This window comes from Variovorax sp. IB41, assembly GCF_016405905.1.
Classification (GTDB): Bacteria; Pseudomonadota; Gammaproteobacteria; order Burkholderiales; family Burkholderiaceae_C; genus Variovorax.
The window spans coordinates 220,919-330,820 of the sequence record NZ_JAEFCB010000002.1; the positions used below are offsets into that span (position 1 = coordinate 220,919).

The 109,902-nt window shown below is 68.2% G+C and carries 114 protein-coding genes and 1 tRNA gene (2 of these 115 only partly in view); 61 read left to right on the plus strand and 54 right to left on the minus strand.

Annotation, left to right across the window (positions count from 1 at the left end; genetic code table 11):
• Positions 1-57, minus strand: partial view of a sn-glycerol-3-phosphate ABC transporter substrate-binding protein UgpB gene (ugpB, locus tag JC881_RS07730; RefSeq protein ID WP_198785144.1) — the start only. The gene continues 1,254 nt to the left of window position 1, outside the view; only the first 57 of its 1,311 coding nucleotides appear in the window; its start codon is at positions 55-57; its stop codon lies beyond the left edge, outside the window.
• A 226-nt stretch (positions 58-283) separates the two neighbouring features.
• Between ugpB and serA the strand changes: the two genes are divergently transcribed.
• The 20 genes from serA to JC881_RS07830 all read left to right on the plus strand — a co-directional run bounded on the left by serA (position 284) and on the right by JC881_RS07830 (position 20,100).
• Complete coding sequence (gene serA, locus JC881_RS07735; protein ID WP_198785145.1) at positions 284-1,516, plus strand: phosphoglycerate dehydrogenase; 1,233 nt, start codon at positions 284-286, stop codon at positions 1,514-1,516.
• A gap of 141 nt (positions 1,517-1,657) precedes the next feature.
• Positions 1,658-5,536 (plus strand): DUF3683 domain-containing protein, encoded by a 3,879-nt coding sequence (locus JC881_RS07740; protein ID WP_198785146.1) that lies wholly within the window; start codon positions 1,658-1,660, stop codon positions 5,534-5,536.
• Complete coding sequence (locus JC881_RS07745) at positions 5,533-5,973, plus strand: HIT family protein (protein WP_198785147.1); 441 nt, start codon at positions 5,533-5,535, stop codon at positions 5,971-5,973. The genes JC881_RS07740 and JC881_RS07745 overlap by 4 nt, the downstream gene beginning before the upstream one ends.
• 73 nt (positions 5,974-6,046) lie before the next feature.
• Entirely contained in the window at positions 6,047-6,460 is a 414-nt protein-coding gene (locus JC881_RS07750; protein ID WP_198785148.1) for a gamma-butyrobetaine hydroxylase-like domain-containing protein, read from the plus strand.
• Positions 6,461-6,617: 157 nt separating this feature from the next.
• Positions 6,618-7,349: a bifunctional demethylmenaquinone methyltransferase/2-methoxy-6-polyprenyl-1,4-benzoquinol methylase UbiE gene (gene ubiE, locus JC881_RS07755; RefSeq protein ID WP_198785149.1), complete on the plus strand. Its 732-nt coding sequence runs from the start codon at positions 6,618-6,620 to the stop codon at positions 7,347-7,349.
• Between the two features lie 32 nt (positions 7,350-7,381).
• Complete coding sequence (locus JC881_RS07760; protein ID WP_198785150.1) at positions 7,382-8,407, plus strand: Tim44 domain-containing protein; 1,026 nt, start codon at positions 7,382-7,384, stop codon at positions 8,405-8,407.
• Positions 8,408-8,458: 51 nt separating this feature from the next.
• Entirely contained in the window at positions 8,459-9,016 is a 558-nt protein-coding gene (locus JC881_RS07765; RefSeq protein ID WP_198785151.1) for a ubiquinone biosynthesis accessory factor UbiJ, read from the plus strand.
• Complete coding sequence (gene ubiB, locus JC881_RS07770; protein WP_198785152.1) at positions 9,013-10,578, plus strand: ubiquinone biosynthesis regulatory protein kinase UbiB; 1,566 nt, start codon at positions 9,013-9,015, stop codon at positions 10,576-10,578. Before JC881_RS07765 ends, ubiB begins: the two co-directional genes overlap by 4 nt.
• 12 nt (positions 10,579-10,590) lie before the next feature.
• Complete coding sequence (locus JC881_RS07775) at positions 10,591-12,039, plus strand: sodium:solute symporter family protein (protein ID WP_198785153.1); 1,449 nt, start codon at positions 10,591-10,593, stop codon at positions 12,037-12,039.
• Positions 12,040-12,122: 83 nt separating this feature from the next.
• Positions 12,123-12,464 (plus strand): FmdB family zinc ribbon protein, encoded by a 342-nt coding sequence (locus JC881_RS07780; protein WP_198785154.1) that lies wholly within the window; start codon positions 12,123-12,125, stop codon positions 12,462-12,464.
• Positions 12,465-12,474: 10 nt separating this feature from the next.
• Positions 12,475-13,107: a DUF502 domain-containing protein gene (locus JC881_RS07785; protein WP_042579585.1), complete on the plus strand. Its 633-nt coding sequence runs from the start codon at positions 12,475-12,477 to the stop codon at positions 13,105-13,107.
• 37 nt (positions 13,108-13,144) lie between these two features.
• Positions 13,145-14,950: an aspartate--tRNA ligase gene (aspS, locus tag JC881_RS07790; protein WP_198785155.1), complete on the plus strand. Its 1,806-nt coding sequence runs from the start codon at positions 13,145-13,147 to the stop codon at positions 14,948-14,950.
• A gap of 7 nt (positions 14,951-14,957) precedes the next feature.
• Positions 14,958-15,431, plus strand: a complete 474-nt coding sequence (gene nudB, locus JC881_RS07795; protein WP_198785156.1) for a dihydroneopterin triphosphate diphosphatase — start codon at positions 14,958-14,960, stop codon at positions 15,429-15,431.
• A complete protein-coding gene (locus tag JC881_RS07800; protein WP_198785157.1) occupies positions 15,428-16,198 on the plus strand; it encodes an endonuclease/exonuclease/phosphatase family protein in 771 nt (256 codons plus the stop codon). The genes nudB and JC881_RS07800 overlap by 4 nt, the downstream gene beginning before the upstream one ends.
• Positions 16,199-16,271: 73 nt before the next feature.
• Positions 16,272-17,003, plus strand: a complete 732-nt coding sequence (folE, locus tag JC881_RS07805; protein WP_042579581.1) for a GTP cyclohydrolase I — start codon at positions 16,272-16,274, stop codon at positions 17,001-17,003.
• Positions 17,004-17,005: 2 nt separating this feature from the next.
• Complete coding sequence (locus JC881_RS07810; protein WP_042579580.1) at positions 17,006-17,428, plus strand: BLUF domain-containing protein; 423 nt, start codon at positions 17,006-17,008, stop codon at positions 17,426-17,428.
• A gap of 12 nt (positions 17,429-17,440) precedes the next feature.
• Positions 17,441-18,322, plus strand: coding sequence for an EamA family transporter (locus JC881_RS07815; RefSeq protein ID WP_198785158.1), 882 nt, complete (start codon positions 17,441-17,443; stop codon positions 18,320-18,322).
• Positions 18,323-18,326: 4 nt separating this feature from the next.
• On the plus strand, positions 18,327-19,175 hold the full coding sequence (locus JC881_RS07820; RefSeq protein ID WP_198785159.1) for a DUF429 domain-containing protein: 849 nt from the start codon (positions 18,327-18,329) through the stop codon (positions 19,173-19,175).
• Between the two features lie 121 nt (positions 19,176-19,296).
• Positions 19,297-19,494, plus strand: a complete 198-nt coding sequence (locus tag JC881_RS07825) for a CsbD family protein (protein ID WP_198785160.1) — start codon at positions 19,297-19,299, stop codon at positions 19,492-19,494.
• An 87-nt stretch (positions 19,495-19,581) separates the two neighbouring features.
• Positions 19,582-20,100: a BON domain-containing protein gene (locus tag JC881_RS07830; protein ID WP_198785161.1), complete on the plus strand. Its 519-nt coding sequence runs from the start codon at positions 19,582-19,584 to the stop codon at positions 20,098-20,100.
• 84 nt (positions 20,101-20,184) lie between these two features.
• On the opposite strand, the gene JC881_RS07835 is transcribed toward JC881_RS07830, so the two are convergent.
• The 6 genes from JC881_RS07835 to JC881_RS07860 all read right to left on the minus strand — a co-directional run bounded on the left by JC881_RS07835 (position 20,185) and on the right by JC881_RS07860 (position 23,775).
• On the minus strand, positions 20,185-20,745 hold the full coding sequence (locus JC881_RS07835) for a ferritin-like domain-containing protein (protein ID WP_198785162.1): 561 nt from the start codon (positions 20,743-20,745) through the stop codon (positions 20,185-20,187).
• Positions 20,742-21,242: a hypothetical protein gene (locus JC881_RS07840; RefSeq protein WP_198785163.1), complete on the minus strand. Its 501-nt coding sequence runs from the start codon at positions 21,240-21,242 to the stop codon at positions 20,742-20,744. Before JC881_RS07840 ends, JC881_RS07835 begins: the two co-directional genes overlap by 4 nt.
• Positions 21,229-21,612 (minus strand): phage holin family protein, encoded by a 384-nt coding sequence (locus JC881_RS07845; protein WP_198785164.1) that lies wholly within the window; start codon positions 21,610-21,612, stop codon positions 21,229-21,231. Before JC881_RS07845 ends, JC881_RS07840 begins: the two co-directional genes overlap by 14 nt.
• A 38-nt stretch (positions 21,613-21,650) precedes the next feature.
• Complete coding sequence (locus tag JC881_RS07850) at positions 21,651-22,028, minus strand: hypothetical protein (protein WP_093438163.1); 378 nt, start codon at positions 22,026-22,028, stop codon at positions 21,651-21,653.
• Between the two features lie 54 nt (positions 22,029-22,082).
• Positions 22,083-22,247 (minus strand): DUF1328 domain-containing protein, encoded by a 165-nt coding sequence (locus tag JC881_RS07855; RefSeq protein WP_013543146.1) that lies wholly within the window; start codon positions 22,245-22,247, stop codon positions 22,083-22,085.
• Positions 22,248-22,455: 208 nt separating this feature from the next.
• Positions 22,456-23,775 (minus strand): CHASE3 domain-containing protein, encoded by a 1,320-nt coding sequence (locus JC881_RS07860; protein WP_198785165.1) that lies wholly within the window; start codon positions 23,773-23,775, stop codon positions 22,456-22,458.
• Positions 23,776-23,906: 131 nt separating this feature from the next.
• Between JC881_RS07860 and JC881_RS07865 the strand changes: the two genes are divergently transcribed.
• Positions 23,907-24,539, plus strand: coding sequence for a response regulator (locus JC881_RS07865; RefSeq protein WP_007837167.1), 633 nt, complete (start codon positions 23,907-23,909; stop codon positions 24,537-24,539).
• Between the two features lie 4 nt (positions 24,540-24,543).
• Here JC881_RS07865 and JC881_RS07870 read toward each other — a convergent pair whose 3' ends face one another.
• Positions 24,544-24,948, minus strand: a complete 405-nt coding sequence (locus tag JC881_RS07870) for a response regulator (RefSeq protein WP_198785166.1) — start codon at positions 24,946-24,948, stop codon at positions 24,544-24,546.
• Positions 24,949-25,186: 238 nt separating this feature from the next.
• Between JC881_RS07870 and JC881_RS07875 the strand changes: the two genes are divergently transcribed.
• Complete coding sequence (locus tag JC881_RS07875; protein ID WP_198785167.1) at positions 25,187-27,214, plus strand: AsmA family protein; 2,028 nt, start codon at positions 25,187-25,189, stop codon at positions 27,212-27,214.
• 6 nt (positions 27,215-27,220) lie between these two features.
• Here the strand turns inward: JC881_RS07875 and JC881_RS07880 are convergent, their stop codons facing one another.
• The 3 genes from JC881_RS07880 to gpmA all read right to left on the minus strand — a co-directional run bounded on the left by JC881_RS07880 (position 27,221) and on the right by gpmA (position 30,358).
• The gene (locus JC881_RS07880) at positions 27,221-27,988 is read right to left on the minus strand and encodes a HesA/MoeB/ThiF family protein (protein ID WP_198785168.1); all 768 of its coding nucleotides are present in this window, start codon (positions 27,986-27,988) and stop codon (positions 27,221-27,223) included.
• A 77-nt stretch (positions 27,989-28,065) separates the two neighbouring features.
• Positions 28,066-29,508, minus strand: coding sequence for a S41 family peptidase (locus JC881_RS07885; protein ID WP_093438276.1), 1,443 nt, complete (start codon positions 29,506-29,508; stop codon positions 28,066-28,068).
• 106 nt (positions 29,509-29,614) lie between these two features.
• Entirely contained in the window at positions 29,615-30,358 is a 744-nt protein-coding gene (gene gpmA, locus JC881_RS07890) for a 2,3-diphosphoglycerate-dependent phosphoglycerate mutase (protein ID WP_013543140.1), read from the minus strand.
• Positions 30,359-30,463: 105 nt separating this feature from the next.
• Here gpmA and JC881_RS07895 point away from each other — a divergent pair, with 105 nt between their 5' ends.
• The 6 genes from JC881_RS07895 to nadA all read left to right on the plus strand — a co-directional run bounded on the left by JC881_RS07895 (position 30,464) and on the right by nadA (position 34,798).
• On the plus strand, positions 30,464-30,847 hold the full coding sequence (locus JC881_RS07895) for a rhodanese-like domain-containing protein (protein ID WP_233101659.1): 384 nt from the start codon (positions 30,464-30,466) through the stop codon (positions 30,845-30,847).
• Between the two features lie 21 nt (positions 30,848-30,868).
• Positions 30,869-31,129 (plus strand): glutaredoxin 3, encoded by a 261-nt coding sequence (gene grxC, locus JC881_RS07900; protein WP_042579566.1) that lies wholly within the window; start codon positions 30,869-30,871, stop codon positions 31,127-31,129.
• A gap of 118 nt (positions 31,130-31,247) precedes the next feature.
• Positions 31,248-31,712 carry a protein-export chaperone SecB gene (gene secB, locus JC881_RS07905; RefSeq protein WP_093438142.1) on the plus strand — a complete coding sequence of 155 codons (465 nt, stop codon included), beginning with the start codon at positions 31,248-31,250 and terminating at the stop codon, positions 31,710-31,712.
• A 25-nt stretch (positions 31,713-31,737) separates the two neighbouring features.
• On the plus strand, positions 31,738-32,772 hold the full coding sequence (locus JC881_RS07910; RefSeq protein ID WP_198785169.1) for an NAD(P)H-dependent glycerol-3-phosphate dehydrogenase: 1,035 nt from the start codon (positions 31,738-31,740) through the stop codon (positions 32,770-32,772).
• 21 nt (positions 32,773-32,793) lie between these two features.
• The gene (gene nadC / locus JC881_RS07915) at positions 32,794-33,672 is read left to right on the plus strand and encodes a carboxylating nicotinate-nucleotide diphosphorylase (protein WP_198785170.1); all 879 of its coding nucleotides are present in this window, start codon (positions 32,794-32,796) and stop codon (positions 33,670-33,672) included.
• A 7-nt stretch (positions 33,673-33,679) separates the two neighbouring features.
• The gene (nadA, locus tag JC881_RS07920; protein WP_198785171.1) at positions 33,680-34,798 is read left to right on the plus strand and encodes a quinolinate synthase NadA; all 1,119 of its coding nucleotides are present in this window, start codon (positions 33,680-33,682) and stop codon (positions 34,796-34,798) included.
• A gap of 117 nt (positions 34,799-34,915) precedes the next feature.
• Here nadA and JC881_RS07925 read toward each other — a convergent pair whose 3' ends face one another.
• The 7 genes from JC881_RS07925 to JC881_RS07955 all read right to left on the minus strand — a co-directional run bounded on the left by JC881_RS07925 (position 34,916) and on the right by JC881_RS07955 (position 40,607).
• Positions 34,916-35,278: a 6-carboxytetrahydropterin synthase gene (locus JC881_RS07925; RefSeq protein ID WP_176659427.1), complete on the minus strand. Its 363-nt coding sequence runs from the start codon at positions 35,276-35,278 to the stop codon at positions 34,916-34,918.
• A 12-nt stretch (positions 35,279-35,290) separates the two neighbouring features.
• Entirely contained in the window at positions 35,291-35,929 is a 639-nt protein-coding gene (gene queE, locus JC881_RS07930) for a 7-carboxy-7-deazaguanine synthase (protein WP_198785172.1), read from the minus strand.
• Entirely contained in the window at positions 35,926-36,765 is an 840-nt protein-coding gene (gene panC / locus JC881_RS07935; protein WP_198785173.1) for a pantoate--beta-alanine ligase, read from the minus strand. The genes queE and panC overlap by 4 nt, the downstream gene beginning before the upstream one ends.
• 18 nt (positions 36,766-36,783) lie before the next feature.
• Complete coding sequence (gene panB, locus JC881_RS07940) at positions 36,784-37,689, minus strand: 3-methyl-2-oxobutanoate hydroxymethyltransferase (protein WP_198785174.1); 906 nt, start codon at positions 37,687-37,689, stop codon at positions 36,784-36,786.
• Positions 37,690-37,762: 73 nt separating this feature from the next.
• Complete coding sequence (gene nadB, locus JC881_RS07945; protein ID WP_198785175.1) at positions 37,763-39,358, minus strand: L-aspartate oxidase; 1,596 nt, start codon at positions 39,356-39,358, stop codon at positions 37,763-37,765.
• 134 nt (positions 39,359-39,492) lie between these two features.
• Positions 39,493-40,329, minus strand: coding sequence for a segregation and condensation protein A (locus tag JC881_RS07950; protein ID WP_198785176.1), 837 nt, complete (start codon positions 40,327-40,329; stop codon positions 39,493-39,495).
• A gap of 71 nt (positions 40,330-40,400) precedes the next feature.
• Complete coding sequence (locus JC881_RS07955) at positions 40,401-40,607, minus strand: DUF3460 family protein (protein ID WP_198785177.1); 207 nt, start codon at positions 40,605-40,607, stop codon at positions 40,401-40,403.
• 69 nt (positions 40,608-40,676) lie between these two features.
• On the opposite strand from JC881_RS07955, the gene JC881_RS07960 reads away from it, so the two are divergent.
• Positions 40,677-41,153, plus strand: a complete 477-nt coding sequence (locus JC881_RS07960) for an outer membrane protein assembly factor BamE (RefSeq protein WP_198785178.1) — start codon at positions 40,677-40,679, stop codon at positions 41,151-41,153.
• Here JC881_RS07960 and JC881_RS07965 read toward each other — a convergent pair.
• Positions 41,150-42,793, minus strand: a complete 1,644-nt coding sequence (locus JC881_RS07965) for a SulP family inorganic anion transporter (RefSeq protein ID WP_198785179.1) — start codon at positions 42,791-42,793, stop codon at positions 41,150-41,152. The two genes, JC881_RS07960 and JC881_RS07965, sit on opposite strands and share 4 nt — an antisense overlap.
• A gap of 149 nt (positions 42,794-42,942) precedes the next feature.
• On the opposite strand from JC881_RS07965, the gene JC881_RS07970 reads away from it, so the two are divergent.
• Complete coding sequence (locus JC881_RS07970) at positions 42,943-44,655, plus strand: enoyl-CoA hydratase-related protein (RefSeq protein WP_198785180.1); 1,713 nt, start codon at positions 42,943-42,945, stop codon at positions 44,653-44,655.
• A gap of 11 nt (positions 44,656-44,666) precedes the next feature.
• Here JC881_RS07970 and JC881_RS07975 read toward each other — a convergent pair whose 3' ends face one another.
• Genes JC881_RS07975 through JC881_RS07990 form a run of 4 tightly spaced genes read right to left on the minus strand, consistent with a single transcriptional unit; the run spans position 44,667 to position 47,862 of the window.
• On the minus strand, positions 44,667-44,882 hold the full coding sequence (locus JC881_RS07975; RefSeq protein WP_198785181.1) for a hypothetical protein: 216 nt from the start codon (positions 44,880-44,882) through the stop codon (positions 44,667-44,669).
• Positions 44,883-44,915: 33 nt separating this feature from the next.
• Positions 44,916-46,100 carry a CaiB/BaiF CoA transferase family protein gene (locus JC881_RS07980; RefSeq protein ID WP_198785182.1) on the minus strand — a complete coding sequence of 395 codons (1,185 nt, stop codon included), beginning with the start codon at positions 46,098-46,100 and terminating at the stop codon, positions 44,916-44,918.
• Entirely contained in the window at positions 46,097-47,068 is a 972-nt protein-coding gene (locus JC881_RS07985) for a Bug family tripartite tricarboxylate transporter substrate binding protein (protein ID WP_198785183.1), read from the minus strand. The genes JC881_RS07980 and JC881_RS07985 overlap by 4 nt, the downstream gene beginning before the upstream one ends.
• Positions 47,069-47,106: 38 nt before the next feature.
• Positions 47,107-47,862: an enoyl-CoA hydratase/isomerase family protein gene (locus JC881_RS07990; protein ID WP_198785184.1), complete on the minus strand. Its 756-nt coding sequence runs from the start codon at positions 47,860-47,862 to the stop codon at positions 47,107-47,109.
• Between the two features lie 58 nt (positions 47,863-47,920).
• Here JC881_RS07990 and JC881_RS07995 point away from each other — a divergent pair, with 58 nt between their 5' ends.
• Positions 47,921-48,592: a GntR family transcriptional regulator gene (locus JC881_RS07995; protein WP_198785185.1), complete on the plus strand. Its 672-nt coding sequence runs from the start codon at positions 47,921-47,923 to the stop codon at positions 48,590-48,592.
• Positions 48,593-48,596: 4 nt separating this feature from the next.
• Here JC881_RS07995 and metG read toward each other — a convergent pair whose 3' ends face one another.
• Complete coding sequence (metG, locus tag JC881_RS08000; RefSeq protein ID WP_198785186.1) at positions 48,597-50,693, minus strand: methionine--tRNA ligase; 2,097 nt, start codon at positions 50,691-50,693, stop codon at positions 48,597-48,599.
• Positions 50,694-50,901: 208 nt separating this feature from the next.
• Between metG and JC881_RS08005 the strand changes: the two genes are divergently transcribed.
• The 5 genes from JC881_RS08005 to JC881_RS08025 are packed head-to-tail and all read left to right on the plus strand — an operon-like array spanning position 50,902 to position 54,056.
• Complete coding sequence (locus tag JC881_RS08005) at positions 50,902-51,933, plus strand: isocitrate/isopropylmalate dehydrogenase family protein (RefSeq protein WP_198785187.1); 1,032 nt, start codon at positions 50,902-50,904, stop codon at positions 51,931-51,933.
• Positions 51,934-51,955: 22 nt separating this feature from the next.
• On the plus strand, positions 51,956-52,663 hold the full coding sequence (locus JC881_RS08010) for a phosphodiester glycosidase family protein (protein WP_198785188.1): 708 nt from the start codon (positions 51,956-51,958) through the stop codon (positions 52,661-52,663).
• A 50-nt stretch (positions 52,664-52,713) separates the two neighbouring features.
• Positions 52,714-53,400, plus strand: a complete 687-nt coding sequence (locus JC881_RS08015; protein WP_198785189.1) for a YceH family protein — start codon at positions 52,714-52,716, stop codon at positions 53,398-53,400.
• A gap of 48 nt (positions 53,401-53,448) precedes the next feature.
• A complete protein-coding gene (locus tag JC881_RS08020; protein WP_198785190.1) occupies positions 53,449-53,691 on the plus strand; it encodes a hypothetical protein in 243 nt (80 codons plus the stop codon).
• Entirely contained in the window at positions 53,688-54,056 is a 369-nt protein-coding gene (locus JC881_RS08025) for a hypothetical protein (protein ID WP_198785191.1), read from the plus strand. The genes JC881_RS08020 and JC881_RS08025 overlap by 4 nt, the downstream gene beginning before the upstream one ends.
• A 21-nt stretch (positions 54,057-54,077) precedes the next feature.
• On the opposite strand, the gene JC881_RS08030 is transcribed toward JC881_RS08025, so the two are convergent.
• The gene (locus JC881_RS08030) at positions 54,078-54,557 is read right to left on the minus strand and encodes an Lrp/AsnC family transcriptional regulator (RefSeq protein ID WP_198785192.1); all 480 of its coding nucleotides are present in this window, start codon (positions 54,555-54,557) and stop codon (positions 54,078-54,080) included.
• An 82-nt stretch (positions 54,558-54,639) separates the two neighbouring features.
• On the opposite strand from JC881_RS08030, the gene JC881_RS08035 reads away from it, so the two are divergent.
• Together JC881_RS08035 and JC881_RS08040 are read left to right on the plus strand one after the other, a co-directional pair.
• Positions 54,640-55,809: a M20 aminoacylase family protein gene (locus tag JC881_RS08035; RefSeq protein ID WP_198785193.1), complete on the plus strand. Its 1,170-nt coding sequence runs from the start codon at positions 54,640-54,642 to the stop codon at positions 55,807-55,809.
• 31 nt (positions 55,810-55,840) lie between these two features.
• On the plus strand, positions 55,841-57,046 hold the full coding sequence (locus tag JC881_RS08040) for a diaminopropionate ammonia-lyase (protein WP_198785194.1): 1,206 nt from the start codon (positions 55,841-55,843) through the stop codon (positions 57,044-57,046).
• Between the two features lie 4 nt (positions 57,047-57,050).
• On the opposite strand, the gene JC881_RS08045 is transcribed toward JC881_RS08040, so the two are convergent.
• A complete protein-coding gene (locus JC881_RS08045; protein WP_198785195.1) occupies positions 57,051-58,244 on the minus strand; it encodes a patatin-like phospholipase family protein in 1,194 nt (397 codons plus the stop codon).
• Between the two features lie 74 nt (positions 58,245-58,318).
• On the opposite strand from JC881_RS08045, the gene apbC reads away from it, so the two are divergent.
• The 5 genes from apbC (at position 58,319) to tsaA (ending at position 63,264) form a co-directional block, all read left to right on the plus strand.
• Entirely contained in the window at positions 58,319-59,410 is a 1,092-nt protein-coding gene (apbC, locus tag JC881_RS08050) for an iron-sulfur cluster carrier protein ApbC (protein WP_198785196.1), read from the plus strand.
• An 81-nt stretch (positions 59,411-59,491) separates the two neighbouring features.
• Positions 59,492-60,439, plus strand: coding sequence for a LysR substrate-binding domain-containing protein (locus JC881_RS08055; RefSeq protein WP_198785197.1), 948 nt, complete (start codon positions 59,492-59,494; stop codon positions 60,437-60,439).
• A gap of 186 nt (positions 60,440-60,625) precedes the next feature.
• A complete protein-coding gene (locus JC881_RS08060; RefSeq protein ID WP_198785198.1) occupies positions 60,626-62,281 on the plus strand; it encodes an OFA family MFS transporter in 1,656 nt (551 codons plus the stop codon).
• A gap of 144 nt (positions 62,282-62,425) precedes the next feature.
• On the plus strand, positions 62,426-62,773 hold the full coding sequence (locus JC881_RS08065) for a winged helix-turn-helix domain-containing protein (protein WP_042580543.1): 348 nt from the start codon (positions 62,426-62,428) through the stop codon (positions 62,771-62,773).
• A complete protein-coding gene (tsaA, locus tag JC881_RS08070; protein ID WP_198785199.1) occupies positions 62,770-63,264 on the plus strand; it encodes a tRNA (N6-threonylcarbamoyladenosine(37)-N6)-methyltransferase TrmO in 495 nt (164 codons plus the stop codon). Before JC881_RS08065 ends, tsaA begins: the two co-directional genes overlap by 4 nt.
• Here tsaA and JC881_RS08075 read toward each other — a convergent pair.
• Both JC881_RS08075 and JC881_RS08080 read right to left on the minus strand, forming a co-directional pair.
• Entirely contained in the window at positions 63,225-63,905 is a 681-nt protein-coding gene (locus tag JC881_RS08075) for a nitroreductase family protein (protein WP_198785200.1), read from the minus strand. The genes tsaA and JC881_RS08075 overlap by 40 nt on opposite strands.
• Positions 63,902-64,141 (minus strand): hypothetical protein, encoded by a 240-nt coding sequence (locus tag JC881_RS08080; RefSeq protein ID WP_198785201.1) that lies wholly within the window; start codon positions 64,139-64,141, stop codon positions 63,902-63,904. Before JC881_RS08080 ends, JC881_RS08075 begins: the two co-directional genes overlap by 4 nt.
• Before the next feature lie 117 nt (positions 64,142-64,258).
• Here JC881_RS08080 and modB point away from each other — a divergent pair, with 117 nt between their 5' ends.
• The 12 genes from modB (at position 64,259) to fdhD (ending at position 76,836) form a co-directional block, all read left to right on the plus strand.
• On the plus strand, positions 64,259-64,942 hold the full coding sequence (modB, locus tag JC881_RS08085) for a molybdate ABC transporter permease subunit (protein ID WP_042580546.1): 684 nt from the start codon (positions 64,259-64,261) through the stop codon (positions 64,940-64,942).
• Positions 64,943-64,973: 31 nt separating this feature from the next.
• Positions 64,974-65,735, plus strand: a complete 762-nt coding sequence (gene modA / locus JC881_RS08090; protein WP_198785202.1) for a molybdate ABC transporter substrate-binding protein — start codon at positions 64,974-64,976, stop codon at positions 65,733-65,735.
• The gene (locus JC881_RS08095) at positions 65,732-66,520 is read left to right on the plus strand and encodes an ABC transporter ATP-binding protein (protein WP_198785203.1); all 789 of its coding nucleotides are present in this window, start codon (positions 65,732-65,734) and stop codon (positions 66,518-66,520) included. Before modA ends, JC881_RS08095 begins: the two co-directional genes overlap by 4 nt.
• A gap of 108 nt (positions 66,521-66,628) precedes the next feature.
• Entirely contained in the window at positions 66,629-67,288 is a 660-nt protein-coding gene (locus tag JC881_RS08100) for a response regulator (RefSeq protein ID WP_198785204.1), read from the plus strand.
• Entirely contained in the window at positions 67,285-68,709 is a 1,425-nt protein-coding gene (locus JC881_RS08105) for a sensor histidine kinase (protein WP_198785205.1), read from the plus strand. Before JC881_RS08100 ends, JC881_RS08105 begins: the two co-directional genes overlap by 4 nt.
• Positions 68,710-68,851: 142 nt before the next feature.
• Positions 68,852-69,217: a DUF4148 domain-containing protein gene (locus tag JC881_RS08110; RefSeq protein ID WP_198785206.1), complete on the plus strand. Its 366-nt coding sequence runs from the start codon at positions 68,852-68,854 to the stop codon at positions 69,215-69,217.
• A gap of 13 nt (positions 69,218-69,230) precedes the next feature.
• Complete coding sequence (gene paoA, locus JC881_RS08115; protein ID WP_233101641.1) at positions 69,231-69,890, plus strand: aldehyde dehydrogenase iron-sulfur subunit PaoA; 660 nt, start codon at positions 69,231-69,233, stop codon at positions 69,888-69,890.
• Entirely contained in the window at positions 69,887-70,873 is a 987-nt protein-coding gene (locus JC881_RS08120) for an FAD binding domain-containing protein (RefSeq protein WP_198785207.1), read from the plus strand. Before paoA ends, JC881_RS08120 begins: the two co-directional genes overlap by 4 nt.
• 18 nt (positions 70,874-70,891) lie before the next feature.
• Positions 70,892-73,123 carry a xanthine dehydrogenase family protein molybdopterin-binding subunit gene (locus JC881_RS08125; RefSeq protein WP_198785208.1) on the plus strand — a complete coding sequence of 744 codons (2,232 nt, stop codon included), beginning with the start codon at positions 70,892-70,894 and terminating at the stop codon, positions 73,121-73,123.
• Positions 73,124-73,183: 60 nt separating this feature from the next.
• Positions 73,184-75,538, plus strand: a complete 2,355-nt coding sequence (locus JC881_RS08130) for an FdhF/YdeP family oxidoreductase (protein ID WP_198785209.1) — start codon at positions 73,184-73,186, stop codon at positions 75,536-75,538.
• Positions 75,539-75,593: 55 nt separating this feature from the next.
• A complete protein-coding gene (locus JC881_RS08135; protein WP_198785210.1) occupies positions 75,594-75,881 on the plus strand; it encodes a hypothetical protein in 288 nt (95 codons plus the stop codon).
• Positions 75,882-75,918: 37 nt separating this feature from the next.
• Entirely contained in the window at positions 75,919-76,836 is a 918-nt protein-coding gene (fdhD, locus tag JC881_RS08140; protein ID WP_198785211.1) for a formate dehydrogenase accessory sulfurtransferase FdhD, read from the plus strand.
• On the opposite strand, the gene mnmH is transcribed toward fdhD, so the two are convergent.
• The 5 genes from mnmH to JC881_RS08165 all read right to left on the minus strand — a co-directional run bounded on the left by mnmH (position 76,770) and on the right by JC881_RS08165 (position 81,351).
• A complete protein-coding gene (mnmH, locus tag JC881_RS08145; RefSeq protein ID WP_198785212.1) occupies positions 76,770-77,840 on the minus strand; it encodes a tRNA 2-selenouridine(34) synthase MnmH in 1,071 nt (356 codons plus the stop codon). The genes fdhD and mnmH overlap by 67 nt on opposite strands.
• Positions 77,841-78,039: 199 nt before the next feature.
• Positions 78,040-78,834 carry a phosphonate ABC transporter, permease protein PhnE gene (gene phnE, locus JC881_RS08150; RefSeq protein ID WP_198785213.1) on the minus strand — a complete coding sequence of 265 codons (795 nt, stop codon included), beginning with the start codon at positions 78,832-78,834 and terminating at the stop codon, positions 78,040-78,042.
• Positions 78,831-79,622 carry a PhnE/PtxC family ABC transporter permease gene (locus tag JC881_RS08155; protein ID WP_198785309.1) on the minus strand — a complete coding sequence of 264 codons (792 nt, stop codon included), beginning with the start codon at positions 79,620-79,622 and terminating at the stop codon, positions 78,831-78,833. The genes phnE and JC881_RS08155 overlap by 4 nt, the downstream gene beginning before the upstream one ends.
• Positions 79,623-79,669: 47 nt before the next feature.
• Positions 79,670-80,482: a phosphonate ABC transporter ATP-binding protein gene (locus JC881_RS08160; protein WP_198785214.1), complete on the minus strand. Its 813-nt coding sequence runs from the start codon at positions 80,480-80,482 to the stop codon at positions 79,670-79,672.
• 14 nt (positions 80,483-80,496) lie between these two features.
• Positions 80,497-81,351: a putative selenate ABC transporter substrate-binding protein gene (locus JC881_RS08165; protein ID WP_198785215.1), complete on the minus strand. Its 855-nt coding sequence runs from the start codon at positions 81,349-81,351 to the stop codon at positions 80,497-80,499.
• 110 nt (positions 81,352-81,461) lie between these two features.
• Here JC881_RS08165 and selD point away from each other — a divergent pair, with 110 nt between their 5' ends.
• Positions 81,462-82,541 (plus strand): selenide, water dikinase SelD, encoded by a 1,080-nt coding sequence (gene selD / locus JC881_RS08170; RefSeq protein ID WP_198785216.1) that lies wholly within the window; start codon positions 81,462-81,464, stop codon positions 82,539-82,541.
• Positions 82,542-82,691: 150 nt separating this feature from the next.
• On the opposite strand, the gene JC881_RS08175 is transcribed toward selD, so the two are convergent.
• The 11 genes from JC881_RS08175 to JC881_RS08225 form a co-directional block, all read right to left on the minus strand.
• Positions 82,692-82,784: transfer RNA gene (locus tag JC881_RS08175), tRNA-Sec, on the minus strand.
• A gap of 11 nt (positions 82,785-82,795) precedes the next feature.
• Positions 82,796-84,691, minus strand: a complete 1,896-nt coding sequence (selB, locus tag JC881_RS08180) for a selenocysteine-specific translation elongation factor (RefSeq protein ID WP_198785217.1) — start codon at positions 84,689-84,691, stop codon at positions 82,796-82,798.
• A 13-nt stretch (positions 84,692-84,704) separates the two neighbouring features.
• Positions 84,705-85,919 carry a ferritin-like domain-containing protein gene (locus tag JC881_RS08185; protein WP_198785218.1) on the minus strand — a complete coding sequence of 405 codons (1,215 nt, stop codon included), beginning with the start codon at positions 85,917-85,919 and terminating at the stop codon, positions 84,705-84,707.
• The gene (locus tag JC881_RS08190; RefSeq protein ID WP_198785219.1) at positions 85,885-86,745 is read right to left on the minus strand and encodes a phosphate/phosphite/phosphonate ABC transporter substrate-binding protein; all 861 of its coding nucleotides are present in this window, start codon (positions 86,743-86,745) and stop codon (positions 85,885-85,887) included. Before JC881_RS08190 ends, JC881_RS08185 begins: the two co-directional genes overlap by 35 nt.
• An 11-nt stretch (positions 86,746-86,756) precedes the next feature.
• Complete coding sequence (locus JC881_RS08195; protein WP_198785220.1) at positions 86,757-87,872, minus strand: acyl-CoA dehydrogenase family protein; 1,116 nt, start codon at positions 87,870-87,872, stop codon at positions 86,757-86,759.
• Between the two features lie 49 nt (positions 87,873-87,921).
• Positions 87,922-89,370 (minus strand): L-seryl-tRNA(Sec) selenium transferase, encoded by a 1,449-nt coding sequence (gene selA / locus JC881_RS08200; RefSeq protein ID WP_198785221.1) that lies wholly within the window; start codon positions 89,368-89,370, stop codon positions 87,922-87,924.
• Complete coding sequence (fdhE, locus tag JC881_RS08205) at positions 89,370-90,401, minus strand: formate dehydrogenase accessory protein FdhE (protein ID WP_198785222.1); 1,032 nt, start codon at positions 90,399-90,401, stop codon at positions 89,370-89,372. Before fdhE ends, selA begins: the two co-directional genes overlap by 1 nt.
• 10 nt (positions 90,402-90,411) lie before the next feature.
• Entirely contained in the window at positions 90,412-91,035 is a 624-nt protein-coding gene (locus JC881_RS08210; RefSeq protein ID WP_198785223.1) for a formate dehydrogenase subunit gamma, read from the minus strand.
• Between the two features lie 10 nt (positions 91,036-91,045).
• Positions 91,046-92,023 (minus strand): formate dehydrogenase subunit beta, encoded by a 978-nt coding sequence (gene fdxH, locus JC881_RS08215; protein ID WP_198785224.1) that lies wholly within the window; start codon positions 92,021-92,023, stop codon positions 91,046-91,048.
• A gap of 3 nt (positions 92,024-92,026) precedes the next feature.
• Complete coding sequence (gene fdnG / locus JC881_RS08220) at positions 92,027-95,104, minus strand: formate dehydrogenase-N subunit alpha (protein WP_198785225.1); 3,078 nt, start codon at positions 95,102-95,104, stop codon at positions 92,027-92,029.
• 110 nt (positions 95,105-95,214) lie between these two features.
• Positions 95,215-95,493: a hypothetical protein gene (locus JC881_RS08225; protein ID WP_233101642.1), complete on the minus strand. Its 279-nt coding sequence runs from the start codon at positions 95,491-95,493 to the stop codon at positions 95,215-95,217.
• Positions 95,494-95,691: 198 nt separating this feature from the next.
• Here JC881_RS08225 and JC881_RS08230 point away from each other — a divergent pair, with 198 nt between their 5' ends.
• Both JC881_RS08230 and JC881_RS08235 read left to right on the plus strand, forming a co-directional pair.
• The gene (locus JC881_RS08230; RefSeq protein ID WP_198785227.1) at positions 95,692-98,208 is read left to right on the plus strand and encodes an ABC transporter permease; all 2,517 of its coding nucleotides are present in this window, start codon (positions 95,692-95,694) and stop codon (positions 98,206-98,208) included.
• 107 nt (positions 98,209-98,315) lie between these two features.
• A complete protein-coding gene (locus JC881_RS08235; RefSeq protein ID WP_198785228.1) occupies positions 98,316-99,776 on the plus strand; it encodes an AAA family ATPase in 1,461 nt (486 codons plus the stop codon).
• A gap of 39 nt (positions 99,777-99,815) precedes the next feature.
• On the opposite strand, the gene JC881_RS08240 is transcribed toward JC881_RS08235, so the two are convergent.
• The 3 genes from JC881_RS08240 to JC881_RS08250 form a co-directional block, all read right to left on the minus strand.
• Complete coding sequence (locus JC881_RS08240) at positions 99,816-100,130, minus strand: type II toxin-antitoxin system RelE/ParE family toxin (RefSeq protein WP_198785229.1); 315 nt, start codon at positions 100,128-100,130, stop codon at positions 99,816-99,818.
• On the minus strand, positions 100,127-100,399 hold the full coding sequence (locus JC881_RS08245; RefSeq protein WP_198785230.1) for a type II toxin-antitoxin system Phd/YefM family antitoxin: 273 nt from the start codon (positions 100,397-100,399) through the stop codon (positions 100,127-100,129). The genes JC881_RS08240 and JC881_RS08245 overlap by 4 nt, the downstream gene beginning before the upstream one ends.
• Positions 100,400-100,477: 78 nt before the next feature.
• On the minus strand, positions 100,478-101,377 hold the full coding sequence (locus JC881_RS08250) for a LysR family transcriptional regulator (RefSeq protein WP_198785231.1): 900 nt from the start codon (positions 101,375-101,377) through the stop codon (positions 100,478-100,480).
• 126 nt (positions 101,378-101,503) lie between these two features.
• Here JC881_RS08250 and JC881_RS08255 point away from each other — a divergent pair, with 126 nt between their 5' ends.
• Genes JC881_RS08255 through JC881_RS08265 form a run of 3 tightly spaced genes read left to right on the plus strand, consistent with a single transcriptional unit; the run spans position 101,504 to position 103,487 of the window.
• Positions 101,504-102,259, plus strand: a complete 756-nt coding sequence (locus JC881_RS08255; RefSeq protein ID WP_198785232.1) for an SDR family oxidoreductase — start codon at positions 101,504-101,506, stop codon at positions 102,257-102,259.
• 53 nt (positions 102,260-102,312) lie between these two features.
• On the plus strand, positions 102,313-103,209 hold the full coding sequence (locus JC881_RS08260) for an SDR family NAD(P)-dependent oxidoreductase (protein WP_198785233.1): 897 nt from the start codon (positions 102,313-102,315) through the stop codon (positions 103,207-103,209).
• A gap of 53 nt (positions 103,210-103,262) precedes the next feature.
• Positions 103,263-103,487, plus strand: a complete 225-nt coding sequence (locus tag JC881_RS08265) for a SlyX family protein (RefSeq protein WP_042580573.1) — start codon at positions 103,263-103,265, stop codon at positions 103,485-103,487.
• A 10-nt stretch (positions 103,488-103,497) separates the two neighbouring features.
• Here JC881_RS08265 and trhA read toward each other — a convergent pair whose 3' ends face one another.
• The 7 genes from trhA to cyoB all read right to left on the minus strand — a co-directional run.
• Entirely contained in the window at positions 103,498-104,199 is a 702-nt protein-coding gene (trhA, locus tag JC881_RS08270) for a PAQR family membrane homeostasis protein TrhA (RefSeq protein ID WP_198785234.1), read from the minus strand.
• A 62-nt stretch (positions 104,200-104,261) separates the two neighbouring features.
• Entirely contained in the window at positions 104,262-104,822 is a 561-nt protein-coding gene (locus tag JC881_RS08275; protein WP_198785235.1) for a response regulator transcription factor, read from the minus strand.
• Positions 104,819-106,219 (minus strand): ATP-binding protein, encoded by a 1,401-nt coding sequence (locus JC881_RS08280; RefSeq protein WP_198785310.1) that lies wholly within the window; start codon positions 106,217-106,219, stop codon positions 104,819-104,821. Before JC881_RS08280 ends, JC881_RS08275 begins: the two co-directional genes overlap by 4 nt.
• Entirely contained in the window at positions 106,203-106,994 is a 792-nt protein-coding gene (locus JC881_RS08285) for an SURF1 family protein (RefSeq protein ID WP_198785236.1), read from the minus strand. The genes JC881_RS08280 and JC881_RS08285 overlap by 17 nt, the downstream gene beginning before the upstream one ends.
• Positions 106,995-107,102: 108 nt before the next feature.
• A complete protein-coding gene (gene cyoD / locus JC881_RS08290) occupies positions 107,103-107,522 on the minus strand; it encodes a cytochrome o ubiquinol oxidase subunit IV (protein ID WP_198785237.1) in 420 nt (139 codons plus the stop codon).
• Entirely contained in the window at positions 107,519-108,184 is a 666-nt protein-coding gene (cyoC, locus tag JC881_RS08295; RefSeq protein ID WP_198785238.1) for a cytochrome o ubiquinol oxidase subunit III, read from the minus strand. Before cyoC ends, cyoD begins: the two co-directional genes overlap by 4 nt.
• On the minus strand, positions 108,177-109,902 hold the 3' portion of the coding sequence (gene cyoB, locus JC881_RS08300; protein ID WP_198785239.1) for a cytochrome o ubiquinol oxidase subunit I. 299 nt of this gene lie beyond the right edge of the window; only the last 1,726 of its 2,025 coding nucleotides appear in the window; its start codon lies beyond the right edge, outside the window — the gene reads right to left on this strand; it ends in the stop codon at positions 108,177-108,179. Before cyoB ends, cyoC begins: the two co-directional genes overlap by 8 nt.

Sequence of the window (109,902 nt, forward strand, 5' to 3'; positions counted from 1 at the left end):
CACGTTGAACAGCGTGGCGGCCAGCGCCGAGGCCAGCGCGAGCGTCTTGAATCGCATGAAGACTCCTGAAGGGAAAATGAAAGCGCGGATGCTAGGGCATGTGGATGACACAGCCGGGTCACATTGGCGCACGGACCGCTGTCATCTTCCAATCGGGGAAACCCCTTTGGGACCAAGCCCGGCGCGGGCTGGGGGCCTGCATGCTGCGCCGCACCATGCTAGCATCGCCCTCCCTTTTTCGGCCCAGCTTTTCGCCACGGCCAGGGCCCTTTGCGAGACCGCCATGAGCAGCAAAACCTCCCTCGACAAAAGCAGGATCAAGTTCCTCTTGCTCGAGGGCATCCACCCTTCGGCCGTGGAGGTGCTGCGCGCCGCCGGCTACACCAACATCGAGTCGCTGCCGGGTGCCTTGCCCGACGCCGAATTGAAGGCGAAGATCGCCGACGTTCATTTCCTGGGCATCCGTTCGCGCACGCAACTGACGGCCGAAGTGTTTGCCGCAGCCCACAAGCTGGTGGCCGCCGGGTGCTTTTGCATCGGCACCAACCAGGTCGACTTGGAAGCCGCCCGCGAACACGGCGTGGCGGTGTTCAACGCCCCCTATTCGAATACGCGCTCGGTGGCCGAGCTGGTGCTGGCCGAAGCGATCCTGCTCTTGCGCGGCGTGCCCGAGAAGAGCGCGGTGGCGCACCGCGGCGGCTGGCTCAAGTCGGCCGACAACGCGTTCGAGATCCGCGGCAAGACGCTGGGCATCGTGGGCTACGGCTCGATCGGCGCGCAGCTGTCGGTGCTGGCCGAGGCGCTGGGCATGCACGTGGCGTTCTTCGACGTGGTGACCAAGCTGCCGCTGGGCAACGCGCGCCAGGTGCGCGACCTGCACCAACTGCTCGCGCAGAGCGACATCGTCACGCTGCACGTGCCCGAGACGCAGGCCACGCAATGGATGATCGGCGCGGCCGAGATCGCGGCGATGAAGCCGGGCTCGATCCTCATCAACGCCTCGCGCGGCACTGTGGTCGAGATCGACGCGCTGGCCGCCGCGCTGAAGGAAAAGAAGCTCCTGGGCGCCGCGATCGACGTGTTCCCGGTGGAGCCGCGCAGCAACAAGGACGAGTTCCAGTCGCCGCTGCGGGGCCTGGACAACGTGATCCTCACGCCGCACATCGGCGGCTCGACGATGGAGGCGCAGGCCAACATCGGCCTGGAAGTGGCCGAGAAGCTGGTGAAGTACAGCGACAACGGCACCTCGACCTCGTCGGTCAACTTCCCCGAGGTGGCGCTGCCCGCGCACCCGGGCAAGCACCGGCTGCTGCACATCCACCGCAACGTGCCGGGCGTGCTGTCGGAGATCAACAAGATCTTCTCGGACAACAACATCAACATCTCTTCCCAGTTCCTGCAGACCAACGAGAAGGTCGGCTACGTGGTGACGGACATCGACGCCGCCTCGTCGGACCTGGCGCTGGAGAAGCTGGCGAAGGTGAACGGCACCATCCGCAGCCGCGTGCTGTTCTGACGGGCCTGCGGGGCGCGGCGGTGGGGCCGCGCACCTAGCACAAGGGCAAGACCCGGGTCACGAGGCAAGACCCCGAGGCCTGCCCTAAAATCGACCCCCCGGCTACATGGGCGCGCAGCGCCTGGCCAAGGGCCCCACCCGATGAATGCTCCGACCGCGTTGAACACGCTGTTGGCACAGGCCGCAGAGCCTGTCCGACTGCGCGAGATCCCGTACAACTACACCAGCTTCTCCGATCGCGAGATCGTGATTCGCCTCTTGGGCGAACGTGGCTGGGAACTGCTGCAGACCCTGCGCGCCGAGCGCCGCACCGGCCGATCGGCGCGCATGCTCTACGAAGTGCTGGGCGACATCTGGGTGGTGCAGCGCAACCCCTACCTCGTGGACGACCTGCTGGACAACCCGCGCCGCCGCGGCCAGCTGGTCGAGGCCCTGCGCCACCGCCTGACCGAAGTCCAGAAGCGCCGCACCCCCGACAGCGACATGCCGCGCGACCAGCTGGTGGGCGAGCTCACCGCGCTGGTCGGCGATGCGGTCGCCGCCTTCGACACCAAGTTCCGCGACGTCGCGGCGCTGCGCCGCAAGGCCACGCGCGTGCTGGGCCGGCTCACCGCCAAGGACAACATCAAGTTCGACGGGCTCTCGCGCGTATCGCACGTGACCGATGCGACCGACTGGCGCGTGGAGTACCCGTTCGTCGTGCTGTGCCCCGACACCGAGGCCGAGATGGCGCTCCTGGTGAAGGGCTGCATCGAGCTGGGGCTGACCATCATTCCGCGCGGGGGCGGCACCGGCTACACGGGCGGCGCGATTCCGCTGACCTGGAACAGCGTCGTCATCAACACCGAGAAGCTCGAGGCGATGACCGAGGTCGAGCACATGCCGCTACCCGGGCTTGCCGACCCGGTGCCGACCATCTGGACCGAGGCGGGCGTCGTCACGCAGCGCGTGGCCGATGCGGCCGAGCGCGCGGGCTTCGTTTTCGCGGTCGACCCGACCTCCGCCGAAGCCTCGTGCGTGGGCGGCAACGTCGCGATGAACGCCGGCGGCAAGAAGGCCGTGCTCTGGGGCACGGCTCTCGACAACCTCGCCTCGTGGCGCATGGTGACGCCGCAGGCCGAATGGCTCGAAGTCACGCGCATCGGCCACAACCTGGGCAAGATCCACGACGCCGAGAGCGCCCTGTTCGAGCTGCAGTACTACGCGGCCGACGGCAAGACCAAGCTGCGCACCGAGCGCCTCGACATTCCGGGCCGCACCTTCCGCAAGGAAGGTCTCGGCAAGGACGTGACCGACAAGTTCCTCTCGGGCCTGCCGGGCATCCAGAAGGAAGGCTGCGACGGCCTCATCACCAGCTGCCGCTGGGTGGTGCACAAGATGCCTTCGCACACGCGCACCGTGTGCCTCGAATTCTTCGGCAACGCGAAGGACGCGGTGCCCAGCATCGTGGAGATCAAGGACTTCATGTTCGCCGAGCAGAAGCGCTCGGGCGTGCTGCTGGCGGGCCTGGAGCACCTGGACGACCGCTACCTGAAGGCCGTCGGCTACGCCACCAAGTCGAAGAAGCACGGCGGCTTGCCGAAGATGGTGCTCTTCGGCGACATCGCGGGCGACGACGCCGATGCGGTGGCGCGCGTCACCTCGGAAGTGGTGCGCATCGCCAACTCGCGCAGCGGCGAAGGCTTCATCGCCATCAGCCCCGAGGCGCGCAAGAAATTCTGGCTCGACCGCAAGCGCACGGCCGCCATCAGCAAGCACACCAACGCCTTCAAGATCAACGAAGACGTGGTGATTCCGCTGCCGCGCATGGCCGAGTACAGCGACGGCATCGAGCGCATCAACATCGAGCTGTCGCTGCAGAACAAGCTCGCGCTGACCGACGAGCTCGAAGTGTTCCTCACGCGCGGCAACCTGCCGCTGGGCAAGACCGACGACGCGCACGAGATCCCCGCGGCCGAGCTGCTCGAAGACCGCGTGGCGCAGGCCGTGGCGCTGGTGCATGAGGTGCGCGCGCTCTGGGCCGGCTGGCTGCAGAACGTGGACGCGCTCTTCCCGCAACTGCAGGACCACAGCCTGCGCGCGAGCTGGAAGACGCAGCTGCGCCAGCCGCTGCAGGAAATTTTCTCGGGTGCCGAGTTCGCGCCGATCCTGGCCGAGTGCACGGCCATCCACAAGCGCGTGCTCAAGGGCCGCGTGTGGGTCGCGCTGCACATGCACGCGGGCGACGGCAACGTGCACACCAACATCCCCGTGAACAGCGACAACTACGACATGCTGCAGACCGCGCATGCCGCGGTGGTGCGCATCATGGCGCTGGCGCGCAGCCTCGATGGTGTGATCTCGGGCGAGCACGGCATCGGCATCACCAAGCTGGAATTCCTGAGCGACGAAGAGCTGCGCCCCTTCACCGAATACAAGGCCCGGGTCGACCCCGAAGGCCGCTTCAACAAGGGCAAGCTCTTGCGCGCGCCTGCGGGCGAAGCCATCACGCTGCACGCCGATCTGACCAATGCCTACACGCCGAGCTTCGGCCTCATGGGGCACGAGTCGCTGATCATGCAGCAGAGCGACATCGGCGCCATCGCCGACAGCGTGAAGGACTGCCTGCGCTGCGGCAAGTGCAAGCCGGTGTGCGCGACGCACGTGCCGCGCGCCAACCTGCTCTACAGCCCGCGCAACAAGATCCTGGCGACCTCGCTGCTGGTCGAAGCCTTCCTCTACGAGGAGCAGACCCGGCGCGGCATCAGCATCAAGCACTGGGAAGAGTTCGAGGACGTGGCCGACCACTGCACCGTGTGCCACAAGTGCTTGACGCCCTGCCCGGTGAAGATCGACTTCGGCGACGTGTCGATGAACATGCGCAACCTGCTGCGCAAGATGGGGCAGAAGAGCTTCCGCCCGGGCAACGCGGCCGCGATGTTCTTCCTGAACGCGACGAATCCGCAGACCATCAAGGCGGTGCGCGCGGGCATGGTGGGCATCGGCTTCAAGGCGCAGCGCCTGGCCAACGACCTGCTGCGCGGCCTGGCGAAGAAGCAGACCGCGGCGCCGCCGGCCACGCTGGGTCCGGCGCCGCTCAAGGAGCAGGTGATCCACTTCATCAACAAGAAGATGCCGGGCAACCTGCCCAAGAAGACGGCGCGCGCGCTGCTGGACATCGAGGATGCGGACTACGTGCCGATCATCCGCAACCCGAAGGCGACCACCTCGGAGACCGAGGCGGTCTTTTACTTCCCGGGGTGCGGCTCGGAGCGCCTGTTCTCGCAGGTGGGCCTGGCCACGCAGGCGATGCTCTGGCACGCGGGCGTGCAGACGGTGCTGCCGCCGGGGTACCTGTGCTGCGGCTATCCGCAGCGCGGCAGCGGCCAGTTCGACAAGGCCGAGAAGATGATCACGGACAACCGCGTGCTCTTCCACCGCGTCGCGAACACGCTCAACTATCTGGACATCAAGACGGTGGTGGTGAGCTGCGGCACCTGCTACGACCAGCTGCAGGGCTACCAGTTCGACAAGATCTTCCCGGGCTGCCGGATCATCGACATCCACGAGTACCTGCTCGAGAAGGGCATCACGCTCGCCGGTGCGGGCGGTGGCGGCTACCTGTACCACGACCCCTGCCATTCGCCGATGAAGCTGCAGGACCCGATGAAGACGGTAAAGGCGCTGGTCGGCGACAACGTGCTCAAGAACGACCGCTGCTGCGGCGAGTCGGGCACGCTGGGCGTGTCGCGGCCCGACATCTCCACGCAGATCCGCTTTCGCAAGGAAGAGGAACTCAAGAAGGGCGAAGCCGAATTGCGCGAGAGCGGCGCCGTCGGCGCCAAGGACAACGTGAAGATCCTTACCAGCTGCCCGAGCTGCCTGCAGGGCCTCTCGCGCTACGGCAACGACCTGAACAACGGCCTCCTTGAAGCCGACTACATCGTGGTCGAGATGGCCAACAAGATCCTGGGCGACAACTGGATGCCCGAGTACGTGGCCGCGGCCAACCAGGGCGGTATCGAGCGGGTGCTGGTGTGACGGCGCAACAGGGCTGCCCGTTCTGCGAGGGCCCCGGTGGCCGCGTCGTGTTCGAGGGCGCGAAGCTGCGCGTGATCCATGCGGAAGAGGCGGGCTTTCCGGCCTTCTACCGCGTGATCTGGCGCGACCATGCGCCGGAGTTTTCCGATCTCGATGCCGCGGACCGCGTGCTGTGCATGGAAGCGGTAACGGCGGTCGAGCAGTGCCTGCGCGAGCAGTTGAAGCCCACGAAGATCAACCTTGCCGCGCTCGGCAACATGGTGCCGCACCTGCACTGGCACGTGATCGCGCGCTTCGACTGGGACAGCCACTTTCCCGCGCCGTTCTGGGCGGCCGCGCAGCGCGCGGCGCCGATCGATCGCGTGGCCGATCTGCAGGCGCTGCTGCCGAAGGTGGAGGCCGAGATGGTCCGCCGGCTGGCAGTGCTGCAGGGCTGACGCGAGGCCGCGCCGCTGCGCGGCATACTGCGCCACTCCGAAAATCTTTTCGAACGGAACACCGAATACCGCTATGGCAGGCTTGAAACCGGGCGCACCGACGCCGCAATCGATCACCGTGCACGGCCAGTCGCGCGTGCTCGAGGTGGGCTTCTCGGACGGCGCGACCTTCCGCATTCCGTTCGAGCTCATGCGCATCTACTCGCCCTCGGCCGAAGTGCAGGGCCATGGCCCGGGCCAGGAAGTGCTGCAGACGGGCAAGCGCGATGTCGAACTTGCCGACCTCGAACCGGTCGGCAACTACGCCGTGCAGCCCACCTTCAGCGATGGCCACAACACCGGCATCTACTCGTGGGACCTGCTCTACGAACTGGGCGCGAACCAGGCCGACCTGTGGGCGCAGTACGAGCGCCGGCTGGCCGAAGCGGGCATCGATCGCGATGCGCCGATGATCGACAAGGGCGGGTCTGCGTGCAGCAGCCACTGACGCTTTCAAAATCTCCGGTGCTATTGAAACGATAGCCCTCGAGGCAGCAGCGGCGCGCGCTGCAGCGTCTCTTCATTTGAAGAAAAAGCAACAAATGCCCGCCGTAGGCGCGGGGTCGTCGCCTTGATGTGTGGGCTTCCGGCCTAACATCGGTTGCATGAGTACAACCCACTTCGGCTTCGAGAAAGTCGACGAAAGCGAGAAGGCGCAACGCGTTCGCGGCGTCTTCGATTCGGTGGCCTCGCGCTACGACGTCATGAACGATCTGATGTCGGTGGGCCTGCACCGCGCGTGGAAGGCCTACACCGTGATGGTGGCGAACGTGGGCGAAGGCTCACGCGTGCTGGACATCGCGGGCGGCACCGGCGACCTCGCGCTCGCCTTCTCCAAGAAGGTCGGCGCCACCGGCCAGGTGGTGCACACCGACATCAACGAAGCCATGCTGAGCACCGGCCGCGACCGCCTGCTCGATGCCGGCGTCGCGCTGCCCACGCTGGTGTGCGATGCCGAGAAGCTGCCGTTTCCCGATGACCATTTCGACGTCGTGACGGTGGCCTTCGGTCTTCGCAACATGACGCACAAGGACGCCGCGCTCAAGGAAATGAACCGCGTGCTCAAGCCGCGCGGCAAGCTCCTGGTGCTCGAGTTCTCCAAGATCGCCAAGCCGCTCACCAAGGCCTACGACTGGTACTCCTTCAACGTGCTGCCGCGCCTTGGCAAGCTCGTGGCCGGCGACGACGCGAGCTATCGCTACCTGGCCGAATCGATCCGCATGCATCCCTCGCAAGAGGAGCTCAAGACCCTCATGAAAGAGGGCGGTTTCGGACATGTGGACTATCACAACATGACGGGTGGCATCGCTGCCCTGCATGTTGGAATCAAGTGTTGATGAGGCGAATTTTTCGCTCTAGAGGAGACGACATGAAAAGTTTGAGTTCTTTGTTCCTGGCAGCTGCGTTGGTGCTCGTGAGCGTGCAGGCCGACGCCGCCCGTGTGGGTGGCGGCAAGTCCTTCGGCCGCCAGTCGTCCAACGTGACGCAGCGCCAGTCCACGCCGCCTGCGGCCCCCGCGCAGCAGAACGCGACCAACTCGGCCGCCAAGCCCGCGACGCCCGCACCCGCAGCCGCCGCACCGAAGCGTCCGTGGGGCGCGATGCTCGGCGGTCTTGCCGCGGGCCTGGGCCTCGCATGGCTCGCACATTCGCTGGGCCTGGGCGCCGGCTTCGGCAACATCCTCCTGATCGGCCTGCTGGTGTTCGCCGCCTTCGCGGTGTGGCGCATCTTCAAGGCGCGTTCGGCTGCTTCGAACGGTGCCAATGGCCAAGGCGGCTTCGCGTTCCAGGGCGCCGGCGGCAACCCCGCCAACGCGAGCGCACCGGCGCAGTACAGCCCGGCCAACGTGGGCAACGATGCGTCGGCACGTCCATGGGAGCGTTCGGCAACGGCCTTCGATGCCACGCCGGCCGACGGTGACCGCCATGGCAGCAGCCTCTCTGCGGCAGGCGCCGCAGCCGGTGGCAGCATGATCGGTTCGGCGCTGGGCGGTTCGCAGTCCTGGGGCATCCCCGCGGGCTTCGATGTGGACGGTTTCCTCGGCGCCGCCAAGCGCAACTTCGTGACGCTGCAGGACGCATGGGACCGCGCCGACGTGTCGATGCTGCGCTCGATGATGACCGACGAGATGGTCGAGGAAATCCGCACCCAGCTGGCCGACCGTGCGAGCCACACCGGTGGCGCGTCGAACAAGACCGAAGTCGTGATGCTCGACGCCAAGCTGCTCGGCATCGAAGAGCTGCCCGACGCCTACATGGCGAGCGTGGAGTTCTCCGGCATGATCCGCGAGGACGCCTCGGCAGGCCCGGGTCCGTTCCGCGAAGTGTGGAACATGACCAAGCCGACCAGCGGCGGTGGCGGCTGGCTGGTTGCCGGCGTGCAGGCGCTGCAGTAAACGGCAGACGTTCGCGGCCGCCGGGCCGCGTACAGAAACGATAATGGGGACATGGCCACACCATCGTCCCCTTTTTCTTTTCTCGGCGACCTCTTCAACCGCATCGGCGAGCGCCTGCAGCCGCCGGACTGGGCGGTCCACGAGGTCCAGCACCGCGCGGTCCTGTTCCTCAACCACGTGCTGCAGCAGGAGCCCGAGGCCCAGCAGCGGCTGCTGCGCCAGCAGGGCAGGGTGGTGCGCTTCCAGTGGCGCTTCGTGACCATGGAGCTGGTGGCCACGCCGGCCGGCCTGCTCGACCTGGCACCGCCCGGTTCCACCCCTGAACTCACGCTCACCGTCACCGACGAATCCCCCTTCGAGATCGCCCGCGCCACGCTGCGCGGCGACAAGCCCTCGGTGCAGATCGTCGGCGACGTGCAGCTGGCCGCCGAGGTCAACTGGCTGGTGGACCATGTGCGCTGGGACGTCGAGGACGACCTCGCACGCGTGATCGGCGACGTGCCCGCGCACACCTTGGGCAACGGCGTGCGGCGTGTCGCCGCCGCGCTGCGCCAGTTCGTCGGCGACCGCACGGCCAAGGCCGGCGGTTCGGCGGGCTCGGCCGAATGAGGCGCTTCTACCGCGGCCTGTTCATCGTCTGGGTCGCGCTGCGCTACGGCCTGGACGAGCTCGTGCTCACGAGCTTCCAGAAGCCCTGGCTGCGCGTGGTGGCCCGCGTGGTCTCCGTCGGCCGCAACCTCGATGCGCCGCGCGGCCAGCGGCTGCGCGAGGCGCTCGAGCGCCTGGGCCCCATCTTCGTGAAGTTCGGCCAGGTGCTGTCGACCCGGCGCGACCTGCTGCCGCCCGACATCGCCGACGAACTCGCCTTCCTGCAGGACCGCGTGCCGCCGTTCCCTTCGGCCGTGGCCGTGGCGACCATCGAGCGCGCGTTCCGCCGCCCGGTGGGCGACGTCTTCGTGCAGTTCGACGAGACGCCGATCGCGAGCGCCTCGATCGCGCAGGTGCACTTCGCGACCATCCGCACCAACCAGGGCGAGATCCGCGATGTCGCGGTCAAGGTGCTGCGCCCCAACATGCGCGGCGTGATCGAAAAAGACCTGGCGCTCATGGCCATGATGGCCGGCTGGGTCGAGAAGCTCTCGCCCGACGGCAAGCGCCTGAAGCCACGCGAGGTGGTGGGCGAATTCGACAAGTACCTGCACGACGAGCTCGACCTGGTGCGCGAGGCCGCCAACGCGGCCCAGCTGCGCCGCAACATGGCCGAGCTGGACCTGGTGCTGATCCCCGAGATGTTCTGGGATTTCTGCCACCCCGAGGTGATCGTGATGGAGCGCATGAACGGCGTGCCCATCGCCCAGCTCGACCGTTTGCGCGCGGCCGGTGTCGACATTCCGAAGCTCGCGCGCGACGGCGTCACGATCTTCTTCACGCAGGTGTTTCGCGACGGTTTCTTCCACGCCGACATGCACCCGGGCAACATCCAGGTGAGCCTGGCGCCCGAGACCTTCGGGCGCTACATCTCGCTGGATTTCGGGATCATCGGCACGCTCACCGAGTCGGACAAGGAATACCTCGCGCAGAACTTCGTGGCGTTCTTCCGGCGCGACTACAAGCGCGTGGCCGAGCTGCACCTGGAAAGCGGCTGGGTGCCCGAAGGCACGCGCATCGACGAGCTGGAGGCGGCGATCCGCACCGTCTGCGAGCCGTACTTCGACCGGCCGCTGAAGGAAATCTCGCTCGGCATGGTGCTCATGCGCCTCTTCCAGACCTCGCGGCGCTTCCATGTGGAGATCCAGCCGCAGCTGGTGCTGCTGCAGAAGACGCTGCTCAACATCGAGGGCCTTGGCCGCCAGCTGGACCCCGAGCTCGACCTCTGGCACACCGCCAAGCCTTTCCTCGAGAAATGGATGGTCGACCAGATCGGGCCGAAGAAGCTGTTCCAGCAACTCAAGGCCGAAGCGCCACGCTACGCAAAATTGCTGCCGCAATTACCTCGATTGCTTCACGATTTCCTTGAGAATCGGCCACCCGATCACCGCCGCGAACTGCTGGAGCTGCTGGCCGCGCAAAAGCGCACCAACAAGTTGCTGCAGACCATCATCTACGGTGGCATAGGTTTTGTATTGGGGTTGCTCGCCATGCAATTGCTGGTGCGTGTGAAGTTGTTCTAGAGGAGATTCCCCGTGCTGCTGACGTTGGTTGTCGTCTATCTGCTGGTCACCATCGCCATCGGGCTCTATGCCGCCAAGCGGGTGAAGAACACCACCGACTTCGCCATCGCGGGGCGGCACCTGCCTCTCTTCATGATCGTCACGACCACCTTCGCGACCTGGTTCGGGTCCGAAACGGTGCTCGGCATCCCGGCCAAGTTCATCGAGGGGGGCCTCAACGGCGTGGTGGAGGACCCGTTCGGCGCGGGCACCTGCCTCATCCTGGTGGGCCTGTTCTTCGCGGGCAAGCTCTACCGCATGACGCTCCTGACCATCAGCGACTACTACCGCGAGCGCTACGGCCGCAGCGTCGAGGTGGCCTGCACGCTCATCATCATGCTGAGCTACCTGGGCTGGGTCTCGGCGCAGGTCACGGCGCTGGGGCTGGTTTTCAACGTGCTGTCGGCCGGCGCCATCAGCATTCCGCTGGGCATGGTGATCGGGGTGATCTCGATCCTGGCCTACACGCTCTTCGGCGGCATGTGGTCGGTGGCGGTGACCGACTTCATCCAGATGATCATCCTGGTCTCGGGCCTGGCGATCATCGCCATGTTCGCGGGCAACATGGCCGGCGGCGCCGACAAGGTGGTGGCCTTCGCGGTCAGCAAGGACCTCTTCAAGTTCTGGCCCGAGCCCAACTGGCACGACATGGTGTTCTTCTTCGCCGCCGCCATCACGATGATGCTGGGCTCCATTCCGCAGCAGGACGTGTTCCAGCGCGTGATGTCGGCCAACAGCGTGAAGGCCGCCACGCGCGGGCCGGTGATCGGCGGGGTGGCGTACATCCTCTTCGCCTTCGTGCCGATGTTCCTGGTGGCCAGCGCGCTCCTGATCATGCCGGACGAGGTCGCCGTGCTGCTGAAGGAAGATCCGCAGAAGGTGCTGCCCACGCTGGTGCTGCAGAAGATGCCGTTCGTGATGCAGGTGCTGTTCTTCGGCGCGCTGCTCTCGGCCATCAAGTCGACCGCCTCGGCCACGCTGCTGGCCCCGAGCGTCACCTTCACCGAGAACATCTGGCGCCAGTTCCGCCCCGCGGGCACCGACCGCGAGAACCTCCGGACCATGCGCATCACGGTGCTGCTGTTCAGCGCGGCCGTGCTGGCCTACGCGATCCGCATGCAGGGCACGCCGATCTACGAACTGGTCTCGGGCGCCTACCAGGTGCCGCTGGTGGGGGCGTTCGTGCCGCTGGTGTGCGGCCTCTACTGGCGCCGCGCCACCACGCAGGGGGCGATCGCGTCGATTCTTCTGGGCGTCGGCACCTGGCTGCTGTTCCTGGCCATGCCCTGGGGCGCCGTGTTCCCGGCCCAGTTGGCGGGCGTGCTGGCCTCGTTCACGGGCATGGTGGCCGGCTCGCTGCTGCCGCAGTGGGTAGCGAACACTCACACGCCGCACCGGCCGCTGGCCACCGAGCCGGCCTGAAACCGCCCCGGCGGCAGGGTGGGCCCTTATAATCGAGGGCTTTGCGAGCGGCAGCTGCGCCGCTTTCCGGACCCTATTTCCCCATGCCCATCTACGCCTACAAGTGCAGCGCCTGCGGCTTTGCCAAGGACGCTTTGCAGAAGATGTCCGACGCGCCCCTCACGGTGTGCCCGGCGTGCGGCGCCAGCGCCTTCGAAAAGCAGGTCACGGCCGCCGGTTTCCAGCTCAAGGGCTCGGGCTGGTACGTGACCGATTTCCGCGAAGGCGGCGGCAAGAAGGCCGAGCCGGCCACCGCCCCCGCGGCGAGCGAAGGCGCCAAGCCAGCCGAGTCTTCCTCCTCTTCCTCCAGCGCCGCCGCGCCGAGCCCCGCGCCTGCGCCGGCTCCCGCCGCTGCCCCCGCCCCAGCCGCCAAGAGCGGCGACTGAGATCACACCCATGCTCGCCCTGCGCAAATGGTTGTTCTCCGGCTTGCTGGTGATCGTTCCGCTGTTCATCACCCTGGCGGTGCTCAAGTGGATCATCGACACGCTGGACCAGACGCTCTGGGTGCTGCCGGTCATGTGGCAGAAGTGGCTGTTCGAGAACAACATCCGCGGCCTGGGCGTGCTGCTCACGCTGGCCATCCTGCTGGTGGTCGGCGCCATCGCGAGCAACTTCGTCGGCAAGCGGCTGCTCGGTTGGGGCGACGCCGTGGTGCGGCGCATTCCGGTCGTGCGCTCCATCTATTCGAGCGTCAAGCAGGTCTCCGACACGCTGTTCTCCGAGAACGGCAACGCGTTCCGCACGGCGGTGCTGGTGCAGTGGCCGCGCGAGAACGTGTGGACCATTGCCTTCGTGACCGGCGCGCCGGGCAACGAGGTGGCCGAGCACCTAGGCACCGAGGAATTCCTCAGCGTCTACGTGCCGACCACGCCCAACCCCACGGGCGGCTATTTCGTGATGCTCAAGCGCAGCGACTGCATCGAACTGAAGATGAGCGTGGACGAAGCGCTCAAGTACATCGTCTCGATGGGCGTGGTCGTTCCAGGCGGCCCCTCCACGGTGGCGATCAAGCCATCCAACTCATAAAAACGAACGCGCCACGACGGCGCCGGAAGTCATCTCCATGGCCATGCGTACTCACTATTGCGGTCTCGTGACCGAAGCCCTGATGGGCCAGACCGTCACCCTTTGCGGCTGGGTCAACCGTCGCCGCGACCACGGCGGCGTGATCTTCATCGACGTGCGCGACCGCGAAGGCTACGTGCAGGTGGTGTGCGATCCCGATCGCGCCTCCACCTTCGCCGTTGCCGAGAACCTGCGCAACGAGTTCTGCGTGCAGATCACCGGCCTCGTGCGCGCGCGCCCCGAAGGCACGACCAACGACAGCTTGAAGAGCGGCAAGATCGAAGTGCTGTGCCACGAGCTCAAGGTGCTCAACCCGTCGGTCACGCCGCCGTTCCTCTTGGACGACGACAACCTCTCGGAAACCACCCGCCTCACGCACCGCGTGCTCGACCTGCGCCGCCCCGCCATGCAGCGCAACATGATGCTGCGCTACAAGGTGACGATGGAGACGCGCAAGTTCCTCGATGCCAACGGCTTCATCGACATCGAGACGCCGATGCTGGGCAAGTCCACGCCCGAAGGCGCGCGCGACTACCTCGTGCCCAGCCGCGTGCACGACGGCAGCTTCTTCGCGCTGCCGCAGTCGCCCCAGCTCTTCAAGCAATTGCTGATGGTGGCCGGCTACGACCGCTACTACCAGATCGTCAAGTGCTTCCGCGACGAAGACCTGCGCGCCGACCGCCAGCCTGAATTCACGCAGATCGACATCGAGACCTCGTTCCTCGCCGAAGAGGAAATCCGCGAGATGTTCGAAGGGATGATCCGCACCGTGTTCCGCAACGCCGCGGGCATCGACCTTCCGGTGTTCCCGACCATGACGTACGGCGACGCGATGTTCAAGTACGGCTCGGACAAGCCCGACCTGCGCGTGAAGCTCGAATTCACCGAGCTCACCGAGCTGATGAAGCGGGTCGAGTTCAAGGTGTTCTCGAACGCCGCGACGCAAAAGGACGGTCGCGTGGTCGCATTGCGCGTGCCTGGCGGCGGCGGCGAGGGCGGCTTGTCGCGCGGTGAAATCGACGCGTACCAAGAGTTCGTCAAAATCTATGGCGCCAAGGGCCTGGCCTACATCAAGGTCAACGACGCGCAAGCCGGCCGCGAAGGCCTGCAGAGCCCGATCGTGAAGAACCTGGACGACGCCACGCTGGCCGAGATCATCGCCCGCACGGGTGCGCGCAACGGCGACATCCTGTTCTTCGGCGCCGACAAGGAAAAGGTCGTCAACGACGCCATCGGCGCGCTGCGCGTGAAGATCGGCCACAGTGCCTTCGGCAAGAAGAGCGGCCTGTTCGACGACCGCTGGGCGCCGCTCTGGGTGGTCGATTTCCCGATGTTCGAGTTCGACGAGGAAGGCCAGCGCTGGAGCGCCGTGCACCACCCGTTCACCGCACCCAAGGACGGCCATGAGGACCTCATGGACACCGCCCCCGAGAAGTGCATCGCCAAGGCCTACGACATGGTGCTCAACGGCATCGAGATGGGCGGCGGCTCGGTGCGTATCCACCGCGAGGAAGTGCAGAGCAAGGTGTTCCGCGCGCTGAAGATCAGCGCCGAGGACGCGCAGCTCAAGTTCGGCTTCCTGCTGGACGCGCTGCAGTACGGCGCCCCGCCGCACGGCGGCATCGCCATCGGCCTCGACCGCCTGGTGATGCTCATGACCGGCGCCGAGTCGATCCGCGACGTGATCGCCTTCCCCAAGACCCAGCGCGCGCAAGACCTGCTGACGCAGGCGCCGAGCCCGGTCGACGAGAAGCAGCTGCGCGAACTGCACATCAAGCTGCGCAACACCCCCCAAGCTGTGTGATGCGCCCATGACGACGAGCCCCCGGCCCTGGAAGATCCCGGAGTCGGTGCTGGTCGTCATTCACACGCCGGCGCTCGACGTGCTGCTGATCCGGCGCGCCGATGCCAACGACTTCTGGCAATCGGTCACCGGCAGCAAGGACGCGGCCGACGAGCCGCTCGCGCTCACCGCCGCGCGCGAGGTGGCAGAGGAAACCGGCATCGAATGCGGCGAGGGCACTGCGCTCGCCTCGCAGCTGGTCGACTGGCAACTGCGCAACATCTACGAGATCTACCCCGGCTGGCGCACGCGCTACGAACCCGGCGTCACGCACAACACCGAGCACCTGTTCGGCCTCTGCGTGCCCGAACGCCTGACCCCCACGCTCGAGCCGCGCGAACACACCGACTGGCAATGGCTGCCGTACCAGGAGGCGGCCGATGCGTGCTTTTCCCCGTCGAACGCCGAAGCCATTCTGTTGCTGCCAGAATTTGCGCGATGAACCAGCCGGCAGCACCAGCAGCAGCGCACAGCCTCCGGGTCGCGACCTACAACATCCACAAGGGTGTGCAGGGCATCGGGCCCGCCCGGCGCCTGGAGATCCACAACCTCGGCCACGCCATCGAACAGCTCGACGCCGACATCATCTGCCTGCAGGAAGTGCGCAAGATGAACCGGCAGGCGGCCGCCCGCTTTGCGCGCTGGCCCGAGCTGCCGCAGGCGGATTTCCTCGCGCCCGAGGGCTACACCGCGGTCTACGAGACCAACGCCGTCACGCGCCACGGCGAGCACGGCAATGCGCTGCTCACGCGCTGGCCCGTGATCCGCACCGGCCACCAGGACATCTCCGACCACCGCTTCGAGCAGCGCGGGCTGCTGCACGTCGTGATCGAGGTCGAAGGCCAGCCGGTGCATGCCATCGTGGTGCACCTGGGCCTCATCAAGGGCAGCCGTGTGCGGCAGATCGCGCGCCTGCGCGAGTTCATCGACCGCGAAGTGCCGGCCGGCGAGGCCGTGGTGGTGGCCGGCGATTTCAACGACTGGGGCGCGCGCATGCGCTACGCGATGAACGCGATGGGCCTGCGCGACGCGAGCGACCTGCGCGGCCCGCGCACGCTCACCTACCCCTCGCGCCTGCCGGTGGCGCAGCTCGATTTCGTCTACGGCCGCAAGCTCGAGCCCGTGTCGTGCTCCGTGCCGCGCGGTCCGATCTGGGCCCGCATGTCCGATCACCTGCCGCTGGTAGCCGATTTCTCGCTACCTAATTGATAGCATCTCTCCGAGAAGGGGCGGGCGTTGCAGCCTGAATGCCCTGGAGTCATTCACTGGTACGATCCCCGCCATGCTGAGGAAAACCGACGTCGAACCGCTCCCCGATCGAAAAGACGATGACGAGGGCACGCCCGTCTCCGTCAAGATCCGCGAGCGCCTGAATGCAGCGCGAAAGCGCTTCAACGCCAACGACAACATTGCCGAGTTCATCGAGCCGGGCGAGCTGGAGTCGCTGCTCGACGAGGTCGAGGTCAAGATGAAGGCCGTGCTCGAGAGCTTGGTCATCGACGTGGCGAACGACCACAACACCGACAACACCGCGCGCCGCGTCGCCAAGATGTACCTGAACGAGGTGTTCCGCGGCCGCTATGTGCCGCCGCCCGCCCTCACCGAATTCCCCAACGCCGAGCACCTGAACGAGCTGATGATCGTCGGCCCGATCACCGTGCGCAGCGCCTGCTCGCACCACTTCTGCCCGATCATCGGCAAGCTGTGGATCGGCGTGATGCCCAACGAGCACACCAACGTGATTGGCCTCTCGAAGTACGCGCGCCTGGCCGAGTGGGTCATGGGCCGTCCGCAGATCCAGGAAGAGGCCGTGGTGCAGCTGGCCGACCTGATCCAGGAAAAGACGCAGCCCGACGGCCTTGCGCTCGTCATGGAAGCCGAGCACTTCTGCATGGCCTGGCGCGGCGTGAAGGAAATGGACAGCAAGATGATCAATTCCGTGATGCGCGGCGTGTTCCTCAAAGACCCGAGCCTGCGCCGCGAATTCCTTTCCCTGTTGCCCAGAAAGAGCTGAACATGCTGGTCCGTCTTCTCTACGCGAGCCGCGCCGTCGACACCAGCCCCGCGGCCATCGAGGCGATCCTCACGAAATCGCGCACGCACAACCCGGCGTGCGGCATCACCGGCATCCTCTGCTACGGCGCCGGCACCTTCCTGCAGGCGATCGAGGGCGGGCGCGACGCCATCAGCGACCTCTACGGCCACATCCAGCGCGATGCGCGCCACAAGGACGTGGTGTTGCTGCACTACGAGGAAATCTCCGAGCGCCGTTTCGGCGGCTGGACGATGGGGCAGGTCAATCTCTCGAAGCTCAACGCCTCGACGCTGCTGAAGTATTCCGAGAAGCCCGAGCTCGATCCGTACAAGGTGTCGGGCAAGGTCTCGCTGGCGCTGCTGGAAGAACTGATGGCCACGGCTGCCATCGTCGGCCGCCACTGATCCTCCAGAGGGGTGCCGCTCTCCGCCTTCGCGCTGATCCTGCTCGCAGGGATCATCCACGCCGGCTGGAACATCGCCGCCAAGAAGGCGAACGGCGACGTCCGCTTCAGCTTCCAGACGAGCGTGTTCAACATGCTCATCTGGGCGCCCGTGGGCATCACGCTGGGCTGGAACGTGGTGCCGGGCTGGGGCCTCACCGAATGGGGCTTCGTCGTGCTCAGCGGCGTGCTGCACATCTTCTATTTCATCGTGCTGCTGCGCGGCTATCGCAGGTCCGACCTGACGGTGGTCTATCCGCTGGCGCGCGGCTCGGGGCCGCTCCTGTCGTCACTCGCGGCGGTGCTGTTCCTGGGCGAGCGGATCAGCGCGATCGGCGTGGCGGGCATCGCGGGCGTGGTGGGCGGCGTGTTCCTGGTTGCCGGCGGCCCCAAGCTCTGGCGCAAGGCGCATGACCCGGTGCAGCGCGAGCGCGTGCTCAAGGGCATTCGCTACGGCGTGCTGACCGGCGGCTTCATCGCGGCGTACACGGTGGCCGACAGCTATGCGGTCAAGTTCCTGGCCATGTCGCCGATCCTGCTCGACTACTTCGGCAATCTCGTGCGCATGGTGCTGCTCGCGCCCGTGGCGCTGAAAGACCGTGCGACCACCGCGCGCATGTGGCGCGCGCAATGGAAATACGCGCTGCTGGTGGCGGCGGTGAGCCCGGTGTCCTATGTGCTCGTGCTCTATGCGGTGCAACAGGCGCCGATCTCGCACGTCGCACCGGCGCGCGAGGTGTCGATGCTGTTCGCCGCGCTGATCGGCGGGCACTTGCTGCGCGAAGGCGACCGGCTGCTGCGGCTCCTGGGCGCGCTCTTCATCGCGGCCGGCGTCGTGGCGCTCGCGCTGGGCTGACCTCATGCTCTTTGGCTGCGATTTCTCGAGCGCGCCGACGGCACGCAAGCCGATCGTGGTGGCCATCGGGGACATCGGGACCATCGGGGCCACCGGCGAGATGGCCGGCGCAGGCAGCGTCGCGCTGACCGGGCTGCATCGCTTTGCAACGCTCCAGGCTTGGGGCCAATGGCTGCGCGACACGCCCGCATGGGTCGGCGGTTTCGACTTTCCCTTCAGCCTGCCGCGCGATCTGGTCGAGCACCTGAAATGGCCGCTCGAATGGGCGCCGCTGATGGCGCACTACGCGAGCCTCGGCCGCGCCGAGATCCGCGACACCTTCGCCGCCTTCTGCGCCGCGCGGCCCGTCGGCGGCAAGTTCGCGCACCGGGCGGCCGATGCGCCCGCGGGGTCGAGCCCCTCGATGAAGTGGGTCAATCCGCCAGTCGCCTTCATGCTGCATGCGGGCGTGCCGCCGCTGCTGGCGGCCGGTGCCAGCCTGCCGGGCCTGCACGTGGGCAGCCGCACGGACCGCATCGCGCTGGAGGCCTATCCGGGCCTGCTGGCGCGCGAGTTGATCGGCCGCCGCAGCTACAAGAGCGACGACCTCGCCAAGCAGACGCCCGAGCGCCTCGCGGCCCGCACCGACCTGCTCGCCGCGCTCGAAGCGGGCGCGACGCGGCTCGGCCTTCGGCTCGAGCTCGGCGCTGCCCAGCGGGCCGAGTTGCTGGCCGACGCCCGCGGCGACCACATCGACGCGGTGCTGTGCCTCGTGCAGGCCGCCTGGGGCCTGCAGCGGGCCGCGAGCCCCGGCCCCGGCTACGGATTGCCCCTGCAATTCGATCCGCTTGAAGGATGGATCGTCACGGCTTGAGCCTTCTTGTCCTACGCCGCTTCGGGCCTCCGGCCACGTTCCGGGGCGACGGGCGGCGACTAGATTGAAATGAGTGGGTCATACCGGCCCACGCATCTCATCCACACAGGAAGGAAGCGACATGAACAAGGACCAAGTGGCAGGCCGCGTCGACGAAGCCAAGGGCAAGCTCAAGGAAGTGACCGGCAAGGTCGTCGGCAACGAGAAGCTCGAAGGCGAGGGCGTTGCCGACCAGGCCGCCGGCAAGGTGCAGAAGACCTACGGCGACGTGAAGGAAAAGGCCAAGGACGCCATCAAGTCGGGCGCCGACAAACTGTGACCGACCCAGGTTGCGCCGCAAGCACTGCAAGGGGCGCAACCCTTTTCTCGTTCCATTTCCATGCGAACGATTGACTGGAGGATTCCAATGAACAAACCCCGACAACCCATCGCCATGCCGTCTTCGCGCGCATGGCTCGCCGTGCTTGTGGCCGGCGCCATGCTGACGCTGGCCGCTTGCGACAAGTCCGACAACCGCACCGCTGGCGAAAAGCTCGACAGCGCGGTCGCCAAGACCGAGCAGGCTGCCGAAACCGCCGCCGCCAAGACCGGCGAAGCCATGAAGGACGCCAAGGCGAAGGTCGATGCTTCCGGCACCACCTCCGAGGTGAAGGACGGCATGGCCAACGTGAAGGAAGCCGCCAAGGACGCCGGCGCCGCCGTGAGCGCGACCGTGGACGATGCGGCCATCACCGCGTCGGTGTCCGCGGGCCTGGCGAAGGACCCGGACCTGAGCGCGATCAAGATCAACGTCGACACCAAGGGCGGCGCGGTGAGCCTGAAGGGCCCGGCGCCCACGGCAGCGGCGAAGGCCCGCGCCGAGGAAATCGCCAAGGGCGTGCAGGGCGTGACTTCGGTGAGCAACGAGCTCGAAGTAAAGAGCTGATCGTTCTTCTCTTCCCAATGAAAAAGCCCGGTTCGTCCGGGCTTTTTTCATGGACGGGCCGCTTGGGCCCGGTTGATCGGTCGGTCAGTGGCCGAGCCAGTCCTTCAGTTCGTCGGCGTGTTCTTCCTCGTCGGAAAGAATGTCCTCGAGCATGCGGCGGGTGGTCGGGTCCTTGTCGCCGATCAGCACGATCATCTGTCGGTACGACTCCACCGCGATGCGCTCGGCCACCAGGTTGGCGCGCACCATGGCCTGCAGGTCGGTCGATTCGTCGTAGCCCGCGTGGCTGCGCTCCAGCAGATGGCCGGGCGCGAAGTCGGGCTCGCCGCCCAGCTGCACGATGCGCTCGGCAATGCGGTCGGCGTGGGCCGATTCCTCGTTGGCGTGCACAAGGAACTCGTCGGCAATCGCGGGCGAGGAGACGCCGCTGGCGGTGAAGTAATGGCGCTTGTAGCGCAGTACGCAGACCAGCTCGGTGGCGAGCGCGTCGTTCAGCAGCTTGACGACGTCGTCGCGCCATGGCCCGTAGCTGGGCGTCACGGCGCCTTCGTCCAGGCTTTGGCCTGCGGCGTCGATGGCGCTCTGGTCCAGCACCAGGCGCTGGTGGGAATCCGCTGCCTTGGCGGAGGAAGCATCGGCTTTCATGGAGGGTCCTTTCGTGGGGGGCTTGAGGTCTTCTGCATCAACGTGTTGACGACGTCAGCCACGTCGGATGTCTTGAGCACCGCTGCCAGCACGGCAGTGACCGACAGCAGCCGCCACGGCTTCACGAGCACCAGCAATGCGCCGGTGGCCGCGGCCGCGGCCATGAGCTTGGCCGGCTCCTTGCGCGCGTAGTGTTCGAGCAAGGGGCGGGCGAGCTGGCCCATCGCATGGGCCGGGTGACGGCGCCACCAGCGCTGCGCCACGCTGCGCGCCACCGCACCCCAGACGTTGCCCCTGCCGTGCGGGCGGGCATCGTGGGGCGGCGCGGTCGAGGCGTCGTGGTGCGCGTATTCGAGGTCGTCGTCGTCGTAGGGTTCGGAGGCCGGATGGCGCTCGTCGCGCGCGTAATCGCCGCCATGGAGTTGCCTCACGAGCGCGCGGCGCGAAATGGCCAGGCGCTGTTGCGGGGTCAGCAAGGGGCGTTCATCGCGCGTCATGGTCAGCTCCAGCAGTGCGCAAGGCCTGCAGGTCGGCCTCCAGTTGCGAGCGAAGGTCTTCGAAACCGTAGCCCGGGCTCGGGCGCGTCGCGTACCAGCCGCAGATGGCCGCGATCACCACGGCCACGCCGGGCACGGCCACCAGCACCCAGTGAAAGCTGCCGTGCAGCACGCCGAGCAGCACGGCCACGCCGATCAGCCCGAGGGCCAGCATGACGCTGGCGGCGGCCAGCACCCCCGCGACGATGCGGGCGACAAGACCGCGCCCCGCCTGTGCAGATTCCTGGCGGACGAGGGCGGCGTAGTTGGCGAGGTGTTCAGCGACGAGATCCGGATGCCCGAGCACCGTGGAGAAGATCGGATGAAGCATGGTGCCGGGGATCGAGGGAACGAAGAAAACTCAGCGGATCAGTAGTCGTCCCGGCTGCGGCGGCTGGCCAGCACGATGAGCGCCGTGATGGCGGCGCCGGCGGCAGCAGCCAGCAGCACCGAGCGAACCGGCTGGTCGGAGATGTAGCGGCCCGTGACGTCGGCGGCCGCTTCGAGGCGGCGCTGCGCGCGTGCGCTGGTGGTCGATGCAGCGTCCAGGCCGCGCTGAACGGCTTGCTGCACGCGGGCTGCGAGCTGCTCGACGGCAGGCTCGGCATCGCGGCGCAGTTCGCGGACCTTTTCGCCCGCCGCATTCACCGCGTTCTGAGCGTAGGCGCGGGTCGATTCGACCGCGTCGTTGGCGGTCTGGCGCGCGTCGTCGGCGAGTTGCGAGGGAGTCTTGGTCGTCGTGTTCATGTGAAAGTCCTTTCCGGGAAGATGAAATGCGGGAGCCTGTTGATCGTAACTACGCTACTTGCGTCGGAGCAAGCCGGCCAGGAAACTCGCGATGGCAAGCACGGCGAAGATCACGAAAAGGATCTTGGCGATCCCGACTGCGCTGGCCGCGATCCCACCGAAGCCGAACAAGGCGGCAATGAGGGCGATGACCAGAAACACCACGGCGTAATGCAACATGCGGAACTCCTTCGAGGCTTTCCCTCGTTGTTTTTGAGAACGGCGCATCCGGTCTTCATGGGAAGCATCGGATGGCACAGGAGCAACCTTAAGTGGGGCCCCCTCTGTACCCTGTCAGCGACCGGGGGCGGGGAGCGTAGGAGACGACCGAGTCCACCCGCGCCGGGGTGTGACGCAATGCCGCGAATGCAGTTCTTGCGAACCGCGCTCAGGCGGGTTTGACCACGGGCAGCATCGCGCTCAGGCGCGTGCCCCTGTCGGGCGTCGAGGAGATCGTGAGCTTGCCGCGCGCGGCCTCCACGCGGTGGCGCATGCCCGCCAGGCCGTGCGTGGACGGGCGCATGCGCTGCGTGTCGAAGCCCTTGCCGTTGTCCGTGACTTCCACGATCACGTGGTTCTCGTAGTTCTTCATCACGATCGTCGCTTCGCCGGCCTCGGCGTACTTGCCGATGTTGGTCAGGCTCTCCTGCACCATGCGGTAGATCGTGAGCTGGCGCGATTCGTCCAGCGTCACTGGCTCCAGCGCCATCTCGACCTGAAGGCCCGAGCGTTCGGCGAACTCGCGTCCCAGGATCTCCAGCGAGGCGACCAGCCCGAGGTTCGAGAGCGACGAGGGCCGCAGGTCTTCGATGATGCGGCGCTTGAGCGCGATGCCGCTGTTGAGCAGGTCCGTGAGGTGCTGCAGCCGCTGGATGGCGTCGGGCGACTCCGCCAGCCGCGACTTCAGGCGCGCCACGTCCAGCTTGGCGGCGGTGAGCAGCGAGCCGAGCTCGTCGTGCAGCTCGCGCGCGAGATACCCGCGCTCGTTTTCCCGCACGTCCTGCAGGTGGGTGGCCAGCTCGGCCAGCGAGGCGGTGCGCTCGCGCACCTCGTCTTCGAGCGCATTGCGTTCGCGTTGCAGGGCTTCCTGCTGGCGCTCGCCGATGGAGCGCAAGGCATGCGTCTGGCGCAGGTAGAGGAAGAAAGCGATCAGCGCCGCGAGCGCCACGATGGCCGTGCCGATGCGCGCGAGCTGCAGCGAGCGCAGCACCTGCACCTGGCCGTCGTGCAGGGTCTTGTTGCTCACGTTGACCAGCTGCAGGGCGGTGGCGCGGATGGCGTCCATTTCCTCGCGCCCCACGTCGGTGGTGATGACGAACTTCCAGGCGTCTTCCTTGCCGTCCTGGCGCAGCCGCACGCTCATGTCCATCTCGGCCACCTTGCGCAGCACGTGCTTGGAGAGTTCGCCGATCTGGGCCATTTCGGCCGGCCGGTCGGCGTACAGCTGCCGCAGGGTCGCGAGATTGCCGTCCACCTCCTTGATCGCCGTGTCGTAGGGCTGCCGGTAGCTGGCCTCGCCGGTCAGCAGGTAGCCGCGCTGGCCGGTTTCGGCGTCCAGCATGTTCTGCAGGATCTGGTTGACCACGCCGCGGCCTTTCTGCGCCTCGTCGATGTCGGCCAGGGAGCGCGTGGACTGGCGAAAGCCGGCCTCGTTGATGCCGATCAGGGCCAGTGCAGCCAGTGCCGCGAGCAGGAGGCTCAAGGCCATTCGAGGGGGGGCTAACCAGTGCATGAAACTTTCAAGGCTGCGTTCGGCGCAAGTTCGTGAATAATTGACAACATTCAGGGACCGGCATGTTGCGGCCTAGGTGGCGCGCAACACAACGACGAAAGTAACAGATGATCAAAATTGGAATTGTGGACGACCACGCCATCGTGCGATCGGGGCTCCGGCAGTTCTTCTCCGAGCACGTGGACCTGCGCGTGGCGGGCGAGGCAGCCAGCGGGCGCGAAGCCATCGAGCTGGTGCGCACCACGGAACTCGACGTGCTGGTGATGGACCTTTCCATGCCCGGCCAGAGCGGCATCGATGCGCTCGCCATGATCCGCGCCAAGGCGCCGGACGTCGGGATCCTGATCCTGAGCGGCTATCCCGAAGAGCACTACGCGATGAACCTGATCCGCCAGGGCGCGAGCGGCTACCTCAACAAGGAATGCGATCCGATCGAGATCGTGAACGCCATCCGCACCATCTCGCTGGGCCGCCGCTACATCACGCCGGCCGTTGCCGAACTGCTCGCGCGCCAGCTGGATCGCAAGGACGACGCCGCACCGCACGAGCAACTCTCGGAGCGCGAATTCCAGGTGTTCCTGAAGCTGGCCAAGGGCGAGACCGCGGGCGACATCGCCAAGACGCTGTCGCTGTCGGTCAAGACGGTGAGCACCTACCGCACGCGCCTGATGGAGAAGATGAACCTCTCCTCCAACAGCGACCTGACGTACTACGCGCTGAAGAACAAGCTCATCGATTGAGCGTCTAGGACCCTGAAGGCGAAGCGCGCAATGCCTTCGCCTGCTGCAGGCAGAAATCGACCAACGCGTCGATTTCGTTGGACTTGTCGAACACCGCATCGACGCCGAACTCGGCGCAGCGCCGCCGGATGTCCGGCGTCGCATAGTTGCTGAGCACCACCAGCATCTGGGTCGGCTTGCGCGACTTGCAGGCCTGCAGCACGCCCAGCCCGCTTCCCTGCTTGAGAAAAAGATCGACGATGGCCAGGTCCCACTGGTTGCCGGTGTCCAGCAGCCATGCGCGTGCGTGGTCTTCGGTCTCGGCGAATCCGACGACCGTGGCGCAAGTGAGTTCTTCCAGGGTGCCAATGAGGTTTTCACGGATCGTGAGGTTGTCTTCGACGACGTATGTCTGCAATCTGGAGTCCATGCCGAACCGCGCTTCCTCTCACGTTGGCGGGGTGCATTCCTGACGTCCTGCTGCCAGGAATGCCTGCACGTGGACCTTGAGGCTTCGCCGAAGCGCATCATGCAGGGTTCATGGTCCGCGTGTTGTAGGCGTGTTCCGACGACGGCGCCTGCGGCGCGTCGTCCGTAGGCAATACCGCACGGTCGGTGCGGTCCGTTGCCGACCCGTGAAGGACTTCAAGAGGGTTATCCACGCAGTCATGGCTACGAACATCTTTGGCCCCCGCCCGCTCGGCCGCCGCCCGTTGTGGCAGAAATTGCTGGCGTCGCTCGTGCTGCTGTTCGTCGCCTTGCTGATCGTCCTCATGTTCTTTCCGTGGGACGTGCTGCGCGAGCCGGTCAACCGCTATGTGAGCGAGAAGACCGGGCGCAAGTTCGAGATCACGCGGCGGCTCGACGTGGACCTGGGCTGGCGCGCCGCCACCGTCAAGTTCGACGGCATCGAGTTCGCCAACCCTTCCTGGGCGCGCGACCCGTATCTCGTGAAGGCGGATCGCGCCGAGTTCGACATCCGCATCTGGCCGCTGGTCGCGAGCAAGATCGTCATTCCGCGCCTGGCGCTGTTCTCGCCCACCCTCGGGCTGCAGATGGAGCAGGACGGGCGCCGCACCTGGGCGTTCGGCAAGGACACCTCCGACGCCGGCACGGTGCCGAGCATCGGCCTCATGCAGATCGACAGCGGGGCCATCGACTTCCTGGCCAAGCATCTGGGCGTCGACCTGCACGCCGACGTGAACTACGACACCAGCCTGGGCGAGATGCCGCTGAGCTACCGCATCAAGGGCCGCTACAAGGGCCAGCCGCTCACGGCCGATGGCCGCACGGGCAACGTGCTGCAGATCGACGCGGCGGGGGCGCCGCCGTTCCCGCTCGAGATCAATGCGGCCGCCGGCCAGACCAAGCTGAAGGCATCTGGCACCGTGTCCGGACTGGCGGGCCTCGACGGCATCGACGCGAAGTTCCAGCTCAAGGGCCAGACGCTGGGCGCGCTGTTCCCGCTGCTGGGCATCGCGCTGCCGCAAACCTCGCCCTATGCGCTCAGCGGCGACCTGAGCAAGCGCGGCACGCTCTGGCAGGTGGCCGGGCTCAAGGGCAAGCTGGGCCTGTCCGACATCGCGGGCGACATGAAATTCGACCAGGCCACCCAGGTGCCGCACCTGGCCGGCGACCTGCGCTCCAAGGTGATGGACATGGACGATCTCGGCCCGCTCATCGGCCTGCCGCCCACGGCGCGATCGGCCACCGCGGTCGAGGGCGTGGCGCCGCCGCCGAGCATCACCCAGGTCAAGCGCCCGGCGGGCGCCAAGGTGCTGCCGACGGCGCCGCTGGACTTCGAGCGCCTCCGCGCCATGAACGCCGACGTCAAGTACACGGCCGACCGCATCCAGAACGTGCGCGAGATACCGCTCGACCGCGGCAGCGTGCAGGTGAAGCTGAAGGACAGTGTGCTGACACTCGACCCACTCGACCTGGGCGTGGGCGGCGGCAAGCTGGCCGGCGCGATCCGCATCGACGCAGCGAAGAATCCGGCGGACATCCGCGCCTCGCTCGACCTGCGCGGCATGCAGCTCGCGCGCCTGTTCCCCAAGCTGGAAACCACGGGCAACAGCGTCGGGCGCCTGGACGGGCGGCTGAACCTCTCGGGCTCGGGCAGTTCGGTGGCCACGTGGCTGGGCGGATCGTCGGGCGATGTGGCGGTGATGGCGGGACGGGGCCAGTTCGGCAACCTGCTGCCGGTGTTCGCGACGCTGGTGGGCGGGGACATCATCAAGTTCCTGCTGCGCGGCGACCGCAATGTCGAGCTGCGTTGCGCGGCCGTGGCGTTCGACGTCAACAAGGGCCTGATGACCGGGCGCACGCTGGTGGTGGACACGACCAACGCCGTCTTCACCGCCACCGGACAGGCCAGCCTGGCCAACGAGACGCTCGACTTCGTCGTGCGGCCGGAGCCCAAGTCCAAGAACATCCTCTCGCTGCGCACGCCGCTGGTGGTGCGCGGCACGTTCGGCGCGCCGTCGGGTGGGGTCGAGGTCGGGCCGCTGGCCGGACGCGGGCTCGCCGCGCTCGCGCTGGGCGCTGTCAACCCGCTGCTCGCGCTGGCCGCGACCATCGAGACCGGGCCGGGGCAGGACGCCGATTGCAAGGACGTGGTGTCGGACGCCAACAAGCCCACCGCGGGTGCCGCGGCCCAGGGCGCGGCCCGGGCCAAGGGCGCGAAGCAGCCCTAACTCCGGCTAGGACTGGGGCGTCGCAGGGCGCTGCGCGCAGACGCCGCAGTGCGGATCGCGCGCCACGCGCAGGGTGTCAAAGCTCGTGCTGCGCCCATCGAACATCAGCAGCTTGCCGGCGAGCGAAGGGCCGATGCCCGCGAGCAGTTTCAAGGCCTCGCTGGCCTGCAGCGTGCCGATGGTGCCGACCACCGGGCCGAACACACCCAGCACCGCGCAACGCGTTTCCTCGAAAGCCGCGTCGGGTGGGAAGATGCATGCGTAGCAGGGGGAGACTGCGTCGCGGGTGTCGTACACGCTCAGCTGGCCGTCGAAACGGATGGCAGCACCCGCCACCAGCGGCTTGCCGTGCGCCACGCAGGCGCGGTTGACCGCATGGCGCGTGGCGAAGTTGTCGCAGCAGTCGACCACCACGTCGGCCGCCGCGACGAGGCGCGACAGCAGGGCCTCGTCGGCGCGCAGCGCGTGCGTCTCGATGGCGATGTCGGGGTTGATGTCGCGCATCGCCTGTGCGGCGGATTCGACCTTGGGGCTACCCACGCGGGCGTTGGTGTGCGCGACCTGGCGCTGGAGGTTGGTGAGATCGACCTCGTCGTCGTCCACCAGCGTGATGTGGCCGACGCCGGCCGCCGCCAGGTAGAGCGCGACGGGAGAACCCAGTCCGCCCGCGCCGATGACCAATGCGCGGCCGGCACTGACGCGCGCCTGGCCGTCGATGCCGAACTCCTCAAGCAGGATGTGCCGCGAGTAGCGCAGCAGGTCGTGATCGTCCATGCGCGCCCCGTTCCTCGCGAATGAAGAAGCTGCTGCCGGCGCGAGCCGCACGTTGCGTGCGGCCCCGCTCGCCGGCTTCAGTTTTCCTTCTTCTCGTCCTTGTTCTCGACAATGATCTGCGTCTTGCTCACGAGCACAGGCTGGCCCTTGAGGCGGTTGAGCGCCTGCACCAGCGGGAAGTCCTTGTCGGTGCCGAACTCGGGCGCCTTGCGGTCCTGCGGCGGCTTCTTGGCTTCTTCTTCGAGGCGCTTGCGGGCTTCGTCGCGGGCCTTTTCGCGTTCCGGGTCCTTGGTTTCCGGACCCTGGCCGCTGGCCAGGTGCTTCTCGAGATCGGCCTCGCGCATGCGCAGGGCCGCGAACGGGCTGCCCTCGGCACTTTCGTCGACCAGCACGTTGGGCACGATGCCCTTGGCTTGGATCGAGGTGCCGCTGGGTGTGTAGTAGCGCGCCGTGGTGATCTTCAGGCCCGTGTCGGGGCCGAGCGGGCGCACGGTCTGCACCGAGCCCTTGCCGAAGGTCTGGCTGCCCATGACGATCGCGCGCTTGTGGTCCTGCAGGGCGCCGGCCACGATTTCGCTGGCGGAGGCCGAGCCTTCGTTCACCAGCACCACCAGGGGCACGTTCTTGAGCGCCGCCGGCAGGTTGCGCAGCGGGTCGCTGCCGGAGCGGCGCTGGTAGAACTCGGGCGCCGCCTTGTAGATCGACTTGCTCTCGGCCAGCTGGCCGTCGGTGGTCACCACCGTCACGTTCTCGGGCAGGAACGCCGAGGACACCGCCACCGCCGCGTCGAGCAGGCCGCCCGGGTCGTTGCGCAGGTCGAGCACCAGGCCCTTGAGGTTCGGGTCTTCCTTGTACAGGTCTTCGACCTTCTTGACGAAGTCGTCGACCGTGCGTTCCTGGAACTGCGAGAGGCGAATCCAGCCGTAGCCCGGCTCCATGATCTTGCCGCGCACCGACTGGGTACGGATCTCTTCGCGCGTGATCGTGACCGGGAAGGTGCGGCTCTCGTCCTTGCGGAAGATGGTCAGCAGCACCTTGGTGTTGGCCTCGCCGCGCATGCGCTTGACGGCTTCGTTCAGCGAGAGGCCGCGCACGGCGGTGTCGTCGATCTTGGTGATCAGGTCGTTCGGCTTCAAGCCCGCACGGAAGGCCGGCGAGCCTTCGATGGGCGAGACCACCTTGATGAGCCCGTCTTCCTGGGAAATCTCGATGCCCACGCCGACGAAGCGGCCCGTCGTGCCTTCCCTGAATTCCTTGAAGGACTTCTTGTCGAAGTACTGGGAATGCGGGTCGAGCCCGGCGACCATGCCGGAAATGGCGTCGGAAATGAGCTTCTTCTCGTCGACCGGCTCGACATAGTCACTCTTGACCATGCCGAACACGGCAGCGAGCTGCTGCAATTCCTCCAGCGGGAGCGGCGCAAGCGATCCGCGTGCGACCGTCTGCAGGGAGACGGTGGTCAGGACGCCAGCTACGGCGCCGGCGGCGACCCAGCCGGTGATCTTCAGTTTCTGGCCCATCATGAGTGGTTGTCCTTGTCGGCGGCTGTCGAACCAATATACACAGCTTGGAAGCAATTTGTTTGCCGGGGTTCCACGGGGGGACCGGCAAGCGGGGGTTTTCTTTTCAGCCCTTGCCTTGCGAAGCCACCGCGGCTGCCGCCTTTTCGGCGGCTGCGGCATCGCCCAGGTAGTAGTGGCGCAGGGGCTTCAGGTCGTCGTCCAGCTCGTAGACCAGCGGAATGCCGTTGGGGATGTTCAGCCCGACGATGGCGTCGTCCGAGATGCCGTCCAGGTACTTCACCAGCGCCCGGATCGAGTTGCCGTGGGCCGCCACCACCAGGCGGCGCCCGGTGCGGATGGCCGGTGCCATCGATTCGTTCCAGAACGGCAGCACGCGCGCCACGGTGTCCTTCAGGCACTCGGTCAGCGGGATTTGCTCGGGCGAGAGCTTGGCGTAGCGCACATCGCTGCGTTCGCTGCGCGGGTCGTCCGCTTCGAGGGGCGGGGGCGGGGTGCTGTAGCTGCGGCGCCAGACCAGCACCTGCTCGTCGCCGTACTTCTTGGCGGTTTCGGCCTTGTTCAGGCCCTGCAGGCCGCCGTAGTGGCGCTCGTTCAGGCGCCAGGAGTGCACCACGGGCAGCCAGGTGCGGTCCAGTTCGTCCAGCGTGTGCCAGAGCGTGCGGGTGGCACGCTTCAAGACACTGGTGTAGGCCACGTCGAAGTCGTAGCCCTCGGCCTTGAGCAGCCGGCCGGCCTGCTTGGCCTGTTCCACGCCGGTCTCGGTCAGGTCGACGTCGGTCCAGCCGGTGAAGCGGTTTTCGAGGTTCCAGGTCGATTCGCCGTGGCGGATCAGTACCAGTTTGTGCATGTGGGAGGCCTTTGGAAGCGCTTGGGAAAACCAGCATTCTAAAATCCCGGGTTTGCCATCCAAGGAACCCCCGTGAAATTGATCGAATTCGTCACCGCGAACTGGATGCTGATCCTGATCGCACTCAGCTCGGGCGGCATGCTGGCCTGGCCGCTGATCCGGGGTTCTGGCGGCGGAACGCTCACGGCCCAGGGCGCCGTGCAGCTCATCAACCGCGAACGCGCCGTGCTGGTCGACGTGCGCGAACCCGAAGAGTTCGCCACCGGCCACATGATCGGCGCCAAGAACGTGCCCCTGAACCAGCTCGACGAAAAGCTGGCCAGCACGGTCAAGAACAAGAACGTGCCGCTCCTCCTGGTGTGCGCCACCGGCGCCCGCGCCCAGCGCGGCGTGGCCATGGCCAAGAAACTCGGCTACGAGCAGGCCCAAGCAGTCGCCGGCGGGCTCAAGGCCTGGAAAGACGCTAATCTGCCGGTTGAAAAGGCCTGAAACCTCCCCGAGATACAGCGTATGCAAGCAGTCAAGATGTACACCACCGCCGTTTGCCCGTATTGCATTCGCGCGAAGCAGATCCTCAAATCCAAGGGCGTCGAGCAGATCGAAGAAATTCGCATCGACAGCGACCCCGAGGCCCGCAACACCATGATGGAGATCACCCAGCGCCGCACGGTGCCGCAGATCTTCATCGGCGACACCCACGTGGGCGGTTGCGACGACCTGATGGCCCTGGACAGCCGCGGCGGCCTCGTGCCGCTGCTGCAGGGCGCCTGAAACACAAAGCAGCCGGAACCGTCTTGTGACCGGGCGATAATCGTCTGCTCATCCATCTGCAGCCCGCTGCGGGAACCTCTCCCCGGCGGGCATTGTTTTGATCCTCGAAAGTTCAGCCATGGCCGACCAGCAAGCCCAAGATCCCGTGTTCCAGATCCAGCGCGTCTACCTCAAGGACCTGTCGCTCGAACAACCCAATTCGCCCGCGATCCTGCTGGAGCAGGAACAACCCACCGTCGACATCCAGCTCGGCGTGGACGCCCAGCCCGTGGCCGAAGGCATCTTCGAGATCACCGTCTCGGCCACCGTGCAGACCAAGATCCAGGACAAGACAGTGTTCCTGGTCGAAGCCAAGCAAGCCGGCATCTTCGAGATCCGCAACCTGCCCGAAGACCAGATGGGCGCCATCCTGGGCATCGCCTGCCCGCAGATCGTCTACCCGTACCTGCGCGGCAACGTGGCCGACGTGATCCAGCGCGGCGGCTTCCCGCCCGTGCACCTGGCCGAAATCAACTTCCAGGCGATGTACGAGCAGCAGCAGGCACAGGCCGCCGGCCAGCCTGCGCCGACCCTCGCGCAGTAAGCCTGCACAACTGCCGCCAACGCCGATGAAGATCTGCGTTCATGGCGCCGGGGCCTGGGGCACGGCAGTGGCCGTCAATGCCGCTGCCCGCCACGAGGTCACGCTCTGGGCGCGCGACGCCGCCCAGGCCGATGCCATTTCGAAGGCCCGCGAGAACACCCGCTACCTGCCGGGGCTGGCGCTGCCGGCCTCGCTCGCGGTGCGGGCGGGCGATATCGGCCAGGCCCATGCCGGCGCCGATCTCGTCATCGTCGCCACGCCGATGGCGGCCCTGCGCGAACAGCTCGTCGCGCTGCGGGGCTGCACCGCGCCGGTCGCGTGGCTCTGCAAGGGCGTCGAGCCCGCGCTCGATGCCACATCCTTCGGCCTGCTCGCCCACGAAATATGGGCGCAGGTCGCTCCCGATCTGACAGCCGGCGTCCTCAGCGGCCCGAGCTTCGCGCAGGAAGTCGCCGAAGGCCGCCCGACCGCGCTGGTCGCCGCCAGCCCCCATGCCGCCGTGCGCGACGCGCTCGTCGATGCCTTCCACGGACCGGCCCTGCGCGTCTACGCCAACGAGGACATCGTCGGCGTCGAAGTCGGCGGCGCCGTCAAGAACGTGCTGGCCATCGCCACCGGCCTGTGCGACGGCCTCGCGCTCGGGCTCAACGCGCGCGCGGCGCTCATCACCCGCGGCCTGGCCGAAATGACCCGATTCGGCCTCGCGCTCGGCGCCCGCGCCGAAACCTTCATGGGCCTGTCGGGCCTGGGCGACCTCGTGCTGACCGCCACCGGCGACCTGTCGCGCAACCGCAAGGTCGGCCTGCTGCTGGCCCAGGGCCGCACGCTCGCGCAGGCGGTCGATTCGCTCGGCCACGTGGCCGAAGGCGTGTACTGCGCGCGCACCGTGGTGCAGCGCGCCCGAGGCTTGGAGCTGGAGATGCCCATCGCCGAGGGCGTGGTCGCGCTGCTCGACGGCCGCGTGAACCCCCAGGACGCGGTCGCCGCGCTCACGGGCCGCGACCCGGTGCCCGAATCGGTACAGCCCGGCGCCACGGCTTCCCCTCGTCAATCCCCTTAAAAAAAACAGAGACAAAGCGCCATGAGCCTTCGCTTCGATTTTTCAGCGTCGGCCGTGGCCGCGCTGGCCCTCGCCGATGCCACCCGCGCCTTGCAGGAAGACGTCGCCGACGGCGACCTCACCGCCTCACTGGTCGATCCCGCCCGCCGCGCCCGCGCCCGCGTGCTGGCGCGCGAGTCGGCCGTGATGTGCGGCGCGCCCTGGGTCGAGGCGACGATCAGGCAGCTCGATCCCGAGGCCCGCATCACCTGGCTCTGCGCCGAAGGCGAACGCTGCGCCGCCGACCAGACGGTGCTGGAAATCGAAGGCACCGCCCGCGCGCTGCTGACGGCCGAGCGCACCTCGCTCAACTTCCTGCAGCTGCTGAGCGCGGTCGCCACCAAGACCGCGCTGTACGCCGACGCCGTCGAAGGCACGCGCGCCCGCATCGTCGACACCCGCAAGACCCTGCCCGGCCTTCGCCTCGCCCAGAAATACGCGGTGCGCACCGGCGGCGGCGTGAACCACCGCATCGGCCTCTACGACGCGGTGCTCATCAAGGAAAACCACATCGCTGCGGCCGGCGGTGTCGCCGCGGCGCTGCGCGCGGTGGTGCCGGTGGCTTCGCAGGCGGCCTTCGTCGAGGTCGAGGTCGAAACGCTGGCCCAGCTGCGCGAGGCGCTCGGCGCCGGCGCGCGCATGGTGCTGCTCGACAACATGGACCTGCCCACGCTGCGCGAAGCCGTCCGTATCAACGACGAGGCGGGCGCCGACCGCAAGGCCGTGCTGGAGATCTCGGGCGGCGTCACGCTCGAGGGCCTGCGCGCCCTGGCCGAGACCGGTGTCGACCGCATCTCGGTCGGCGCGTTGACCAAGGATGTCAAGGCCATCGATTTCTCGATGCGTTTCCAGGAAAGCTGATCCGCCCATGTCGTCCCCGGTCATCGACGTCGACTACGAGCAACCCGCAGCGAAGGCAGGGGCGGTCTGCGACACCCGCCATGCCTGGGCCCGCGTGCCCGTCGAGCCCTCGGCGGACCAGCGCGTCGCGCTCAAGGAACGCATCCGCCGCCTGCTGCGCGAGCGCAATGCGGTGATGGTGTCGCACTTCTACGTGCATCCCGACCTGCAGGACCTGGCCGAGGAAACCGGCGGCATCGTGAGCGATTCGCTCGAGATGGCGCGCTTCGGCCGCGACCATGTTGCCACCACGCTGGTGGTGTCGGGCGTGCGCTTCATGGGCGAGACCTCCAAGATCCTCTCGCCCGAAAAGCGCGTGCTGATGCCCGACCTGGACGCGAACTGCTCGCTCGATCTGGGCTGCCCGGTCGAGGAATTCAGCGCCTTCTGCGACCAGCACCCCGACCGCACCGTGGTCGTCTACGCCAACACCAGCGCGGCCGTGAAGGCGCGCGCCGACTGGCTGGTCACCTCCAGCTGCGCGCTCGACGTGGTGAGCGCGCTGCATGCGCAGGGGCGCAAGATCCTCTGGGGACCGGACCGCCACCTGGGCGACTACATCCAGCGCCAGACCGGCGCGGACATGGTCAGCTGGAACGGCGCCTGTATCGTGCACGACGAATTCAAGGCACTCGAACTCGATCTGCTCATGAAAGCGCATCCGTCGGCGAAGGTGCTGGTGCATCCGGAGTCGCCGGCCGACGTGATCGCGCTGGCGGATGCGGTGGGCTCCACCTCCGCGATCCTGAACGCCGCGCAGCGCATGGACGCCAGGGAATTCATCGTCGCCACCGACACCGGCATGCTGCACAAGCTGCGCACGCTGAACCCCGGCAAGACTTTCATCGAGGCGCCCACGGCCGGCAACGGCGGCACCTGCAAGAGCTGCGCGCATTGCCCGTGGATGGCGATGAACGGGCTGGTCGAACTGGCGAATGCGCTGGAGACCGGCGCGGGCGAAATCCATGTCGATCCGGCACTGGGCCTGCGCGCGCGGCTGCCGATCGACCGGATGCTGGCGTTCACCGCGGGCCTGAAGAACGGGCAGGCGCCCGGCAGCCTCGTCGCCGGCATCGGCGCGGCCTGATTCCGCATGGCTCCTTCCCCCTCTGGGGGAAGGTTGGCATGGGGGCAGGCAGAGCGCTCGATGGATACGCCGCTTGCCCCCACCCCAGCCCTCCCCCGGAAGGGGAGGGAGCAAAGCCTAGAACTCCAGCGTGCAGCTGTCGCCCAGCGCCTCGCGCCACACGCGCACCCGCGCGAGCGACGCGCGGAACTCCGGTAGCGCATCCGCAATGAACAGGCAGAGGTTTTCGAGCGTCGGCGGGTGCAGCCCCGCCACATCGTCCAGCAGGTGATGGTCCAGCAGCTCGCGCACGTCTTCGAGCCGCCGCCTCAGCAACCCGAGGTCGATCACCATGCCCGTGACGGGATCGCGCTGGCCCTCGAGCCAGACTTCGGCGTGGTACGTGTGGCCGTGGATACGGCGGCTGCCTTCCACTTCGATCTCGCGCTTGAGCGTGTGAGCGGCGTCGAAGAAAAAGCGTTGGCTGATGGTGAAGCGCATAAAAACGAGCGGCTATCTGATACCGGTGATCTTGTGGGTCTGCACGCTCAGGCGCCACGCCGGCTGGCGCATGCATTCGGCGATGCAGAGTTCGGTATTGGCCACGCGGTCGGGGCCGTCCATGGGTTGCAGGAAGCGGTGGGCGAATTCGCCGGTGCGCGCCATCGTGTCGAGGTCGAACGCGGTCTGCGGCCACACCAGCTTGAGCTCCTGCCCGCGCTGCTGCACCCACGGCGCGCCGGCCTTCGGGCTGATGCAGAGCCAGTCGATGCCTTCGGGCGCGGCGACCGTGCCGTTGCTCTCGACCGCGATGCGAAAGCGCCGCGCGTGCAACGCGTCGACCAGCGACGCGTCCACCTGCAGCAGCGGCTCGCCGCCGGTGAGCACCACCAGCCGGTGCTCGGCGTCGTTCGCGGGCCACTGCGCGGCAATGGTGTCGGCGAGCTGGTCGGCGGTCTTGAACTTGCCGCCCAGCGTGCCGTCGGTGCCGACGAAATCGGTGTCGCAGAAACGGCAGATGGCACTGGCGCGGTCTTCCTCGCGGCCCGTCCAGAGGTTGCAGCCGGCGAAGCGGCAGAACACGGCCGGCATGCCCGCCTGGCCGCCTTCGCCCTGCAGCGTGTAGAAGATTTCCTTGACGCTGTAAGTCATGGCGCGGTCGCGTCGATCTCGAGGTTGTCGATGAGACGCGTGTTGCCCAGGCGCGCCGCGGCCAGCGCCACGAGCGGTTCGCCGGCCGAGGGCGCCTGCAGGTCGGCGCGCCGGCGCAGCACCAGGTAGTCCGGTTGCCAGCCGCGTTCCGTCAGCGTTTGCATGGCGCGCGCCTCGATCGCGGCCAGGTCGCGCTCGCCCGATTGCACGGCCGCCGCCATCGCCTTCAATGCCTTCGACAACTGCACCGCCTCCGCGCGCTCGGTCTCGCTCAGGTAGCCATTGCGCGACGACAGCGCCAGGCCGTCGTCGGCGCGGAAAGTCTCGCTGCCCACGATCTCGATCGGCAGCGCGAACTGCCGCACCATGTGGCGGATCATCATCAGCTGCTGGTAGTCCTTCTTGCCGAACACGGCCACGCGCGGCTGCACGCAGGTGAAGAGCTTCATCACCACCGTGCACACGCCGATGAAGAAGCCGGGGCGAAAGTGCCCTTCGAGGATGTCGGCCAGCGCCGGGTCCGGGTGCACCTTGCAGGTCTGGGGCTCGGGGTAGAGCTCTTTTTCGTTGGGCGCGAACAGCACGTCGCAGCCGGCATCGCGCAGCCTGGCGCAATCGCTTTCCCAGGTGCGCGGGTAGGTGTCGAAGTCCTCGTGCGGCAGGAACTGCAGGCGGTTCACGAAGATGCTCGCCACCGTCACGTCGCCCAGCGGCTTGGCCTGCGCGATGAGCGCGATGTGCCCGTCGTGCAGGTTGCCCATGGTCGGGACGAACGCGGGGCGCTTGAAAGTCGAGAGGTGCTCGCGCAGCTCGGCGATGGTGTGTGCGATGTACATGGAGTCGGTCCTTTTTTTTTACCAGGCGTGGAGTCGATCGTCGGGAAAGCTGCCGTCCTTCACCGCGCGCACATAGGCCGCGAGGGCCTCGGCGATGCTGGAGGAATCGGCCATGAAGTTGCGCACGAACTTGGGCATCTTTCCGAGGTTGATGCCCAGCATGTCGTGCAACACCAGCACCTGGCCGGCGGTGGCCTTGCCCGCGCCGATGCCGATGGTGGCGCAGTGCGTGAGTTCAGTGGTGAGTTCGGCCGCGAGCGCGGCCGGCACCATTTCCAGCACCAGCATCGTGGCGCCCGCGTCCTGCAGCGCATGCGCGTGTTGTTTCAGGAGCGCACCCGCGTCGCCCTTGCCCTGCACGCGGTAGCCGCCCAGCGCATGCACGGTTTGCGGCGTGAGGCCCAGGTGCGCGCACACCGGAATGCCGCGCTCGACGAGAAAGCGCACCGTCTCGGTCGTCCAGCCGCCGCCTTCGAGCTTGACCATGTGCGCGCCCGCCTGCATCAGCACCGTCGCGCTGCGAAGGGCGTGCTCCCGCGATTCCTGGTAGCTGCCGAAGGGCAGGTCGGCGATCAGCCAGGCCGTGCCCTGCACGCGGCGCAGGCCCCGCGAGACGCTGTCGGTGTGATAGCGCATGGTCTCCAGGCTCACGCCCACGGTGCTGGCCAGGCCCTGGCAGACCATGCCGAGCGAATCGCCGACCAGGAGGCAATCGACGCCCGCCGCATCGGCCATGGCCGCGAAGGTCGCGTCGTAGGCGGTGAGCATCGAGATCTTCTCGCCGCGCGCGTGCATGTCGGCCAGGCGCGGCAGGCTCACGGGCTTGCGCGAGGCGGGCGTGGAGGCCGGGGGCAGCGTGCCGTAGGGGGACGCCGGCGAGGCGGACGTGGTTTCTGGCGGTGGGGTGGTGGTGCTGTTCGACATGGTTGGGTTTCTCCCTGCGGGCGTCGGTGGCCGGGCATCCTTGAGTGAAGAAAAACGCGAGATGGGTGGGTCGTCAGTCCGTCCGCGGCACCAGCACGGTGGGTGCCGTCGGCTCGCCGAGCGAAGGATAGTCGCGGCTGAAATGCAGCCCGCGGCTCTCGTGGCGGGCTTGGGCCGATCGCACGATCAGCTCGGCCACCTGGACCAGGTTGCGCAATTCCAGCAGGTCGCGCGTGACATGGAAGTTCGCATAGAACTCCTGGATCTCGGCCTGCAGCAGCGCGATGCGGTGGCTCGCGCGCTCCAGGCGCTTGTTGGTGCGCACGATGCCCACGTAGTCCCACATGAAGCGGCGCAGCTCGTCCCAGTTGTGCGAGATGACGACGGCCTCGTCCGCGTCGGTGACGCGGCTCTCGTCCCACGCGGGGATGTGGGCGCCGTCGTGAGCGGGCGCGCCGGCGCCGGCGATCGCGCCCGCCGCGGCGCGCGCGAACACCATGCACTCGACCAGCGAATTGCTGGCGAGCCGGTTGGCGCCGTGCAGGCCGGTGCAGGCGGTCTCGCCGATGGCGTACAGGCCCGGCACATCGGTGCGGCCGGCCAGGTCGCTGAGCACGCCGCCGCAGGTGTAGTGCGCGGCCGGCACCACGGGGATCGGTTCGCGCGTGATGTCGATGCCCAGCTCCGCGCAGCGCGCGAGGATGTTGGGGAAGTGCTCCTTCAGGAACGCCGCGGGCTGGTGCGAGATATCGAGGTGCACGCAGTCCAGGCCGTGCTTCTTCATCTCGAAGTCGATGGCGCGGGCCACCACGTCGCGCGGCGCGAGTTCGGCGCGCTCGTCGTGTGTCGGCATGAAGCGCGTGCCGTCGGGCAACTTCAGCAGGCCGCCTTCGCCGCGCACCGCCTCACTGATCAGGAACGACTTGGCATGCGGGTGGTAGAGGCAGGTCGGGTGGAACTGGATGAACTCCATGTTCGACACCCGGCAGCCCGCGCGCCACGCGGCGGCGATGCCGTCGCCCGTGGCCGTGTCGGGGTTCGTCGTGTAGAGGTACACCTTGCCCGCGCCGCCCGTCGCCAGGATGGTGTGCGGCGCGCGGAAGGCGAGCACTTCATCGGTGGCGTCGTCCAGCGCGTAGAGGCCCACGCAGGCCGGGTCTTTCAGTCCGAGCTTGGTGCCGGTGACCAGGTCGACCAGCGTGTGGTGCTCGAAGAGCGTGATGTTCGGTGTGCGGCGCACCCGCTCGATCAGCACCTGCTGCACGGCCGCGCCGGTGGCGTCGGTCACGTGCACGATGCGGCGCTGGCTGTGGCCGCCTTCGCGCGTCAGGTGCAGACCACCACCTTTTTCCTTGCCTTCTTCGGAGAACGGCACGCCCAGTTCGCGCAGCCAGCCGATGGCCTCGGGCGCGTGTTCGACGACGAAGCGCGTCGCCTCGGGGTCGCACAGGCCGGCACCGGCGACGAGCGTGTCTTCCACGTGCGCGTCGAAGCTGTCGCCCGCGGCCAGCACGGCCGCGATGCCGCCCTGCGCCCAGGCGCTGGAGCCGTCGTTCAGCGCGCGCTTGGTGAGCACGGCCACGCGGTGCGTGGGCGCCAGGTGCAGCGCGGCGGAGAGGCCGGCGAGGCCGCTGCCGACGATGAGGACGTCGAAATCGTGCGAAGCCATGAAGCGAAGGTCTGGTGGGGCGCCGGCTTACTTCGGGGAACACCGTGGAACCGGCTTTGCCGGGCCACAGGTGTTGCCCCCTGAAAGGGGGTTGGCGAAGCGACACGAAGTGCGCGAAGACTGGGGGTAAGCCATTACGCGGGCGAATACGCCAGGCGCACGTAGATCGGCGCGAAGGCTTCGGCCTGCGTGATGTCGATCAGCGTTTCCTTCGCGAGCTCCAGCATCGCGATGAAGGTGACGATCAGCACGGGCGCGCCGCGCGACACGTCGAAGAGCTTCTCGAACTCCACGAAGCGCTGCCCCTGCAGGTGGCGCAGCACGATGCTCATGTGCTCGCGCACGTTGAGCTCTTCGCGCGAGATCTTGTGGTGCTGCACGAGCTTGGCGCGCTTCATGATGTCGGCCCACGCATCGCGCAGGTCGATCACGTTCACGTCCGGAAAGCGCGGCTTGAGCGACTGCTCGATGTAGACCTGCCCCTTCCAGAAGTCGCGGCCATAGGTCGGCATCGCGCTGATGGCGGCGGCCTGCAGCTTGGTCTGCTCGTACTCGAGCAGCCGGCGCACGAGCTCGGCGCGCGGGTCTTCGGCCTCTTCGCCGTCGGCCACCTTCTTGGGCGGCAGCAGCATGCGCGACTTGATCTCGATCAGCATCGCGGCCATCAGCAGGTACTCGGCGGCGAGTTCGAGGTTCGTCTGGCGAATCTCGTCCACGTAGCTCAGGTACTGGCGGGTGAGGCCCGCCATCGGGATGTCCAGGATGTTGAAGTTCTGCTTCCGGATCAGGTACAGCAGCAGGTCCAGCGGACCTTCGAAGGCTTCGAGAAAGACCTGCAGCGCCTCGGGCGGGATGTACAGGTCCTTGGGCATCGCGAACAGCGGCTCGCCATAGAGCCTGGCGAGCGCGACCTGGTCGACCACCTCGGGCATGGCCATCACCGGCGTGTCGTTGTCCTCGTCTCTTCTCATGGCGCGATCGCTATCAATTCAATAGCTATCGACGCAATGCAGACGGGGCCCGGATGCCGAACTGGCACCATTTACTTGGATTGGGTCTGGTAGACGTACGGCTGCATCGGCACGCGGGCTTCGCTGTACTCCTCCAGCAGGCCGCGGTCGAGGTTCTTGTCCCAGAGGAGGGCGCGGCCGGCGCGCTGTTCGGCTTCCAGCGTCGGCTTCTTTTCTTTCATCTCCTCGATGAAATTGGTGATCTCGGAAGAGTAGTGGGGGCGGCGGAAGATGGACATAGACTGGACCTTTGTAGCCAGAATTTTACCGGGGACGGCATGGGACATCGGCAACAGTGGCAGATCGGTATGGCAACGGCGTTGCTGGCGGTGGTGATTGGCCTGGCAGGCTGCGACAACCAGCGCATCGCCGAACTCGAGGAAGGCGTTGCCACGGAAGCCGATGTGCGCACGAAATTCGGCCAGCCCGAGAACATCTGGGACGCCCCGGACGGCAGCCGGATCTTCGAATACAACCGCCAGCCCCAGGGCCAGAAGAACTACATGATCACCATCGGCCGCGACGGCAAGATGAGTGCGCTGCGCCAGGTGCTCACGCCCGAGAACTTCGCCAGGGTGAAGCCGGGGATGATGATGGAGGAGCTGCGCAAGCTCCTGGGCAAACCCGCCAAGGTCACGCCCTATGCGCTCAAGCGCGAGACCGAATGGGAATGGCGCTGGGTGCAGCCGCCGAATTCGCCGATGGTGTTCACCGCGACGTTGAACGATGACCAGCGCGTGGTGCGCAGCGGCTCGTCGCCCGACCGCGCCACCGAGGCCAACTAGCCTTCCACCGCGTGCGGCCTTCCGGCCGCCAGTTCTTCCGCAAAGCCCGAGCGCTCGATCACCTCGCGCGGTTGCGGCTGCAGCGATTCGATCCGCAGCACCCCGTCGCGCGCGAGCACCGCGCGGTGCAACTGCCGCAGCGCATCGATGCCCGTGGCGTCCAGGTAGATGAGGTGCGTGGCATCGAGCACCACCGTCATGCCGCGCGGCGCGCGCTCGGCGGCGTTCACCGCCTCATCCAGCTTGGCGGCCGCGCCGAAGAACAGCGCGCCGTAGATGCGGTAGGTGAGCACCGGCGGCTGCAGCGTCTCCAGCTCGACGCTGAAGAGCCCGCTCATGCGCCGGATGAACAGCGCGCACGCGAGCACGATGCCCGCCTGCACCGCCACCGTGAGGTCGAACACCACGGTGAGAAAGAAGGTGCCGAGCATCAGCAGCCGGTAGTGCCGGCTGAAGTGCCGCAACTGGCCGGGCGTGAACTCGCGCCATTCGCCCATGTTCAGGCCCACGAACACCAGGATGCCCGCCAGCACCGCGAGAGGCACGTGGCGTGCGAGCGGCGCGGCCAGCAGCACCACGGCCATCAGCGTGACCGCATGCACGATGCCCGCGACCGGCGAGCTTGCGCCCGAGCGGATGTTGGTCACCGTGCGCGCGATGGTGCCGGTGGCCGGCATGCCGCCGAAGAAGGGCGTGACCATGTTCGCGATGCCCTGTGCCATCAGCTCCTGGTTCGGATCGTGGCGCGGCTGGCCGCTCATCTGGTCGGCCACGCGCGCGCACAGCAGCGACTCGATGGCGCCGAGCAGCGCGATGGTCAGCGTCGGCGTGACCAACTGCTTGACCGTCTCCCATGAGAAGTCGGGCAGCGCGAAACCGGGCACGCCCTCGGGAATGCCGCCGAAGCGCGTGCCGATGGTCTCCACCGGCAGCGCGAAACCCCATGACACCAGCGTGAGCGTGACCAGCGCGACGATCGGCCCCGGCACGCGCGCGCCCATCTGCACCGCGCGCGTCTGCGCGATGTGCAATGGCAGGCGAGGCAATCGCCGCCACAGCACCAGCCCGGCCACGCAGGCCACGCCGAGCGCAAAGGCATAAGGGTTGAAGGTGCCGATCCGCAGCGCCATCGCGTGCAGCTGCGAGAACACGTCGGCAGGCATCTTCTCGACCGAAAGCCCGAGCAGGTCCTTCAGCTGCGACAGCAGGATCAGCACCGCGATGCCGTTGGTGAAACCCACCACGATCGACAGCGGCACGAAGCGCACCAGCCGCCCGAGCCCGAAGAGCCCCGCGGCGAACAGCAGCACGCCGGCACAGGCGGTCGCGATCAGCAGGTTGGCCACGCCGTAGCGCTCGACGATGCCGTAAACGATCACGATGAAGGCGCCGGCCGGCCCGCCGATCTGCACCGCCGAGCCGCCCAGGAGCGAGATCAAAAAGCCCGCGATGATCGCCGTCCAGATGCCGGCCTCGGGCTTGAGCCCCGAGGCGATGGCGAAGGCCATCGCGAGCGGCAGCGCCACGATGCCGACGGTGGCGCCCGCGCCCAGGTCCTTGAAGAACCGCTCCTTGCTGTAGTCCGCCATCGCGTCCAGCAGGCGGGGGCGGAAACGGGTGAAGTTCAGCGGAGAAGGCATGGATGGCCGATTGTGGCCTGCGTGCTCCGACGGGAGCGCCGCCGGCTCTCGTGCGTACTTTCGATCAACTTATCCAAAACGAAGGATGCAGATACAGTTTTCACATTAATTGACATTTTGAAACCAACATTACCGAGGGAGAAGGGCCCATGCACATCCTGCTTGTCGCAAGCGCGTTCAACAGCCTGACGCAGAGGGTTCTGGCCGAACTCCAGGACCGCGGCCACACCGTCGGGGTCGAGCTGGCCCTGGGCAACGACGATGCCTTGCGCGACGCGGTGCGTGTGCATGCCCCGCAACTCATCGTGGCGCCGATGCTCACCACCGCGATCCCCGAGGACATCTGGCGCGCCCACACCTGCCTGATCGTCCACCCCGGCCCGCCGGGCGATCGAGGGCCATCGTCGCTCGACTGGACGCTGCGCGGCGGCGCCGAAAGCTGGGGCGTGACCGTGCTCGCGGCCGTCGCCGAGATGGATGCGGGCGACGTCTGGGCGTGGTCGCCGCTGAAGGTGCCGCCGCTGGCCGGCAAGAGCGATCTCTACCGCGGCGAGGTGGCCGATGCCGCCATCGACGCGGTGCTGCTCGCGGTCGAGCGCTTTGCCTCGGGCACGTACAAGCCCAAGCGGCAGAAGGCGGTCGATCTCGCGACCGGCTGGCGCCCGTTCCTGAAGCAGGCGGAGCGCCGCATCGACTGGACCCGCGACTCGACCGAATCGGTGCTGCGCCAGTTGCGCGCCGCCGATTCGCAGCCCGGCGTGCTCGACGACCTGTTCGGCGCGCCGTGGTTCCTGCACGGCGCGCACCCCGAAGACGAACTGCGCGGCACGCCCGGCGAACTCATCGCCACCCGCGCCGGCGCCGTCTGCCGCGCCACGACGGACGGCGCGGTCTGGATCGTGCAACTGCGTCCCTGGCGCGCGCCGGGCTCGGGCCTCGCCAGCTTCAAGCTGCCGGCCGTCGATGCGCTCGGCGACCTGTTGCCAGCCGGCCTGCCCGAAGTGCTTGCGCCGCTGCAACTGCCGGCCGCGCGCCGCACCTGGACCGACATGCGTTACAGCGAGCACGGCCCGGTCGGGGTGCTGAATTTTTCGTTCCCCGGCGGCGCGATGAGCAGCGTGCAATGCCGCCGCCTGCTGGAGGCCTATCGCTTCGCCTGCACCCGGCCGACCTCGGTGCTGGTGCTCGGCGGGCTGCGCGACTTTTTCTCGAACGGCATCCACCTGAACGTGATCGAGGCCGCGCCCGATCCGGCCGAGGAATCGTGGGCCAACATCCACGCGATGAACGACCTGGTCGAGGCGGTGATCACCACCACCGACCGGCTCACCGTCGCCGCGCTCGGCGGCAACGCGGCGGCCGGCGGCGTGATGCTCGCGCTCGCGGCCGACGAGGTGTGGTGCAGGGACGGCGCCATCCTCAACCCGCACTACAAGCTCATGGGCCTCTACGGCTCCGAATACTGGACCTACACGCTGCCGCGCCGAGTGGGCCAAGGCGAGGCCGAGCGGCTCACGCAATCGGCACTGCCGGTGAGCGCGAAGCGCGCGGTCGAGCTCGGCATGGCCGAGCGCGTGCTGCAGGCCGCACCGGAAGAGCTGGGCGATGAAGTGATGCGGCTGGCCACGCAGCTGGCGGCCTCGCCCGATCTGGCCGCCCGCATCGCGAAGAAGCAGGCCAAGCGCGCGGAAGACGAATCGGTGAAACCGCTGCAGCACTACCGCGATGAAGAACTGATGCACATGCGGCGCAATTTCTTCGACCGCAGCGAGCCGCATGCGGCACTGCGATCGGCGTTCGTGCGCAAGGAAAAGGCGCAGCACACGCCCGCGCACGTCGCGCAGTTGGGCCTGCCGCGCTGAATTCCAGCTGCTTACTTGCTGTCCGGAATGACCGCGTCCGCGGCGGCGCCCACAGCCTTGCCGGTGATGCGCGCGGTGCCGATGGCCGCGTCGGCCGCGAGACCCACCGCGCTCGCGCCCACGCTCACCGCGGTGCCCGCGACGGTGACCACCGCGCAGCCGCTCGACAGCATGGCGCCGAGCAGCGCAAGAACGAGAAGTCGGAAGCGGGGGCGGAGGCTTTGCATGCGCGGATTTTGCACCCGTGTCGGCGCTCGAACCTAGTCCTGCACCAGCCCAGCCAGCTCCGCCAGGATCGCCTCCCGGTCCTGGTCCAGCCGCGGCGGCTGCCGCAGCACCTGGGTGCGGTGCCCGCCCACATGCACCGGATTGCCCGCGACCGTGAGCGACCGGCCGCCCTGCGTCTTCACCTGCACCAGCATCTCGCGCGCTTGCACCTGCGGGTCTTTCACCACCGCGGCGACGTCGTTGTACTCGCCGGTCGGAATGTTGTGAGCCATCAGGATCGCCAGCCAGTGCGCGCAGGGCGCCGAGGCCAGGCGCTGCTCCAGCAGCTGCTTGAGCGCTTCGTGGTGCTGGCAGCGCGCGGGATTCGTGGCAAAGCGCGCGTCTTCGGGCAGCGCCGGCAGGTCGAGCGCGGTGCACAGGCGCTGGAACAGTGCATCGTTGCCCGCCGCGATCACGAACCAGCCGTCCGCCGCGCGGAACACGTCGAACGGCGTGATCGACGGGTGCCGCGAGCCGATGGGGCCCGGCGCGCGCCCGTCGGCCTCCATGCGCGATATCGCGTTCTCCAGCAGCGCGACCTGGCAATCGAGCATCGCCACGTCCACGCGGTCGCCCAGGCCCGTGCGCCCGCGCTGCAACAGCGCGGCTTGCGTGCCGATGGCCGCGTAGAGGCCGGCGCCCAGGTCGCCGATCGACACGCCCACGCGCGTCGGCGGCGCGCCCGGGTGGCCGGTCAGGCTCATGATGCCGCCCATCGCCTGCACCACCATGTCGTAGGCGGGGCGCCTGCTGTAGGGGCCCGTCTGGCCGAAGCCCGAGACCGAGGTGAACACGAGCCCCGGAAAGCGCGCGTGCAGCGTGGGCCAGTCATAGCCCAGCTTCTCCATCGTGCCGGGCCGGAAGTTCTCGACCAGCACGTCGGCGGTGGCCAGGAGCCGTTCGAAGATCTCCCGGTCGGCCGGCGCCTTCAGGTCCAGCGCAATCGACTCCTTGTTGCGATTGACCGACATGAAGTAGGCCGAGTCGCCCTCCACGAACGGGCCGATCTGCCGTGCGTCGTCGCCCAGGCCGGGCTGCTCCACCTTGATGACGCGCGCGCCCAGGTCGGCGAGCAGCAGCGTGCAGTAGGGGCCCGCGAGCACGCGCGTCAGGTCGATCACGGTGAAGCCCCGCAGCGGGCCGCCCTGCGGTGTGCCCTCAGATGTGCCCGGCGTCATTCGACGCTCGCGCCGGAGCGCTCGGTGAGTTCCCTGGACTTCGCGCCTTCGGCCAGTGCCCAGGCGCGGAATTCCGCGAGCGATTTCGAAGGCGCCGACTCGTTGCCCGACTTCTCCAGCCGCGCCTTCACATCGGGATCGCCGAGCGCCGCCACGCTCGCGTCGAACAGCTTCTGCGCCATCTCCGGCGGCAGGCCCGCCGGAGCGAAAAGGCCGAACCAGAAGGTGTAGTCATAGCCCTTCACGCCGGCCTCGGCGACGCTGGGCACGTCGGGAAAGAGCGGCGAGCGCTGGCCCGAGGTGACGGCCAGCACGCGCAGCTTCTGGCCCTGAGCCATCGGCAGCACCGAGGGCGGCGTGCCGAAGGTCAGTTGCACGTCGCCGGCGGCAACGGCCTGGATCGAAGGAGCCCCGCCCTTGTACGGCACGTGAAGCATGGTCACGCCGGCCGCCTTCTCGAACGACAGGCCCGCCAGGTGCGTCACCACGCCGGTACCCGACGACGAATACGCGAGCTTTCCCGGGTTCTGTCGCGCTTGTGCAATCAGCGCCTGCACGGTCTTCGCGCTCACGTCCTTGTTGACTGCGAGCAGCATCGGCGCGGAGCTCCAGCGGGAGATCGGCACGAAGCTCTTCGCCCCGTCGTACTTCACGGCCTTGTAGAGCAGCTTGTCGCTGCCGTAGAGGTTGCCGCTGCCCAGCAGCAGCGTGTAGCCGTCGGGCGCCGCGCGCGCGACCTGGTCCGATGCGATGGTGGTGCCCGCGCCGGGCTTGTTGTCGATGATGACGGGCTGCCCGAGGATCTTGGCGAGCTTGTCGCTCACGATGCGCGCCACGGTGTCGGCGCCGCCGCCGGCGGGAAAGCCGACCACCAGGGTGATCGGGCGCGAGGGGTAGGTGACCGCGAAGGCGCCGGCCGAGGCGAGCAGGGCGGCGGCTGCGAAGGAAATGGCTCGGGATGGGTTCACTTGTTGTCTCCTGTGTCGGGTCAAAGAGGAGGCCGCGCTCAGCGGCCCTTGAAGACCGGCGGGCGCTTCTCGCGCCAGGCGCGGCCGCCCTCGGCCAGGTCTTCGGAGGCGACGGTGCGCTGCACCTCGCGCAGGATCGCGGCGGCATCGGCGGTGCCGCGCGCGATCTGGTTCAGGTGCTTCTTCATGCCCAGCAGTGCGAGTGGTGCCATGCCGGCGAGCGTGGTGCGCAGGCGCAGCACTTCGGCATCGAGCGCCGCCGTGTCGTCGACCAGTTGCGTGAGGAATCCGCAGTCGCGCATCGCGGGGCCGTCGAGCTTTTCGGCGGTCAGGAAGAGCCGCTTGGCCATATCGAGCCCGAGCCGCGACACATAGCGCTCCATGCCGCTCTGGTAGTAGTGCAAGCCGAGCCGGGCGGCGGGCATGAACATCTCGGCGGCGCGCACGCCCACGCGGAAGTCGCAGGCCAGCACCAGGTCGGTGGCGCCGCCGAAGACGCCGCCATGCACCGCCGCGATGGTCACGGCACGGCAGTTTTCCAGCGCATCGACCATGTCGCCGAAGCTGCTGCCCTCGGTCTGGCTGCTGGCGGCCACCTCTGATATATCGTAACCGCTGGAAAAGTATTTGCCTTCGGAGCGCAAGACCAACACCAGCACGTCGGGCGAGCGATTCACCGTCTCCACGTGGCGAATGAGCGCGGGCAGATCCTCCGGCGTCAGCTTGTTGGCGGCGCTGGGGCGGCGCAGCGTCAGGCAGGCGACGCGGCCGTCGATCTCGAGGGAGGGGAGCATTGATGTACCAAACAGATGAATTGATATATCTGTAAGGTTAGCTAATATCCGGATTCCCATGCAACCCGCGAAAACCCTCGACACCAGCAGCCTGCAAGACCAGATCCGCAGCCGGCTCGAACACGACATCCTGGAAGGCATGCTGTCCCCCGGCATGCCCATCGACGAAAAGGCGCTGGCCCTGAGCTTCAACGCCTCGCGAACGCCGGTGCGCGAGGCGTTGCTGCTGCTGAGCGCGCGCGGGCTGGTCGACATCGTTCCGCGCACCGGCATCTATGTGCGCCAGCTGCGGGCCAACGAGCTCGTCGCGATGATGGAAGCGCTCGGCGAACTCGAAGGGGTGCTGGCGCGTCTGGCGGCATTGCGCATCGGACCGGCCTTGCGAAGCGAACTCCAGCGCGCGCTGGAAGGCACGGCCGCCGTGGCACAGGCGGACGATGCAGAGGGCTACCAGTGCGCCAATGCCGCGCTGCACGACGTGATCTACCGCGCGAGCGGCAATCCGTTCATCGTGGAGCAGGCGCAGACGGTGCGCCTGCGCATCGCGGCCTACCGGGGGCGGATGTTCGAGAAGCCGGGGCGCCTGGCCGCCTCACAGCGGGAGCACGAACGGGTTGTGGAGTGGATCCTCAAGGGCCACGCCGACAACGCCGCGGAAGCGATGCGCGACCACATCTCGGTGGGCGGCAAGGTGTTTGCCGACCTCGTGCTGAACAACAAGTTCGGCTAGCGCTTCAGCGCACGCGCATGCCCGGCGTTGCGCCCGGCCAGGGTTCGAGCACGTGGATGCCCGGGTTGGCTTTTTCGTCGCCGTGGCTCGCGGCCAGCACCATGCCTTCGCTCACGCCGAACTTCATCTTGCGCGGCGCGAGGTTCGCGACCAGCACGGTGAGCTTGCCCACGAACTGCTCGGGCTGGTAGGCCGAGGCGATGCCGCTGAAGACGTTGCGGGTCTTTCCCTCACCCGCATCGAGCGTCAGGCGCAGCAGCTTGGTCGAGCCCTCGACCTTCTCGCAGGCCACGATCTTCGCGATACGCAGGTCGATCTTCACGAAGTCGTCGATGGTGATCGTGGGTGCGATGGCTTCGCCGCCGGGCAATGCGTCCGCCGTGGCTTCCGCGGCAGCGGCGGCCACCGGTTCGGGCGCATCGAACAGCTTGTCGACCACCTTCGCATCGGCACGCTGCATCAGGTGCTTGTACTCGCCGATCGCATGGCCCACGGGCAGCGGCTCGGCGGCGTCGGACCACACCAGCGGAGTGATCTTCAGGAACGCCTCGACGTTCACGGCGAGCGCCGGCAGCACAGGCTTCAGGTACAGCGTGAGCAGGCGGAAGGCCTCGATGCACACCGTGCACACGTCGTGCAGCCGCGCCTCGGCGCCTTCCTTCTTTGCCAGCTCCCAGGGCTTGTTCTGGTCGACGTATTCGTTCACCTTGTCGGCCAGCGCCATCACCTCGCGCAGCGCACGGGCGTAGTCGCGGCCGTCGTAGAGCGAGTGGATTTGGCCGGCCGCATCGCGCAGCGCGAACAGCAGCGCGTCGCCGTCGGCCGACACCTCGCCCAGCTTGCCGCCGAAGCGCTTGCCGATGAAGCCGGCGGCGCGGCTGGCGATGTTGATGTACTTGCCCACGAGGTCGCTGTTGACGCGCGCGACGAAGTCCTCGGGGTTGAAGTCGATGTCTTCGTTGCGGCCGTTGAGCTTGGCCGCGATGTAGTAGCGCAGCCACTCGGGGTCCAGCCCGATCGACAGGTACTTGAGCGGATCGATGCCGGTGCCGCGGCTCTTGCTCATCTTCTCGCCGCTCACCGTCAAGTGGCCGTGCACGTACACCGCGTCGGGCGCCTTGCGGCCGCTGAAGTGCAGCATCGCGGGCCAGAACAGGGTGTGGAAGGTGATGATGTCCTTGCCGATGAAGTGCACCTGCTCCAGGTCGGGGTCGGCCATGTACTCGGTGTACGAGATGCCGTCGCCGCCCAGTTCGATGCAGCGCTTGTCCAGCAGGTTCTTGAGCGATGCGAGGTAGCCCACGGGCGCGTCGAGCCACACGTAGAAATATTTGCCCGGCGCATCGGGGATCTCGATGCCGAAGTAGGGCGCATCGCGGCTGATGTCCCAGTCGCCCAGGCCCCCCTTGCCCTCGTCGTCCTTGTAGAGCCACTCGCGGATCTTGTTCTGCACTTCAGACTGCACGTGGCCGGGCGCGGCGGTCCATTCCTTCAGGTAGGCCTCGCAGCGCGGGTCCGAGAGCTTGAAGAAGAAGTGGTCCGAGCTGCGCAGCTCGGGCTTGGCGCCCGAGAGGGCCGAGTAGGGGTTGATCAGCTCGGTGGGCGCGTACACGGCGCCGCACACCTCGCAGTTGTCGCCGTACTGGTCCTTCGAATGGCAGTTGGGGCACTCGCCCTTGATGAAGCGGTCGGCCAGGAACATGCCCTTTTCGGGGTCGTAGAACTGCTCCACGCTCTTGGTCTCGATGAGGCCGGCGGCGCGCAGGTCGCGGTAGATGTCCTGCGCGAGCTGGTGGTTCTCGGGCGCGTCGGTCGAGTGCCAGTTGTCGAACGAGATGTAGTAGCCGTCCAGGTAAGGCTTGCGGCCCGCGGCGATCTCGGCCACGAAGGCCTGCGGCGTCACGCCGGCCTTGTCGGCCGCGATGGTGATGGCCGCGCCGTGCGCATCGTCGGCGCAGACGAAGTTGACCTCGGCGCCATTCATTCGCTGGTTCCGCACCCAGATGTCGGCCTGGATGTACTCCATCATGTGGCCGATATGGAACTTGCCGTTGGCATACGGCAGGGCGGTGGTGACGAAGAGCTTGCGCGGGGCGGACATCGGGGAGGGCGCTTTCGGGAGTGGCTGGCTGGCATCGGAGGCGGCCAGCGGCCGCGCATCCGGGAACCGGGCATTTTAGGTGGCCCCGTGCGGCCCGTGCCCGGCCCCGTGTTTGAGGGCGCGAGTGACCCACGAAAGCGCGGGGTGTCTCGCGCGCGACGTATGCTTCGACCCCCGATACAGAACGCCAGAAAGCGAGCCGCAGCCGATGACCACTCCCATTCCCGCAACCCTCATTCCCGGCGATGGCATCGGCCCCGAAATCGTCGACGCCACGCTGGCCGCGCTCGATGCGCTGAAGGCGCCCTTCACCTGGGACACGCAGATCGCGGGCCTGGGCGGCGTCAAGGCCTCGGGCGATCCGCTGCCCAAGGCCACGCTGGACAGCATCCGCACCACGCGCCTGGCCTTGAAGGGCCCGCTGGAGACGCCCTCGGGCGGCGGCTACCGCTCCTCGAACGTGCGGCTGCGGGAGGAATTCCAGCTCTACGCCAACCTGCGCCCCGCGCGCACCATCATCCCGGGCGGGCGCTTCGACAAGATCGACCTCATGATCGTGCGCGAGAACCTGGAGGGCCTGTACATCGGCCACGAGCACTACGTGCGCATCGACGGCGACCCGCACGCCGTGGGCATGGCCACCGGCATCAACACCCGCCAGGGCTGCCGCCGCGTGCTCGAGTACGCGTTCGAGACGGCGATCGCCACCGGCCGCAAGAAGGTCACGCTGGTGCACAAGGCCAACATCATGAAGGTGCTGACGGGCCTGTTCCTGGAGACCGGCGAGCAGCTCTACGCGGAAAAGTACAAGGGCAAGTTCGAGCTCGATTCGATCATCGTGGACGCCTGCGCGATGAAGCTGGTGCTCAACCCCTGGCAGTTCGACATGCTGGTGACGACCAACCTGTTCGGCGACATCCTCTCGGACCTCGTGGCGGGCCTCGTCGGCGGCCTGGGCATGGCGCCCGGCGCCAACATCGGCACCGATGCGGCGATCTTCGAGGCGGTGCACGGCTCGGCGCCCGACATCGCCGGCAAGGGCATCGCCAACCCCACGGCGCTGCTGCTGGCCGCCGCGATGATGCTGGACCACACCAGGATGCCCGAGTTGGCCACGCGCCTGCGCACGGCCATCGACCAGACGCTGAACATCGACAAGGTGCGCACCGGCGACCTGGGCGGCACGGCGAACACCGCGGCCTTCACGAAGGCGCTGGTCAGCCGCATCAACGGCGGTTGATCCGAGGACGCAAGGCGCGGCCATGAGAAAGCTCCTGCTTCTGCTGGCTGTCGTCCTTGCGAGCTGCGCCTCCGTTGCGGCGGACCCGCGCTACACGGTGGTGAAGGTCGACCTTCGCACCGAGAAGCTCGCGCTGTTCCTGAACGACGACACGGGCGTCGCGTTCAAGCGCTTCGACCGGCTGGAGGCCTGGCTCAAGGGGCAGGGCCGGCAGCTGGTCTTCGCGGTCAATGCCGGCATGTACCACGCGGACTTTTCGCCGGTCGGCCTCTTCGTGCGCGACGGCCGCGAAGAGGCGCCGCTCAACCTGGCGAGCGGCGCCGGCAACTTCTTCCTGAAGCCGAACGGCGTTTTCCTCGTCACCGACGACGGACCCCGGGTGATCGAATCCTCGGAGTACCCGGCGCTCGCCAGGCGCGGCGGCGTGCGGCTGGCCACGCAATCGGGCCCGCTGCTGCTGCGCCATGGCGTGCTGCACCCGGCGCTCATTCCGGACTCGGACTCGCGCAAGATCCGCAACGGCGTCTGCGCATCGGGCCCCACGGCGATCTTCGTGATGAGCGAGACGCCGGTGAACTTCCACGATTTCGCGGTCTATTTCCGCGACGTGCTGCACTGCCGCGATGCCCTGTACCTGGACGGCACCGTCTCGGCGCTGCACTCCAGGGCCTTGGGCCGCAGCGACTTCGTGCGCGACCTGGGGCCGATACTCGGCGTGGTGTCGCCATGAACCCGTCGGCGGCCCCTTGTGTTTTCACTTTCGAATCCTGTCGTTGAGCCATGTCCACACCGCTGCCCATCCTGTCCCTCCTCGAAACCCGCGTGCTCGGCGTGCTCGCCGAAAAGCAGCGCACCGTGCCCGACAGCTATCCGCTCACGCTCAATTCGCTGGTCTCGGGCTGCAACCAGAAGACCAGCCGCAACCCGGTGCTCGAACTCACCGAGTCGCAGATCCAGTCGGCCATCGACAGCCTCAAGGGCTACAGCCTCGTGGCCGAAAGCAGCGGCGGCCGCGCGTTCCGCTACGAGCACAACATCGACCGCGTGCTGCGCATTCCCTCGCAGTCGGTGATCCTGCTCACCGTGCTGATGCTGCGCGGGCCGCAGACGGCCGGCGAACTGCGCATCGCCTGCGACCGCATGCACAACTTCGCGGACATCTCCTCGGTCGAGGGCTTTCTCGACGAGCTCTCGGAGCGGCCGGCCGGCGCGCTGGTGGTCAAGCTGGCGCGGCTGCCCGGCGCGCGCGAGAGCCGCTGGGCGCACCTGCTGAGCGGGCAGCTGGCGGAAGAGGTCGCGGGGCCGGCCGGCGCATCGGGCGACGGTTCGTACGGCTCGCACGATGCATCGCTCGGCGAAGTCGCGGCACTCAAGGCCAATGTGGCGCGGCTCGAAGCCGAACTGGCGTCGCTGAAGGCGCTGGTGGGGCGGGTGTGTTCGGAGCTCGGGATTTCCGAGGCCGGCTGACCGCGCCGGTTTTGCGTTGCACTTGAACTGCGTTATCTTGCGCAGCACATGAAACCTCCGGTCTCGCTCATCTTCACCTGCCTGGCTATTTTTCTTGCCGCGGGCGTCGGGCTCATCGTGGTCTCGCTGGCCGTTGCCGCCACGCTGCCCCGGGGTCATCGCCTGGCCGGTCACCTCCGTGAATTTGCGGGATGGGTGCCGTTGTTCATGCTCGGTTGCCTCACGCGGCTGGGTGGCCTCATCCCGCTGGCCATCATCCTGACAGTGATCGTGGCGCTCGTCTTCCTATGAAGTACACCTGCCCGCATTGCAAGAAGCCCGGCATCACCGGCCTCGCCAAACGCTGGTCCAGCCGCGCCGCGCCTGCGACGTGCGAAGCCTGCGGCGGTCTTTGCCATGTTCTTGCGAGCACTACCAGCGGCATCTGGGCAGCAGGGGCCTTGATCCTCGTGGTCTCGCTGATCGCCGCCGTCGGCTGGCCCTCGTCCTATTCCGCCGTGGTCTTCCTCTGCGGGCTGGTGCTGGCCGTGGCCTCGAACCTGCGCGCATGGAAGCGCGCGAAGCTGTGGCCGATCTCCAGGGAAAGCGCGGCCCACGCGACGACCGCGAGCTGGTTCATCACGGGCATCGCGGTGCTCCTGGGGCTCTCTTCCTGACGCGCGCGGCAGCGTCGCGGCCTACGCCACCGGCTCCGGCCGCACCGGCACGTCCACGCTGACCTTCACCGGGTCCATCGTCACCAGCGTGCGAAAGCGCTTGACGTTGTTGCTCTGGAAGAAGAGCTTTCGGCTCAGCGTCGTGTACTGGGCCATGTCCTGCACGACGAGGATCAGGATGAAGTCCCACTCGCCCGTCACGTAGTAGCACTGCTGCACCTGCGGGCAGTCCCTGAAACTCTGTTTCATCGCATCGAGCAGGTCGATGCGCTCGCTCTCGACCTCCACCTCGGCCACGATGGACAGCGGATGCCCCAGCGCGGCGGGCGCCAGCACCGCGCCGTAGCGCTGGATCACGCCGTCGTCGCGCATGCGCTTGAGCCGCCGGTTGACGGCGGCCGTCGACAGGTGGATGCGCTCGCCGAGTTCGCTTTGCGACATGCGGCTGTTGGCCTGGATCAGCTCCAGCAGGCGAAGGTCCTGGGCGTCGAGAGAGGGCATGGCGGTGTGTGACGCAAAAACGTTGCGTGGAAGGGCCCGATTTTGCGTGCCCGTATCGCGGCATTGTCAATAGCATCGCGCCATGAAATTCCCCGATGAGCCCCTGCGCGACCAGCTTGCGGGATGGCGCCGCCAGTTGCACGCGATGCCCGAGACCGGCTTCGAGGAAGCGAAGACCTCTGCCTTCGTCATCGGCGTGCTGAAGGCGCTGGGCCTGGAGGTGCACACCGGCATCGGCGGCACGGGGCTCGTGGCGAACCTGAAAGTCGGCAACGGCCGGGGCGTCGTCGGCCTGCGCGCCGAGATGGACGCGCTGAACATCACCGAGGTGCCGACCGACCGCGCCTACGCTTCGGCCACCCCCGGAAAGATGCACGCCTGCGGCCACGACGGCCACATGTCGATCGTGCTGGGCGCGGCGCGCCTCCTGCGCGAGCGCCAGGATTTCGACGGCACCGTGCGCTTCATCTTCCAGCCGGCCGAGGAGCACGGCCGCGGCGCGAAAGCCATGATGGACGACGGCCTCTTCACGCGCTTTCCGGTCGACGAGATCTACGGCCTGCACAACATGCCCGGCATGCGCGCGGGCACGATCGCCACGCGCACGGGCGGCCTCATGGCCAGCGAGGACAACTTCGTCATCCACGTGAAGGGCCGCGGCACGCATGCCGCGCGGCCGCACATGGGGATCGACCCCATCGTCATCGGCGCGCAGATCGTGCTCGCGCTGCAGGCCATCGTCTCGCGCACGCTCGACCCGGGCGCGCAGGCGGTGGTCTCGTGCACCGAGTTCATCACCGACGGCATCCGCAACGCGATTCCCTCGAACGTGGTCATCAAGGGCGACACGCGCAGCTACGACCCCCAGGTGCAGAAGATGCTGGCCGCGCGCATGCGCGAGATCAGCGAAGGCATCTGCCGCATGCACGGCGCCGGCTGCGAGTTCAGCTACACGCACGAGTTCGCGCCCACGGTGAACTGGGCCGACTGCGTGCCCGTCGCGGTGGCCGCAGCCACCGCGGTCGTTGGCGCGGAGAACGTCGATGCCAACGTGGCGCCGATGATGATTTCGGAGGACTTCGGCGCCTTCCTGAAAGTGGTGCCCGGCGCCTTCGTGTTCCTGGGCAACGGCGCCGAGGGCGCGCCCGGGAGCACGCCGCTGCACAACGGCAGCTACGACTTCAATGACGAGGTGCTCGCGACGGGCGCCCGTTACTTCGCGGAAATCGTCCGCCTGCGCCTTCCGCGCTGACCGACAGGACAACCCCTTTTTCTTTTTCCCCATGCTGGTCATCAACAAGAACGCCACCCGCGGCGCCTATCCCGGCGAGCTTCGCGACATCCTCAGCATCGCCGAGGCCCGGCGCACGCGCGCCTGGCTCTCGCGCTGGCCGTTGCTCGCGCCCGAACCCACGCCGCTCTGGCAACTGCCCGACATGGCAGAGGCGCTGGGCGTGGCGGGCATCTTCGTGAAGGACGAATCCAAGCGCTCGTCGCTCGGCAGCTTCAAGGCGCTGGGCGCGCCGGCCGCGCTGGTGCGGCTCATTTTGCGGGCCCACGCCGCGTGGGACCCGGTGGCCGTGCTGCGCGGCGCGCATGCGGCTGCGCTCCAGTCGCTGGTCGTCATCAGCGCCACCGACGGCAACCACGGCCGCGCGCTGGCCGCCGCGGCGCAAAGCATCGGCGTGCGCTGCGTGATCGTGCTGCACCGGCATGTGAGCGTGGAGCGCGAAACCGCCATCGCGGCCTTCGGCGCGGAGATCGTGCGCATCGAGGGCAACTACGACGCCTCGGTCGCGCACGCGGCCGCATTGGCGAAGGAGAACGGCTGGCAGGTCGTCTCCGACACTTCCTACGAAGGCTACGAAGACATTCCGCGCGACGTGATGCAGGGCTACGGCATCCTGGCCGACGAGGTGATGGAGCAGCAGGAGGGCACGGCGATGTTCTCGCACGTGATCCTGCAGGGCGGCGTCGGCGGGCTGGCCGCGGGCGTGGCGAGCTACCTGTGGGAGCAGTACGGCGAGAAGCGCCCGACCCTCATCGTCGTCGAGCCGCGCCAGGCCGACTGCCTGATGCAGAGCGCGCTCAACGGCCATGCGTCGAACGCCACGGGCAGCGTCGATTCGGTGATGGCGGGCCTCGCGTGCGGCGAAACATCGCCATTGGCCTGGCGCTTTCTCGCGCCCTCGGTCGATGCCTTCCTCACCATCGAGGACGGCGACGCGGTCGAGGCGATGTGCCTGCTGGCCCGGGGCTCGGCGCACGACAGCCCCATCGTGAGCGGCGAATCGGGCGCGGCGGGCATCGCGGCGTTGCGTGTGCTCACGCTGTCGGACGACCTGTGGCGAAAGGTGCGTCTCGATGTGCGCTCGAAGGTGCTGCTGATCAGCACCGAGGGCGCGACCGCGCCTTCGGTGTACCGCGATCTCGTCGGGCTCGATGCCGACGATGTCTTGCGCAGGCAGGGTGCGCCGACGCGGCTCTAGTTTTTCAAGCCGCGTTCCAGCCGAAGAACCGCAGCACCTCGTCGCGCTGCTTCATCGCATCGGCCCGCCCGAGCGCCATCAGCTCGCGCGTGTAGCCCGATTCGAACAGCAGGTAACTCGCGAGCGCGCCGCCCTTCACGTCGGCCGCGACCTTCGAGCCGCCCAGGAGGTGCCGCACCGCGCCGGGCAGCGAATCCACATGGCGCGCCGCGATCACGTCCAGGCGCTCCGAGGGCGAGATCACCAAGAGGTCCAGCGGGCGCAGCGCGCTCGACGCGCGCACCTCCTCGGGAATCAGCCCCAGCGTGTGGTTGATGCGGCGCAGCCGCTCGATGTCCACCGCCAGCGCATCGAGAAAGATGCTGGAGAGTGCATGGCCCGCGATCTGCGCCATCGTCGGGTAGCCGCTGTGCGTGTTGGGCGCGTCGGTCTCGCGCGGCTCGTGCATGCGGCCCGCGCCGATCACCAGGATGCGCTCGGCGCCCAGGTGGATCGCCGCCGCGATGGGCGCCGACTGGCGCATCGAGCCGTCGCCGAAGTACTCGGTGTGCCCCTGCATCGGCAGCGCCGTCGCCGGAAACACGAAGGGAATCGCCGAGGACGCGAGCAGGTGGTGGTGCGTGATGCGGTCGCGCACCGAAAGCCGCTGCGAGCGCACCCACGGCTCCATCGGCACCGCGGCCTCGAAGAAGGTGACGTGCTCGCCCGAGCTGTAGCTCGATGCGGTGACGGCCAGCGCCTTCACGTGGCCTTCGTGCATCAACTGCGGCAGGCGGTCCAGCGGCACCATGCGCTGCAGCAGGTCGGCCAGCGGCGTGTTGTCCAGCAGCGACTTGGGCTTCACGCGCATCCAGTTGGCCGCGAAGCGCCCGAACCCCAGCAGCATGCGCCAGCGCGCGCCGCTGCCGATGACCGAGAGCGAATCGGCGCGGTACACCTGCTCGGCGCGAAAGCCGCGCCAGACCTCGGCGATGTGCGCCACCACGCGGTCGAAGTCGTCCGCGCCGCAAGCGAGCGCCGCCGCGTTGATGGCGCCGGCCGAGGTGCCGGTGATGACGGGAAAGGGGTTGCCCGTGCCGGCGGCCGGCCCCGCGGCGCGCCGCATTTCGGCAATGGCTTCGAGCACGCCGACCTGGTAGGCCGCCCGTGCGCCGCCTCCGGTGAGCAGAAGGCCGGTGGCGGGGCTTGTCTCTGTCATTTTGGTTATTGGCAGGCTGTTCGGTGAGGGCTTGGGGAGCACCTTAGACTACCCGCCATTCAGGAGTTTGATCAATGGCCATCACCCAAGACGCGATCATGGGCGCCCTCAAGAGCGTCACAGACCCGAACACCCACAAAGAATTCGCGGCGACCCGTTCGCTCAAGAACCTGCAGATCGCCGACGGCGACGTGTCGTTCGACCTCGAACTGGGCTACCCCGCGAAGAGCCAGCACGCGGCCATCCGCAAGGCGCTGGTGGCCGCGGCCAGGACGGTGCCGGGCGTGGAGAACGTGTCGGTCAACATCGTCACCAAGGTCATCAGCCACGCGGTGCAGCGCGGCGTGCAGCTGATGCCCAACGTCAAGAACATCATCGCGGTGGCCTCGGGCAAGGGCGGCGTGGGCAAGAGCACCACGGCGGCCAACCTGGCGCTGGCGCTGGCCGCGGAAGGCGCGAGCGTCGGCCTCCTGGACGCCGACATCTACGGCCCGAGCCAGCCCATGATGATGGGCATCGAAGGCCGCCCCGACAGCCCCGACGGCAAGACCATGGAACCCATGCAGCGCCACGGCGTGCAGGTGATGTCCATCGGCTTCCTGGTCGACCAGGACCAGGCCATGATCTGGCGCGGCCCGATGGCCACGCAGGCGCTGGAGCAGCTCTTGCGCCAGACCAACTGGAAAGACCTCGACTACCTCATCGTCGACATGCCCCCGGGCACCGGCGACATCCAGCTCACGCTGAGCCAGCGCGTGCCGATGACCGGCGCGGTGATCGTCACCACGCCGCAGGACATCGCGCTGCTCGATGCCAAGAAGGGCATCAAGATGTTCGAGAAGGTCGGCGTGCCGATCCTGGGCATCGTGGAAAACATGGCGGTGCACATCTGCTCGAACTGCGGCCATGCCGAGCACATCTTCGGCAGCGACGGCGGCAAGAAGATGGCGGCCGAATACCAGATGGAATACCTCGGCGCGCTGCCGCTGGACATCAAGATCCGCCTGCAAGCCGACAGCGGCGCCCCCACCGTGGTGGCCGACCCTGAGGGCGACGTGGCCGGCATCTACAAGGCGGTGGCGCGCCAGGTGGCCGTGGGCATTTCGGAGAAGGCGAAGGATTTCTCCTCGAAGTTCCCGACCATCTCGATCAGCAAGAACACCTGAAACCCGGAATGCGCGTTTGCGTTTGCGTTTGCCTTTGATTCGCCCGGTCGTGTCTGAGGTGCGTCGTTCGGAGGGCCGGGAATGAACCTGCTCGCCTCGATGCGCTACCTGGTCGCCCTGAGCGAGCACAAGCATTTCGGCCGCGCCGCGCAGGCCTGCCACATCACGCAGCCCGCGCTGTCGAACGCGCTGCGGGCGCTGGAGACCGAGTTCGGCGTGGTGATCGTCAAGCGCGCCCGCGTGTACGTGGGCCTCACGCACGAGGGCGAGCGCGTGCTCGCCACGGCGCAGCGCATGCTGCGCGACAACGAGGTGCTGCTGCAGGAGCTGCGCAGCGACGTGGACAACCCGCACGGCCGCTTGCGCATGGCCGCGGTGCCCACCGCCATTCCGATCCTGTCGCGCTTCGCGGCCATGCTGCACCAGCGCCACCCGGGCATCGTGCCGGCGGTGCTGTCGATGAGTTCGCAGGAGCTGGAGACCGGGCTCGAAAGCCTCTCGATCGATCTGGCCCTCGGCTACACCGAGCGCATGCACCTGCCGGGCATCAAGCTCACGGCGTGGCCGCAGAGCATCGAGCACTACTTCCTGCTGCGGCGCGCCAGGACGCCGTCGACGGACGAGCTGCGCATCGGCCAGCCCATCACCTGGGCCGAGGCCGGCAAGCTGCCGCTGTGCCTGCTCACCACCGACATGCACAACCGCGCGATCATGAACCAGGCCCTGCGCGAGGCCGGCGTGCCGGTGACGCCGGCCATCGAGACCAACTCGGTGCTCACGCTCACGCTCGCAGTGAGCGCCGGCACTGTCAGCAGCGTGCTGCCGGGCGCGATGGTCGCGGCCGTGCGCAGCCACCGCGAGCTGGAGGCGCTGCCGCTGGTGGCGCCCGAGGTGCGCACGCCCATCGGCTTCATGACGCAGGACGGCGTGCGCTCTTCGCGCGCGCTCGATGCGGCGCTGGCCTTCCTGCAGACGCCCGAATGGGCCGAGCAGGTGCGCCTGCACAGCGGGACGCTCGGCGGCGACTGAGCGCGCCCCTCTCCATCTCCGGGCCGGGCATTTAGTTATTGAATCGACTCATGCGCCGATCGAATTTGACGGCGTGTAAAACGTTCAGACACACTCCGCGGCCCGGATTCAACACAAAAGTTACTCGTCCGGCGAACAAGGAGAAATATGGCAGGCTCAACTGCGGGCGTTCTCGATGGAGAACGCATGGCTGGAGACGGGGTGCAGCAGCAACCCGGCTTCCTCGATAAAGAACGCATCATCGCGGGCCCCGGTTTCAACCGCTGGCTGGTTCCCCCGGCCGCACTGGCCATCCACCTGTGCATCGGCATGGCCTATGGCTTCTCGGTGTTCTGGCTGCCGCTGTCCAAGACGCTCGGCACGGCCGGCACCGGCACCGCCTGCGCGAAGGACGTGAGCTTCTTCGCCGAACTCTTCACCACCACCTGCGACTGGCGCGTGGCCACGCTCGGCTGGATGTACACGCTGTTCTTCGTGTTCCTGGGCTGCTCGGCGGCCTTGTGGGGCGGCTGGCTCGAACGCGCGGGTCCGCGCAAGGCCGGCGTGGTGTCGGCCGTGTGCTGGTGCGGCGGCATGCTGCTGTCGGCGCTGGGCATCCACCTGCACCAGTTCTGGCTGATGATCCTCGGCTCGGGCGTGATCGGGGGCATCGGCCTCGGCCTGGGCTACATCTCGCCGGTGAGCACGCTGATCAAGTGGTTCCCCGACCGCCGCGGCATGGCCACCGGCATGGCCATCATGGGCTTCGGCGGCGGCGCGATGATCGGCTCGCCGCTCGCAGTCGACCTGATGAAGCGTTTCTCCACCCCCACCGACGTGGGCGTGATGCAGACCTTCGTCGTGATGGCGCTGGGCTACTTCGTCTTCATGATGGCCGGCGCGCTGGGCTACCGCGTGCCGCCCTCGGGCTGGAAGCCGGCCGGCTGGACGCCGCCCGTGGCACAAAGCAGCAACGCCATGATCACGCAGCGCCACGTGCACGTGAAGAAGGTCTGGGGCATTCCCCAGTTCTGGCTCGTGTGGCTGGTGCTGTGCATGAACGTGAGCGCCGGCATCGGCGTGATCGGCATCTCCTCGCCGATGCTGCAGGAAGTGTTCGGCGGCGCGCTCATCGGCGTGTCGCAGAAATTCGGCGAACTCGACAAGGTGCAGCTCGCGGCGATCGCCGTGGTGGCCGGCGGCTTCACCGCGCTGCTGTCGCTCTTCAACATCGGCGGGCGCTTCGTGTGGGCCAGTCTCTCGGACAAGCTGGGCCGCAAGCTCACCTACACGGTGTTCTTCGTGCTCGGCGCGATCCTGTACGCGAGCATTCCCTCGTCGGCCGGCGCGGGCAGCAAGCTGCTGTTCGTGGGGGCGTGCTGCATCATCGTGTCGATGTACGGCGGCGGCTTCTCGACCGTTCCGGCGTACCTGGCCGACCTCTTCGGCACGCAGTTCGTGGGTGCCATCCACGGCCGCCTGCTCACCGCGTGGGCCACGGCCGGCATCCTCGGCCCGGTGGTGGTGAACTACATGCGCGAATACCAGCTGGGCCTGGGCCTGCCGCGCGAGCAGGTCTACAACCAGACCATGTACATCCTGGTGGGCATGCTGGCGATCGGCTTCATCGCCAACCTGCTGGTGCGCCCGGTGGCCGACAAGCACTTCATGACGGAGGCCGAGCTGGCCATCGAGAAGAAGCTCGCGCACGAGAAGGCCTCGGCGGCCGAAGTGGGCAGCGGCTCGGGCCGCGCCGACACGGTGAGCCCCGCAGTCGTGGTGCTGGCCTGGGCGGCCGTGGGCATTCCGCTCGCGTGGGGCGTCTACAAGACGCTCATCAGCGCGGCGAAGTTCTTCCACTGAGCCGACACGCGGCTCTCCGTGACGAGCCGACACGCGGCTTCCCGCTGACGATGCGGCCGGCCGGGTTCACACCCGCCGGCCGCATCGCCGTTTCCCGGCCGACATAGCGCTGATGGTGGCGGATGGTTTACCCTTCGCGCCACGATGAAATCCAAAGTCCAGTTCCGCCTGCGCGTCTATCGGGACGACACCATCGCCATCGGCCCCGGCAAGATCGCCGTGCTCGAGGCCGTGGCCGAGACCGGTTCGATCTCCGCGGCCGCCCGCCTGCTGGGCATGTCGTACCGCCGGGCCTGGATGCTGGTGGACGAGATGAACAAGGCCCTGACCTCGCCCGCGGTGAACACGGCCGCCGGCGGCTCGCGCGGCGGCGGCACGGCGCTCACGCCGGTGGGCGAGGAAATCGTCAAGCACTACCGGGCGATCGAGAACGCCGCCAAGCTGGCCACCGCGGCCGACATCCGCGCGCTGACGCGGCTGCTGGCGCCATGACCGCTTCCGCCGACCCCGTCGTCTGCCGCCCCGTCGGCGTGGTGCGCAGCCGCTTCACCGAGGCCACCGGCATGCCGATCCAGACGGCCGGCGCGCCCGACGAGCCGGGGCACCTGGAGGTCTTCGCAGAGTTCGCCCCGGGCCTTCGGGACATCGAGGGCTTCGACTACCTGATCCTCATCACCCACCTGCACCGGTGCGCGCACGAACGGCTGGAGGTGGTGCCCTTTCTGGACGACGCATCGCACGGCGTCTTCGCCACGCGCGCGCCGGCGCGGCCGAACCGGCTGGGCCTGTCGATCGTGCGGCTGGTGTCGGTGGAAGGCACGACGCTGCACTTCAGCGGCAACGACATGATGGACGGCACGCCCGTGCTCGACATCAAGCCCTACGTGCCGCGCTTCGACGTGCGCGAGACCGAGCGCGTCGGCTGGTTCGGCGCCAGGCTCGATCAGCTGCCGGGCATCCGGTCCGACGGCAGGATGGGCTGATCAGGCGGGGCCGGGAGGGCGTCCTGGCCCGTCGCCAGGTCGGTGCCCTGCCAGCACGACCACACGTCCTGCGAGAGCGTCTCGCGCGCCTGCGGCGGCGCTTCCTGGATGGTGCCCACGCTGACGAAGCCCGCCAGGTATTCGCCGGGCTGCACGCCCACCTGCCGTGCCAGCGTCTGGTCGAAGCAGCGCTCGCCGCTCAGCACGATCGCGCCGTAGCCCAACTGGTGCGCCGCGGCGAGGATGTTGCCCAGCGCCGCGCCCGCGCAGAGCCATTGCTCGCGGCCCGGGATCTTGCTGCGCTCGCGCGGCGACACCACGAAGCCCAGCAACAGCGGCGGCCGCGTGGCGTGTTCGCGCGCACGCTTGAGGTCGGAGGGGCTTGCGAGCGGATCGCGCCTGAGCTTCTCCTGCTCGAAGCACCAGGCCAGCGCCTCGCGGTTCTGCGGGCGGAACTCGATCACGCGCCACGGATGCAGCCCGCCGTGGTCGGGCGCGCGCAGGCCCGCCTGCAGGATGCCGTCGAGCTCGTCGGGGTTGGGGCCGGGCTGCTGCAGCCGGCGCGGCGACACCGAGCGCCGCGTCAGCAGGACCTCGAGGATGCGCTCCGCACCCGTCATGTGCCGCCACATCGCAGTCATTGCTCCTGGCGGTCGACCCACACGGCCTTGCGGCGCAGGACCTCGCCGATGTCGTGCGCATCGGCCTGCGCGACGAGAAAAGACTGGCTCTCGCCCCCGGGCGCGATGATGGAGATCACGAAGCCGTCGGAGTCCATCGCGCGCTCGATGCGCCATTCCTGCACCTGCGTCACGTGGCGAAGCTCCGGCCTGCCGGAGATCGAACGGACGACGGTGTCGTGGGGGGAAGGGCGCATGGGCTTGCAGGTTGACAGGTGTGCAACGCTATGTTCACCAGTATATGAAGACTGCGCGATTCGCGCACCCCCGTGAGAACCTTAGGGCTCACCGTGTAACAATCGCGCCGTATTTTCATGAACACGACGAGCTCACTCATCGCCTCGACCGACTGGTCGCCCCTGGTCCTGTCGCTGAAGGTCGCGGCGGTCGCGACCGTGCTGGCGCTGATCGCGGGCGTGGCGCTGGGCTGGGTGTTCGCGCGCAAGCGCTTCTTCGGCCGCACCGTGCTGGAGGCCGTGTTCATGCTGCCGCTGGTGCTGCCGCCCACGGTGATCGGCTACGCCATCCTGGTCGCGGCCGGCCGCCGCAGCCCGCTGGGCGCGTGGCTGCGCGAGCACCTGGACTACACCATCATCTTCAGCTGGCACGGCGCCGTGGTGGCCTCCGCTGTGGTCGCGCTGCCGCTGGTCCTCAAGTCGGCCAGCGCGGCGTTTGCGAACGTCGACCGCTCGCTCGAGGCCGCCGCCAGCACGCTGCGCCAGTCGCCGTTCTCGGTGTTCCTGCGCGTGACGCTGCCGCTCGCCTGGCCCGGCATCCTGGCCGGCACGCTGCTCGCGTTCGCGCGGGCCATGGGCGAGTTCGGCGCCTCGCTGATGGTGGCCGGCTCGATCCCCAAGCAGACCCAGACGCTCTCGATGGCCATCTACGACGCGGTGCAGGCCGGGCACGACGACCTCGCGCTGCTGCTGGTGATCGTGACTTCGGTGCTGTCGATCACGGTGCTCGTGCTGTCGAACCGTTTCTTCTCGCTTCGCTGATTTCGTTCTTCAATAATCCCGGGAGATACCCATGCGCTCATTCCGCCTCTTGTCCGTCGCCTTTTCCCTAGGGGTGGCTCTGGCCCTGCCGCTGGCCGCCGCCGCGCAGCAGATCACCGTGTCCGCGGCCGCGAGCCTGACCGACGCGTTCAAGGAAATCGGCCCGAAGTTCGAGGCCGCCAAGCCCGGCGCCACCGTGCGCTTCAACTTCGCCGCCTCGGGCGTGCTGCTGCAGCAGATCGGGCAGGGCGCGCCGGTGGACGTGTTCGCCAGCGCCGACCAGGAAACCATGAACCGCGGCGTCGAACAGAAGCTCATCGACACCGCCACCCGCAAGGACTTCGTGACCAACAGCCTCGTGCTGATCGAGCCCGCCAAAGACGGCGTGGGTGTCAAGTCGCTGCAGGACCTGACCGGCGCCAGCGTCAAGAAGATCGCGGTCGGCAAGACCGCCACCGTGCCGGTCGGCCGCTACACCAAGCAGGTGCTCGATGGTGCGAACCTCTGGACCGTGCTCGAACCCAAGTTCGTGCAGGCCGACAGCGTGCGCCAGGTGCTCGACTACGTGAGCCGCGGCGAGGTCGAGGCCGGCTTCGTCTACCGCACCGATGCGGCGGTCGCGGGCGACAAGGTCAGGATCGTGCTCTCGCCCTCGGGCAGCAGCCCCGTGACCTACCCGATCGCGGTGGTGGCCGAGAGCAAGCAGAAGGCCGTGGCCGGCGACTTCCTCGCCTTCCTCGCGACCGACGCCGCGCAGCAAGTGCTCGCCCGCTACGGATTCGGCAAGCCATGATCGACGTCGATCTGAAGCTCACGGTCAAGGACGGGGCGCGCCGCTTCGACCTGGCCGCGCGCTTTCAGACCGACGTTCCCTTCGCCGCGCTCTACGGCCCCTCGGGCGCGGGCAAGTCGCTCACGCTGCAGGCCATCGCCGGCCTGCTGCAGCCCTCGGCGGGCCACGTGCGGCTCGATGGCCGCACGCTCTACGACGCGGCCCAGCGCATCGACGTGCCGGCGCCCGAGCGGCGCATCGGCTACCTGTTCCAGAACTACGCGCTGTTCCCGCACCTCACGGTGCGCGAGAACGTGTCCTTCGGCCTGACCTCATGGCGCCGCCGCCGGCTGCCGCCCAAGGAGGCGGAGACGGTGCAGGCCCTGCTCGAAGGCTTCGGCCTCGCTGCCCTGGCCGACAGCCGGCCGCAGAACCTCTCCGGCGGCCAGCAGCAGCGCGTGGCGCTCGCCCGCGCGCTGGCCTGCCAGCCGCAGGTGCTGCTGCTGGACGAACCCTTCGCCGCGCTCAACCCGATGCTGCGCAACGAACTGCGCAACGAGCTCGCGCAGGTGCGCCGCCAGTGGGGCATTCCGGTGCTGATGATCACGCACGACATCGAGGACGTTCTGGCGCTCGCCGACGTCGCCTTCGTCTACAAGGACGGCCAGGTGGTGCGCGAGATCGACCTGCACACCGCCCAGAGCCGCGACATCGCGCTGCGCGAAGTGGCCGGCGTGCCGGTGGTCGAAGAGACGCCGCTGCGCAGCAAGTTGCGCGGCCTCCTGATGCAGGACGTGCAGTCCTGAACTGGATCGGGGGCTGTCCGGGGGCTCGCCCCCCGGCCGATTCGGCGTTAACGTTGACCTAACGGTTCTGAGCTACCTTCCGCCTCGCACCAACAAAAGGGGGCCGGTGTGCGCACGCTGCTTGTCGAAGACGACGAAATGATCGGGAAGAGCCTTGTCCGCGGCCTGGAGCGGTCGGGCTGGGCCGTGGACTGGGTGCGCGACGGCCTGCTCGCGCAGAGTGCGATGGCCGACGGCGACTACAGCTGCGTGCTGCTCGACCTGGGCCTGCCCAAGGCGGATGGTCTGGAGGTGCTGCGCCGCGCGCGCGGCCTGAAGGACGACACGCCCATCCTCATCCTCACCGCGCGCGACGGCCTCGGCCAGCGGGTCGAGGGGCTGGACCTGGGCGCCGACGACTACCTGCTCAAGCCCTTCGAACTGCCCGAACTGCTGGCCCGCATGCGCGCGGTGGTGCGGCGGCGGCACGGCGCCTCGAACTCCGTCATCGGCAGCGGCAACGTGCAGCTGGACCTCACCACGCGCGAGATCCTGCACAACGGCACACGCGAGGTGCTCACCGCCCGCGAATTCGCGCTGATGCACGCCATGCTGGAGCGCCCCGGCGCGATCTTCTCGCGCGAGCAGCTGGAGAGCCGCATCTACGGCTGGGGCGAAGAGGTGATGAGCAACGCGGTCGACGTGATCATCCACAACATGCGCCGCAAGCTCGGTGCCGACACCATCCGCAACGTGCGCGGGCTGGGGTGGCGCGTGGTGGATTCATGAGCGTCCAGTCAAGCCGCCGCTGGTATTCGCCGGGGTCCCTGCGCAACAAGCTGCTGCTCTGGCTGGTGCTGGTGCACGTGCTCGCGGCCATCGGCGTGGCGTGGTTCACCTACACGAGCTACGACCGCCTCATCGTCACCTTCAAGGACGACCAGATGCAGACGCTGGCCGACTCCTACGCCAGCAACGAGAATGTGCCGGTGCTCAAGCCGGGCGACCGGCAGGGCATCTACCAGCGCGGCGCCTTCATCGTGCAGATCTGGAGCGCGCGGGGCGAGCTGCTGGCCACCTCCTGGCCGTCGCTGGCCGTGGGGCGCCAGCCGGGGGAGGGCGTGCATGTGGTGCGGCTCGGCCCCGGGGACCACGAGACATGGCGCGTCTACTCCACCGGCCCGGTGGCCGAAGGCGGGCGCTTCAGCGTGCAGGTGATCCAGAACGGCGGCTTCGTGCGCGCGCTGGTGGAGCGACGCGCGCTGCAGTCGGCCGCGCCCATCGCCTTGCTGCTGCCGCTGTCGCTGGCCGTGCTGTGGCTGGTGGTCTGGACCTCGTCGCGCAAGCTGCGCAGCGTGGCGCTCGATGTGGCGGCAAAAGACGAGCGCAGCCTGTCGGAGCTCTCGGTGTCCCACGTGCCCGACGAGATCGCGCCGCTGGTGGAAGCCTTCAACAGCCTGCTCCTGCGCCTGCGCCAGGCCTTCGCCGCGCAGCGGCGCTTCGTGCAGGACGCCGCGCACGAGCTGCGCACGCCCATCGCCGCCCTCGGCCTGCAGCTGGACAACATGCGCGCCGAGGTGCCCGGCGAACGCGCCGCGGAGCACTACACGCAATTGAAGGGCGGCGTGACGCGCGCCCAGCACCTCATCGAGCAGCTGCTGCGCATGTCGCACCAGGAGAGCCACGCACCGCGCGAGCCGGCGGTGCCGCTGGACGTGGCCTCGGTGCTGCGCGACAGCATCGCGCAGCTGATGGTGATTGCCGACCGGCGCCGCATCGACATCGGTTTCGACGGTGAGACGAGCGCGACGGTGAACGCACCGCCCGCGGAGCTGCGCAGCATCTTCGGCAACCTGATCGACAACGCGTTGCGCCATTCGCCCGAAGGCGGCGTCGTCGACGTGCGGCTGCATGCGGCGGGCGGGCGGCCGGTGGTCGACGTGGTGGACAACGGCCCCGGCATTCCGCCCGAGGCGCTGGAGCGCGCCTTCGACCGCTTCTACCGCGTGCCCGGCACCGCGGCCGAAGGCAGCGGCCTGGGCCTGGCCATCGCGCAGATGGCGGCCGAGCGCAACGGCATGCGCATCGTGCTGGACAACCGCAGGGACGAGCGCGGCGCGGTCCTCGGGCTGCTCGCGCGGGTGCACCTGCATGCGCCGGAGCGCGCGGCTGCACCTGCTGCACCTGCACGCGCCGCGACGCGCGGCTGAACCTGAATGCGCCGCGGCACGCGGCTTAACGTCCAGTTAACTCTCGCTTAAAGGACACATAAAGCGCGGTTTCTACAGTGAGCCCAGGCCGACACAGCGGCCGCCTCTCGAGGGTCTTCCTCGGTTCTCAACAGGAGCTCACATGCGAAACATCACTCACCTGCTGGCCGTCTTCGCCACCAGCCTTGCAGCCAGCCTCGCCGCCTCGGCCCATGCCGAAACCTACGACGGCGTGCACCAGGGCGCGAACCTGCGCGAGCGCGACGCGGTGGCGGCCGAGGCCGTCGCCACGGCCCACGCCCCCAACCAGAACGTGACGCGCGGCTCGCGCGGCGCCGACCCGTTCACCTCGACCGCGTCGCGCGAGGCGGTCTACGAAGACGCGGTGCTCACCGCCCATGCGCCCGACCAGAACGTGACCGGCGGCTCGCGCGTGAACAGCGTCGTGGTCTCCACGATGCCGCCAGCGAAGGCGCAGGCGTCCATCGCGCCGGCCACGCGCTTCTGAGCGAAAGCACGTGATGGATGCGACGGACGCGATGGACGCGACGGACCCGGCGATCCAGGACGGCTGCACGCGCCGCACCGTCCTCCTCACCAGCGCGGCCGGCGTGGTGGCGGCGACGCTGCCGCTCGCCGGCGGCGCCGCGCCGGTCGACGACGGCGCGCCGCTCGCGCAGCTCACGCTGCGCATCAACGGCCAGCCGCGTGCGCTGGCCACCGATCCGCGCGTCACGCTGCTCGACCTGCTGCGCGAGCACCTGCGCCTCACCGGCGCCAAGAAGGGCTGCGACCACGGCCAGTGCGGCGCCTGCACGGTGATGGTGAACGGCCGCCGCATCAACAGCTGCCTCACGCTGGCCGTGATGCACGACGGCGACGCGGTGACGACCATCGAAGGCCTGGGCGATCCGAAGGCGCTGCACCCGATGCAGGCCGCCTTCGTCAAGCACGACGGCTACCAGTGCGGCTACTGCACGCCGGGCCAGATCTGCTCGGCGGTCGGCATGCTCGACGAAATGCGCCGGGGCATGCCCAGCCACGTGACGCGCGACATCGCGGTGCGCCCGCTCTTGAGCGACGAGGAGCTGCGCGAGCGCATGAGCGGCAACATCTGCCGGTGCGCGGGGTATCCGAACATCATCGCGGCCATCCGCGAGGTAGCAGGAAAAACAGCATGAGAGCCTTCACCTACGAACGCGCGCAGAGCCCAGCCGAAGCCGCCGCGGCCGTGCAGCGCCAGCCCGGCGCGAAGTTCATCGCGGGCGGCACCAACCTGCTCGACCTGATGAAGCTGGACATCGAGCATCCGCCGCATCTGGTCGACGTCAACCGCCTCGCGCTCGACCGCATCGAGGCCACGCCCGAGGGGGGCCTGAAGATCGGCGCGCTGGTGCGCAACAGCGACCTGGCGGCCGACCTGCGCGTGCGGCAGGGCTATCCGCTGCTCGCGCGCGCCTTGCTCTCGGGCGCCAGCGCCCAGCTGCGCAACAAGGCGACCACCGCGGGCAACCTGCTGCAGCGCACGCGCTGCTTCTACTTCTACGACACCACCAAGCCCTGCAACAAGCGCACGCCCGGCAGCGGCTGCGCGGCGATGGAGGGCTTCAACCGCATCCACGCGATCCTGGGCGCCAGCGACCAGTGCATCGCGGTGCATTCGTCCGACATGGCAGTGGCGATGCGCGCCTTCGATGCGCGCGTGGAGACCGTCTCGGCCGGCGGCGGCGCGCGGCAGATTCCGATTGCCGACTTCCATCGCCTGCCCGGTGCGACGCCGCACGTGGAGACCGCGCTCGCGCCGGACGAGCTCGTCACCGCCGTGGTGCTGCCCGCGCCGCTCGGCGGGCGGCAGCTCTATCGCAAGGTGCGCGATCGGGCGTCGTACGCCTTCGCGCTCGTGTCGGTGGCGGCGGTGGTCGTGCGCGAAGGCCGCACCGTCAGAGAGGCGCGCCTGGCCTTCGGCGGCCTTGCGGCGAGGCCCTGGCGCAACGAAGAGGCGGAGCAGCGCCTCGTGGGCACCGATGGCGGCGCGAACGCCCGCCGTGCCGTCGCCGACGTCTTGCTCGCCGACGCGCGCGGCCACGGCCACAACGATTTCAAGATTCCCCTGCTGCGCCGCACGCTCGACGTGACGCTGGCGCAGGCAATGGCAACCGCCTGAGCGGAAGAAGGCAGCACCATGCAATTCACCACAGCCGCCGGACCCAGCCCGCTGGACCGCGAGCGCATCCTGGGCAAGCCGGTCGACCGCATCGACGGCCCGCTGAAGGTCTGCGGGCGCGCCCGCTACAGCTACGAATACCACGAGGAAGTGCCGAACGCGGCCTACGGCTGGATCGTGCTGGCCGGCATCGCCAAGGGCCGCATCGTCCGCATCGACACGGCCGAGGCGCGGCGCGCGCCGGGCGTGCTGCTGGTCTACACCCATGCCAACGTGCCGCGCATGGTGCCGCGCGGGCGCGCGAACCTGGTGTCGCAGCTCTCGGGGCCCGAGGTGCAGCACCACGGGCAGGCGGTGGCCTTCGTCGTCGCCGAGACGCTGGAGCAGGCGCGCGCCGCCGCGCACCAGATTCGCATCGACTACGAAAGCACCCCGGGCCGCTTCGACCTGGCGGCCGCGCAGGCCACCGCGGTGAAGCCCGGCGACGACCCGAGCGCCGGCAGCGAGAGCGCCGCCGACACGGCGGTCGGCGACTTCCAGGGCGCCTACGACGCGGCCCCCGTGCAGCTGGACCAGAACTACGCCACGCCCGACCAGCACCCCGCGATGATGGAGCCGCAGGCCACCATCGCCCGCTGGGACGGCGACCGGCTGACGCTCTACACCTCGCACCAGATGGCCAACTGGGCCGCGAGCGACGTGGCCGCGATGGTCGATGTGCCGGCCGAGCAGGTGCGCGTGATCTCGGCCTTCGTCGGCGGAGGCTTCGGCTCCAAGCTGCGCACGCATGCGGATGCGGTGCTCTCGGCCTTCGCCGCGCGCGCGCTGCAGCGGCCGGTGAAGACGGCGCTGGCCCGCGAGCAGTTGCTCAACCACACGACGCGCCGCGCCGCGACGCTGCAGCGCGTGCGCCTGGGTGCCACGCCCGACGGCCGCCTCATCGCCATCGGCCACGAGACCTGGACCAGCAACCTGCCCGGCCGCAGCTACTACGAGGGCGCCTCGCGCCAGACGCGGCTCCTGTATGCCGCGCCGAACCGCATGACCGCGCACCGCCTCGCGCCGCTCGACCTGCCCGAGGCCGCCGCGATGCGCGCGCCCGCCACCGCCAGCGGCCAGCTGGCCTTCGAGGTCGCGCTCGACGAGCTCGCGGAGAAGCTGCGCATGGACCCGGTGCAACTGCGCATCCTCAACGACAGCCCGTGCGACCCCGAGCGCGGGCCCTCGCGGCCTTACTCTGGCCGCAAGCTCATCGAGTGCCTGCGCGAAGGCGCGAGCCGCTTCGGCTGGGCGCGCCGCAGCGCCACGCCGGCCCGGGTGCGCGACGGCCGCTGGCTGGTCGGCATGGGCGTGGCGAGCGCCATCCACCACCACTCGGTGCGCCCGTCGAGCGCGCGCCTGCGGCTGGATGCGCAAGGGCGCCTGACCATCGAGACCTCGATGACCGACATCGGCACCGGCACCTACACCGTGCTCGCGCAGATCGCCGCGGAAATGACCGGCATCCCGATGGACCGCATCGGCGTGCGGCTGGGCGACACGGCCTTTCCGGCCGGCGCGGGCTCGATCGCCTCCATCGGCGCATCGAGCGCGGGCGCCTCGGTCTTCCATGGCTGCGAGGAACTGTGCGCCACGCTCGTGCGGCGCGCGGGGTTCGACGCGAAGACCGCACGCTTCGAGGCGGGGCGCCTCGCCTCGGGCCGGCAGTCGCGCGCGCTGGGCGACCTGGCCGGTGCCGAAGGCCTGGAGGTGCTCGGCACGGTCGAGCCCGGCGACTTGCACCGCCGCTATGCACAGGCCGCGTTCGGCGCGCACTTCTGCGAGGTGGGCGTGGACATCGACACCGGCGAGACGCGCGTGCGCCGCATGCTGGGCGTGTTCGCGGCCGGGCGCATCCTCAACATGAAGATGGCGCGCAGCCAGGCCATCGGCGGCATGGTGTTCGGCGTGGGCGCGGCGCTGACCGAGGAGGCCGTGGTCGACGTGCGCCACGGGTATTTCGTGAACCACGACATGGCCGAATACCTGGTGCCGGTGCATGCCGACATCCCGGCCATCGACGCGGTCTACCTGCAGGACGCGGACGACCTGGCGAGCCCGATCAAGTCCAAGGGCATCGGCGAGCTGGGCACCTGCGGCTCGGGCGCGGCGGTGGCCAACGCCATCTACAACGCGACCGGGGTGCGGGTGCGCAGCTACCCGATCACCCTGGACAAGCTGCTGCCGGGGCTGCCGTCATTTCCTTTTTGAATCGGCGCATGTCCCGATTCAATTTGACGCTCCTCATGCCCGCGGCGAACACTCGCCAGCATGAGCAGTGAGCAGAAGATCGAGTTTTACAAGGGCCCCGCGGGCGGCTGGGGCGCGCTTCGCAGCGTGACGAACGCGCTGCTGCGGCAGGACATTCCGCTCAAGGGCGCCAAGACGCTGCTCTCGGCCAACCAGCCCGACGGCTTCGACTGCCCCGGCTGCGCCTGGCCCGACCGCAACCATGCCTCGACCTTCGAGTTCTGCGAGAACGGCGTGAAGGCCGTGGCCGCCGAGGCCACCGCGCGGCGCGCCGGCCCCGACCTGTTCGCCAAGCACACCGTGGCGCAACTGGCCGAGCAGAGCGACTTCTGGCTCGAAGACCAAGGGCGCCTCACGCACCCGATGGCCTACGACGCGGCCAGCGACAAGTACGTGCCCATCGGCTGGGACGACGCCTTCGCGTTGATCGCGCGCCACCTGAACGCGCTGCCCGACCCGAACCAGGCCATCTTCTACACCTCGGGCCGCGCGAGCAACGAAGCCGCGTTTCTCTACCAGCTCTTCGTGCGCGAGTACGGCACCAACAATTTCCCCGACTGCTCGAACATGTGCCACGAGCCCAGCGGCAGCGGCATGCGCCCGCAGATCGGCGTGGGCAAGGGCACGGTCACGCTGGAGGATTTCGAGAAGGCCGATGCCATCTTCATCTTCGGCCAGAACCCCGGCACCAACCATCCGCGCATGCTCGGCGAGCTGCGCGCGGCTTCGAAGCGCGGCGCGCGCATCGTGAGCTTCAACCCGCTGCGCGAGCGCGGGCTGGAGCGCTTTGCCGATCCGCAGGACAAGCTGGAGATGGCCACGCTGGGCTCCACGCCCATCAGCACGCACTACTTCCAGCTGCGCGTGGGCGGCGACTTCGCGGCCGTCAAGGGGATGATGAAGCACGTCATCGAGCGCGAAGACGCGCTCGTCGCGCGCGGCGAAGCCTCGGTGCTCGACCACGCCTTCATCGCCACGCACACCACCGGCTTCGAATCGCTGGCCGATGACCTGCGCGCCGAATCGTGGGACGTGCTGGTGCAGGAGTCGGGCCTCACGCAGGAGCAGCTGCGCGCCGCGGCCGAGGTGTACCTGGGCGCCAAGAAGGTCATCGCTTGCTGGGGCATGGGCATCACGCAGCACCAGCACTCGGTGGCGACGATCCAGATGATCGTCAACTGGCTCATGCTGTGCGGCCACATGGGCCGCGAGGGCGCGGGCGCCTGCCCGGTGCGCGGCCACAGCAACGTGCAGGGCGACCGCACCATGGGCATCTGGGAAAAGCCGCCGGTGGCGCTGCTCGACCGGCTGCAAGAGGTGTTCGGCTTCGAGCCGCCGCGCCGGAACGGTCTGGACACGGTCGAGGCGATCCAGGCGATGCTCGACGGCAAGGGCCGCGTGTTCTTCGCGCTGGGCGGCAACTTCGCGGCCGCCACGCCCGACACCTACCAGACCTGGAAGGGCCTGCAGCAGTGCGACCTCACGGTGCACGTGACCACCAAGCTCAACCGCAGCCACATCGTGCACGGGCGCGAGGCGCTGATCCTGCCGTGCCTGGGCCGCACCGAGATCGACATGCAGGCCAACGGCCCGCAGGGCGTGACGGTGGAAGACTCGATGAGCATGGTGCACATCTCGATGGGCATCAACCCGCCCGCGTCCGAGCACCTGCTGTCGGAGCCCGCCATCGTGGCGCGCCTGGCGGCCGCCACCATCGGCGCGCGCAGCAAGACGCCGTGGCTCTGGCTCATCGAGGACTACGCGCGCATTCGCGACAAGATCGAAGCCGTGTTCGACGACTTCAAGGACTTCAACGCCCGCGTCGCCGTGCCCGGGGGCTTTCGCCTTCGCAACACCGCGAGCGAGCGCGTGTGGGCCACCGCCTCGAAGAAGGCCGTGTTCTTCACGCACGCCGTGCCGCGCGACACGCCCTCGCACCGCGCGCGCGCGCGCATCCGCGACACGCAGGTCTTCACGCTCTTCACCACGCGCTCGCACGACCAGTACAACACCACCATCTACGGCATGGACGACCGCTACCGCGGCGTCTTCGGCCAGCGCCGCGTGGTCTTCATCCACGCCGAGGACATCCGCGCGCTCGGCATGAAGGACGGCGACTGGGTCGACCTGCAGACGGTGTGGAACGACGGCCAGGAACGCCGTGCCGACCGCTTCAAGCTGGTGGCCTACGACATCCCGCGCGGCAACATCGCCGCCTACTACCCCGAGACCAATCCGCTGGTGCCGCTGTCGGCCGTGGCCGAGAACGCGGGCACGCCGACGTCCAAGTCCATTCCCGTGGTGCTGGTGCCGCACGAGCTGCCGATCCAGAAGCTGTCGGAGGATGCGGCGGACGGGATGGTTGCAGCGGCATGAGCCGCCGGGCCGCTCCCAAGGCGAATACCGCAGCGCGGAGCGCGGAGGTTGTCGAATGAGCGCATTGCTCGAAGACAGCCTCTCGGTCGCCATCCTGCGCATGCTCGCGCAGGAGCCGGCGGGCAGCGGCGTCTCGCTGCCGCGCCTGGGCAAGCGGCTCGGGCAGGGCGCGAGCGTGCTGATGCGCCGGCTCACGCTGATGGGCGATGCGGCCATCGGCGGCGTGCGCGGCCCGGGCTGGGTGCGCGTGGAGCAGCAGGACGACCGCTGGGTCGCGCACCTGGAAGCCCCCGGCCGCGCGCAGGTTCAAACGCTGCCCCCGGCTGACGAAACCGTCGGCTGAGCGGACAATGGCCGGCCGACCCGGAGCCACCCTGTCCATGCCACAGCCAGACCTCGCCGATTCCGAAGACACCCTGCCATCGCTTTCCCGCCATGCCGTGCGCGTGTTCGGCGAACGTGGCGTGCCCCCCGAAGGCGCCGTGCGCGATGACACGCTGGCGGCCGAAGTGCCGGTCGCGCTGGTCTTCAACGGCGTCTCGCACGCGGTGATGATGGCCACGCCGCTCGACCTGGAAGACTTTGCGCTCGGCTTCGCGCTGAGCGAAGGCATCCTGGACAGCGCCGCCGACTGCCGCGGTATCGAGGTGCAGACCATCGACGCCGTTTCGGCGGGCCTTCCCGAAGGCATGCCCGGCATCGAGGTGCGGCTCGACATTTCCACCCGCAGCTTCGAGCGCCTGAAGGGCCGCCGCCGCAGCCTGGCGGGCCGCACGGGCTGCGGCGTGTGCGGCGTCGAAAGCTTCGCGGGGCTCGACATCACGCCGCAGCCGGTGCCGCCGCGCGAGTGGATCGAACGCATCGACCTCGAAACCGTGCTGCGCGCCTTCGCCGCACTGCCCGCGCGCCAGGTGCTGAATGCCGAAGCCGGCGCCATCCACGCCGCGGGCTGGGCCACGGTGGAGGGCGAACTCACCGACGTGATGGAAGACGTGGGCCGCCACAACGCGCTCGACAAGCTCTTGGGCCGGCTCGCGCGTGCGGGGCGGCTCGAGGAGCCGGGCTTCGTGCTGATGTCCAGCCGCGGCAGCCACGAGCTCGTGCGCAAGTGCGGGCGGTTGGGCATCGCGGCGATGGCGACGATCTCGGCGCCCACCGCGATGGGCGTGCGCATGGCCGAGCTCAGCGGCCTGCGTTTCTGGGGGCTGTGCCGCGCGCCGCGCGGCGTGCTCTATGCGGACGGACTGGCGCCTGCCTCCGTCGCGCGCACCGCGTCTGCAACGGCCTCGATGCCCTGATCGCTGAGATCAGCCGCCGCCACGCTGCGGCGGCGCTCCCAGGCCTTGAAGTGCAGCTCCTGCGACTTCTGGTAATGCGGGTCGTAGTGCAGCGCCATCAGCTCGGCGAAGAGCTTCGGCAGGTTCGCCTCGTGCGCCCACTGCTGCCAGCGCGCCACCGTCTCCTTGCCCTGCATTTCCTTGAGCACGCCGAGCTTGTCGGCCAGCGCATCGCGGTCGTCGCCGAGGTAGGCGTAGTCGCGCAGCAGGTAGTCGAGCCGCGCCTCTGGCGTGGCCGCCACTTCGATGCAGGGCGCCGCGCGCATTTGCGCCACCAGCGACAGCGGCAGCGAGAGCCGGCCGATGCGGATGCTCTCGCCCTCCACGTACAGCGGGCGCTTCAGGTCGATGGTTTCGAGCACGGTCGCGATGCGTGTCTCGAAATGCTTTTGCGAAGGCTGCGGCACGCCCGGCAGCGAACCGAGCAGCGAGCCTTTGTGGCTCGCGAAGTCCTCCAGGTCGAGGGTCTGCTCGCCGCGCTCGGCCAGCGCGTGCAGCACGCGCGTCTTGGCGCTGCCCGTGGCGCCGCAGATCACGCGCAGGTCGAGCTGCGGCGTCAGCGAATCGATCTGCGAAATCACGTGCCGGCGAAAGCTCTTGTAGCCGCCGGCGAGCTGCTGCGCGTCCCAGCCGACGAGCCTGAGCCACGTCACCATCGAGCCGCTGCGCATGCCGCCGCGCCAGCAGTAGACCAGCGGCTTCCATTTCTCGGGCCGGTCGGCCAGCGTGTCGCGCAGGTGCTTCGCGATGTTGGCCGCGACCATCGCGCCGCCGATGCGCCGGGCCTCGAAGGCGCCGGTCTGCACGTAGACGGTGCCCACGATGCGGCGCTCCTCGTCGTCGAGCACCGGGCAATTGATGGCGCCGGGAATGCGGTCGAGCGCGAACTCGGCCGGCGAGCGGGCGTCGATGATCGTGTCGAAGGCGTGGCGGTCGCCGACCCGCACGGGCTGGCGATGACTCATGGCAGGAACCTCATGCCCCGATTGTCGCCCTGTGAAGGTGTGAACGAATCCGCCATGCCCGCTCATCCCACCCAGGCGCACCCACTCGGCGTTGCAAATGCTCGCCATAGCCCGAGCTATGGCTGCGCTTTGCGCCTTGATTGGGCGCGCCTGGGCGGGCTGCTCGGCCACGCCGAATTCATTCACACCTTCTGAGGCTTCAGGCGTAGGCCGGGCCCAATCCCCGGCGCAAGCGAGCGCTCGCAAAGTCCACCAGCGCCACCAGCACGAACATCGCGATCAGCACCGTCATCGCCTGCTGCTGCTGGAAGATCGACAGGTGAAAGTACAGCAGCTGCCCCAGTCCGCCGCCGCCCACGAAGCCGAGCACCGCGGCCATGCGGATGTTCATCTCCCAGCGGTAGAGCGTGTAGGCCACCCACTGCGGCAGCACGATCGGCAGGCTCGCGTAGCTGAATGCGGCGACCGGGCCGGCGCCCGAGAGCGTGAGCGCGTGCTCGGGCTCGCGCGGCGCGTTTTCCAGCGCCTCGGCGAAGAGGCGGCCCAGCACGCCGGTCGTGTGCAGTGAGAGGGCCAATGCACCTGCGAACGGGCCGATCCCGGCGGCCAGCACCATCAGCGCGGCCCAGACCAGCTCGGGCACGCTGCGCAGGAAGTTGAGGATGAAGCGCGCGACATGCCGCGGCACCCATCCCGCGCGGCCCGACGCAGGCAGCGCGAGCACCGCGCCCGCGATGGCCGCGAGCACGGTGCCCAACGCCGACACCGCCAGCGTCTGCAGCGCGCCGTTGCCGGCCTTCGCGAGAAAGTCCGGCGACACATCGGGCGGGAAGAATTCGGCGATGAACTTGCCCATGAGCCGCAGCGATTCGGCCGAGCCCAGCGCGCGGTAGTCGATGCCGAGATAGACGAAGCTCGCGACGACCGCCACCGCGATCAGCCCCACGGCGAACCAGCAGCGCAGGCACGCAGGCGGACGCGGCGGGAGGTTCATGCGAGCAGCCTCCGGAGCGCATTGCTCATCGCATCGGCCAGCAGCACGAGCGCGAGAAACACCAGCAGGATGCTGCTCGCCTCGCCGCCGTTGAGCATCTTCATCGACTGGTCCATCAACTGGCCGAGGCCGCCCGCGCCGACGAAGCCCATCACCACCGAGGCGCGCACCGCGCATTCCCAGCGGTACACCGTGTACGAGGCCAGCTCCTGCGCGGTGTGCGGCAAGAGGCCGTAGCACAGCGCCGCGAGCCGGCCGCTGCCGCCTTCGAGCAACGCGCGCGCCGGGCGCGTGTCGGTCGATTCTAGGATCTCCGCGTAGACCTTGCCGAGCATGCCGCCGTAGGTGATGGCCAGCGCCAGCACGCCGGCCGCGGGGCCGAGGCCCAGCGCGCGCACGAAGAGCAGCGCCCAGACGATTTCGGGAATGGCGCGCAGCACCATCAGCAGCCAGCGCGCCGCCTGCCGCACGATGCCGGCCTGCACGCGGCCCGGCCCCGGGCCGATGCGCGAGATGGAGAGCGCGCGCGTCGTGAGGAACGCGAGCGGCGCGCCGATCAGGAGCGCGAGCGCGGTGCCGGCCGTGGCCATGGCCAGCGTCTCCAGGGTGGCCTTGGCGAGCAAGGCGAGGAAATCGGGCGAGCCCGCGGGCGGAAAGAAGCCCGCGAGAAAGCCGCCGATCACCGCGAGGTTGCCGCTGCCGAACAGCGCCCACGGCTTGAACTCCGAGAGCGCGAGCATCGGCCAGGCGATGACGAGCGCGGCGAGCCAGCCGGCGAGCCGCCGCATCGCCTGCGGATCGCGGTGGACAACAGGGGCGGCGGTGGTGGTCGTGCTCACGGACAGTCCGGGCGCTGGAAAGCGGCTTCGGCAGCGACAGGCTGCGGTGCCCGCTGCACCGCCACGCCGCCTTCGCTTGAATAGAGCGCATCGAGCATCGCGGGCGTGACCTCGGCGGTCGGCAAATCGAACAGCACCTGCCCGTTGCGCATGCCGACCACGCGCGGAAACCAGCGCAGCGCGAGATCCACCGCATGCAGCGAAGCGACCAGCGTCGCGCCCGTGGCTTCGCTCTGCGCGACGAGCTGCCCGATGGCGGCGTCGGCCAGCGTCGGGTCGAGCGCGGAGACGGGCTCGTCGGCCAGCAGCAGACCCGGGCGCTGGTACAGCACGCGCGCGATGCCCACGCGCTGCAACTGCCCGCCCGAGAGGCGGTCGCAGCGGTCGAAGAGGCGGTCTTCGAGCGCGAGGCGCGAGAGCACCTCGTGTGCGCCCGCGATGTCTGAGGGGTGGAAGAGCGAGCCCAGAGCGCGCAGCACCGACCATTCGCCCAGCCGCCCCGCGAGCACCGCGGTGACCACGCGCAGCCGAGGCGCGATCGGCGGCGCCTGGTGCACGGTGCCGATGCGCGCGCGCAGCTTTTTCAGTGCGCCGGCCGGCAGCTGCCAGGGCCGCGCACCGAGCGCCTGCACCTCGCCCTCGCCGGGCCGAAGCGCAGCGCCGAGCACGCGCAAGAGCGTCGTCTTGCCCGCGCCCGAAGGGCCGATGACGGCGATGCGCTCGCCATCGCGCGCGGCCAGCGTCACCCCGGCCAGCGCGCGCTGGCCGTTGGGATGCACCACGCCCACGCCGTCGAGCGAAAAACCCATCCGCGCGTTCCCGCTTACTTGATGAGGCCGGCCGACTTGCCCGCCGTCTCGATGCCGTCGTAGTTCGACGACTTCGTGGGAATGAACTTGCTCGCGCGCTGCAACGCCATGATGTCCTTGTGCGCGGGGTTCGCCGGGTCGAGCTTCAGGAACGCATCCGTCAGCTTCTTCTGCAGCGCGGGGTCCATGCCCGGGCGCACCGTCCAGTTGTAGTCGTAGTAGGTCGGCGTGGTCGCGAGCACGCGCACCTTGGCGGCGTTCGGGTTCTTCGATTCGATGAGCTTGTCCCACACCGAGGCGTTGAGCACGCCCGCTTCGGCGCGCGAGGCGGCCACGAAGGCCACGGTGGCGTCGTGCGCGCCGGAGAACGCGACCGTCTTGAAGTCCTTCTCGGGGTTGATGCCCGCCTGCAGCAGGAAGTAGCGCGGCATCAGGCTGCCCGAGGTGGAGGAGGGCGCGCCGAACGCGAAGGTCTTGCCCTTCAGGTCGGCCAGCGTTTTCGCGGTGCTGTCGATGGGCACGATGAACTTGCTGGTGAACACCTCGTCTTCGGCGCGCTGCACGATCGGCACCGCGCCGCCGTTGGTGCGGATGCGCGCCTGCACGAAGGTGAAGCCGCCGAGCCACGCCATGTCGATCTTGTTGGTGGCCAGGCCCTCGACCACGGCGGCGTAGTCGGTCACGGGCGTGAACTGCACGTCCATGCCGGTTTCCTTCTTGAGGTAGTCGCCCAGCGGCGTGAACTTGCGCTGCAGTTCGGTGGGCGCCTCGTCGGGGATGGCCGAGACGCGCAGCACGCCCTGGGCGAGGGCGCTGAAGCCAGCGAGGGAGACGGTCAGCGCGAGCGCGATCCGGGAGAGCTTTTTCATGGAATGACCTGTGGTGAAAACGGAAAAAAAGGGGTGTATCGGCAGTGATGGGCGCAGCGCGGGCAGGGCTTCGATAATCGCGGCTTGTCTCATTCGAACGAAGCGTTGCCATGACCGATGCCGCATCCTCCAGGCTCCTGAACCCGCTCGCGCCGCTGCGGCTCACCAGCTTCTCGCACGGCGGCGGCTGCGGCTGCAAGATCGCGCCCGGCGTGCTGTCGCAGATCCTGAAGAACCACGCGGGGGGAATGATCCCGCCCGAGCTCATGGTGGGCATCGAGACCGCCGACGACGCGGCAGTCTACAGGCTCAACGACCAGCAGGCGCTGATCGCCACCACCGACTTCTTCATGCCCATCGTGGACGACCCCTACGAGTTCGGGCGCATCGCGGCCACCAATGCCATCAGCGACGTGTACGCGATGGGCGGCCGCCCGATCATGGCGCTGGCGCTCGTGGCCATGCCGATCAACCAGCTGCCGGTGGAGGTGATCGCCGAGATCGTGCGCGGCGGGCAGGACGTGTGCCGCGCGGCAGGCATTCCGATCGCGGGCGGCCACACCATCGATTCGGTCGAACCCATCTACGGCCTCGTCGCGATGGGCCTGGTGCATCCGGACCGTGTGCGCCGCAACGCCGATGCGAAGGCGGGCGACGTGCTGGTGCTGGGCAAGCCGCTCGGCGTGGGCGTGCTGTCGGCGGCGCTCAAGAAGGAGCAGTTGTCGGAGGCCGGCTACCGCCAGCTGATCGAGAACACCACCAAGCTCAACACGCCCGGCATCGCGCTCGCGGCGCTCGACGGCGTGCATGCGCTGACCGACGTGACCGGCTTCGGCCTCGCCGGCCACACGCTCGAACTGGCGCGCGGCGCGAAGCTCACCGCCGTCGTCGAATGGTCGAAGGTGCCGCTGCTCGACAACGTGGCCGCAATGGCCGCGGAGGGCTTCGTCACCGGCGCGTCGGGCCGCAACTGGGCGGGCTACGGCGCCGACGTGGAACTGGCCGCGGGCCTGCCGCCCACCACGCAGAACCTGCTGAGCGATCCGCAGACATCGGGCGGCCTGCTCGTGAGCTGCGCGCCCGAGGCGGTCGATGCGGTGCTGGAGATCTTCCGCAAGGAAGGGTTTGCGCAAGCGGCTGTGATCGGCCGTGTCGAAGCCGGAAGGCCCGCGCTGCGCGTCGTGTCCTGAATCGAGGGCGTTCCCACGCCGGCGCGTCGAGTGGGCAGTCGCCGTCGCGAGCGGTTCGAGCTTGTGCCGAGAAGCGCAGACGTACATAAGTACGTCGAGCATCGCAGGTGCAAGATCGGACCGCGCAGCAGGCGAATGCCCGCTCGACGGCGGAAGGGGGAAGGAGTCGAACCTTCCCGGCGACGCATGGCGCCACCCACTGGGTTTGAAGCCCAGCCGCCCCACCAGGGACGATCCCCTCCCATGAGCGCTGTTCACGGCCCCGCCCCGAACAGCGACGTATCGGGCCGCAGCAGGTGCGTGTCTTTCACGCGCCGCGTATAGCCCACACGATCGAAAAATTCCAGCAGCTGGATCGCGCGCTTGCGCCCCAGCCCCGTCGCGTCGCGAAAACTCGCGGCCTGCAGGCCCTCGGGCTGCGCGAGGCAATCGCGCGCCAGCACGGCCAGCCGCTCGACGGTCGCCAGCGGATAGTACAAGTCCTTCACCACCTGGAAGGTCTCGCCGCGCCGCGCGAGGCTCGCAAGGGTCTGGCGCACCATCGCCTCGCTCGCGCCGCTGTCCTTGGCGAGGTCGCGCACCCAGGGCGGATCGAAGCCGCCGTCGGCGAGTTTCGGCAGCAGCTTCTGCGCGAGCTTTTGCTCCACCTCGTTGAGCCGCGCCGCGTGGTCGGGCAGGTGCAGCCAGGTGCCGCTGCGCACCAGCGCGCCGCGCGCGACCAGCGCATCGAGCGCGTGGCGCCACAGCGCATCGTCGGTGCGCGGGCCGGCCAGGCGCTTGAGGCGGCGCGCGTCGGGGCCGACCTCGTCGGGCGCCGTGCGATGGAATTCCGCGAGGCGCCCGGTGATCTGCGCTTCAAGCGCGGTCAGGTGTTCTTGCGCGATGGCCGTGTGCACGATGCGCACCGCATCGCCCGGGAGCGGCAGCGCGGCCTCGTCGGCCAGCGAGAGCGCACGCGCCAGCTGCGCGGCATCGACACCGAGCGGCGCGTTCTGCAGCAGCGCTGCAACGCGCGGCGCGCGCTCGTCGATGGCCCAGGCCGCGAGCGTGCGCAGCCGCTCGGGCGTGCGCCGGTAGCGCACCGGCGCGAAGGGGTCGAGCACGCGCACGCCGGCCACGGTGCGCGTGGCCGAGGCATCGCGCAGCACGCCGCGGTCGCCGTGCCATGCGCCGACCTTCTCGCGCAGCACCAGTTGGGCGAGCGCCGTTTCGCCGGGCGTGAGCGCGTCGCGGTCGAGCAGCGCGACCGAGGCCATCACGTCGCTCGCGCCGAGGTGCGCATGCACCGTCGCGCCCGAGCGCAGCGCCTTGGCTTCGTCGGGCCACAGCGTGAGCAGCACGTCGATGCGATCGGTCGCGAGCGCGATGGCCGGCGTGCAGACCCAGTCGCCGCGGTGCGCTTCGTCCTTCGTCACACCCGCCAGTGCGAGCGCGCAGCGTTGTCCGGCATGCGCCGATTCGGCCTGCTGGTTCTGTGCGTGGATGCCGCGCACCCGCACCGAACGCTCGCCGGGCCCGAGCCGCAGTTCGTCGCCGATGCGCACCGTGCCGCTGAAGACCGTGCCGGTCACGACGGTGCCGACGCCCGCGAGCGTGAAGGCGCGATCGACGGCCAGGCGAAAGGCGAGGCCGTCTTCGCGCGTGCGCTCCTCGCGCGCGACGTCGAGCAGCCGCGCGCGCAGCGTCTCGATGCCCTCGCCGGTGGTGGCCGACACTGCGAGCATCGGCGCGTTCGCGAGCGGCGTGGGCGCGAGCAGTGCCGCGACCTCCACGCGCACCTCCGCAATCCTCGCCGCGTCCACGCGGTCGGCCTTGGTGATCGCCACCGTGGCATCGCGCACGCCGAGCAGCGCGACCACCGCGAGGTGCTCGCGCGTCTGCGGCATCACGCCGTCGTCGGCGGCCACCACGAGCAGCGCATGGTCGATGCCGGTCGCGCCGGCCAGCATGGTGTGCAGCAGGCGCTCGTGGCCCGGCACGTCGACGAAGCCGAGCGACACGCCATCGGGCGCATGCAGGTACGCGTAGCCCAGCTCGATGGAGATGCCGCGCCGCTTTTCCTCGGGCAGCCGGTCGGTGTCCACGCCAGTGAGCGCGCGCACCAGCGTGGTCTTGCCGTGGTCGATGTGGCCTGCGGTGCCGATGATCATCGCGTCGGCCCCGTCACATGAAGTTGCGCGTGTGCAGCGCGGAGAGCCGCTCCGCCTCGTCGCGCTCGAACCCCAGCCGCGCGAGGCGCGCACGCCGGCCCGCGGCCATGTCGCGCTGCAACTGCTGCACGGCCGCGTGGCCGCGCGCGATGGCGGCCGGCGACAGCTCGCCCGCCGCGAGCAGCACGAGCGCATCGAACACTTCCTCGTTGAGCCCCGCGGTGCTGGCCAGCGCGTCGTAGCGCACCTCGATCGCGTTGCGCAACTTCGATTGGTAGTCGGGCTGCACCGAGAGCCGGTATTCCAGGTGCGCCATGCCGAAGGCCACGTGCCGCGCCTCGTCGCGCGCGGTGAGCCGCGCGATCTGCCGCGTCACCGGGTCGGGCGCGTTCGCCTGCAGGAAATTCAGCAGGTTCACGAAGCTGCCTTCGCCCAGCACGGCGAGCAAAAAGGTGGCGACCGAGAAATCCGGCGCATCGAACAGCGTGCGCAGCGACGCCTGCCCGCCCGCCGTCGAGAGCGCGGGCTCGTGGCCGCGCAGCGTGGCGCGCCGCGTGAACACCTCGACGTGCCGCGCCTCGTCGGCGCATTGCAGGGCAAGCAGCTGCAGCACCTCGCGAAAGTGCGGGTGGATCTGCCCGAGGTGCCGCGCGGGCACGAGCAGCGCGGCGTTCTCGTTCTCGATGAGGTAGGTCATCACCTGCACCACGGCAGATTCGATGGCGGGCGGCAGGTCGAACGCGGCATCCCAGTCGATGGCGGTCGCCGGGTCCCACTGCGCGGCCGCGGCCTGTCGGTAGAGCTCGCCCGCCGTCGCGGCCCAGAGCTCGTGGCGGCGATGCAGTGCGAAGAAGAAGTTCGGGCTGCCCGCCTCGACGGTGGCGCCGCGTGCGGCCAGGCCCCAGCCTGCTTCGGCATCGTCGGCGGGCGCGCCGTTGATGTCGCCGAGCGCGGTACCCGTCGCCTGCGCATCGCGCCAACGTCCTTCGGCATGCGGGCCGCGCGTGATGCGGGCTTGCGACCGTCCCTCCACGGTGTCGAAGCGCAGCGGATGCCCCTGGCTGCGGCACCACGCTTGCAGGTGCATCTCCCAGTCCGGCGAGCGCCCGCGCACCTGCAGCTCGCCCCCCACCGGCCGTTCGGCCAGCGCGCGGCGAATGAGCAGCAGGGCGCCCTGGTCCAGGCCCAGCGACTCAATATCGATAGTCGGCGTTGAGGATGGCGCCATCGCGGCTGTAGAAGTTCTCGTCGTCCACCGCGCGCTCGAGCAGCGCGTAGCCGCTGGTGCGGCCGGCGCGCCATTCGCGCAGGCCCTCGAGCTCGAGCAGCGGCCGCACCTGCGCATCGTCCCAGCGCATCGCCATCAGCAGCGCGACGAAGCGATCGATCAGCGCGGCGGGCGCGCCGGGGCTGGTGGTGAAGTTGCAGTGGTCGTAGGCACCGGTGCGCGCGATGACGCGCGTGCTGCCCGAAGGCAGCGTGCCATCGAGGCCGAAGGCCAGGTGGTTGCCGTCGATGAGGCAGCAGGCATCGACCTCGCCCGCCATCAGCGCCACCGCCGCATCGCGCTCGCCGCCGATGTGGTCGCCGTGCTTGCCGCCGAGCACGTCGAAGTAACGCAGCAAGAAGTCGCGCGGCTTCACGAGGCCTTCGCTGCGCAGGTGGTCCAGCGGGATCAGCGTGGCCTGCGGCGAATCGAGCGCGCCCATGCCCACCGTCCTGCCGCGCAGGTCGGCCAGCGTCTGCACCGGGCTGTCGGCGCGCACGACGATGGCCGAGCGCAGGTCGCAGTCGGTGTCGCGCATCGCCACGGCCTGCACCTGCTGGCCGCGGCTGCGCGCGATGCGGTCGGCGCGCACCCACGCGAGCGGCGAGTTCCACGCCAGGTGCAGCGTGCCGTCGAACTGCGCCTCGACCTGCTTTTCGTAGTTCGAATACAGCACGTAGTCGAAGGCCAGGCCGTTCTTCGCGAAGAAGGCCTTGAAGCCCTCCCAGATGGTGACGACCTTGGGCGCGTAGGCGACCGCGCCCATGATCAACGTCGGTTCGGACATCGGGGCGCCTTTCAGAAAAGCGGCAGGCCGGTGATGGCCTTGCCGATGAAGTCGTAGAGCACGTCGGAGGTGGGTGCCATCACGCTCGATGCGCGCGCATCGCGGAACAGGCGCTCGATGCCGGCTTCCTTGCGGAACGCCGCGCCGCCGCACACGCGCATGGCGATGTCGGTCACTTCGAGTGCGGTTTCCGCCGCGCCCGCCTTCACTTCGAGCACGCGCAGCATGGTGTCGGCACGGCCCGCGCCGATGGCGGCCACGGTGTCGTCGAGCAGCGTCTGCACCATGTCGGTCTTGATGCGGGCGCGCGCGAGGTAGGCGCGGATGGTGGGCAGGTCCGCCAGCGACGAATCGAGGTGCACGTGCTTGGTCTGGCTCACATGGCCGATGGCGCGGCTCAATGCGCCTTCCATGAGCCCGACGGAGCACGCCGCGCTCAGCACCGAGAACCAGGGCAGCACCACGCCCATCATCGTGTCGAAGCCTTTGCCGTCTTCGCCCAGGCGTGCGTCGGCGCCGATGCGCACGTTCGTCGCGGTGATCGGCGTGGAGGCATTGCCGCGCAGGCCCAGGCCATCGAAGCGGCCGGGCTGGGTGAGGCCGTCGGACTTCGCATCGACCAGCCACAGCGTGCTCGCGCCTTCGGCCGCGAGCGGCTTGCTCGACCAGACGTAGCTGTCGGCCTCGAAGGCGGAGGTGACCCAGCTCTTGCGCGCATCCAGCACCACGTTCGCGCCGTCCGCGCGGGCGGTGCCGGTCGGCGCCCAGAAATGGCTGCGCGAATCGGCTTCGGAAAAAGCGAGCGTGCCCAGGTGCTTGCCTTCGGCGATCGCCTTGCGCACGGCCTCGGGACCCTGCTGCTCGAGCACGGCGGTGGCGCAGTAGTGCATGCACACCACCATCGCGGTGGAAGGGCAGGTCTGCGCGATGCGCGAGACCACCTGCGCGGCTTCCTTCAGGCCCAGGCCCTGGCCGCCGACCGACGTGGCCGAGACCAGGCCCAGGAGGCCCGCCTTGCCCAGCGCCTGGATCGTCTCTCGTGGAAAGCGTGCCTCGCTGTCGGTGCGCAAGGCCAAGGGCTGCAGCGTTTCCGTTTCGATACCGGCGAGCACGTCGAGGGGATTCATCGCTTCTCCTGAGGGGTTAAGGGTTGAGGGTTGAGGTCGGGGAAGGGAACTACACCAGCCGCTCGCGCAATTCGCCGAGCTGGGCCGTGAAGGGGGCGCTGTCTTCGAGGCAGCGCAGGTCGAGAAGGAGGCGGTCTTCCGCGATGCGGCCGATCACCGGCAGCGGCAGGCCGCGCAGGGCGGTGGCGAGCTTGTCGAGCGCCGTGCCCAGGCCCTTCTTCGCGGTGCCGGCCGGTGCGAGCGCGAGGCCGGCCGAAGGCAGGCGCTCCACTGGCAGCGAGCCCGAGCCGATCTGGCCCAGCAGCGGCACCACTTCGACGGTGAAGCGCGGCGACACGGCCGCCTGCACGGCTGGCAAGAGCGCCTCGGCCATTTCGCGGATCGCATCGGCGGGGCGCGTGAGCAGGCGCAGCGTCGGCAGGTCTTTGGCGAGCCGCTCGGGCCGCAGGTACAGCGAGAGCGTGGCTTCGAGCGCGGCCAGCGGCAGCTTGCTCATGCGCAGCGCGCGCTTCATCGGAAACTTGCGGATGCGGCCCACGGCCTCCTTGCTGCCGACGATGAGCCCGGCCTGCGGGCCGCCCAGCAGCTTGTCGCCCGAGAACGTGACCACGTCGCAGCCGGCCGCGAGCATCTCCTGCGGCAGCGGCTCGCGCGGCAGGCCGTAGTGCGCCAGGTCGACGAGCGAGCCGCTCCCCAGGTCGGTGGCCAGCGGCACGCCGCGCGCGTGCGCGATGCCGGCGAGCGTGGCTTCATCCACCGCCGCCGTGAAGCCCTGCACCGCGTAGTTGCTGGTGTGCACCTTCATCACGAGCGCGGTCTGCGCGTTGATGGCGCGCTCGTAGTCCTGCGGGTGCGTGCGGTTGGTGGTGCCCACCTCGACCATGCGCGCGCCGGCGCTGGCCATCACGTCGGGCATGCGGAAGGCGCCGCCGATCTCCACCAGTTCGCCGCGCGAGACGATCACTTCGCGCTCGCGCGCGAGCGCCGCGATGGTCAGCAGCACCGCGGCCGCGTTGTTGTTGACCACCGTCGCGGCCTCGGCGCCGGTGATGGTGCAGAGCAACTCCTCGACCAGTGAATCGCGGTCGCCGCGGCTGCCGGTGGCCAGGTCGTACTCGAGGTTGTTGGGTGAGGTCATCACCGCGAGCAAGCGCTGCAGTGCCGAATCGGCCAGCAGCGCGCGGCCGAGGTTGGTGTGGATGACGGTGCCGGTGAGGTTCAGCACGGCGCGCATGCGCGGCGCGAGGCGGCCTTGCACGCGGACGGCGAGCGCATCGCTCAGTGCTTGCGGCTGTACTTCCGTTGCTGCGAGCTTGCCGGCCACCGCACGTGCGCGAAGCCCTTCGAGCAGCGCGCGCGCTTCACCGACAACGAGGGTGCGGCCGTGCTCGGCCAAGAGGGCACGCGGCGCATCGGCGCGCAGCAGTTGATCGACAGAAGGCAGATCCTGGGGCCTTGCCGTCGAGCCGTGGACCACGGACTCTTCGGGCGCTGCCATCAGCCGCCCCCGCCGTCGTCGAGGATTTCTTCGGGGTCGCCGAACAGCAGCATCAGGTTGTGGCCGCTGCGCTGATGTCCGGCTTCGGAGACGAGCAGGTCGAGCGTGACGCTCGCCAGGTCATCGGCCACAGGTTCGACCTCCGGGTCTCGCTCCATCGCGATCTGCTTCAGGTAGTGGCCGCAGCTGTCGCAGCACTCGGCCTTCACTGCGCCTTCGCGCGCGCCGGTGGCGGGCAGCTCGATGCCGGGTTCGGGCGCGAGCGATTCGAAGTGGATGCCCTTGGTGCTTTCGCAGTGCGTGCACTTGATGCGCACGTAGTGCCACTCGGTGCTGCACAGCGAGCAGTGCAGGTAGCGAAAGCCCGCTTCGTCCGCGCCGATGCGCGTGATGCTCGCGGTGGGCGCGCTGCCGCAGCACGGGCACTCGTTGCCGGGATCGGTGCGGCCGAAAATGTTCTCGCCGTTGCGCTCGGCCACCTGCAGCACGAGCTGCGTCCAGTAGGCCTGCAAGCCGGAGGCGATCAGCGGCGCAGCGGCCAGGTCGAGGCCGAACATGATGCGGCGCGAGAGCAGGTCGGCCTGCTGGTCGAGCCAGGCGTCGTCGGCGGCCACCACGCGGTCGAGCGTGTCGCGCGCCGGGCCTTCCGGGAGGCGCGCGCGAAAGAGGCCGAGCAGGCGCCGCAGCTGCGTGCGCCACACCGCATCGCGCGTCCAGCCGAAGGCGGGCATCGGCGGCTTGAGCACTTTCGCGGCGGCTTCGAGCGCTTCGGTTTCGGGGAGCGCGACGGCCGGATGGTCCTGCAGCACCTGGTGCTGCGCCTGCGCGAGATCGGCGATGAAGAGGAGGTACTCGCGCATCGGATGCGAGGCCGCGAGCTGGCGCAGCCGCAGCTGCCGGTCGGAGAACACGGCCGCGCGCACCGGCAGGCGCAGGAACGGCATCTGCCGCCCCGCCTGCATGGCGATCTGCTCGGGGTCGAGGACGCGCGTGGTTCGGATCGGTGGCGGCGTACCGGTGGGGCTCGTCATCGGCGCAGTATCACTCACCGCGCGTCATTTTGCGATGCCACAGGGGATGGTTCAGCTTGGCCCATCCCTCGGTGACAGTGCCGCGCGTCATCGCGCGGATGCTGCCCTTGACCCACAGCGCGGCGTAGATGTGCGTGATGACCGAGAGGATCAGCACCACCGCCGAGACCGCATGCACCACCACCGCGATGCGCCGCACGAGGATCGGGAAGAAGCCGACGAACCACGGGCTCCAGAACATGAAGCCCGTCACCAGCAGCAGCAAGAGGCTGATGCCGAAGGCCCAGAACACCAGCTTCTGCCCGGCGTTGTATTTGCCCACCGGCGGCATGCTGGACTTGTCGCCCTTGAGCAGCTTGGGCGCGTTCTTGATCCAGTCGCGGTCGCCGCGGTCCATGAGGTTCTCGCGCCACATCGTGAAGAACAGGAACGCGAAGCCCAGCACCATCAAAAGGCCCATGAAGGGATGCAGGATGCGCGTCCACTGGCCGCCGCCGAAGAGCGTGCTCAAGAAGAACAGGCTCGGGTGGAAGAAGGCCAGGCCCGAGAGCGCGGCCGCGAAGAACATGATCGCGACGAACCAGTGGTTCATGCGCGTGGCGTCGCGGTAGCGGCGAAGGTAGTAGCGGGTCATCGCGTTCTCCTCATGCACGGGGTGCGTCGCGGGGCGGTTCGACGGGCCGGGCAGCCGATGCGGGCGGCTCCTCGATCACCACCACGTCGTCGGGCCGGCCATCGAGGTCGGCATCCGGGTGCTCGTCCTTCGGCTCGATCGGCCCGGTCTTCATGTAGTGGAAGAAGCTGCCGACCACCGCGCCGATCATCGCGACCATCGCGAGCGGCTTGGCCACGCCCTTCCAGAGCGACACCAGCGGGCTGATGTGCGGGTCTTTCGGCAGGTTGGCGTACAGGCCCGGGCGGTCGGCATGCTGCAGCACGTACATGACGTGCGTGCCGCCCACGCCGGCCGGGTCGTACACGCCGGCGTTGGCGAAGCCCCGGTCCTTCAGGTCGACGATGCGCTCCGAGGCGTACTCGTGCATGTCCTCCTTGGTGCCGAAGTGCAGCGCGCCGGTGGGGCAGGCCTTCACGCACGCCGGCTCCAGGCCCACGCCCACGCGGTCGGAGCACAGCGAGCACTTGTAGGCCTTGTTGTCGGCCTTGCTGATGCGCGGCACGTCGAACGGGCAGCCCGTCACGCAGTTGCCGCAGCCCACGCAGTGTTCGCTGATGAAGTCGACGATGCCGTTGCTGTACTTGATGATCGCGCCCGGCGCCGGGCAGGCTTTGAGGCACCCGGGGTCGTCGCAGTGCATGCAGCCGTCCTTGCGGATCAGCCATTCGAGCTTGCCGGCCTCGGGCTCGACCTCCGAGAAGCGCATCACGGTCCACGAGGCGGGCGTGAGGTCGTTCGGGTTGTCGTAGGTGCCATGCGTGGTGCCGACCTCGTCGCGCAGGTCGTTCCACTGCATGCACGCGACCTGGCAGGCCTTGCAGCCGATGCAGGTCGACACGTCGATCAGCTTGGCCACTTCCTGCACCTGCGGGCGGCTGCGGATGTCGGGCGACGGCGTGGTCGTGGCCGAGCGGGCGGCGATGTCCAGGGTTTGGAGGGATGACATCGCTTATGCCTTCTCGATATTCACGGTGAACGACTTGTACTCGGGCGTCTGCGTGTTCGCATCACCCACGAAGGGCGTGAGCGTGTTCACCAGGTACCCCGGCTTCGCGATGCCCACGAACCCCCAGTGGTTCGGCAGGCCCACCGTGTGCACCGTGCGGCCATCGACCTGCAGCCCGACGATGCGCTTGGTCACCAGCGCCACGGCCTTGATGAAGCCGCGCTTGCTCCAGACCTTCACCATGTCGCCGTTGGCGATGCCCTTGTCCTTGGCAAGCTCCTCGCCGATCTCCACGAACTGCTGCGGCTGGATGATGGCCGAGGTGCGCACGTTCTTCGTCCAGTAGTGGAAGTGCTCGGTGAGCCGGTAGCTGGTCGCCACGTACGGGAAGTCCTTCGGCACGCCCAGGCGCTCCAGGTCGCCCTTGAAGATGCGCGCCGCGGGATTGGCGCGCGCCTTCGGGTTGTTCGGGTGCATCAGGTTGTTCACCAGCGGCGACTCGAAGGGCTCGTAGTGCTCGGGCAGCGGTCCCTCGGCCATGCCGGTGGGCGCGAAGAGCCGCGCCACGCCTTCGGCCGTCATGATGAAGGGGCGCACCGCCTCGGCTTCCATCGGGTTCGCATCGGGCCGGATGTCGGGCACGTCGGCGCCTGTCCATGCCTTGCCGTTCCACGCGACGAGGCTGCGCCGCGCGATCCACGCCTTGCCGGTCGCCGGATCGGTCGAGGCGCCGTTGTAGAGGATGCGCCGGTTCGCCGGCCACGCCCACGCCCAGTTCTGCACCATGCCGATGCCGTAGGGATCGGCGTTGTCGCGCCGCGCCATCTGGTTGCCCGCCTGCGTCCAGGCGCCGGCGTAGATCCAGCAGCCCGAGGCGGTCGAGCCGTCGTCGCGCAGCAGGCCGAAGCCCGAGAGCTGCTCGCCGGCCTTGGCCGTCGGCGGCTTGCTCGGGTCCTTCGGATCGAGCAGGTCGGTGAGCGCGCGGCCGTTGTATTCCATCGCCAGCTCTTGCGCCGAGGGCGAGTGCGCGATCTTGTAGGGCCACGTGAGCTTGACGATCGGGTCGGGGAAGGCGCCGCCGTCCTTGATGTAGGCCTGGCGCATGCGGCTGAAGATGCCCGCCACGATCTCGATGTCGCCCTTGGCTTCGCCCGGCGGCTCCGCGCCCTTCCAGTGCCACTGCAGCCAGCGGCTGGAGTTGGTGAGCGAGCCGTCTTCTTCCGCGAAGCAGGTCGATGGCAGGCGGAACACCGTGGTCTGGATGTCGGTGGTCTTGACGTCGTTGAACTCGCCGAAGTTGCGCCAGAACTCGCTGGTCTCGGTCTGCAGCGGATCGATGGTGACGAGGAACTTGAGCTTGGAGAGCCCCTCGATGATCTTCTTCTTGTCCGGGAACGAGCCCACCGGGTTGAAGCCCTGGCAGATGTAGCCGTTGAGCTTGCCCTGGCTCATGAGCTCGAAGGCCTGCAGGATGTCGTAGAGCTTGTCGATCTTGGGCAGGTAGTGGAAGGCCCACTCGTTCTCGGCCGTGGCCGCGTCGCCCCACCACGACTTCTGCATGCTGACGAAGAACTTGGGGTAGTTCTGCCAGTAGCTCATCTGGTTGGGACGCAGCGCCTTCAGCGCCCGGGTCTTGTAGTAGTCGGGCAGGTTCTGCTCGCTGTCCCGCGCGAGCGACATGTAGCCGGGCAGCGAGTTCGACAAGAGCCCCAGGTCCGTCAGGCCCTGGATGTTGCTGTGGCCGCGCAGCGCGTTCATGCCGCCGCCGGGCACGCCGATGTTGCCGAGCAAGAGCTGCACGATCGCGCCCGTGCGGATCATCTGCGAGCCCTGGCTGTGCTGCGTCCAGCCCAGGGCATACATGATGGTCATGGTGCGTGTGGGCACGCTGGTGCTCGCGATGTACTCGCACACCTTCAGGAACTTGTCCTGCGGCGTGCCGGTGATGCGGCTCACCAGCTCGGGCGTGTAGCGCGAATAGTGGCGCTTCATCACCTGCAGCACGCACTGCGGGTCCTGCATGGTCATGTCGACCTTGGCCATGCCGGCTTCGTCCAGCGCGTAGTTCCACGACTTGGGGTCGTAGTTGCGCTTCTCGGCGTTGTAGCCGCTGAAGATGCCGTCCTCGAACTTGTAGTCAGGCCCGACGATGAAGGTCGCGTTGGTGTAGTTGCGTACGTACTCCGTCTGGATCTTGTCGTTGCTCAAAAGGAAGTTGATGACCCCCGCGAGGAACGCGATGTCCGAGCCCGCGCGCACCGGTGCGTAGTAGTCGGCCATGGCGGCCGAGCGCGTGAAGCGCGGGTCCACCACGACAAGGCGCGCCTTGTTCTGCTTCTTGGCCTCGATGACCCACTTGAAGCCGCACGGGTGCGCCTCCGCGGCGTTGCCGCCCATGATCAGCACGACATCCGCGTTCTGGATGTCCTGCCAGTGGTTGGTCATCGCACCGCGTCCGAACGTCGGGGCCAGACTGGCCACCGTAGGTCCGTGTCAAACGCGTGCCTGGTTGTCGAACACCAGCATCCCGGTCGAGCGGAATGCCTTGTGCGTGATGTACCCGGTTTCGTTGGACGAGGCCGAGGCGCAGAGCATGCCCGAGCTGGTCCAGCGGTTGACGGTCTTGCCGTCGGCGTTGGTGGTCTGGAAGTTGGCGTCGCGGTCGGCCTTGAGCAGCTTGGCGATGCGGTCCAGCGCCTCGTTCCAGCCGATGCGCTTCCACTCGGTGCTGCCGGCCTCGCGCACTTCGGGGTACTTCAGCCGCATGGGGCTGTGCACGAAGTCCAGCAGGCCCGCGCCCTTGGGGCACAGCGTGCCGCGGTTCACGGGGTGGTCGGCATCGCCCTCGATATGGAGGATGTCGGACACCACGTTCTTGGCCTTGTCGCCCAGGCTGTACATGATGAGCCCGCAGCCCACCGAGCAGTACGGGCAGGTGTTGCGCGTCTCGGTGGTGCGCGCGAGCTTGAAGTTGCGCGCCTCGGCCAGCGCCGCGGTCGGCGAGAAGCCGAGCGCCACGATGCTCGAGCCGATCAGGCCCGCGCTGCTGACACGGAAGAATTGCCGGCGGCTTATGTCCATGACATGGCCTCCTGCATCGGTGAAGTCGGTTGTTTCATCGGGGTCTTCTTCTGTTTTACGTGGGAAAGAAAAACGGGAAAACGAAAAAAGCGGGGCCGGCCATGCGGCCGCTATTTGGGTGCCGTGCCGTCGCCGCCGCTCGGCGCGGGCGTGCCGCCGGAGGAGGCACCGCCCTGGCCGCTCATGCCGCCCACGGCTGCGCCGCCTTCGGACGGGCCTTTGTGGGCGGAGGTGGGATCGACCTTGTCGCCGGAGTCGGCGGGCTTGACGCCGCTCGGGCTGGCGCCGGTGCTGGAAGAGGGCGCCGCGCCGCCCGCAGCCGCGGTGGGCTTGGGATCGCAGGCGCTCAGGAGCAAACCCAGGGCCAGGCAAAGGCCGACGGTTTGCAAGCGCTGACATCGTGACATCGACACTCCTTGTGGGGGAAGGCGGTCCGGCTGTTTTTATGGCCTCTGGTGTTGCCGACACTGGCAACAAGATGCTTTTTTCGCATCATGCGACAGCATGCCGCCGCGATCAAGGGCCTCGGAGGGCGCAATAACCCTTGAATCCGCCTGTCGCGTTAGGCGTCGGCTATCGTTCGCGCCATGACCGACTCCCTCCGCCTTGGCTGGCGCACCCTCTGGCGCGACCTGCGCGCCGGCGAGCTGCGCCTCTTGATCGTTGCCGTGCTGCTGGCCGTGGCCGCACTCACGGCCGTCGGCTTCTTCGCCGACCGGCTGCAGGGCGGGTTGAAGCGCGATGCGCGGCAGTTGCTGGGCGGCGATGCGGTGATCGTGAGCGACAACCCGACGCCCGAGGCCTTCATCGCGCAGGCCAGATCGCTGGGCCTGGAAGGCACCGCCACCTATGGCTTTCCCACCATGGCGCGGGCCGACGACGTGCAAGGCGGCGCGAGCAAGCTGGTGGCGTTGAAGGCGGTGACCGCGGGTTATCCGTTGCGCGGCAACCTGCAGACCTCGACCACCTTCGCCGGGCCGGGCGCGATCACGCGCGACATCCCGCCGGCCGGCGAGGCGTGGGTCGATGCCTCGCTGCTCGATTCGCTGGGCCTGAAGATCGGCGACCCGCTGCTCCTTGGCGACACGAGCCTGCGCGTGGGCCGCATCATCACGCTGGAGCCCGACCGCGGCGCCGGCTTCATGAGCTTTTCGCCGCGCGTGATGCTCAATCAGTCCGACGTGGCCCGCACCGGCCTCGTGCAGCCGGCCAGCCGCGTGGGCTACCGGTATGCGGTGGCGGGCAGCGATGCGGCGGTCAAGCGCTTCACCGATTGGGCCGAGGCCAGCATCAAGAAGGGCGAGTTGCGCGGCGTGCGGCTCGACTCCTTCGAGGGCGGCCGGCCCGAGATGCGCCAGACGCTCGACCGCGCCGAAAAATTCCTCAGCCTCGTCGCGCTGCTCGCGGCGCTGCTCTCGGCCGTGGCCGTGGCGCTGGCCGCGCGCGGCTTCGCGGCCAGCCACCTGGACGACTGCGCGATGCTGCGCGTGCTCGGCCAGAGCCAGCGCACCATCGCGATGGCCTATGCCTTCGAGTTCGCGGTGATCGGCCTCGTGGCGAGCGGCATCGGCGTGGCGATCGGCTTCGCGGTGCACTACGTGTTCGTGCTGCTGCTGGCCGGGCTGGTGGAGACCGCGCTGCCCGCCGCCACGTTGTGGCCGGTGGCGTTCGGCCTCGGCATGGGGCTCACGCTGCTGTTCGCCTTCGGCCTGCCGCCGGTGCTGCAGCTGGCGCGCGTGCCGCCGCTGCGAGTGATCCGGCGCGACGTGGGCGGGCTCAAGCCCGCATCGCTCGCGGTGCTGGGGATCGGCGTGGCGGGTTTCGCCGCGCTGCTGATGGCGGCGAGCAGCGACATCAAGCTGGGCCTCATCGCGGTCGGCGGTTTCGCGGGTGCCGTGGCCGTGTTCGCATTGCTCAGCTGGCTCGCGGTGAAGGTGCTGCGCCGCAGCGTCAACGAGACCACCGCGCCGCGCTGGCTGGTGCTGGCCACGCGGCAGATCTCGGCGCGGCCGGCCTATGCCGTGGTGCAGGTCAGCGCGCTCGCGGTCGGCCTCCTGGCGCTGGTGTTGCTGGTGCTGCTGCGCACCGACCTCGTCGCGAGCTGGCGCAAGGCCACGCCGCCCGATGCGCCGAACCGCTTCGTCATCAACGTGATGCCGGACCAGAGCGATGCGTTCCAGAAGTCGCTGCGCGATGCGGGCGTGGGCAAGTTCGACTGGTACCCGATGATTCGCGGCCGCCTGGTCGCCATCAACGACAAGCCGGTGACCCCCGACGACTACGTGGAAGACCGCGCCAAGCGCCTGGTGGACCGCGAGTTCAACCTGAGCAACGCCATGGAGGCGCCTGCGCACAACAGCATCACCGCGGGCGCGTGGAAGCCCGGTGCGGCGGGCGAAGTGAGCGTCGAAGAAGGCCTGGCCGACACGCTCGGTTTGAAGCTGGGCGACACGCTGCGCTTCGACATCGGCGGCATGCAGAACGACGCGCGCATCACGTCGCTGCGCAAGGTCGACTGGGGTTCGCTGCACGCCAACTTCTTCGTGATGTACACGGTGGCGTCGCTGCCCGACGTGCCGGTCACCTACATGGGCGCCTTCCGCGCGCCCGAGACGCGCGGCTTCGACAACGCGCTGGTGCGCAGCTACCCGAACGTGACCAACGTGGACATGAGCGCGACCATCAACCAGGTGCAGCGCGTGCTCGACCAGGTGATCCGCGCGGTGGAGTTCCTGTTCGGCTTCACGCTCGCGGCGGGGCTGGTCGTGCTCTTCGCCGCGGTGACTGCGACACGCGAAGAACGTGCGCGCGAGTTCGCGGTGATGCGCGCGGTGGGCGCGCGCGCGAGTCTGTTGCGGCAGGTGCAGCGCGCCGAGCTGATCGGCGTGGGCCTGCTCGCGGGCTTTCTCGCGAGCATCGTGGCCTCGGTGATCGGCTGGGGGCTCGCGCGCTACGTGTTCGAGTTCACCTGGACCGCATCGCCGCTCGTGCCCGTCGCGGGCGCGCTGGCCGGCGCGGTGCTCGCGCTGGCGGCGGGGTGGTGGGGCCTGCGCGACGTGCTGCGCCGGCCGGTGGTCGACACGCTGCGCCGCGCGGCCGAATAGGCACCGGCAACGACGTACAGTTTTTTTCTTTCGCGATCGGCAAGACGGGGCCGGGGATGCAATACATTCCCCGGCCCCGTATCCATTTCAAGAAGAGAAATTCCTGCATGCGCTTGGCGTCATTCCAGATCACCAACTTTCGCTCGATCAACGACAGCGGCCCCATCGACTCCCCACAGATCACGGCGATCCTCGGTCGAAATGACAGCGGCAAGTCGAACCTGCTGCGCGCGCTGCACAGCCTGAACCCGGCCGAAGGCCTCATCGAACTCAGTCCGATCAAGGACTTTCCGCGGCACCGGCGCCTGGAGGAATGCCAGGGCGACACGCCCGTCGTCGCAACGCGCTGGGCGCTCGACGAGAGCGAACGCGCCGAACTCAAGGCCATCCTTCCGCGTGCATCGGACGTGCGCCACGTCACCGCGGGCCGTGGCTATGCCGCGATGCGCTGGACCGGCTTCGAGGGCCTCGGCGAACTCTCGCTCGACGTGTCGGACATCAAGGGCAAGGTCCGCAAGATCGTGCCCGCCGTCAAGGCCGCTGCCGAGAAGGTCGCGGAAGGCGCCCGCGCCACGCTGGAACAGGAAGCCGATGCCTTCGATGCCGCGATGATCCCGAGCCCCGACTACATCAGGTGGTCCGAAGGCGCGGTGAAGGCGCTGCAGGCCTTGCGCAAGGCGATGGCCGCGGCCGATGCCGAGCTCAGCGACAAGCAGGAGCAGATGCTGGCCGAGCTGGAGGACATGGCCCGCGCGATCGCCAACGACACGCCCGCGCTCGCGAAGGCCAGGCAATGGGTGCTCGAGAAACTGCCGCGCTTCGTGTACGTGGACGAATACCCCGCGCTGCCCGGCCGCCAGAACATCGCCGACCACCTCGTGCGCAAGGGCTGGGGCCAGGCGACGCCCGAGCAGCGCAGCTTCGAGAAGCTCTGCAAGGTCGCGGGGCTCGATCCGCAGCAACTGCAGGACCTGCTCGAGAAGAACGACCAGGCCACGCGCAACCAGCTCGCGAACCGCGCCGGCTCGGTCGTCACGTCGGAGATCCGCCGCGTATGGAAAGACCGCGAACTCAAGGTCCGCTTCAACCTCGACGGCCCGTACATGGACACGCTGGTGTCCGACCCGAACGGCGCCTACGAGGTGGAGGTGAACCTGGACGAGCGCAGCCGCGGCTTCCAGTGGTTCTTCTCGTTCTACATCACGTTCTTTGCGGACACGCGGGGCGCGGGCGACGCGATCCTGCTGCTGGACGAGCCCGGCCTGCACCTGCATGCGCACTCGCAGGCCGACCTGCTCGCACACTTCGAACACGACTTCGGCAACCAGATCGTCTACACGACGCACTCGCCGTTCATGGTGCCCGTGCACCGGCTGGATGCGGTGCGCACCGCCAGCATGAGCGAGGCCGCGGGCACGACGGTGAGCAACAAGGCCGAAGGCGATGCGCGGACGCTCTATCCGTTGAAGGCGGCGATCGCGCTGGCTCGGGCGAATGCAGCGCCTGTCGAGGCACCATCGGGAACAGCCGGCGAGCAGGCGGAGAGCCCGCTGGCGTACGTGGCATAAGCCTGCGTCGCACCTCTCAGGCGGCGGATACGTTCGATCTCAAACGGCGCCGACCATGCGCCGCATGAGCAGGCCCTTCAAGTCTCTTCGCGTGTCGCAGACGAGGTGGTTGTAGGCGACATCCACCCGTGCTTCGTAAATGATGCGGTTCATGCCCGAGATGACTTGCCGGTACTGGGCCGCGTTCAGATTTTCCAGCTCCTCCGGAATTCGGCCCGCCAGGGGATGCGCTTGGATCATCGCGACGGATTGCTTGATCTTTTCGTAGCTCGCCGCCCAGGTTTCCGTGCTGAAGTTGTAGCGCCGCAGGTCCTTCAGGTCGGCCTCGGCGGACCGCAGGAACACAACCTTCATGGGGTGTGTTCTTGGTCCAGGTCGGCGAACACTTCGTCCGCAGGCCGGAATTGGCCCTGCTCAATTTCGCGATTGCCGAGCGCCAGGACTTTCAGGAGGGCGAGGGTCGCTTCCTGTTCTTCGTAAGAGCGCACATCCATCACCACGAGCTTGGCCTCGCCGTTCTGGGTAATGACCATGGGCTCGCGGGTGTCCGAGAGGGTCTTCACGATGTCCGCGGCATGGCTCTTGAGATAGCTGATGGGTTTGACCTGCGTGGAGAAATTCATTGCGCTCTCCCTGTGGTGGTTGATCGGACTGGTTATGGTCTGAATTCGGTTTTCTCCTGCTGAACGCCGCGTACAGCGTCATGGCTCATGTCCGGCCGCCTCGAAGATGTCGCGCAGCCACTGCGTGAACACGCGCACGCGCGCCGACAGCTGGCGGTTCTGCGAATACAGCACTGTCACCGGCATCGGCGGCGGCGCGAAATCGGGCATCAGCACTTTCAGCCGGCCGTCCGCGAGCTCGGCGGCCACGCGGTAGCGCGGCACCTGCACCAGCCCGAGCCCCGCGACCGATGAGCCCGTGTAGAGATCGGTGCCGGTCACCGAGACGGTCGCCGGCAGGTCCACGGTCGTCACCTGGCCATTCACCGTGAATTCGAGCGGCACCACCTTGCCCGTGCCGCTGGAGATGTAGTTGACCGCGCGGTGCGAGGCCAGCGCTTCGATGCTGTCGGGCTCGCCGTAGCGCGCGAGGTAGTCGGGGCTCGCGACCGTCACCTGCGGCAGCAGCGCGACGCGCCGCCCGACCATCGACGAGTCCTGCAGCGTGCCCGCGCGCAGCACGCAGTCGACGCCTTCGCGCACGAGGTCGACGAGCCGGTCGTCCTCGCCGATGTGCAACTGCAGCTCCGGGTAACGCGCGAGAAATTCCGGCAGCGCCGGCACCACGAAGTGCCGCGCGAGCGTGCCCTGCAGGTTCACGCGCAGCAGGCCCTTGGGCGCCTCGTTGCGGAACGACCCTTCTGCCTCTTCCATGTCGGCCAGCAGGCGCACGCAGCGGCGGTAATAGGCCTCGCCGTCCTGCGTGAGGCGCACGGTGCGGGTGGTGCGCTCCAGCAGGCGCGTGCCGATGCGCTCTTCCATGCGCTTGATGAGCGTGGTGACGGTGGCGCGCGGGATCTGCAGGTCTTCGGAGGCCTGCGTGAAGCTCTGGCGCTCGGCGATGCGCACGAAGGCCTGCATTTCCTGGAAGCGGTCCATGGGGGCGCGCGTGCTGGCTATTGTTTAAGTGAATGGAATTGTATTGGCGATTTGCGGGTGATTATCTTTTGGACGGAACGATCGATCATTCGTCTCACCAACCAACCACTGCAAAGGAATCGCACCATGACCACCACCAGCAACACCATCCGCAACGCCCGGGTCGCCATCGTCACCGGCGCATCGCGCGGCATCGGCGCCGCCGTCGCGCAGCGCCTCTCCAAGGACGGCTTCGCCGTCGCCGTCAACTACGCCACGGGCTCGGCGCAGGCCGATGCGCTGGTCGCCGAACTCACGGCAGCCGGCGGCAAGGCCATCGCGGTCAAGGCCGACGTGGCCAGCGCCGACGAAGTGCGCGTCATGTTCGACACCGTCGAGGCGCAGCTGGGCAAGGTCGACGTGCTGGTCAACAACGCCGGCGTGCTCAAGACCGTGCCGCTGGCCGACCACACCGACGCGCTCTACGACCAGACCTTCGACATCAACGTGCGCGGCACCTTCAACACGCTGCGCGAAGCGGCCACGCGGTTGAACGAGGGCGGGCGCATCGTCAACTTCTCGAGCACCACGCTCGCGCTGAACATGCCCGGCTACGCGATCTACAACGCCACCAAGGCGGCGGTCGAGGCCTTCACGCACGTGTTCGCCAAGGAACTGCGCGGCCGCAACGTCACGGTGAACGCCGTGGCGCCGGGCCCGATCGCGACCTCGCTCTTTCTGGACGGCAAGACCGACGAGCAGATCCAGGCCTTCGCCAAGATGCCGCCGCTGCAGCGCCTGGGCCAGCCGGAGGACATCGCCTCGGTGGTGGCCTTCCTGGCCGGTCCCGATGCGGGCTGGGTCAACGGCCAGATCCTGCGCGCCAACGGCGGCGTTGCCTGAATCCGCTCATTCATTCACCTGTTCGACCCAACCCGATCTCTCGGAGAAACACCATGCAAAAGCAAATCATCCTGGTCACCGGCGCAGGCACCGGCATCGGCAAGCTCAGCGCGCAATCGCTGGCGGAAGCCGGCCATGTGGTCTACGCGTCGATGCGCGACATCGCGGGCCGCAACAGTGGCCGCGCCGCCGAGATGCGCAGTTACGCCGCGGCCCACGGCCTGCAGCTGCACCCGCTCGAACTCGACGTGCTCTCGCAGGCATCGGCCGATGCCGCCGCCGCCACCATCGTGCGCGAGCAGGGCCACATCGACGTGGTGATGCAGAACGCCGGCCACCTCGTGGTCGGTCCGACCGAGGCCTTCACGCCGGAAGAGATCGTCAAGGTGTTCGACACCAACGTGCTCGGCGCCCAGCGCGTGAACCGCGCGGTGCTGCCGTACCTGCGCAAGCAAGAGTCCGGCTTGATGCTGTGGATCAGCAGCAGCACGACCAAGGGCGGTTTCCCGCCGTTCATGGGCCCCTACGGCGCGGCCAAGGCGGCGATGGATTCGCTGGCCGTCACGCTGGCCTACGAGATCGCGCGCTTCGGCATCGAGACCTCGATCATGGTGCCCGGCGCCTTCACCCAGGGCACCGACCACTTCCCGAGCGCCGGCAAGCCCGCCGACGCTGCCACCACGGCCGCCTACGGCCGCTACGACGGCGTGATGGACCGGATCGGCCAGAGCCTCTCGGCGCTGATGCCCGACGACGCCGATCCGCAGGCTGTGGCCGACGAGATCGTGCGCATCGTGGGCCTGCCGGCCGGCCAGCGCCCGATGCGCTCGGTGATCGACTTCGTGGGCGATGGCGCCAAGGAAGTGTTCGAGGTGTCGGAGCGCGTGCGCATCGACTTCGCGCACCGCATCGGCATGGGCGACCTGCTCGAAGCGAAGATCAAGCGCTGAAAGCCGGGGAGGGCGTCACGAAAATCCGGTGGATCTTCCTGTCCAATAGCGGCATGGACTATCCACCGAACGAGCTCGCGGAGCGCCTGACCGAACTCGAAATCAAGTCGAGCTACGCCGACGACCTGCTGGAGCAGCTGAACATGACGATCTACCGGCAACAGCAGCAGATCGACAGCCTGATCCAGCAGGTGGCGCACCTGCGGCAGCAGAGCCAGAACGCGGGGCAGGATGGCGCGGCGCGTAACCTGCGCGACGAACTGCCGCCGCACTATTGAAAGAGAAAGCTCAGCCGTGCGAGTGCCAGAGCACGGCGAAGAAATGGCAGGTGCTGCCGGCCAGCACGAAGAGGTGCCACACCGAATGGGCGAAGCGCACCTTGTTGTCGAACAGGAAGACGACGGCACCCGCGGTATAGAAAAGCCCACCGGCCACGAGCCAACCCAGCCCCGCCGGTGACATGCGCTCGTACAGCGGCACCGCCGCCATCAGCGCCATCCAGCCCATCGCCACATAGAGCCCGGTCGACCACAGCGGATGCTGCAACCGGTTGAAGAGCTTGGCGCCCACGCCGAGCGCGGCGGCGGCGCAGATCGCGCCGAACAGCGTCCACCCCCACGGCCCGCGCAGCACGCCGAACAAAAAAGGCATGTAGCTGCCCGCGATGAACAGGTAGATGGCCGCGTGGTCCAGCCGATTGAACCAGGCCTTGGCGCGGCCGATCGGCAGCGCGTGGTACAGCGTGGAGATGAGATACAGCACGATGGCCGTGCCCGCGAAGAGCGAGACGCCAACCACGCTCGCGGCCTGGCCCTTCTGCGCGGCGCTGTAGACCAGGATCGGCAGCGAGGCGATCGCCAGAGCCAGCCCGAGGCCGTGGCTCAGGGCGTTGAAGAGTTCTTCCATCGCGGTCTGGTCGCGGGCCGCGGAGGCTGGCTTCTTTGAGTCGGCGGGAAAGGGCTGCGGCTGCACGGGCGGGCTATTCGTCATCAGGAACAGAACCTCTGGAATCGGTTTTGGTTCCGCAATGCGCGCGAAACCGGCAGATCATGTTACTTGACCTGCTGTTTGCCAAGTTTGCGCGCCAATGTGCGCCGATGCATGCCGAGCCGCCTTGCAGTCTCGGAGATATTGAAGCCGGTCTCGGCCAGCATCTCGTGGATGCGCTCCCACTCGAGCGTCTTGATCGAGGTCGAGCGGTTGGTCAGCTCCACCTCGGTGGTGCCGGCGGCGCGGCCGAAGGCGGCCTCGATGTCGTCGGTGTTCGAGGGCTTGGCCAGGTAATGGCAGGCGCCCAGCTTGATGGCTTCCACGGCGGTGGCGATGCTGGCAAAACCCGTGAGCACCACGATCAGCATCTTCGGATCGTGCTGGTGGAGCATCTGCACGCAGGCCAGGCCCGAGGCCTCGCCGTTGAGCTTCAGGTCGACCACCGCGTAGCCTGGTGATTGATCGGGCGACCGGGTTTCCAGCAGCGCCTGAACCTCGTCGGCATTGCTCGCGTGCACCACCGCATAGCCGCGGCGCTCGAAGGAGCGGCTGAGCGTGCGCGCGAAGGCGCCGTCGTCCTCGACGATCAGCAACTGGCGTGGGGCTTCGGCGGTTTCGGTCATGGCTTTGCTTTGGCGATGGGCTCGAGGGGCTCGGCCGGCGCGACCTCTTCGTCGTCGCCTTCCTCTTCTTCGAGCACGATGGCCGCGAGCGGCAGCGTGACGGTCACGATCGCCCCGCCCTCGGGCCGGTTGCGCGCCGCGACGCGGCCGCCCAGGGTGCGCGCCACGTTGGCGACAAGGAACAGCCCGAGCCCGCCGCCCGGTCGGCCCTTGCTCGACTGGTAGGGCTTGCCGAATTCCTTGAGGATGGCCGGCAGGAAGCCCGGGCCGGCGTCGGTGACCGCGATCGTCAGCGCGTCGGCATCGTGCGACGCTTCGAGGCGCAGCCAGTGCGGCGAGGCCTCCAGGGCGTTGTCGAGCACGTTGCAGATCATCTGCTTGAAGGCCGAGTCGGAGACCATGGGCAGGTCCTGGCCGAAGCGGTTGTCGTAGTCGAACTCCTCGACCGGGCGCGTGGCGCGCCATTCCTCCACGAGGTCGTCCAGGAAGGTGCTGACCGTGGTTTCCTCCGACGATTCGCCGCGCGCCTCGCCGGCCGACAGGAGGATGCCGCTCACGATGCTCTTGCAGCGCTGGATCTGCAGTTCCATCTCGGCCACTTCTGTCAGCAGCTCGGGGTCGGAGCTGAAGTGCGGCAGCCGGCGCCAGTCGCCCAGGATCACCGCCAGCGTGGCCAGCGGCGTGCCCAGCTCGTGCGCGGCGCCCGAGGCGAGCAGGCCCATGCGCACGATGTGCTCTTCTTCCGAGGCGCGCTGGCGCAGGTCTGCCAGCCGCGCATCGCGCGCGCGCAGGTTGCCGCTGATGCGGGTGATGAAGATCACCAGCAGCGCCGCGTTGAGCGCGAAGCACACCAGCATGCCCTGGATGTAGGGGCTCCAGAGGCCCCGGTGGTGGTCCAGCGGCAGCGCGAGCGGGCGCGAGAACAGCGCCAGCCCCGCGAAGCACAGGCTGGTGATGACCACGATGGTCCAGGTCGACCAGGCCTTCAGCAGCACAGCGCCCAGGATCACCTGCAGCAGATACAGAAAGACGAACGGGTTGGTCGCGCCGCCGCTCAGGTAGAGCTGCGCCGTGAGCGTGGTCACGTCGACCAGAAGCGCGAGGAACAGCTCTCCATTGGTCACCCGGCGGTGGGTGCGCGAGCGCAGCAGGCTCACCATGTTGAAGAGCGCGAGACAGGTGAGCACCTGCAGCATGTTGTCCAGCGGCAGCCGGATGCCGAAGCCGTAGTGCACCACCAGGATGGTGGCCACCTGCCCGACCACCGCGAACCAGCGCAGCTGGATCAGCTGCTGCATGTTCTTGTGGCCGGTGGCGTTGTCCAGGCTCGCCACGCCGGCGCGCGGGGCGTGCAGCTCGCCCGCGACCGCTGCCACGGTTTCAGTCGCGATGCGCATCGGGGCGGGGGCGGGGGTCGGCATGGGCCGCATTTTCGCCGCTGCCGCCGGCAAGCCTTGCGGCGCGCCTGCGCCCGTCGCGCCAGACGAACCATGCGGCGCCCAGCACCATCAGCGCGAGGCCGTACCAGGTGAGGGCGTAGACGAGATGGCTGTTGGGGAAGGCGATGACCGTGAGGCCGCGCACCGGGTAGTCGACTGTCTCGGCAGACAGCGACGGATCGGCTTCGGCATCGACGAAGTAGGGCGCCACGTCACTCAGCCCGCGTGCCGCGCCGATGGCCTGCACGTCGCGCGAGAACCAGCGGTCCGCGGCGGGCTCGTTCTTGCGCAGGAACCCGCCCTTGGGCTCGGTGATGCGCAGCAGGCCGGCAATGGTGACTTCGCCCTTGGCCTCGGTGGCCGCGCGGCTCGCGCGTTCGCGCACTTCGGGTGGCACGAAGCCGCGGTTGACCAGAATCACCGTGCCGTCGGCCGCTTGCAATGGGGTCAGCACCCAGAAGCCTGCGCCGAGCCGCGTGCTGGCTTGCGTGAGGGTTTCCTTGTCGTGCAGGAAGGTGCCGGTGACGTGCAGGTGGCGGTATTCGTCATTGGCCGCGCTCACTTTCGGCCAGTCGGCGCGCGCGGGGGGCTCGGCGGCCGGGGCGTGCACGCGCTGGTCGACGCGGGCGATGAGATCGAGCTTCCAGGCTCGGCGCTCGACCTGCCAGGTGCCGAGCGCGAAGAAGCCGGCAAAGGCCAGCAAGGCAAGGGCTGCCAGCGCGAACCGTTTCACGATGCGAGGCCTTCGGTCTTCGCCACCCGGTCGGGCTGAGCTTGTCGAAGCCTCGCGCCCGCCGGAAGCAGCCCTTCGACAGGCTCAGGGCGAGCGGTTTTCATCACCTCAGGGCATGTTCTTCATGTCGTGCACCGACATCGGCATCATGTTGGTGTTCATGTGGTACATGACCCAGAGCGAACCGGCCAGCGTGATGACCACGAGCACGATCGTGAAGATCAGCGCCAGCATGTTCCAGCCGCTCTCGGACTTGGCGTCCATGTGCAGGAAATAGATCATGTGCACCACGATCTGCACGGCCGCGAAGCCCAGGATCACCAGCGAGGTGGTGTTCGCGCTGGGGATCACCTTGCCCATGACGAGCCAGAACGGAATCGCGGTGAGCACCACGGCCAGCACGAAGCCGGTCATGTAGCCCTTGAAGGTGCTGTGGCTCACGGGGCCGTCGTCGTGATGGGCGTCGTGCCCATCGTGTGCGCCATGGCCGTGGCCGTGCGCGGCTGCGGTGTCGGTGTGGGCGCTCATGCCATCGATCCCATCAAATACACAAAGGTGAAGACGCCGATCCACACGACGTCCAGGAAGTGCCAGAACATCGACAGGCACATCAGGCGGCGGCGGTTCGCGGCGGTGAAGCCGTGCTTGGGCAGCTGGATCATCAGGACGATGAGCCAGATGATGCCGAAGCTCACATGCAGGCCGTGGGTGCCCACCAGCGCGAAGAACGACGAGAGGAACGCGCTGCGCTGCGGGCCCGCGCCTTCGTGCAGCAGGTGCGCGAATTCATAGAGCTCCAGGCCGATGAAGCCCGCGCCCAAGAGGCCCGTGATGGCCAGCCACACGAGCACGCCGCCCATGCGCTTTTTCTGCATCTCGAGCATCGCGAAGCCGTAGGTGATCGACGACAGCAGGAGCAGCGAGGTGTTGATCGCCACCAGCGGCAGGTCGAAGAGATCAGCGCCCGAGGGGCCGGCCGCGTAGCTGCGGCCCAGCACGCCGTACACCGCGAACAGGCACGCGAAGATGAGGCAGTCGCTCATCAGGTAGAGCCAGAAGCCCAGCAGCGTGCCGTTCTCGGGGTGGTGGTCGTTGCCGACGTGGAACAGCTCGAACACGGGCGGCTTGCCGGTGTGGTCGCTGTGGGGGTGCACGCCCGCGGGCGTCTGGAGAGCGGTGGTATCAGACATGGGCAGCTCCCGAGACTCCCGAGACACCCAGGAGGCGCGTGCGTTCGCCTTCGGTGCGAACGACGTCTTCCGCGGGGATGTAGTAGTCGCGCTTGTAGTTGAAGGTGTGCGTGATCACGGCGACCAGCATGGCGACGAAGCCGACGCCCGCCACGAGCCACATCTGCCAGATCAACGCGAAGCCGCAGAGCGCCGCCAGGGCCGCGATGATGAAGCCGGCGCTGGTGTTTTTGGGCATGTGGATCGGGGTGAAGCCCTCGAGCGGACGCTCGTAGCCGCGGCGCTTCATGTCGGTCCAGGCATCGTTGTCATGGATGCGCGGCGTGAACGCGAAGTTGTAGGCCGGCGGCGGCGAGGAGGTCGACCATTCGAGCGTGCGGCCGTTCCACGGATCGCCCGTGGTGTCGCGCAGCGACTCGCGGCGGATGTAGCTCACCACCAGCTGGATGATGAAGGAGGCGATGCCCAGCGCGATCAGCACGGCGCCGAAGGCGGCGATCTGGAACCAGATCTGCAGCGACATGTCCTGGAAGTGGCTCATGCGGCGCGTGACGCCCATCAGGCCCAGGATGTACAGCGGCATGAAGGCGAACCAGAAGCCCACGATCCAGAACCAGAACGAGCACTTGCCCCAGAACGGATCCAGCTTGTAGCCGAAGGCCTTCGGGTACCAGTAGGTGATGCCCGCCAGCATGCCGAACAGCACGCCGCCGATGATCACGTTGTGGAAGTGGGCGATCAGGAACAGGCTGTTGTGCAGCACGAAGTCGGCCGGGGGAACGGCCAGCAGCACGCCGGTCATGCCGCCGATCACGAAGGTGATCATGAAGCCGATGGTCCACATCATGGGCAGCTCGTAGCGGATGCGGCCGCGGTACATGGTGAAGAGCCAGTTGAAGATCTTCGCACCCGTCGGGATCGAGATGATCATCGTCGTGATGCCGAAGAACGAATTCACGCTGGCGCCCGAGCCCATGGTGAAGAAGTGGTGCAGCCACACGAGGTACGACAGGATCGTGATCACGACCGTGGCGTACACCATCGAGGCGTAGCCGAACAGGCGCTTGCCCGAGAAGGTGGAGACCACTTCCGAGAAGATGCCGAAGGCCGGCAGGATCAGGATGTACACCTCGGGGTGGCCCCAGATCCAGATCAGGTTCACGTACATCATGGCGTTGCCGCCCAGGTCGTTCGTGAAGAAGTTGGTGCCGACGTAGCGGTCGAGAGACAGGAGGGCCAGCACGGCGGTCAGCACCGGGAAGGCGGCGACGATCAGCACGTTGGTGCACAGGGCCGTCCAGGTGAAGACGGGCATCTTCATCATCGTCATGCCGGGCGCGCGCATCTTCACGATGGTCGCCAGCAGGTTGACGCCAGAGAGCAAGGTACCGACCCCCGCTATCTGCAACGACCAGATGTAGTAGTCCACCCCCACGTCGGGGCTGAAGAGAATGCCCGACAGCGGCGGGTACGCGAGCCATCCGGTCTTGGCGAATTCGCCCACGAACAGCGACGCCATCACCAGGCCCGCGCCGAAGGTGGTCATCCAGAAGCTGAAATTGTTCAGGAACGGGAAGGCCACGTCGCGCGCGCCGATCTGCAGCGGAACCACGAAGTTCATGAGGCCCGTGACCAGCGGCATCGCCACGAAGAAGATCATGATCACGCCGTGGGCGGTGAAGACCTGGTCGTAGTGGTGCGGCGGCAGGAAGCCCGCG

Excerpts from the sequence above, each read along its gene's own strand:
- JC881_RS07825 (WP_198785160.1), top strand. The coding sequence starts at position 19,297 with ATGAACAAGGACCAAGTGGCAGGCCGCGTCGACGAAGCCAAGGGCAAG.
- ubiB (WP_198785152.1), top strand. The coding sequence starts at position 9,013 with ATGAGGCGCTTCTACCGCGGCCTGTTCATCGTCTGGGTCGCGCTGCGC.
- JC881_RS07760 (WP_198785150.1), top strand. The coding sequence starts at position 7,382 with ATGAAAAGTTTGAGTTCTTTGTTCCTGGCAGCTGCGTTGGTGCTCGTG.
- JC881_RS08240 (WP_198785229.1), bottom strand. The coding sequence starts at position 100,130 with ATGAAGGTTGTGTTCCTGCGGTCCGCCGAGGCCGACCTGAAGGACCTG.
- JC881_RS07960 (WP_198785178.1), top strand. The coding sequence starts at position 40,677 with ATGGCAACGGCGTTGCTGGCGGTGGTGATTGGCCTGGCAGGCTGCGAC.
- JC881_RS08130 (WP_198785209.1), top strand. The coding sequence starts at position 73,184 with ATGAGCAGTGAGCAGAAGATCGAGTTTTACAAGGGCCCCGCGGGCGGC.
- JC881_RS08125 (WP_198785208.1), top strand. The coding sequence starts at position 70,892 with ATGCAATTCACCACAGCCGCCGGACCCAGCCCGCTGGACCGCGAGCGC.
- JC881_RS08065 (WP_042580543.1), top strand. The coding sequence starts at position 62,426 with ATGAAATCCAAAGTCCAGTTCCGCCTGCGCGTCTATCGGGACGACACC.
- JC881_RS08230 (WP_198785227.1), top strand. The coding sequence starts at position 95,692 with ATGACCGACTCCCTCCGCCTTGGCTGGCGCACCCTCTGGCGCGACCTG.
- JC881_RS07910 (WP_198785169.1), top strand. The coding sequence starts at position 31,738 with ATGAAGATCTGCGTTCATGGCGCCGGGGCCTGGGGCACGGCAGTGGCC.
- JC881_RS07950 (WP_198785176.1), bottom strand. The coding sequence starts at position 40,329 with ATGAGAAGAGACGAGGACAACGACACGCCGGTGATGGCCATGCCCGAG.
- JC881_RS07875 (WP_198785167.1), top strand. The coding sequence starts at position 25,187 with ATGGCTACGAACATCTTTGGCCCCCGCCCGCTCGGCCGCCGCCCGTTG.
- trhA (WP_198785234.1), bottom strand. The coding sequence starts at position 104,199 with ATGACGAATAGCCCGCCCGTGCAGCCGCAGCCCTTTCCCGCCGACTCA.
- JC881_RS08030 (WP_198785192.1), bottom strand. The coding sequence starts at position 54,557 with ATGCCCTCTCTCGACGCCCAGGACCTTCGCCTGCTGGAGCTGATCCAG.
- JC881_RS07765 (WP_198785151.1), top strand. The coding sequence starts at position 8,459 with ATGGCCACACCATCGTCCCCTTTTTCTTTTCTCGGCGACCTCTTCAAC.
- JC881_RS07810 (WP_042579580.1), top strand. The coding sequence starts at position 17,006 with ATGCTGGTCCGTCTTCTCTACGCGAGCCGCGCCGTCGACACCAGCCCC.
- JC881_RS08195 (WP_198785220.1), bottom strand. The coding sequence starts at position 87,872 with ATGAATCCCCTCGACGTGCTCGCCGGTATCGAAACGGAAACGCTGCAG.
- JC881_RS08060 (WP_198785198.1), top strand. The coding sequence starts at position 60,626 with ATGGCTGGAGACGGGGTGCAGCAGCAACCCGGCTTCCTCGATAAAGAA.
- nadC (WP_198785170.1), top strand. The coding sequence starts at position 32,794 with ATGAGCCTTCGCTTCGATTTTTCAGCGTCGGCCGTGGCCGCGCTGGCC.
- JC881_RS07830 (WP_198785161.1), top strand. The coding sequence starts at position 19,582 with ATGAACAAACCCCGACAACCCATCGCCATGCCGTCTTCGCGCGCATGG.
- nadA (WP_198785171.1), top strand. The coding sequence starts at position 33,680 with ATGTCGTCCCCGGTCATCGACGTCGACTACGAGCAACCCGCAGCGAAG.
- JC881_RS08015 (WP_198785189.1), top strand. The coding sequence starts at position 52,714 with ATGTCCACACCGCTGCCCATCCTGTCCCTCCTCGAAACCCGCGTGCTC.
- JC881_RS08020 (WP_198785190.1), top strand. The coding sequence starts at position 53,449 with ATGAAACCTCCGGTCTCGCTCATCTTCACCTGCCTGGCTATTTTTCTT.
- JC881_RS08260 (WP_198785233.1), top strand. The coding sequence starts at position 102,313 with ATGCAAAAGCAAATCATCCTGGTCACCGGCGCAGGCACCGGCATCGGC.
- JC881_RS07965 (WP_198785179.1), bottom strand. The coding sequence starts at position 42,793 with ATGCCTTCTCCGCTGAACTTCACCCGTTTCCGCCCCCGCCTGCTGGAC.
- metG (WP_198785186.1), bottom strand. The coding sequence starts at position 50,693 with ATGTCCGCCCCGCGCAAGCTCTTCGTCACCACCGCCCTGCCGTATGCC.
- paoA (WP_233101641.1), top strand. The coding sequence starts at position 69,231 with ATGGATGCGACGGACGCGATGGACGCGACGGACCCGGCGATCCAGGAC.
- phnE (WP_198785213.1), bottom strand. The coding sequence starts at position 78,834 with ATGAACCTCCCGCCGCGTCCGCCTGCGTGCCTGCGCTGCTGGTTCGCC.
- selA (WP_198785221.1), bottom strand. The coding sequence starts at position 89,370 with ATGGCAGCGCCCGAAGAGTCCGTGGTCCACGGCTCGACGGCAAGGCCC.
- JC881_RS08265 (WP_042580573.1), top strand. The coding sequence starts at position 103,263 with ATGGACTATCCACCGAACGAGCTCGCGGAGCGCCTGACCGAACTCGAA.
- serA (WP_198785145.1), top strand. The coding sequence starts at position 284 with ATGAGCAGCAAAACCTCCCTCGACAAAAGCAGGATCAAGTTCCTCTTG.
- JC881_RS07975 (WP_198785181.1), bottom strand. The coding sequence starts at position 44,882 with ATGCAAAGCCTCCGCCCCCGCTTCCGACTTCTCGTTCTTGCGCTGCTC.
- JC881_RS08250 (WP_198785231.1), bottom strand. The coding sequence starts at position 101,377 with ATGGACCGCTTCCAGGAAATGCAGGCCTTCGTGCGCATCGCCGAGCGC.
- JC881_RS07895 (WP_233101659.1), top strand. The coding sequence starts at position 30,464 with ATGCTGATCCTGATCGCACTCAGCTCGGGCGGCATGCTGGCCTGGCCG.
- JC881_RS07750 (WP_198785148.1), top strand. The coding sequence starts at position 6,047 with ATGGCAGGCTTGAAACCGGGCGCACCGACGCCGCAATCGATCACCGTG.
- queE (WP_198785172.1), bottom strand. The coding sequence starts at position 35,929 with ATGACTTACAGCGTCAAGGAAATCTTCTACACGCTGCAGGGCGAAGGC.
- JC881_RS08010 (WP_198785188.1), top strand. The coding sequence starts at position 51,956 with ATGAGAAAGCTCCTGCTTCTGCTGGCTGTCGTCCTTGCGAGCTGCGCC.
- JC881_RS07850 (WP_093438163.1), bottom strand. The coding sequence starts at position 22,028 with ATGAACACGACGACCAAGACTCCCTCGCAACTCGCCGACGACGCGCGC.
- JC881_RS07925 (WP_176659427.1), bottom strand. The coding sequence starts at position 35,278 with ATGCGCTTCACCATCAGCCAACGCTTTTTCTTCGACGCCGCTCACACG.
- ubiE (WP_198785149.1), top strand. The coding sequence starts at position 6,618 with ATGAGTACAACCCACTTCGGCTTCGAGAAAGTCGACGAAAGCGAGAAG.
- JC881_RS08210 (WP_198785223.1), bottom strand. The coding sequence starts at position 91,035 with ATGACCCGCTACTACCTTCGCCGCTACCGCGACGCCACGCGCATGAAC.
- JC881_RS07740 (WP_198785146.1), top strand. The coding sequence starts at position 1,658 with ATGAATGCTCCGACCGCGTTGAACACGCTGTTGGCACAGGCCGCAGAG.
- panB (WP_198785174.1), bottom strand. The coding sequence starts at position 37,689 with ATGTCGAACAGCACCACCACCCCACCGCCAGAAACCACGTCCGCCTCG.
- JC881_RS08155 (WP_198785309.1), bottom strand. The coding sequence starts at position 79,622 with ATGCGGCGGCTCGCCGGCTGGCTCGCCGCGCTCGTCATCGCCTGGCCG.
- JC881_RS07980 (WP_198785182.1), bottom strand. The coding sequence starts at position 46,100 with ATGACGCCGGGCACATCTGAGGGCACACCGCAGGGCGGCCCGCTGCGG.
- selB (WP_198785217.1), bottom strand. The coding sequence starts at position 84,691 with ATGATCATCGGCACCGCAGGCCACATCGACCACGGCAAGACCACGCTG.
- modB (WP_042580546.1), top strand. The coding sequence starts at position 64,259 with ATGAACACGACGAGCTCACTCATCGCCTCGACCGACTGGTCGCCCCTG.
- JC881_RS08185 (WP_198785218.1), bottom strand. The coding sequence starts at position 85,919 with ATGGCGCCATCCTCAACGCCGACTATCGATATTGAGTCGCTGGGCCTG.
- JC881_RS07840 (WP_198785163.1), bottom strand. The coding sequence starts at position 21,242 with ATGACGCGCGATGAACGCCCCTTGCTGACCCCGCAACAGCGCCTGGCC.
- JC881_RS08035 (WP_198785193.1), top strand. The coding sequence starts at position 54,640 with ATGAAATTCCCCGATGAGCCCCTGCGCGACCAGCTTGCGGGATGGCGC.
- JC881_RS07845 (WP_198785164.1), bottom strand. The coding sequence starts at position 21,612 with ATGCTTCATCCGATCTTCTCCACGGTGCTCGGGCATCCGGATCTCGTC.
- JC881_RS07865 (WP_007837167.1), top strand. The coding sequence starts at position 23,907 with ATGATCAAAATTGGAATTGTGGACGACCACGCCATCGTGCGATCGGGG.
- JC881_RS08245 (WP_198785230.1), bottom strand. The coding sequence starts at position 100,399 with ATGAATTTCTCCACGCAGGTCAAACCCATCAGCTATCTCAAGAGCCAT.
- JC881_RS07995 (WP_198785185.1), top strand. The coding sequence starts at position 47,921 with ATGCAACCCGCGAAAACCCTCGACACCAGCAGCCTGCAAGACCAGATC.
- JC881_RS07780 (WP_198785154.1), top strand. The coding sequence starts at position 12,123 with ATGCCCATCTACGCCTACAAGTGCAGCGCCTGCGGCTTTGCCAAGGAC.
- JC881_RS07860 (WP_198785165.1), bottom strand. The coding sequence starts at position 23,775 with ATGGCCTTGAGCCTCCTGCTCGCGGCACTGGCTGCACTGGCCCTGATC.
- JC881_RS08105 (WP_198785205.1), top strand. The coding sequence starts at position 67,285 with ATGAGCGTCCAGTCAAGCCGCCGCTGGTATTCGCCGGGGTCCCTGCGC.
- JC881_RS07955 (WP_198785177.1), bottom strand. The coding sequence starts at position 40,607 with ATGTCCATCTTCCGCCGCCCCCACTACTCTTCCGAGATCACCAATTTC.
- JC881_RS08080 (WP_198785201.1), bottom strand. The coding sequence starts at position 64,141 with ATGCGCCCTTCCCCCCACGACACCGTCGTCCGTTCGATCTCCGGCAGG.
- JC881_RS07820 (WP_198785159.1), top strand. The coding sequence starts at position 18,327 with ATGCTCTTTGGCTGCGATTTCTCGAGCGCGCCGACGGCACGCAAGCCG.
- JC881_RS08280 (WP_198785310.1), bottom strand. The coding sequence starts at position 106,219 with ATGCGCATCGCGACTGAAACCGTGGCAGCGGTCGCGGGCGAGCTGCAC.
- aspS (WP_198785155.1), top strand. The coding sequence starts at position 13,145 with ATGGCCATGCGTACTCACTATTGCGGTCTCGTGACCGAAGCCCTGATG.
- nudB (WP_198785156.1), top strand. The coding sequence starts at position 14,958 with ATGACGACGAGCCCCCGGCCCTGGAAGATCCCGGAGTCGGTGCTGGTC.
- JC881_RS08025 (WP_198785191.1), top strand. The coding sequence starts at position 53,688 with ATGAAGTACACCTGCCCGCATTGCAAGAAGCCCGGCATCACCGGCCTC.
- JC881_RS07855 (WP_013543146.1), bottom strand. The coding sequence starts at position 22,247 with ATGTTGCATTACGCCGTGGTGTTTCTGGTCATCGCCCTCATTGCCGCC.
- JC881_RS07885 (WP_093438276.1), bottom strand. The coding sequence starts at position 29,508 with ATGGGCCAGAAACTGAAGATCACCGGCTGGGTCGCCGCCGGCGCCGTA.
- JC881_RS08190 (WP_198785219.1), bottom strand. The coding sequence starts at position 86,745 with ATGTCCGAACCGACGTTGATCATGGGCGCGGTCGCCTACGCGCCCAAG.
- mnmH (WP_198785212.1), bottom strand. The coding sequence starts at position 77,840 with ATGAGTCATCGCCAGCCCGTGCGGGTCGGCGACCGCCACGCCTTCGAC.
- JC881_RS08255 (WP_198785232.1), top strand. The coding sequence starts at position 101,504 with ATGACCACCACCAGCAACACCATCCGCAACGCCCGGGTCGCCATCGTC.
- folE (WP_042579581.1), top strand. The coding sequence starts at position 16,272 with ATGCTGAGGAAAACCGACGTCGAACCGCTCCCCGATCGAAAAGACGAT.
- fdhD (WP_198785211.1), top strand. The coding sequence starts at position 75,919 with ATGCCACAGCCAGACCTCGCCGATTCCGAAGACACCCTGCCATCGCTT.
- JC881_RS07880 (WP_198785168.1), bottom strand. The coding sequence starts at position 27,988 with ATGGACGATCACGACCTGCTGCGCTACTCGCGGCACATCCTGCTTGAG.
- JC881_RS08160 (WP_198785214.1), bottom strand. The coding sequence starts at position 80,482 with ATGGGTTTTTCGCTCGACGGCGTGGGCGTGGTGCATCCCAACGGCCAG.
- apbC (WP_198785196.1), top strand. The coding sequence starts at position 58,319 with ATGGCCATCACCCAAGACGCGATCATGGGCGCCCTCAAGAGCGTCACA.
- secB (WP_093438142.1), top strand. The coding sequence starts at position 31,248 with ATGGCCGACCAGCAAGCCCAAGATCCCGTGTTCCAGATCCAGCGCGTC.
- JC881_RS07870 (WP_198785166.1), bottom strand. The coding sequence starts at position 24,948 with ATGGACTCCAGATTGCAGACATACGTCGTCGAAGACAACCTCACGATC.
- JC881_RS08110 (WP_198785206.1), top strand. The coding sequence starts at position 68,852 with ATGCGAAACATCACTCACCTGCTGGCCGTCTTCGCCACCAGCCTTGCA.
- JC881_RS08135 (WP_198785210.1), top strand. The coding sequence starts at position 75,594 with ATGAGCGCATTGCTCGAAGACAGCCTCTCGGTCGCCATCCTGCGCATG.
- JC881_RS08120 (WP_198785207.1), top strand. The coding sequence starts at position 69,887 with ATGAGAGCCTTCACCTACGAACGCGCGCAGAGCCCAGCCGAAGCCGCC.
- JC881_RS07970 (WP_198785180.1), top strand. The coding sequence starts at position 42,943 with ATGCACATCCTGCTTGTCGCAAGCGCGTTCAACAGCCTGACGCAGAGG.
- cyoC (WP_198785238.1), bottom strand. The coding sequence starts at position 108,184 with ATGTCTGATACCACCGCTCTCCAGACGCCCGCGGGCGTGCACCCCCAC.
- grxC (WP_042579566.1), top strand. The coding sequence starts at position 30,869 with ATGCAAGCAGTCAAGATGTACACCACCGCCGTTTGCCCGTATTGCATT.
- JC881_RS08040 (WP_198785194.1), top strand. The coding sequence starts at position 55,841 with ATGCTGGTCATCAACAAGAACGCCACCCGCGGCGCCTATCCCGGCGAG.
- gpmA (WP_013543140.1), bottom strand. The coding sequence starts at position 30,358 with ATGCACAAACTGGTACTGATCCGCCACGGCGAATCGACCTGGAACCTC.
- JC881_RS08095 (WP_198785203.1), top strand. The coding sequence starts at position 65,732 with ATGATCGACGTCGATCTGAAGCTCACGGTCAAGGACGGGGCGCGCCGC.
- panC (WP_198785173.1), bottom strand. The coding sequence starts at position 36,765 with ATGTACATCGCACACACCATCGCCGAGCTGCGCGAGCACCTCTCGACT.
- cyoD (WP_198785237.1), bottom strand. The coding sequence starts at position 107,522 with ATGAGCGCCCACACCGACACCGCAGCCGCGCACGGCCACGGCCATGGC.
- JC881_RS07785 (WP_042579585.1), top strand. The coding sequence starts at position 12,475 with ATGCTCGCCCTGCGCAAATGGTTGTTCTCCGGCTTGCTGGTGATCGTT.
- selD (WP_198785216.1), top strand. The coding sequence starts at position 81,462 with ATGACCGATGCCGCATCCTCCAGGCTCCTGAACCCGCTCGCGCCGCTG.
- JC881_RS08275 (WP_198785235.1), bottom strand. The coding sequence starts at position 104,822 with ATGACCGAAACCGCCGAAGCCCCACGCCAGTTGCTGATCGTCGAGGAC.
- JC881_RS08055 (WP_198785197.1), top strand. The coding sequence starts at position 59,492 with ATGAACCTGCTCGCCTCGATGCGCTACCTGGTCGCCCTGAGCGAGCAC.
- nadB (WP_198785175.1), bottom strand. The coding sequence starts at position 39,358 with ATGGCTTCGCACGATTTCGACGTCCTCATCGTCGGCAGCGGCCTCGCC.
- JC881_RS07800 (WP_198785157.1), top strand. The coding sequence starts at position 15,428 with ATGAACCAGCCGGCAGCACCAGCAGCAGCGCACAGCCTCCGGGTCGCG.
- JC881_RS08005 (WP_198785187.1), top strand. The coding sequence starts at position 50,902 with ATGACCACTCCCATTCCCGCAACCCTCATTCCCGGCGATGGCATCGGC.
- JC881_RS07990 (WP_198785184.1), bottom strand. The coding sequence starts at position 47,862 with ATGCTCCCCTCCCTCGAGATCGACGGCCGCGTCGCCTGCCTGACGCTG.
- JC881_RS07835 (WP_198785162.1), bottom strand. The coding sequence starts at position 20,745 with ATGAAAGCCGATGCTTCCTCCGCCAAGGCAGCGGATTCCCACCAGCGC.
- fdxH (WP_198785224.1), bottom strand. The coding sequence starts at position 92,023 with ATGTCATCCCTCCAAACCCTGGACATCGCCGCCCGCTCGGCCACGACC.
- tsaA (WP_198785199.1), top strand. The coding sequence starts at position 62,770 with ATGACCGCTTCCGCCGACCCCGTCGTCTGCCGCCCCGTCGGCGTGGTG.
- JC881_RS08235 (WP_198785228.1), top strand. The coding sequence starts at position 98,316 with ATGCGCTTGGCGTCATTCCAGATCACCAACTTTCGCTCGATCAACGAC.
- fdhE (WP_198785222.1), bottom strand. The coding sequence starts at position 90,401 with ATGACGAGCCCCACCGGTACGCCGCCACCGATCCGAACCACGCGCGTC.
- modA (WP_198785202.1), top strand. The coding sequence starts at position 64,974 with ATGCGCTCATTCCGCCTCTTGTCCGTCGCCTTTTCCCTAGGGGTGGCT.
- JC881_RS08075 (WP_198785200.1), bottom strand. The coding sequence starts at position 63,905 with ATGACTGCGATGTGGCGGCACATGACGGGTGCGGAGCGCATCCTCGAG.
- JC881_RS08165 (WP_198785215.1), bottom strand. The coding sequence starts at position 81,351 with ATGAAAAAGCTCTCCCGGATCGCGCTCGCGCTGACCGTCTCCCTCGCT.
- JC881_RS08045 (WP_198785195.1), bottom strand. The coding sequence starts at position 58,244 with ATGACAGAGACAAGCCCCGCCACCGGCCTTCTGCTCACCGGAGGCGGC.